This window comes from Gammaproteobacteria bacterium (assembly GCA_036381015.1).
GTDB lineage: Bacteria > Pseudomonadota > Gammaproteobacteria > Steroidobacterales > Rariloculaceae > ZC4RG20.
On sequence record DASVDR010000045.1, the window covers coordinates 1 to 115343 of the forward strand.

Annotated in this window: 83 protein-coding genes; 38 read left to right on the forward strand and 45 right to left on the reverse strand. The window is 67.3% G+C overall.

Annotation, left to right across the window (positions count from 1 at the left end):
* Nucleotides 1-675 (forward strand): NADP-dependent oxidoreductase (locus VF329_14670; protein HEX7082248.1); only part of this gene is annotated, 675 nt, incomplete at its 5' end.
* A gap of 37 nt (nucleotides 676-712) precedes the next feature.
* A complete protein-coding gene (msrB, locus tag VF329_14675) occupies nucleotides 713-1189 on the forward strand; it encodes a peptide-methionine (R)-S-oxide reductase MsrB (protein ID HEX7082249.1) in 477 nt (158 codons plus the stop codon).
* A gap of 128 nt (nucleotides 1190-1317) precedes the next feature.
* Here msrB and VF329_14680 read toward each other — a convergent pair whose 3' ends face one another.
* The 8 genes from VF329_14680 to VF329_14715 all read right to left on the reverse strand — a co-directional run bounded on the left by VF329_14680 (nucleotide 1318) and on the right by VF329_14715 (nucleotide 9042).
* Nucleotides 1318-2277 carry a peptidyl-alpha-hydroxyglycine alpha-amidating lyase family protein gene (locus VF329_14680; protein HEX7082250.1) on the reverse strand — a complete coding sequence of 320 codons (960 nt, stop codon included), beginning with the start codon at nucleotides 2275-2277 and terminating at the stop codon, nucleotides 1318-1320.
* Nucleotides 2274-3146, reverse strand: coding sequence for an aldolase/citrate lyase family protein (locus tag VF329_14685; GenBank protein HEX7082251.1), 873 nt, complete (start codon nucleotides 3144-3146; stop codon nucleotides 2274-2276). Before VF329_14685 ends, VF329_14680 begins: the two co-directional genes overlap by 4 nt.
* Before the next feature lie 155 nt (nucleotides 3147-3301).
* Nucleotides 3302-4306 carry a fumarylacetoacetate hydrolase family protein gene (locus VF329_14690; GenBank protein HEX7082252.1) on the reverse strand — a complete coding sequence of 335 codons (1005 nt, stop codon included), beginning with the start codon at nucleotides 4304-4306 and terminating at the stop codon, nucleotides 3302-3304.
* Nucleotides 4307-4334: 28 nt separating this feature from the next.
* The gene (locus tag VF329_14695; protein ID HEX7082253.1) at nucleotides 4335-4901 is read right to left on the reverse strand and encodes a cupin domain-containing protein; all 567 of its coding nucleotides are present in this window, start codon (nucleotides 4899-4901) and stop codon (nucleotides 4335-4337) included.
* Nucleotides 4898-6085, reverse strand: coding sequence for a prolyl oligopeptidase family serine peptidase (locus VF329_14700; protein HEX7082254.1), 1188 nt, complete (start codon nucleotides 6083-6085; stop codon nucleotides 4898-4900). The genes VF329_14695 and VF329_14700 overlap by 4 nt, the downstream gene beginning before the upstream one ends.
* A gap of 4 nt (nucleotides 6086-6089) precedes the next feature.
* Nucleotides 6090-6992: a VOC family protein gene (locus VF329_14705; protein HEX7082255.1), complete on the reverse strand. Its 903-nt coding sequence runs from the start codon at nucleotides 6990-6992 to the stop codon at nucleotides 6090-6092.
* 27 nt (nucleotides 6993-7019) lie between these two features.
* Nucleotides 7020-8135: an FAD-dependent oxidoreductase gene (locus VF329_14710; GenBank protein HEX7082256.1), complete on the reverse strand. Its 1116-nt coding sequence runs from the start codon at nucleotides 8133-8135 to the stop codon at nucleotides 7020-7022.
* Nucleotides 8136-8196: 61 nt separating this feature from the next.
* A complete protein-coding gene (locus VF329_14715) occupies nucleotides 8197-9042 on the reverse strand; it encodes a prolyl oligopeptidase family serine peptidase (GenBank protein HEX7082257.1) in 846 nt (281 codons plus the stop codon).
* Nucleotides 9043-9193: 151 nt separating this feature from the next.
* On the opposite strand from VF329_14715, the gene VF329_14720 reads away from it, so the two are divergent.
* From VF329_14720 to VF329_14735, 4 genes are all read left to right on the forward strand, one after another.
* A complete protein-coding gene (locus VF329_14720; protein HEX7082258.1) occupies nucleotides 9194-10546 on the forward strand; it encodes a hypothetical protein in 1353 nt (450 codons plus the stop codon).
* A 184-nt stretch (nucleotides 10547-10730) separates the two neighbouring features.
* Nucleotides 10731-12149, forward strand: a complete 1419-nt coding sequence (locus tag VF329_14725) for an MBL fold metallo-hydrolase (protein HEX7082259.1) — start codon at nucleotides 10731-10733, stop codon at nucleotides 12147-12149.
* A 443-nt stretch (nucleotides 12150-12592) separates the two neighbouring features.
* Nucleotides 12593-13483: a hypothetical protein gene (locus VF329_14730; protein HEX7082260.1), complete on the forward strand. Its 891-nt coding sequence runs from the start codon at nucleotides 12593-12595 to the stop codon at nucleotides 13481-13483.
* Nucleotides 13484-13549: 66 nt separating this feature from the next.
* On the forward strand, nucleotides 13550-14011 hold the full coding sequence (locus VF329_14735) for a DUF6152 family protein (GenBank protein HEX7082261.1): 462 nt from the start codon (nucleotides 13550-13552) through the stop codon (nucleotides 14009-14011).
* Nucleotides 14012-14078: 67 nt separating this feature from the next.
* Here VF329_14735 and VF329_14740 read toward each other — a convergent pair whose 3' ends face one another.
* Nucleotides 14079-14963 (reverse strand): VOC family protein, encoded by an 885-nt coding sequence (locus tag VF329_14740; protein HEX7082262.1) that lies wholly within the window; start codon nucleotides 14961-14963, stop codon nucleotides 14079-14081.
* Between the two features lie 657 nt (nucleotides 14964-15620).
* Here VF329_14740 and VF329_14745 point away from each other — a divergent pair.
* The 3 genes from VF329_14745 (at nucleotide 15621) to VF329_14755 (ending at nucleotide 23890) form a co-directional block, all read left to right on the forward strand.
* A complete protein-coding gene (locus VF329_14745) occupies nucleotides 15621-18689 on the forward strand; it encodes a TonB-dependent receptor plug domain-containing protein (GenBank protein HEX7082263.1) in 3069 nt (1022 codons plus the stop codon).
* A 323-nt stretch (nucleotides 18690-19012) separates the two neighbouring features.
* Nucleotides 19013-22000 carry a TonB-dependent receptor gene (locus VF329_14750; GenBank protein ID HEX7082264.1) on the forward strand — a complete coding sequence of 996 codons (2988 nt, stop codon included), beginning with the start codon at nucleotides 19013-19015 and terminating at the stop codon, nucleotides 21998-22000.
* A 93-nt stretch (nucleotides 22001-22093) separates the two neighbouring features.
* Nucleotides 22094-23890, forward strand: a complete 1797-nt coding sequence (locus VF329_14755) for a hypothetical protein (protein ID HEX7082265.1) — start codon at nucleotides 22094-22096, stop codon at nucleotides 23888-23890.
* On the opposite strand, the gene VF329_14760 is transcribed toward VF329_14755, so the two are convergent.
* The 4 genes from VF329_14760 to VF329_14775 all read right to left on the reverse strand — a co-directional run bounded on the left by VF329_14760 (nucleotide 23854) and on the right by VF329_14775 (nucleotide 27208).
* Nucleotides 23854-24564: an SDR family oxidoreductase gene (locus VF329_14760; GenBank protein ID HEX7082266.1), complete on the reverse strand. Its 711-nt coding sequence runs from the start codon at nucleotides 24562-24564 to the stop codon at nucleotides 23854-23856. The two genes, VF329_14755 and VF329_14760, sit on opposite strands and share 37 nt — an antisense overlap.
* The gene (locus VF329_14765) at nucleotides 24561-25292 is read right to left on the reverse strand and encodes an SDR family oxidoreductase (GenBank protein ID HEX7082267.1); all 732 of its coding nucleotides are present in this window, start codon (nucleotides 25290-25292) and stop codon (nucleotides 24561-24563) included. The genes VF329_14760 and VF329_14765 overlap by 4 nt, the downstream gene beginning before the upstream one ends.
* 174 nt (nucleotides 25293-25466) lie before the next feature.
* On the reverse strand, nucleotides 25467-25655 hold the full coding sequence (locus VF329_14770) for a DUF2007 domain-containing protein (protein HEX7082268.1): 189 nt from the start codon (nucleotides 25653-25655) through the stop codon (nucleotides 25467-25469).
* A 317-nt stretch (nucleotides 25656-25972) separates the two neighbouring features.
* Complete coding sequence (locus tag VF329_14775; GenBank protein HEX7082269.1) at nucleotides 25973-27208, reverse strand: cupin domain-containing protein; 1236 nt, start codon at nucleotides 27206-27208, stop codon at nucleotides 25973-25975.
* A gap of 479 nt (nucleotides 27209-27687) precedes the next feature.
* Between VF329_14775 and VF329_14780 the strand changes: the two genes are divergently transcribed.
* The 10 genes from VF329_14780 to VF329_14825 all read left to right on the forward strand — a co-directional run bounded on the left by VF329_14780 (nucleotide 27688) and on the right by VF329_14825 (nucleotide 45504).
* The gene (locus VF329_14780) at nucleotides 27688-31041 is read left to right on the forward strand and encodes a TonB-dependent receptor (protein ID HEX7082270.1); all 3354 of its coding nucleotides are present in this window, start codon (nucleotides 27688-27690) and stop codon (nucleotides 31039-31041) included.
* 58 nt (nucleotides 31042-31099) lie between these two features.
* Nucleotides 31100-32758: a tryptophan halogenase family protein gene (locus VF329_14785; GenBank protein ID HEX7082271.1), complete on the forward strand. Its 1659-nt coding sequence runs from the start codon at nucleotides 31100-31102 to the stop codon at nucleotides 32756-32758.
* Nucleotides 32759-33078: 320 nt separating this feature from the next.
* The gene (locus tag VF329_14790) at nucleotides 33079-35451 is read left to right on the forward strand and encodes a DUF1592 domain-containing protein (GenBank protein HEX7082272.1); all 2373 of its coding nucleotides are present in this window, start codon (nucleotides 33079-33081) and stop codon (nucleotides 35449-35451) included.
* A gap of 4 nt (nucleotides 35452-35455) precedes the next feature.
* Entirely contained in the window at nucleotides 35456-36805 is a 1350-nt protein-coding gene (locus tag VF329_14795; protein HEX7082273.1) for a DUF1552 domain-containing protein, read from the forward strand.
* Nucleotides 36806-38620, forward strand: a complete 1815-nt coding sequence (locus VF329_14800; GenBank protein ID HEX7082274.1) for an ankyrin repeat domain-containing protein — start codon at nucleotides 36806-36808, stop codon at nucleotides 38618-38620. It abuts the gene before it with no gap.
* Nucleotides 38621-38817: 197 nt separating this feature from the next.
* Nucleotides 38818-40164 (forward strand): NAD(P)/FAD-dependent oxidoreductase, encoded by a 1347-nt coding sequence (locus tag VF329_14805; protein ID HEX7082275.1) that lies wholly within the window; start codon nucleotides 38818-38820, stop codon nucleotides 40162-40164.
* A gap of 197 nt (nucleotides 40165-40361) precedes the next feature.
* Nucleotides 40362-41741 carry a hypothetical protein gene (locus tag VF329_14810; GenBank protein HEX7082276.1) on the forward strand — a complete coding sequence of 460 codons (1380 nt, stop codon included), beginning with the start codon at nucleotides 40362-40364 and terminating at the stop codon, nucleotides 41739-41741.
* A 134-nt stretch (nucleotides 41742-41875) separates the two neighbouring features.
* Complete coding sequence (locus VF329_14815) at nucleotides 41876-42478, forward strand: hypothetical protein (GenBank protein ID HEX7082277.1); 603 nt, start codon at nucleotides 41876-41878, stop codon at nucleotides 42476-42478.
* A 186-nt stretch (nucleotides 42479-42664) separates the two neighbouring features.
* Nucleotides 42665-44587: a copper resistance system multicopper oxidase gene (locus VF329_14820; protein ID HEX7082278.1), complete on the forward strand. Its 1923-nt coding sequence runs from the start codon at nucleotides 42665-42667 to the stop codon at nucleotides 44585-44587.
* Nucleotides 44588-44598: 11 nt separating this feature from the next.
* Complete coding sequence (locus VF329_14825; GenBank protein ID HEX7082279.1) at nucleotides 44599-45504, forward strand: copper resistance protein B; 906 nt, start codon at nucleotides 44599-44601, stop codon at nucleotides 45502-45504.
* 167 nt (nucleotides 45505-45671) lie between these two features.
* Here the strand turns inward: VF329_14825 and VF329_14830 are convergent, their stop codons facing one another.
* Complete coding sequence (locus tag VF329_14830) at nucleotides 45672-46160, reverse strand: DUF4440 domain-containing protein (GenBank protein HEX7082280.1); 489 nt, start codon at nucleotides 46158-46160, stop codon at nucleotides 45672-45674.
* Nucleotides 46161-46167: 7 nt separating this feature from the next.
* On the reverse strand, nucleotides 46168-46992 hold the full coding sequence (locus tag VF329_14835; protein HEX7082281.1) for an SDR family oxidoreductase: 825 nt from the start codon (nucleotides 46990-46992) through the stop codon (nucleotides 46168-46170).
* Between the two features lie 163 nt (nucleotides 46993-47155).
* Between VF329_14835 and VF329_14840 the strand changes: the two genes are divergently transcribed.
* The gene (locus VF329_14840) at nucleotides 47156-48445 is read left to right on the forward strand and encodes a phospholipase D-like domain-containing protein (GenBank protein ID HEX7082282.1); all 1290 of its coding nucleotides are present in this window, start codon (nucleotides 47156-47158) and stop codon (nucleotides 48443-48445) included.
* 121 nt (nucleotides 48446-48566) lie between these two features.
* Here VF329_14840 and VF329_14845 read toward each other — a convergent pair whose 3' ends face one another.
* The gene (locus VF329_14845; GenBank protein HEX7082283.1) at nucleotides 48567-49067 is read right to left on the reverse strand and encodes a DUF4168 domain-containing protein; all 501 of its coding nucleotides are present in this window, start codon (nucleotides 49065-49067) and stop codon (nucleotides 48567-48569) included.
* Nucleotides 49049-50446 (reverse strand): PhoPQ-activated protein PqaA family protein, encoded by a 1398-nt coding sequence (locus tag VF329_14850; GenBank protein HEX7082284.1) that lies wholly within the window; start codon nucleotides 50444-50446, stop codon nucleotides 49049-49051. The genes VF329_14845 and VF329_14850 overlap by 19 nt, the downstream gene beginning before the upstream one ends.
* A 230-nt stretch (nucleotides 50447-50676) precedes the next feature.
* Between VF329_14850 and VF329_14855 the strand changes: the two genes are divergently transcribed.
* On the forward strand, nucleotides 50677-52548 hold the full coding sequence (locus VF329_14855; GenBank protein HEX7082285.1) for a metallophosphoesterase: 1872 nt from the start codon (nucleotides 50677-50679) through the stop codon (nucleotides 52546-52548).
* A 106-nt stretch (nucleotides 52549-52654) separates the two neighbouring features.
* Here the strand turns inward: VF329_14855 and VF329_14860 are convergent, their stop codons facing one another.
* Nucleotides 52655-55168, reverse strand: coding sequence for a hypothetical protein (locus VF329_14860; GenBank protein ID HEX7082286.1), 2514 nt, complete (start codon nucleotides 55166-55168; stop codon nucleotides 52655-52657).
* Between the two features lie 266 nt (nucleotides 55169-55434).
* Between VF329_14860 and VF329_14865 the strand changes: the two genes are divergently transcribed.
* The gene (locus VF329_14865) at nucleotides 55435-57054 is read left to right on the forward strand and encodes a winged helix-turn-helix domain-containing protein (protein HEX7082287.1); all 1620 of its coding nucleotides are present in this window, start codon (nucleotides 55435-55437) and stop codon (nucleotides 57052-57054) included.
* 108 nt (nucleotides 57055-57162) lie between these two features.
* Here VF329_14865 and VF329_14870 read toward each other — a convergent pair whose 3' ends face one another.
* Nucleotides 57163-57384, reverse strand: coding sequence for a hypothetical protein (locus VF329_14870; protein HEX7082288.1), 222 nt, complete (start codon nucleotides 57382-57384; stop codon nucleotides 57163-57165).
* Between the two features lie 455 nt (nucleotides 57385-57839).
* Between VF329_14870 and VF329_14875 the strand changes: the two genes are divergently transcribed.
* The gene (locus tag VF329_14875) at nucleotides 57840-58940 is read left to right on the forward strand and encodes a CapA family protein (GenBank protein HEX7082289.1); all 1101 of its coding nucleotides are present in this window, start codon (nucleotides 57840-57842) and stop codon (nucleotides 58938-58940) included.
* Nucleotides 58941-58995: 55 nt separating this feature from the next.
* Here VF329_14875 and bla read toward each other — a convergent pair whose 3' ends face one another.
* The 3 genes from bla to VF329_14890 all read right to left on the reverse strand — a co-directional run bounded on the left by bla (nucleotide 58996) and on the right by VF329_14890 (nucleotide 62795).
* Complete coding sequence (bla, locus tag VF329_14880; GenBank protein HEX7082290.1) at nucleotides 58996-59835, reverse strand: subclass B3 metallo-beta-lactamase; 840 nt, start codon at nucleotides 59833-59835, stop codon at nucleotides 58996-58998.
* 279 nt (nucleotides 59836-60114) lie between these two features.
* On the reverse strand, nucleotides 60115-60864 hold the full coding sequence (locus tag VF329_14885; GenBank protein HEX7082291.1) for a hypothetical protein: 750 nt from the start codon (nucleotides 60862-60864) through the stop codon (nucleotides 60115-60117).
* Nucleotides 60864-62795 carry an adenylate/guanylate cyclase domain-containing protein gene (locus tag VF329_14890; protein ID HEX7082292.1) on the reverse strand — a complete coding sequence of 644 codons (1932 nt, stop codon included), beginning with the start codon at nucleotides 62793-62795 and terminating at the stop codon, nucleotides 60864-60866. The genes VF329_14885 and VF329_14890 overlap by 1 nt, the downstream gene beginning before the upstream one ends.
* Nucleotides 62796-62952: 157 nt before the next feature.
* Here VF329_14890 and VF329_14895 point away from each other — a divergent pair, with 157 nt between their 5' ends.
* The 3 genes from VF329_14895 (at nucleotide 62953) to VF329_14905 (ending at nucleotide 69876) form a co-directional block, all read left to right on the forward strand.
* Nucleotides 62953-65103, forward strand: coding sequence for a CHAT domain-containing protein (locus tag VF329_14895; GenBank protein HEX7082293.1), 2151 nt, complete (start codon nucleotides 62953-62955; stop codon nucleotides 65101-65103).
* A gap of 1 nt (nucleotide 65104) precedes the next feature.
* Nucleotides 65105-66844, forward strand: coding sequence for a POTRA domain-containing protein (locus VF329_14900; protein ID HEX7082294.1), 1740 nt, complete (start codon nucleotides 65105-65107; stop codon nucleotides 66842-66844).
* Between the two features lie 74 nt (nucleotides 66845-66918).
* Nucleotides 66919-69876, forward strand: coding sequence for a filamentous hemagglutinin N-terminal domain-containing protein (locus VF329_14905; GenBank protein HEX7082295.1), 2958 nt, complete (start codon nucleotides 66919-66921; stop codon nucleotides 69874-69876).
* On the opposite strand, the gene VF329_14910 is transcribed toward VF329_14905, so the two are convergent.
* Nucleotides 69869-70015: a hypothetical protein gene (locus VF329_14910; protein HEX7082296.1), complete on the reverse strand. Its 147-nt coding sequence runs from the start codon at nucleotides 70013-70015 to the stop codon at nucleotides 69869-69871. The genes VF329_14905 and VF329_14910 overlap by 8 nt on opposite strands.
* 92 nt (nucleotides 70016-70107) lie before the next feature.
* Nucleotides 70108-70329: a hypothetical protein gene (locus tag VF329_14915; protein ID HEX7082297.1), complete on the reverse strand. Its 222-nt coding sequence runs from the start codon at nucleotides 70327-70329 to the stop codon at nucleotides 70108-70110.
* A gap of 397 nt (nucleotides 70330-70726) precedes the next feature.
* On the opposite strand from VF329_14915, the gene VF329_14920 reads away from it, so the two are divergent.
* Complete coding sequence (locus tag VF329_14920) at nucleotides 70727-71215, forward strand: TPM domain-containing protein (GenBank protein HEX7082298.1); 489 nt, start codon at nucleotides 70727-70729, stop codon at nucleotides 71213-71215.
* On the opposite strand, the gene VF329_14925 is transcribed toward VF329_14920, so the two are convergent.
* A complete protein-coding gene (locus VF329_14925; protein ID HEX7082299.1) occupies nucleotides 71216-71740 on the reverse strand; it encodes a PARP-type zinc finger-containing protein in 525 nt (174 codons plus the stop codon).
* The gene (ligD, locus tag VF329_14930; GenBank protein ID HEX7082300.1) at nucleotides 71737-74307 is read right to left on the reverse strand and encodes a DNA ligase D; all 2571 of its coding nucleotides are present in this window, start codon (nucleotides 74305-74307) and stop codon (nucleotides 71737-71739) included. Before ligD ends, VF329_14925 begins: the two co-directional genes overlap by 4 nt.
* On the opposite strand from ligD, the gene VF329_14935 reads away from it, so the two are divergent.
* Nucleotides 74294-75151, forward strand: a complete 858-nt coding sequence (locus VF329_14935; protein ID HEX7082301.1) for a Ku protein — start codon at nucleotides 74294-74296, stop codon at nucleotides 75149-75151. The genes ligD and VF329_14935 overlap by 14 nt on opposite strands.
* Before the next feature lie 89 nt (nucleotides 75152-75240).
* Here the strand turns inward: VF329_14935 and VF329_14940 are convergent, their stop codons facing one another.
* A complete protein-coding gene (locus VF329_14940) occupies nucleotides 75241-75948 on the reverse strand; it encodes a DUF72 domain-containing protein (protein HEX7082302.1) in 708 nt (235 codons plus the stop codon).
* A gap of 90 nt (nucleotides 75949-76038) precedes the next feature.
* Entirely contained in the window at nucleotides 76039-77286 is a 1248-nt protein-coding gene (locus tag VF329_14945) for a PQQ-dependent sugar dehydrogenase (GenBank protein HEX7082303.1), read from the reverse strand.
* A gap of 357 nt (nucleotides 77287-77643) precedes the next feature.
* On the opposite strand from VF329_14945, the gene VF329_14950 reads away from it, so the two are divergent.
* Nucleotides 77644-78711: a glycosyltransferase family 4 protein gene (locus tag VF329_14950; GenBank protein HEX7082304.1), complete on the forward strand. Its 1068-nt coding sequence runs from the start codon at nucleotides 77644-77646 to the stop codon at nucleotides 78709-78711.
* Nucleotides 78695-80875 (forward strand): amylo-alpha-1,6-glucosidase, encoded by a 2181-nt coding sequence (locus tag VF329_14955; protein HEX7082305.1) that lies wholly within the window; start codon nucleotides 78695-78697, stop codon nucleotides 80873-80875. The genes VF329_14950 and VF329_14955 overlap by 17 nt, the downstream gene beginning before the upstream one ends.
* Nucleotides 80876-80923: 48 nt before the next feature.
* On the opposite strand, the gene VF329_14960 is transcribed toward VF329_14955, so the two are convergent.
* From VF329_14960 to VF329_14980, 5 genes are all read right to left on the reverse strand, one after another.
* Entirely contained in the window at nucleotides 80924-83728 is a 2805-nt protein-coding gene (locus VF329_14960; protein ID HEX7082306.1) for a pitrilysin family protein, read from the reverse strand.
* Between the two features lie 121 nt (nucleotides 83729-83849).
* A complete protein-coding gene (locus VF329_14965; protein ID HEX7082307.1) occupies nucleotides 83850-86969 on the reverse strand; it encodes an efflux RND transporter permease subunit in 3120 nt (1039 codons plus the stop codon).
* A 24-nt stretch (nucleotides 86970-86993) separates the two neighbouring features.
* Nucleotides 86994-88331, reverse strand: coding sequence for an efflux RND transporter periplasmic adaptor subunit (locus tag VF329_14970; protein ID HEX7082308.1), 1338 nt, complete (start codon nucleotides 88329-88331; stop codon nucleotides 86994-86996).
* Nucleotides 88332-88848: 517 nt separating this feature from the next.
* On the reverse strand, nucleotides 88849-89940 hold the full coding sequence (locus VF329_14975) for a DUF892 family protein (GenBank protein HEX7082309.1): 1092 nt from the start codon (nucleotides 89938-89940) through the stop codon (nucleotides 88849-88851).
* A gap of 91 nt (nucleotides 89941-90031) precedes the next feature.
* Nucleotides 90032-91351, reverse strand: coding sequence for a hypothetical protein (locus VF329_14980; protein ID HEX7082310.1), 1320 nt, complete (start codon nucleotides 91349-91351; stop codon nucleotides 90032-90034).
* Nucleotides 91352-91614: 263 nt separating this feature from the next.
* On the opposite strand from VF329_14980, the gene VF329_14985 reads away from it, so the two are divergent.
* Nucleotides 91615-92880: an MFS transporter gene (locus VF329_14985; GenBank protein ID HEX7082311.1), complete on the forward strand. Its 1266-nt coding sequence runs from the start codon at nucleotides 91615-91617 to the stop codon at nucleotides 92878-92880.
* A gap of 68 nt (nucleotides 92881-92948) precedes the next feature.
* On the opposite strand, the gene VF329_14990 is transcribed toward VF329_14985, so the two are convergent.
* The 7 genes from VF329_14990 to VF329_15020 all read right to left on the reverse strand — a co-directional run bounded on the left by VF329_14990 (nucleotide 92949) and on the right by VF329_15020 (nucleotide 100497).
* Nucleotides 92949-94061: a metal-dependent hydrolase gene (locus VF329_14990; protein ID HEX7082312.1), complete on the reverse strand. Its 1113-nt coding sequence runs from the start codon at nucleotides 94059-94061 to the stop codon at nucleotides 92949-92951.
* 56 nt (nucleotides 94062-94117) lie between these two features.
* On the reverse strand, nucleotides 94118-95590 hold the full coding sequence (locus VF329_14995) for a dynamin family protein (protein HEX7082313.1): 1473 nt from the start codon (nucleotides 95588-95590) through the stop codon (nucleotides 94118-94120).
* 86 nt (nucleotides 95591-95676) lie between these two features.
* Complete coding sequence (locus VF329_15000) at nucleotides 95677-97062, reverse strand: DUF3482 domain-containing protein (GenBank protein HEX7082314.1); 1386 nt, start codon at nucleotides 97060-97062, stop codon at nucleotides 95677-95679.
* Nucleotides 97059-98552, reverse strand: a complete 1494-nt coding sequence (locus VF329_15005; GenBank protein HEX7082315.1) for a DUF2868 domain-containing protein — start codon at nucleotides 98550-98552, stop codon at nucleotides 97059-97061. The genes VF329_15000 and VF329_15005 overlap by 4 nt, the downstream gene beginning before the upstream one ends.
* 117 nt (nucleotides 98553-98669) lie before the next feature.
* Entirely contained in the window at nucleotides 98670-99494 is an 825-nt protein-coding gene (locus VF329_15010) for a hypothetical protein (GenBank protein ID HEX7082316.1), read from the reverse strand.
* Nucleotides 99495-99542: 48 nt separating this feature from the next.
* Nucleotides 99543-99935, reverse strand: coding sequence for a DUF6152 family protein (locus VF329_15015; GenBank protein HEX7082317.1), 393 nt, complete (start codon nucleotides 99933-99935; stop codon nucleotides 99543-99545).
* A gap of 157 nt (nucleotides 99936-100092) precedes the next feature.
* Nucleotides 100093-100497 carry a hypothetical protein gene (locus VF329_15020; protein ID HEX7082318.1) on the reverse strand — a complete coding sequence of 135 codons (405 nt, stop codon included), beginning with the start codon at nucleotides 100495-100497 and terminating at the stop codon, nucleotides 100093-100095.
* Between the two features lie 236 nt (nucleotides 100498-100733).
* On the opposite strand from VF329_15020, the gene VF329_15025 reads away from it, so the two are divergent.
* Entirely contained in the window at nucleotides 100734-101264 is a 531-nt protein-coding gene (locus VF329_15025) for a CBS domain-containing protein (GenBank protein HEX7082319.1), read from the forward strand.
* Between the two features lie 214 nt (nucleotides 101265-101478).
* On the forward strand, nucleotides 101479-102795 hold the full coding sequence (locus VF329_15030) for a hemolysin family protein (protein ID HEX7082320.1): 1317 nt from the start codon (nucleotides 101479-101481) through the stop codon (nucleotides 102793-102795).
* 21 nt (nucleotides 102796-102816) lie between these two features.
* Here the strand turns inward: VF329_15030 and VF329_15035 are convergent, their stop codons facing one another.
* Nucleotides 102817-103230, reverse strand: a complete 414-nt coding sequence (locus tag VF329_15035) for a DUF4168 domain-containing protein (protein ID HEX7082321.1) — start codon at nucleotides 103228-103230, stop codon at nucleotides 102817-102819.
* A gap of 231 nt (nucleotides 103231-103461) precedes the next feature.
* Here VF329_15035 and VF329_15040 point away from each other — a divergent pair, with 231 nt between their 5' ends.
* On the forward strand, nucleotides 103462-105507 hold the full coding sequence (locus VF329_15040) for an ATP-binding protein (protein ID HEX7082322.1): 2046 nt from the start codon (nucleotides 103462-103464) through the stop codon (nucleotides 105505-105507).
* Nucleotides 105508-105537: 30 nt separating this feature from the next.
* Here VF329_15040 and VF329_15045 read toward each other — a convergent pair whose 3' ends face one another.
* Nucleotides 105538-106170, reverse strand: coding sequence for a UdgX family uracil-DNA binding protein (locus tag VF329_15045; protein HEX7082323.1), 633 nt, complete (start codon nucleotides 106168-106170; stop codon nucleotides 105538-105540).
* Between the two features lie 413 nt (nucleotides 106171-106583).
* Here VF329_15045 and VF329_15050 point away from each other — a divergent pair, with 413 nt between their 5' ends.
* Nucleotides 106584-107555 (forward strand): magnesium transporter CorA family protein, encoded by a 972-nt coding sequence (locus tag VF329_15050; protein ID HEX7082324.1) that lies wholly within the window; start codon nucleotides 106584-106586, stop codon nucleotides 107553-107555.
* A gap of 25 nt (nucleotides 107556-107580) precedes the next feature.
* Here VF329_15050 and VF329_15055 read toward each other — a convergent pair whose 3' ends face one another.
* The gene (locus VF329_15055; GenBank protein HEX7082325.1) at nucleotides 107581-107931 is read right to left on the reverse strand and encodes a zf-TFIIB domain-containing protein; all 351 of its coding nucleotides are present in this window, start codon (nucleotides 107929-107931) and stop codon (nucleotides 107581-107583) included.
* Between the two features lie 54 nt (nucleotides 107932-107985).
* Between VF329_15055 and VF329_15060 the strand changes: the two genes are divergently transcribed.
* Together VF329_15060 and VF329_15065 are read left to right on the forward strand one after the other, a co-directional pair.
* The gene (locus tag VF329_15060; GenBank protein HEX7082326.1) at nucleotides 107986-108981 is read left to right on the forward strand and encodes a metallophosphoesterase; all 996 of its coding nucleotides are present in this window, start codon (nucleotides 107986-107988) and stop codon (nucleotides 108979-108981) included.
* A gap of 363 nt (nucleotides 108982-109344) precedes the next feature.
* Nucleotides 109345-110505: an SGNH/GDSL hydrolase family protein gene (locus VF329_15065; protein ID HEX7082327.1), complete on the forward strand. Its 1161-nt coding sequence runs from the start codon at nucleotides 109345-109347 to the stop codon at nucleotides 110503-110505.
* A 22-nt stretch (nucleotides 110506-110527) separates the two neighbouring features.
* Here the strand turns inward: VF329_15065 and VF329_15070 are convergent, their stop codons facing one another.
* Nucleotides 110528-111898: a M23 family metallopeptidase gene (locus VF329_15070; GenBank protein ID HEX7082328.1), complete on the reverse strand. Its 1371-nt coding sequence runs from the start codon at nucleotides 111896-111898 to the stop codon at nucleotides 110528-110530.
* A 212-nt stretch (nucleotides 111899-112110) separates the two neighbouring features.
* Here VF329_15070 and VF329_15075 point away from each other — a divergent pair, with 212 nt between their 5' ends.
* The gene (locus VF329_15075; protein HEX7082329.1) at nucleotides 112111-113160 is read left to right on the forward strand and encodes a HAMP domain-containing sensor histidine kinase; all 1050 of its coding nucleotides are present in this window, start codon (nucleotides 112111-112113) and stop codon (nucleotides 113158-113160) included.
* Between the two features lie 58 nt (nucleotides 113161-113218).
* Here VF329_15075 and VF329_15080 read toward each other — a convergent pair whose 3' ends face one another.
* Nucleotides 113219-115294 carry a response regulator gene (locus tag VF329_15080; protein HEX7082330.1) on the reverse strand — a complete coding sequence of 692 codons (2076 nt, stop codon included), beginning with the start codon at nucleotides 115292-115294 and terminating at the stop codon, nucleotides 113219-113221.
* Nucleotides 115295-115343 lie beyond the last annotated feature (49 nt).

Sequence of the window (115343 nt, forward strand, 5' to 3'; positions counted from 1 at the left end):
CTGTCGGTGGGGCAGCGGGTGTTCGGTCTCACCGACTGGCATCGCGACGGCACCCTCGCAGAGTATGTGGCCGTCGAGGCACGCAACCTCGCGCCGTTCCCAGGCGACGTCGACTTCACGGTAGGGGCGAGCCTCCCGATCTCGGGCCTCACTGCGTGGCAGGGACTGTTCCAGCACGGCCGCCTTCAGGTGGGGCAGAGCGTCCTCGCGCACGGCGCGGCCGGCGCAGTCGGGTCGATGGTGACGCAACTCGCACGTGAGCTCGGCGCGTACGTCATCGGCACCGGACGCACCGCCGACCGCCAGACGGCCCTCGACTTCGGCGCGAGCGAGTTCGTCGACCTCGACAACGAAGCTTTGGAAGACGTCGGTGAAGTCGATCTCGTGTTCGACGTTATCGGCGGCGACATCGGGAAGCGGTCCGCCCAAATGATTCGCGCCGGAGGAACACTCGTGACCATCGTCGGCCCGCCCGAGGCGCGGCCCGCCGACGGTCTGGCGGTCGACTTCGTCGTCGAGTCCGATCGTGCCCAACTGAGTGAGATCGTCCAGCGGGTGCGGGACGAACGACTGCGGACGAATATCGGCACGGTCTCGGCCCTGGACGAAGCCGTCGCCGCCTTCAACTCGACCGAGCGACGCCTGGGGAAGACGATCATTCGCGTTCGTCCGTGAGGACTCGAAGGGCGAAAATATTCATTGGAGGCTCATCATGAAGTACGAAAAGTCGCAAGAGGCGATCGATCGACTGACGGCGGAGCAGCGTCGTGTCACTCAGGAGGCGGGCACCGAGCGCCCGTTCACCGGGGAATACAACGATCACAAGGAGCCTGGCATCTACGTGGACGTCGTCTCGGGCGAGCCTCTCTTCGCGTCGTCCGATAAGTTCGAGTCGGGCTGCGGGTGGCCGAGTTTCACCAAGCCCATCGTTCCCGCAAACATCAAGGAGTCGCGGGACACCTCGCATGGAATGATCAGAACCGAGGTTAGATCAACCCATGGTGACAGCCACCTCGGCCATGTCTTCGCGGACGGCCCGGCTGATCGCGGGGGGCTGCGCTACTGCATCAATTCCGCGTCGCTGCGGTTCATCCATCGCGACGACATGGAGAGCGAGGGCTACGGCGAATATCTCGATCAGGTCGAGGAGCGTCCTCCGGCGAGTCCAGCCACCGGCGCCGAGGAGTAACGGTTCAGCAGCGCTCGTCGAGGAGAGCATTCGCCTGCTCGTGCTAGGCGGGCGGGGGCGACAATCGGAACGAGCGCGTGCGAAGCGGCCCGGGGCGTCGCGCCACCGAGAACGGGCCGAGCTCGCGCTTACTGCGGCACGAACTTGTGGACGCCCCGCGTGACGTCCGCCACGTAGACCTCGCCGCTCGGGCTCGCTGCGACGAAGTGCGCCTCGCCGAATTGATCCGGCCGATCCCCCGGGGATCCCATCGCGGCCACGACCTTCCCGCTCCGGTCGAGCTGCAAGAGCTGACCGGTGAAGCCGTTCACCATCCAGATGTGATCGCCGGCGAAGTCGATAGAGCAGGGCAGGCCGGCGTACTTCAGCTCGCGCAGGTAGTTGCCGTCCTGGTCGAAGATCTGAATGCGCGAGTTCTCGCGATCCATCACCCAGAGATCGCCGGCGTCGTCGATGACGACCGAGTGCGCGACCTGAAACTTCCCGGGCGCATCGCCCTTGCCGCCCCAGGACTTCACGAACGTCCCGTCGGCGCGGAACTTGAGCACGCGCGGATCGCCGCGCTCCCCGGGCTGGTGACCTTGTGCGATGAAGAAGTCGCCGTTCGCTGCAAACGCGACGTCGTTCGGCTGATTGAGCAAGCGCGTGCCCGCCGCTTCGTCCCAATCGCCCGCTTGCCCGCGGACGCCGAGGGTCATCAAGACTTCGCCTTGCCGATCGAGCTTGACGACGATATGCGCCGAGCCGTCGGCCACCCAGATGTTGCCGTCCGGATCGAGCCGAAGCGCATGCGGACGGCGCCCGAAGAGCCCGCTGCCGAAAGCGCGCAACAGCTTGCCGTGCTCGTCGAACTCGGCGATGGGATTCGGCCCGCGATTCAAGACCCAGAGGTGACCGTCATCGTCGAACGTGACACTGGCCGGCAGGCCGAACTCCACGTCGTCCGGGATGTCGAGCGGCTCCGGAACCCAGCGATAGTCGAGCGCCGGCGCCTGCTCGGGAATCAGCAACCGCGGATCGGAGGGCGGCTGGGCCCACAGCGTGGCGCTGACAGCCAAAGCGGCGAGTATCGCAGCCGTCTTCTTCATCTCGCGGGCTCCTCCGCTCCCTCGATCGGCGCGACTCCGCGGGGGAGGCTCGGTGCCGGCGCGCCGCCGAGCGCTTGCCGGGCGCCGGCTCGGATCAGCGCCGTTTCGGGAGGGCCCTGGAAGAACGTGTAGCCGTCGCGCGTATCCTTCCATGCCAACGGGCCGGCGAGGTACTTGCCGGCGGCCAAGGTCGCGTCCTTGATGCGCGTGACGAGCGCCTCGTAGTCGGGGTCGCCCTGGCGCAGGCCGGTGAAGCTGCTCAAATCCGAGCTCGCCGCGAACACCACGTCGACGTGCTCGAGCGCGGCGATCTCGTCGACGATCTCGACCCCCTTGGGGTTCTCGATCATCGCGACGATCATGATGTTGTCGTTGGCCTGCTGCCGGTAGCCGCGTCCCCACAGCGTGCCGTATTGTCCGCCGCCCTGGCTGCGTCTGCCGAGCGGCGGATACATCGCGAAAGTGATGGCGTTCTCGACCTTCTCGATGGTGTCGACCATCGGCACGATCACGCCGAGCGCACCGATATCGACTGCCTTTTGAATGTCACCCTCGGTCGCGTCGGGCACCCGGATGAACGGAATCGCCGGGCCCGGGCACGCGCGGATCATCGTGGCGACTTCCGAATAGGTCAGCGGGCTGTGCTGCATCTCGATCCAGAGGAAGTCGAAGCCGGCGTTCGCCATCGCACAATAAACGTTCACGTCGGGCGAGGTGACGGTTCCTCCGACCACCTGACCTCCGGCCTCGAGCTTCGCCTTTACCGTGTTGAAGTACTCCTGCGCCGGGACGGCTGTCGAGAAAGTCACCGCGCCCATCACCGTGAGAGCTTCGAACAACCTCGATCGAGCGGACCTGTTCGTTCTCATTGTCGCCGACCTTCGAGCCGCGGAAGGATCGTTCGCCATCGTAGCACGCGAGCCAAGCGTCATCCGGGGGGAATGCGAGATGCAATTGCGTCGTGGGACTGCTGCGAGGGTCCTGTTCGCCGCCGAGCGCGGGTGGTTGATCGAACGGAGTGTGGTCATTGTCTGCTCGCCGTTCCGGGGTCGACGGCCCGGACGACGCGCTGGTCGATCACGCCGAACAGCGGGATCTCGCTCGTCGGGGCGCGCGCCTGCATGCGCACGCGCTCGCCGAAAGAAAGAAACGGCGTCGCCGGCGCACCGTGATCGATGATCTCGATGGCCCGCCGCTCGGCGATGCAGCACGAGCCGTATTGCCGATAACCGCTGTGCGAGACGGTCCCGGAGCCGATGATCGTGCCGGCACAGAGCATGCGTGTGCGGGCGGCATGCGCGATCAGGTCGTCGAAGCCGTAGGCCGCCTCCGTGGCCGGGACGGTCCCGAACGGCTCCCCGTTCCGCCATACCTCGAAGATCGCGGTGATGCGACCGTCGGTCCATGCGCTCTCGAGCTCGTCGAGCGTCACGGCGATCGGCGCGAGACTGCAGGCCGGCTTCGCATGGATGAAGCCGAAGCCGGTCCTCATCTCGAGCGGCGCCATTCTGCGCAGCGACCAATCGTTGATCTGCACCGCGAGCCGAATGCAGCGACCTGCGTCCACGGACTGCGTGCCGAGCGGCACCTCGCCCGTTATGATGCCGAGCTCACCCTCGAAATCGATGCCGTCCTGCTCGGACGGAAAAGGCACGTCCTCGGTCGGCGACAGGAAGCGATGCGACATGCCCTGATACATCAGCGGACCTTCGGTTTCGATCGGCGCCAGGTCGAAGGCCTTCTGCATGAGCTCCGCATGGGCAGGGAATACCGAGCCGTCGAGCCACTGCCAGGCGCGGGGCAGGGGCGCCGCAAGGGCGACGTCGGCGAGCGGGCGCGCATCGGGAATCCGACGTTCGTTCAGCCGCTCGTACAGCGCCTCGAGCGCGGCTTCGACCGTATCCCAGTGCTCGAGGGCCTCCTGCAAGGTACGGGCGATGCCGTCCGCGGGTGCGCAGAGCTCGAGATCCCGCGACACGACGAGCAAGCGGCCGTCGGCGGTGCCGGTGCGCTCGGTCGCGAGCTTCATGTCCGCCCCGTCCGGCGAATCGCTTTGCTCATGCGAGCTCCTCGTCGAATCGGCCGTCGATCAGAATGAACGCGATGCGGCACGGCTTGCCGGACCGGTTCGCCCAGCCGTGGTTCGTGCCGCGTTGGATCACGATGTCGCCGGCACGGACGACGGTCTCGCTCTCGTCCAGAATCAGCGTGATTTCCCCTTCGAGCACGATGCCGTAGTCGATCGTCTCGGTGCGATGCATGAACGGGTGCCGGGACCCGCTTCCGGTGTGTGAGGCCGCATCGGCCGCACCGACTTCCGCGAAGTGCGCCCGCGCCTGCTCCGGCGTGATTGCGCTGAAGCGCGGATCCTCCGGGGGGATGTCGAGCACCCGAATGCGGGTGCCGCTCTTTGGCGGCGCGAGCGTGATGCCGTCCTCGTGCGGCTCGCCGCCCGCACGGTCGATACGCGCCGGCGTTTCGCGCGTGTTCCAGACCTCGTAGAACAGAGGCCCGAGCTCGCCGCCGATACGCGCCGTACGGGGCGGCGGCCCGTCCTCGATGATCACCGAGCGTCCGCGGTCATCGTGCCCCGTGACGATACGGCGAAAGGGTGCTCCGCTCATTGTCCGTGCGCTCCCGGATAGCCTCCGACAGAACCGCCGAGCGTCTCGGCGAACCAGTCGGCGATGTAGTCGCGCGCGAAGGTCATGTTGTCGGCGCCGACGTGCTCGACGCCGCCTTCGCGCGCGGTGAGAATCTTGAGCTCGCGGCGCGAGCTGTTCACGAGCTCCGCGTACGTGCGGCGCGCGTAGTCGAGCGGAATTTGCCGATCGCGCTCGCCGTGCACGACGAGGAACGGCACCTTGATTCGTTCGAGGATCCCGTCGAGATGCACGCCCGCCGATTTCGCGAGAAAGTCGTCGATGTCGCTCGCGCCGAACACCCACATCACGTGGTTCCAGTAGTGCGGCACGGGATGCTCGCCTTCGCGCTGCAGGCGCTTGCGCTGCACCTCGGCCCAATCGTGGTTCGCGCCCCACGCCGCGCCGCTAGCGAAGCGCGGCTCGAACGCCATCGCACGCGGCGCGAAGTAGCCCCCGAGCGAGATGCCGACGATGCCGATGCGCGCGGCGTCGATGTCGTCGCGCGCCGCGAGCCATTCGTAGCACACGCTCGCCCAGCGCTCGCTCTCGTGCGTGGCGTGCAAGCCATGTAGCCGCAGCGATTCCCCGGTCCCCGGCTGGTCGACCGACAGCGTTGCAACGCCGCGGCGCGCGAGCGCGTGCGGCAGCGAGGACCAGTAGAGCAGCTCCTTGCAGCTGTCGAGGCCGTTGACGTAGAGCACGCATGGCGCTCGGCCTTCGCGGCCTTCGGCGCGGGTGAGCAAGGCCGGCATGACGGTGCCGGCATACGGAATCTCGATCCGCTCGGCGTTCTCGCGGCCGATCTCGATCGCATGGCGGAACGCGCGCTGCGCTTTCGCGTACGTCGGCTCGCGGCCCGGATGCCCATGACCCTGCATCCGCTCCGCAACGAGATAGTAGAGTGCCGCGCGCTGCAGCTTCGCCGCCGCCGAAAGGAGCCTCCCTTTCGCTTCGTCCTCCGCCGCGAGCCCGACGAGGTTGTCGGCGACGGCGACCCACTGCGCGAGGAACTCCCCCGTGCCGGCATCCTCCCCGCGCGCCGCGGCTTCGAGCAACGGCCGGCACATGTCCTCGATCTCGCCGATCTGCCCGCCGCTCGCGAGCGCCATGTTGACCGAGAGATTCCAGACGTAGTTGTTCGGGAAGTACTGAAAGAGCGCCATCGCACTAGACGCCCGCGGGCTGGAAGAGCCCCTTGTCGGGCTCCGCCGGCGGCATCGCTTTCGGCCCGCCGACGCCGATGCCCCACTGATCCATGATGCCGGGGCCGGGCTCGTAGACCGTCGGCTGCCACGTCGCGTCGTCCACGCGCTCGAGCTCGGCCGTGTATTCGACGGCGAAGCCGTTCGGCGTGACGAAGTAGCTGAACGCATTGTTGCCGGCCGTGTGCCGGCCGGGCCCCCAGCGTATCTCGACGCCTTCGCCGCGGAGCCGCGCGATGCCGCGCATCATCTCGTCGATGCTCGCGACATCGTAGGCGACGTGGTTGAGGCACGGCGGGCCGGGCAGCAATGCGATGCGATGGTGCCATTCGTTGCAGCGCAGAAACACCATGAAGTCGCCGAGCCAGTCGCTCACGCGAAAGCCGAGCACATCGACGAAGAAGTCCGCCGCGGCCTTGTGATTCGGCGAGTGCAGCACGATGTGGCTGATCCGCACTGGAATCGCAGCACGCGGGGAGAGCTTCCGAGCCGCCCCTCGCTCGACGCCGCTCGAGACCTCGAACGGCAGGCCGTCAAGCGAAAAAAATCGGAAGCCGTAGCCGCCGCCGAGCGTCACGAGCGGGCCGGGAGGATGGACGACGCGGCAACCGGCCGCCTCGACCTTCTCGAAGAGCGCATCGACGTCCCGGTCGCTCGGCGCGGCGAGCGCAATCACATCGACGCGTTTGTCCTCTGCCTGCCGTAAGCGCAGCACGAAGAGCTCGTCGTGGCCCTCGGCCGCGAAGTAGATCAGCCCGTCACGCTCGGCGACCTGGCGCAGACCCCACTTGTCGGCATAGAACCGCCGCTCCGCCTCGAGGTCGGGCAGCGCAAGGCCGACGTAGCGAATCTCGGACACTCTGGACATGTCGCCTCCTCGAGCTTGCACGCCGCATCAGATCGGCGCCGCGATGACCTCGAACATCTCGGCCGTAGCCTTGGCCTGGTCCACCGGCGGCAGCAGCCCCAGTTGGCTGTCGCCGATCGCTTTCGAATGCTCGACGATATAGCGGCAGCGCTCGAAGCGCCTGGCCCGATAGGCCATGAACGCTTCCTCCGGCTCGGCCGCGCGCGCGAGCTCCTCGGCGAGCACGATCGCGTCCTCGATCGCCATGCCGGCGCCCTGACCGAGATGCGGCGTCGTCGCATGCACGGCGTCTCCGAGCAGCACGACGCGGCCTTTGTGCCAATCGCCGCGCAGCAGGATCCATTCCAGCGGCTTGTAGACGACGGCCGCATCGTCGGTGATTCGACGCGCATACTCGGCGATGGAGGGCGGCGCGTCGCGCAGCTTGTCGCGCATGGCGCGAGCGAGGCCGGCGCGCGGATAGTGAGGATTGCCGGGCTCCGGCGTGGTCAAGAAGAGATACATGAGCCCGCCGCCGAGCGGCACCAGCCCCATGCCCATGGGACCCGCGTGAGCGTGCAGGCTCACGACCTCGGGCGGGCGCGGAAAATTGTGACGCCACACGCCTTGACCCGTGAACTGCGGGCGCGGTGCGTCCGGGAACAGCTGCTCGCGGGTCGTCGAGCTCAAGCCGTCGGCGCCGATTACGACGTCGTAGCGCGCCGCGACGCCGTCCGAGAACGCGACCTCCACCTCGTCGCCCCGGTCGTCGATCGAGGTCGCCGTCACGCCGAGCCGGATTCGCGCGCCCGCCGCGCGTGCGCAACGACTCAGGACCTCGTGCAGCGCCCGGCGCCCGATGCCCAAATTCGCCGGGTAGTCCGCCACGAGCTTCGGCGAGGGCACCTTTGCGAGATGGACGCCCTCGGGCGAGAACACGTCGACGTGATCGAAACCGAACCCGGCATCGAGATACTCCTTGACGATACCGAGCTCGGCCATCGCGCGTATGACATTCGCCTGCTGGATGATCCCGACGCCGTAGACGGACCACTCTGGATCGCGCTCGATCATCTCGACGGCAAAGCCGCGCTTGCCGAGCGCGATCGCCGCCGTGAGCCCGCCGATGCCGGCCCCTATGATCAGAATGCGCGCTTCGTGCATCGCTCCCTCTGTTCACATGGAGCCGACCGCGCGCGGGCACAGGTGAGCGCGAAGGTAAGACTCACTTCGAGTGCTTGTCGAAGAACTCGTAGATGTGCTCCTGGCTCGCGGTGATGATGGGGCCATGGGTGATGCCGGGTAGCTCGACGTATTCATGCTCCATACCGAGCTCTTCCATCGTTGCGACCCACGTGCGTGCAAGGTCGACTGGCACGAGCTCGTCGTCGCTGCCATGGACGATCATGACCGGAACGCCGGCCTCGTCGAGTCGTCCGAGAATCTCTGCACGGTTCTCGGTCATCGAAAAGGCCGCCGGCGCGACCGCCGCGATCGCCGCCCAGATGTCGGCGTGCTTCGAGCCGAGGAACAGGGTTCCGGCGCCGCCCATGGAGTGGCCGGTCAGGTAGATCCGGTTCTCGTCGACGTTGAACTCGTCGCGGACCATCTCGAGCACGTTCATCACGTCCTTCTCGCTGAGCTCGGCGAGATTCTCGGGCGCGTTCTCCCCGCCAAAGCTACGGCCGCCCGGACCCCGTATCACCGGCGAGCCGTACCAGCCGCCGACGCTGTAACCCATCGGCGCGGCGAGGATGTAGCCGCCTTCCTCGGCGAGATCGACGGCCGTCGAGTTGCACATGATCTGCGGCGGGGCACCGAGGCCGTGCAAGGAAATGATCAACGGCGCCGGCTCGTCGGCGGAAATCTTCGACGAAGCGAAGACGCAATAGGGAAGATCCTCGCCGGTATCGGCGAAGTGGTAGGTGCGGTCTTCGGCGCGCGGATCGCTGGCCCAGGTTCGTCCCTGGCCAGGCTGCGCGATCGCGGCCGACGACAGCAGCGTTAGGGTCAGACAGGATGCGATCGTCGCGACGGCAGTCGTCGCGCGTGTTGAGAGCTCGAGTCGCATGACGAGGTTCTCCCCTTCGATGGTGTCATTTCTCGGAATGACAGCACGAGATTCAGCGATTCCGCCCGGCGGTGTCAATGGAACAACGGCTATGCTCCCTCGAGCGCCGGTTCCGTGCCATACTTGCCCGAGCTTCGCGAGGAGGGCAGGCGTGAACCAAAGCTTTCGGGTCGCGATAGCCGCACTGTCTCTCGCCGGCACCGCAGCGGCCGCGCAGCAGGCCGCAGACATCGGTTTCGTCAGCGTCGGCCGAGCGGCACCACTCGAGCACGATATCAATGAATACGAGCCGGTCGGCGCGAGCCTGTCGGCCGACGGGCAGTTCATCGGGTCGGCCCGTGCCGGTGAAACGCCCCCGGGCATCGAGCCCCTGCCACGGGATCTCTTCACGTCGAAAGACTATTACGCGGACCGGGAATTGTGGACGGACCCGCGCTACTTCCGCTGCAACAGCCCGCTCGCGATCGAGAGTCTTTGGGGCGGCAACGGCCCGAGCCTCATCGGTGACGACCCGCCCGGCTCCGCGCCGTGGGGCCGCTGCGATCGCGACTATCCTCGCGAGTCGATCGTGAGCCCGTATCCGTTCGATACCGCACAAGCGCACTACGAGGCCTTGCTCGAGGAGACGCGCGAACGCGGCGGACCGACCAAGCACACGTACGCCACGGTTCCCGGGGACGAATGGAACGGCGTTTACCGCCAACCGCGCTTCGTGCCGGATAACGAGCACTGGTTCAACATGCGTCACGTGCAGGTGCCGACGATCCTGTCGCTGCTGACCGAGGAGTACCAGACGCGTCTCGTGCAGGAGGTCTATCACCACGGCTACACGAACAAGCCGATGTGGCCAGCGCAGTTTTGCTGGCCGGAAGGCTTCGTGCGCCGCTGGCACGAGTGGGCGGCTTACGATCATTACATCCTGGTGACGCCCCAAGTCGTGCAGATTCTGGCGAGCGGTGCGCTCAACTTCATCACGAACATACACGTCGGGCGCGAGTTCAACATGGAGGGCCGCGTGCCGCGTCTCGGTGCCGACGTGCCGCGCTGGTACGGGGAGACGATCGGCTTCTGGGACGAGGACACGCTCATCACCTGGACCTCCAACATTCAGGGATGGAAGACGCATTCGGCGTTCGAGCATTCGAGCGAGATGCAGGCGATCGAGATCTACACGCCAATGCGCGACGAGGAAGGCGCTTTCCTCGGCCTCAATCACGAAGCGATCCTGTACGACCCGGAAGCGTTGGTCGAGCCGGTTCGCATCATCAGGAAGCTGGTCAAGATCGCCGAGTTCGACGATCCCGATGCAGTGCCGTACGTCTACACCGAATGCATCCAGACCATCTTCCCGATCGAGGGGACGGCGACGCCGGTCACGCCCGGCCGCGTGATCGAGTACGAGGTGCCCGACATTTATGGGCGGCCGTGGGCGCAGATCTGGCGAAAGTACTGGGAGCAAGGCATGCAGCCGCCCGCGGAGGACGACATATTCGACTTCGAGTAGCGGCAACGGTGTGTCGTCGATGACAGGCTGACGGCTCGTGGTGTACTTGGGAGGGGGGGCGATGCGTCTTCGAGGCCTTTTTCGTGTTGCCGCGAGCGCGGCGGCGTCTTTGATCGTTCTCGCTGGGCCGGCTGCGGCGCAGGAAGACGCTGCCCGGCGCCTCCTTGAGTCGGCCGCGGAAGCGATGGGAGGCCTTGCGCGCCTCGAGAGCGCCCGCAACATCGTGCTCACCGGGTTCGGTCAGCGGCTCTATCAGGACGGCGGCGGCAATGTCACGGGCGACGTGAACGCGCCGCCGAAGTGGCGGGCGGTGGCCGACGCGCAGCGCACCTTCGACCTCAAGAACGGACGAGCGCTGAACCAGGAGCGGCTGAGCTACATGTTCCCGTTCGCCGCGCCTTTCGGTCACAGCTGGAATCGGACCGCGACGCTGCAGACGGGCGCGGACGTGCTGGATCATCCGGTGCCTGCTCTGCTCGAGGCGCTCGATCCGAGCACCTCGCTCGGCGCGGTCACGGTCGAGGACGGGCAGTCCGTCGTGCAGTTCACGATCGAGGACGGCACGCCGATCTGGATGGCGATCGACTCCGCCACGGGGCTGCCGGCGTGGACGCGCCGCATCGTACCTCATGCGAACCTCGGCGACGTCGCCGTGACGTCGTACTTCACCGGCTACGTGCCCTATGACGGCATACGGCTGCCGCACGGTCTGATGACACGCCTCGACTGGCGAGATCAGATCACGCTGATGTTTCAAGTCGACTCCTACCGGGTCGATGTTCCGGAGGATCAGTTGCCGGTCTTTCCCGATGCGCCGCGCGGCGGCGCTGCGCCTCCTGCGGCGGAACGCGAAGTCGTCGTGACCGAGCTTGCCGACGGCGTCTGGGATGTGCGAGTCGGCACGAACGGCGGCCCCGTCATAGAGTTCGCCGACCACTTGGTGATGTTCGAGGCGGGCGGGAGCCCGGCAGACACGCTGGCACGGATCGACGCAGCGAACGAGCTCGCGGCGGGCAAAGAGGTGACCGCGGTCATCGTCAGCCATCACCACTTCGATCATACGGCGGGGCTCCGCGCAGCCGTTTCTCGAGGACTGGCCGTGATCTCGCACGCGGGCAACGAGGGCATCATCCGCGAGATGATCGAAAGGCCGGCCGTCGTCTTTCCGGACGCGCTCGCGATGAGCCCGCACGATCTCGAGTTCGTGCCCGTCGACGATCACCTGGTTCTGGAGGACGACACGCGTCGGCTCGACATCTACCACGTGCTCGGACACTCGCACATGGCGAATGCCGTATTCGCCTATCTGCCCGAGGAGCGGATCACGATGGAGGGCGATCTCGGCGACGAGGCGTGGACGTGGCATTGGTGGGCAGGCTCGTTGTCCGCGAACATCGATGCCTACGGTCTCGACCCGGTGCTGAACGTCGCGGTGCACGGGCCGCCCGGCGGGCTGCCGATCGACGAGACGCTCGCCAACATTCAGGCCCAGTCGGAAGCGGCGCAGGCCTTCTGCTCGGAGCAGGTCCAAGCCGGCATTTACTTCTTCGGCTGCCCCGTGCAGTACGACGCGTCCGGAGCGCTGCCGTTGTCAGCCAGATAGGTGTCGGGTCCCGGACTGGATCCATAGCGGCGGTTCCATAAAAATTCACGGGACGACGAAAAGAAGGCCGTCGCGGCCGATGTTTGTGGCCACATCAGTCAGCAGGCGGTCAGGGGGCTTGGCGAGGGCCGCAGCAAGCTCGGCGAACCGGGACCGTTGAGCCCCGCCGCGCGCGCTGCCGCGCTACTCGCTTCACGTGCTTCCACTCGTGGCAAGAACGGCGCCGAAGACGCCAGTGGAACACAGCAGAATCGTCAGGTTGGGGGTCGGACGAACGACTAACGCGGCTAGGCTTGCCGCAGGTCTACGGGTTATCTTTGGGGCAAGTGAGAATCCAACCGGCCTGCATCGCGGCCGCCTTCCGAGGGGGGAACAGAGACGTGCATGAATGGAGACCATTCCGGGATGTAGCCGGGCGCTCGGGCCGAAGGCGAGGCACCTGGATGACGGCGTTCTTCGCGCTGTCGGGCACCCTCGCAGCAATGGGCTGGTCCGCCGGCGCTTCAGCGCAATGGCCGGAGTTCCGGGATCCGGCGGCGCCGCGCGACGCGGAAGGCAACGTGATCATGGACGCGCCGCCGCCGCGCACCCCCGACGGGCACCCCGATTTCTCCGGGCTCTGGATGCGCACCCAAAGCGGGCCGCGGGATGAAGACCGGCGTTCGCAGGACGGGGGCGCCCCGATCGACGTCGTGACCGCCCCTGTCCCGTTCGATCCAAAAGGTCCGCCGATCGCGGCATTCTTCGAAGCGGGCGAGAACATGGAGGGCGGTCTGCCGTACACTCCGTGGGCTCGCAACTTGCGAGACCAGCGTTTCGCGGCGAAGGCGAAGGACAACCCCGATGCCAACTGCATGCCGATGGGTTTTCTCCAGTTCCACCAGCAACCTCAGCCTCGCAAGATCATTCAGACCGACGAGCTGATCCTGATCGAGTACGAAGCCAATTACGGTTTGCGCCACATCTATATCGACGGCCGAGAGCTGCCGCCGCAGGGCGAGCCTCAACCATGGTGGTACGGCTACTCCGTCGGTTATTGGGACGGCGATGACCTTGTCGTCCAGACCAACAACCTACGGGGCGCGGAAGACGGCCCGTTCGATGGCTGGCTCGACGTGAACGGCAGCCCTTACTCGCGGCAAGCGAAGATCACCGAGCGCTTCCGGCGTCCGACGTACGGTCATCTGCAGATCGACTTTACGGTCGACGATCCCAAGGCCTACACGAGGCCGTGGACGGTGCGAATCGATCAGCGGCTCTTGCCCGACCAGGAGCTGATCGAGTTCATCTGCAACGAGAACCAGCAATTCGGTCGCAGGATTGAGTTGGATTAGGAGGTACGGGGCATGCCGGATTACTCAGCCGCAAAGAGGAGTCGCCGCCGGTTCGGTGTAGTGACAATGGTCGGAACGATCGCGTGCGCCGCCGCCGGCATACTCGCGGCGCCGCCTCTGTCGGCCCATCATTCGTTCTCCGCCGAGTTCGATGCCACTCGGCAGCTCAAGGTCACAGGCGAAGTCACCGAGGTCGAATGGACGAATCCGCACGCGTGGGTCTATCTAACTGCGCACGAGGTGTGTGAGCGGCGCGGGAGCGCGAATCTGCGCGACTCCAGCAGCGACGAGGAGTGGGCATGCAGGACGATTGGTGCGGACGAGCCCGGCGATTGGGGGTTCGAGCTGGCGAGCCCGAACGGCCTGATGCGCCAGGGTTGGAGCCGCAATTCGCTGGGTCTCGGTGAAACCGTAACGATCGAGGGATCGCGTGCACGCGACGACAGTCGGCACGGTAATGCGCGAGTCGTGACCACGGCCGAAGGCGTGCGTCTGTTTGCCGGGTCGAGCCAGGGCAAGACACCGTAAAGGCAGCGGAGGGTAACGGCGCGGCCCGGGCCGGCCCCTTCGGGGCAATGGCGCGACCGCCCCGAGCTCAGTCGGTCTTGCGCAGACCTTCCGTGAGCTCGATCGAAACGCCGTAAGGGTCGGTGAGCGTCGCGACGGCAATGCCGCCATGCGCGTCGTCGACATGATACGGCTCGGTGAGCTCGATGCCCTTCGCCTCGAGCTCTTCGCAGAATCGCTCGAGGTCTCTGACCTCGAAGCCGACGTGATCGACGACGCGGCCGCGCGTCGGCACGAGCGCTTCTTCCGGGAGCCAGGAAAAAAAGTTCAGCATGTAGCCGACGCCCGGCAGGTCGGCGCCGATGAAATAGTCGGTCTGCCCCGGCCGCAGCGTCGCGTCGAACGCCTTCATGTACCACTGCTGCATCCCGACGAACTCCTTGTTCACGAAATGCACGTGATGGTGCTTGATCGGCGGGGCGTCCGAATCCATGTTCGTGACGAGCTCGACCTTCACGCCGTCCGGGCCGAGCAGGTAAGCAAAGCGCCCGTAGTTGCCGGCCGTGGGTAGACTCGCCGTCTCACCTGGACCGGGCTCGCGGCCGACGGTGAGCTCGTAGCCGTTGGCGACGGCCCTCGCGGCCACCGCCGGCACGTCGGGAACAGCGAAGCCGATGTGGTCGAACGACGTGCCGCGCGTCGGGCCCGTGGGCGCCTGCTCGTTCAGAAAGAGGTAGACATCGGGAAATTCGATGACGTCGAGCCCGGGCCCGAGCTCGACGGCTTTGCCGCCGAGGGTGTCCACCCAGAACCTCTTGTGCGCTTCGATGCTGGTGACGTTGAGGTGGTAATGGCCGACTATCACGCGCGCGTCACGGTTCGACAGCTCGGCATGGCCCGAAGGCGAAACGAGGAATAGCACCGAGATCGGCAACATCGCCCAGCGCTTGATGACGACCACGGCGTGCCCCACGACTATTCCTCCCAACACCTTTCCGCGACCTCCGGATCGCACGCTCCCGCGGCGGGCGAGGGCCCAAGAATAATGACATATCGACCCTCGCGAATGTTCTGTGTCGGATCCTCGGTCCACGACATCACCAGCTGTTCCGGAGACCGGTACGGAAGGGGTTGGAGCAGAACGGAATCGAGGACGCTGAACATCGCGGTATTCGCGCCAATCGCCAACGCCAACGTGGCCGACGCCGCGATCGATTGCGCGCAGGCGCTCCAGCGTCCAGGCTGGTTCGCTTCTGCCGCGGAGCAGACCGACGATGCCGGGCGGCCGAACGTTCACGCGCGGTTCCCGAGCAGCCGCCATTGTGGCCTTCGTGCGACAACCCCGTGTCTCGACCAGTTGTTGCGGCTACGAGAACGTTGTGGTAATACTACGTCCCGCATGGATTTCCGGCGTGCTAGGGAGAGCGCAGTAGTCGCCGAGGGTCAGCCGACCGACGGTCGAATCGTGGTCGGCGGCACAGATTCGCTTTTGTCCAAAGCATCCGGTTGGTCGCCGGGGCGTCAATGACCGCGCGGGAATGCGAGCGCGGTCAGGGGAGGCCCCGGGCGGGAAACGCCGTTGCCGACGCAGCGGAGGCAATCCGCTCGGGCGAATAGACAAGGGGGAGACATGAACGCTCAGTTTTCGCAGCGCAGCCAGGCTCACGCACGTGATAACCGTTACGACGGCCGGTCGCTCGAGACCGCCCGTGTGCCGCTCGGCACGCCTCGCGTTCGCGCGTGCGCGCTCGCCGTCGCGGCCGCATTGGTCGGAGGCACGGTCTTCGCTCAAGAGTCCGGCCCCGTCGAGGAGGTGCTGGTCACCGGTTCGCGCATCGCCACTTCCGGCGTGAACACGCCGACGCCGGTGACGGCCGTGACGGCGGACGATCTGGCAACCATGGCGCCGGGCACGATGGTCGACGCGCTGAAGCAGTTGCCGCAGTTCTATAACACGATCACGACTCAGCAGGCGGTCGGCGGCGCCGTCGCTGCCGGCGGCAGCAACGTCAACCTGCGGGGCGCCGGCGCGGAACGCACACTGGTGCTGCTCGACGGGCGCCGTCTCGGTCCCGCCAACAAATTCGGCACGGTCGACATCGGCATCATCCCCGAAGCGCTCATTCGAAGCGTCGAGGCGGTCACCGGCGGCGCGTCGGCGGCGTACGGCGCCGACGCGGTGTCCGGCGTCGTGAACTTTCGTCTCGACTCGGGCTTCGACGGCATCAAGTATTCAGCGCAGTACGGCACGACGACGTATGGCGACGGCGACAACTACGAGTTGAGCGTTGCGTACGGCACCGACATCGGAGAGCGCGGGCACATCATCGCGTCGGCGGAGTACTTCGAGACGGACGGCATCGAGTCTCTCGATTCGTTGCTGGACCGCAGCGACTTCTACCAGCAGAACGCGCTGGTCACGAATCCGCACCCGGATGGTCCGACCTTCCTGACGAGGCGGTTCGTGGCCCCGACGAACTTCACTGCCGGCGGCATTCTCCTCGGCCCGGCGGTGCTCGATGACGACGGCAACGTCGTGTTGCCCACCTCGTCGCTCGATCACGTGGAATTCTTGCCCGATGGCTCGGGCGCCCACCGGAAGCTCCCCTTCAGCGGCATCGGCCAGTTGAGCGGCGGTTGCAACTGCCAAGCCCTGCCGACTTTGGAGTACGGCGTAGATTCGGATACGCAGATCGATACGCCGGCCGACCGCACGAGCCTGTTCGCGCATTTCGACTACGATGTGAGCGACCGCAGCACCTTCTTCGTCGAAACGCTTCTCGCGGAGAACTTCACGGACCCCGTCTGGCAAACCGCCGCGCTTCTCGGGCCGTGGCAGAGCAGGGTTTTCGCCGACAACCCGTTCCTGCCCGACGACATCCGGGCCACGCTGGAGGCCGAAGGCCGGGAGTCCATCGGCTTCGCGATCTTTACGCCGAACACGCCCGGCAACCCGTTCTCGGGCGGACGATTGCAGGGCAAGAACCGCTACGGGCAGTTCGCGACCGGCTTCAGTCACGACCTGTCGGACGATTTCCTCGCGGGCGGCTGGGTGCTGGACAGCTATGTGCAGTACGCGCAAAACAAGCAGGACACGATCGTTCCGGCCGGCATGCGCACGGACCGCTTGTTCCTCGCGCTGGACGCGGTGGAAGGCCCCGACGGCGATCCGGTATGCCGCGTCACGCTGTTCAACCCGGGCATTTTCGACAAGTGCGTGCCGATCAATCTGTTCGGGGGCGTCGACGCCGTAACCCCCGAGGCGGCCGCCTACGTCACCGACCAGAACGGCAAGATCGCGCGCGGGAGAACCTCGGAATACGACGCGGAGGTCACGTTGACGGGCGATCTCACGCGCGGTTCCGACGACGGCGTGCTCGGCCCGATCTCGGCCGCTTTCGGCCTCTCTTGGCGACAGCAGGATTTGCGCGTTCGAACCATCGATCCTTGCGACGAGTTTCCGTGCACGGTCGATAACGTGCGGTTGAGCGACCTGGGGCTGATGTCGCCTGAGCTCCGCGGAATCCTTCCGGAGACCGATCCCAATAACGGCATTCCCGGATTGAGGCACGTGCCCCCCGGGTTCGCCGGCGACGCGAACTCGAGCACGGTGCTCTTCTCGAGCCAGCGGTCGGTCGAGGGCGGATACAGCGTGCGGGAGGCGTTCTTCGAGTTCCGCATTCCGCTGTTCGACGGCAGGCTGAATCTCGACGAGGCCTACCGCATGGCCAGCTACACGGGCAGCGGCAACGAGCCGGCGTGGAAGAGCGGTGTGTCGTTTCAGGCTACGCCCGAGCTCAGGATCCGGGCCACGCGGTCGCAGGACGTGCGCGCCCCGACGCTTCGAGAACGGTTCGAGCAGCAGCGCGGCGGCGTGAACGTCCGTGATCCGCTGCACAACAACGACACGATCAGCACTGCATCGTTCTCGGGCGGCAACCCCAACGTCGGTCTCGAGACGGCGTCGACGAACACGATCGGCATCGTCTACGAGCCGCTGGAACGGTTCTCGATGACGCTCGACTGGTACGACATCGACCTCGACGGCGCGATCGGCCAGCTGGGCGCGCAGGACATCGTGGATACCTGCTTCCAGTCCGGCGGCACGGCGTCGGTGTGCGAGTTCGTGGTCCGCGACAACGAGAATCAGATCGTTCGCGTCGACAACCTCTTCATCAATCTGTCCAATCAGAAGCTCAGCGGCGTCGACGCGGAGCTCAACTTCACGGGGGTCGATCTCGCAGGCGGGACGCTGGGTTGGCGCTTGCTCGCCACACGACTCAACGAGAACTCCATTCTGACTCCGGGGAGCCCGCGGGACGATCGCGCCGGGGATATCGGAGCCGGCTTGCCGCAGAACAAGGTCACGACGAGCCTGACGTATTCGCGCGGGCCGTGGTCGGTGTTCCTCCAGGAGCGCTATATCGACGGCGGCACGATGAACAGGAACTTCGTCGAAGGCGTCGACGTCGACGACAATACGGTGAGCTCCGTTGCGTACACCGACCTCACCTTCAAGTTCAGCGGTCGCGACGGCTCGGCTCCGTGGCAGTTCTTCTTCACCGCCAACAATCTCTTCGACGAGGCGCCCCCGGATACCTACTCGTCGATCGGTCGAGCGGGCGTCGGTGGGCCCAACTCCATCCTGTACGACACGATCGGCCGTCGATTCGTGGCCGGTGTTCGGGTGAACTACTGACGATTCACCACGTGCGGTGACAGGTCATCGGCGAGAGGCGCGGTTGCGCCCTCGCCGATTTTTTTCTGCGCATCTCTTCCTCCCCGCTGAACCGGCCTTCGCGCATCGCCGGCTCCTTTCTGATTCGGCCGCAATCGCGGCCGTATTAGGCTTTACCCGCCCGAGTCGACTTAGCGGTGCCCGCAAATACCGGTCAGCAGAAATGACGCTGCCCGAGAGTTTTTCCGCTGCTGCATGAGCCCGCCGCTCCCAGGGAATTCACTATTTCGTCGCCCTTTGCAACAATGATGGAGGGATAAGAACGATCAGGGAGGGGGACGATCGTGAGGACTCTCGAAAAGCAGCGGTTGCGCAGGGCGCCCATTGCCTATTCCGTAGCTGCCGCCCTGGGCTCCGTGGTGCTCTTCGACCAGCAAGCACTGGCGCAGGGGAATGCGGTGGAAGAAATCACCGTAACGGGTTCTCGTATCCGCCAGACGGATAATATGGTCAGCCCGGTTCCGGTCACCGCGATCGACCCAGCCGAACTCACCAGTTTCGATCCGGGAGGCACCGTGGCGGAGCAGCTCGAGCTTCTGCCGCAGTTTTTCAACAATCTGAGTACTCAGGAATCCACCGGTGCCCTGAATTTCGGCTCCGGCTCTTCGCGCCTCAATCTGCGGAATCTGGGATCCGACCGCACGCTGGTGCTGTTCGACGGCTCCCGTGTCGTTCCGACCAGCTCCTCGAACGCCGTGAATGTCGATGCGTTTCCGACCGCCCTGCTTAGATCAGTCGAAGTCGTGACAGGCGGTGCGTCCGCGGCCTACGGGGCCGACGCGCTCGGCGGTGTGGTCAACTTCGTGCTCGATCGGGAATTCGAGGGCTTCAGAGCCTCCGCCGCGACCGGTATCACCGAATGGGGTGACGGCGAACGCTGGGAGTTCTCCGTAGCGGGCGGCACCGGCCTGTTGAACGACCGCCTGCACCTGATCGGTTCCGTGGAAGCACGTCGCATCGCGCAGATTCAGCGTGCGCCCGAGGATCTCGATTCCAGTTGGTGGAAGAACTGGGGCTATGTGACGAATCCCGAGTGGTCGCCCGGCGCTCCGCCGGGCGTACCGGAGCGATTGACGCTGCCCTGGGTGAACTCGCTGGAGATGAACCCGATGGGTGTCATCGATCAGCCGGGCTTTGCGCTGGACGGCTACACCTTCACCGAGGACGGGAAGAGCGTCCGCCCCCTCGCCAGGGGCGATGTCGTGGGGACCAACAATCAGTCCGGCGGGCCGGAAGCGGAGATCGCTACCCGAGCCTTCGATAACGGCCCCTACGGTGCGGAAACAGTTGGTCGATCGGCATTCGCAGCGGTCCAGTACGACTTCACCGACTCGCTATCCGGTTTCGCCCAGATCCTCGTGGGGCGTTCCGAATCGAACTCTCCTAATCGCCGGAGCGACTACGTGCTCCGCGGCGGCTGGAAGGCTACCGTCTACCGTGACAATGCCTTTCTGCCCGACGTGGTTGCCGAGGCCATGGATGCTGCCGGCATCGATTCCTTCGGGCTGCAGAAGTCCGGCACGTTTCTGGGCGACAATTCCATCGGGTTGGGAGACGGCAAGGCGATATACGACACCGTCTCCTGGAGCGTCGGCGTGGACTGGCAGATGCCGAACGGCTGGGATATGCGGTTCTCCTGGCAGACCGGGCAGTCCGACGGTCTTGCCGGCCTCTACGGGCAGACTCGTATCGATCGAATGTTCCTCGGCATGGACGCCGTCAGGGACGAGAACGGCGACATTGTCTGTCGGGTGCAGCTCTTCAATCCCACCGAGGAACAACTGGCCGCTACGCCTCTTATCCAAGGCGAGCTGAATGCCGAGGGCGAGCAGCTGCGATCTCCGGTAGCGCTCGATGGCAGCATCGAAAACTGCGTTCCCTATAACATCATGGGGGCGGGCACGATCAGCGATGCTGCCGAAGCCTATACGCAGTCGCCCAGAGAAGACACTCAGCACATCGAGCAGGACTTTGCCGAGCTGCTGGTGACCGGCGAGCTCTGGCAGGGCTGGGCCGGACCGCTGTCCTTCGCCTCCGGTCTAACCTGGCGTGAACAGTCGTTCGTGCAACGCATCAATTCGGATGTCTACGAGTTCGGCCCTCCCTTCAATGCGCCCGAGCTGGGTATCCAGGGCATAGCACCCCTGTACAGCGGCGGCAGTGAGACGGTGCACCGCTTTACGTCGGCCCGTAACACGCAGGGAGACATGGATGTCTGGGAAGTTTTCGCCGAGCTGAACATGCCGCTGTGGGATTCGCCGTCGAGCTCCCGGCGTCTGGACGGCAGCGCCGCCTACCGGTCCTCCGATTACTCCCGTTCGGGGCAGATCGAAGCGTGGAAGATCGGTCTCGACTACCAGGTGCTCGAACAGCTCAGGCTGCGTGCCACCAAGTCCCGCGACGTGCGTGAGCCTACCTTCCAGGAGCTGTTCGACAACCGCGGAGGCGGCGGCGCCACGGTCGACGACCCGATTACCCACACCACATACCCGACCTCGGCGAGATCGGGGGGAAACCCGAGGCTGCGACCGGAAGTCGCCGATACGCACGTTTTCGGTCTCGTGTACCAGCCTCGCCGGATCCCGGGCCTGCAGTTGTCGACCGACTGGTATGAAGTCGATGTGCGTGATGCGGTGGATACGCTCGGCGCCCAGCGCATCGTGGATGGCTGCTACATCGACAAAGTGAACAGCTTCTGCAGCCTGATCGACCGGGATCCCGCGTCCAACTTGATTGTGCTGATCGAGAACGGGTACGTGAACGTGGCGAAGGCGCGCGTCGAAGGCGTGGATTTCGAGGCAGCCTACGGCACCGAGCCCGACTTCTTCAGCAGCCAAGAGGAAACGCTTTCTTTGCGCCTGCTGGCGGGCTACACCATAGAGCGATCCGACACGCCTCTCGACGGAACGCCCCGGGATATCGCGGGTGAGCTGGGCTCGCCGGACCTGACCATGATCGGCACGCTGGGATATAGCGTCGGGCCTTACAGCATTCAGCTGCAGCAGCGCTACATTGCGGAAACCAAGAGGGATATCGACTGGGTGGAAGGCGTCGATGTGGACGACAACACCGTGTCGTCCGGCAATTACACCAACCTGCGTTTCAGCTACGACTGGTCGCGGTGGAGCCTGTCGCTCAACATCAACAATCTGTTCGATCGTCCGCCCCCGATCGTCCCGAGCTACGGCGGGGACGGCTCGGCCCAGACCGTCCCGACGGGTTACGACACGTATGGAAGGCGTTACCAGTTGAGCATGAACTTCTACTACTAAGGAGGTCGGGGCGAAGCGGGCCAGTGTATCTACTCGCGATGTGAGACACTCACGTACGCGGATCGAAGTCGCGTACGAGGGCGCGAAAGCGTTGTGAAAGACGAAGATTTCGGCGAGGTGCCGTTTTCGGCGCATGTCGAGCTTCTGCAATCGTTCTTGGCGCATCGCGAGGAAATCGTCGCGAGAATAGAAGGCGTGTTGAACGCCCAACGAAAGCCGGTCCAGTACCTGCAAGATCACTCCCTTTTGTCCCGCCACTTCGAGGATTGCTTCTTCGCGCTCGCTGGGGTCACCGCCGAGCAATTGGGCCTTAGAGGTCGATTGGAAGAAGCGCATTGGGCGAGCGGATTCAGGCCGCGTCACGTTCCCGAGCTGCACAACGACCTGGTCCATCCGGCGGAGATGATGAGACGCGCGTTCCATTGTTGGCAGCAGACGCGGTGGCCCGGCCGCAATGGTCGCGTTCGCTACGCGCACACTCTGTTCAACCTGTACGTGCTACGGTGCCTCGAGCTCTTGAGCATGCGGCTGTGGGACGCCGGAGCGAGCAGCGCGGCCGAGCGGCTTTCCAAGGCTCAAAACGTGCTCGACGCGCTTTGGAGGGGCGCGCCGGCCGATCAGCCGGTGCTGCTGAGAGATGCGCGCTGGCTGATCCCGCTGGCGCAGAGTCCCACGACCGAGGACTTGGCGGGCTATTTCGAAGTTGCGACGCATGTCGCGGAGAGCCTCACGGACGAGGACCGGATCGAAATCCAGAAAGCCCACGTGCAAATGATCGGCGGGCACCTGTGCTCACAGATTCGCCACTACTGCCTCCAGGATGGGGTGTCTCTCGATGAGAAGAGCGTGGTTCTGCGTACCCGTACCTCCAATGCCCTCGATTTCGCGCTGCTGATACGGAATCTGGTGCCGCTGCTCGAGGCGTATGAGCGCGTGCTGCACGCCGAAGACGGTCGCAACAGGCTCGAGCTCGCTCGTGCCGTTTGCCACGCCGTTTCTCCGGATCCGGAGTTATTTCTGAATCGCATCGACCTGCTCGGTGCTTACGGCATGATCGAGCATCTCTTCGTGGCGACGGATGACGATGGGCGGGCCGACTATACGGCCATGGGACGGCGACACGTGCAGCTGCTCCACGAATACGAGGCACTGATCGGCCGCTTGGCGGAGCCGCTGTATGACGATTGTCATCATTTCGAGCCGGTCGACGGCGCCTATTCGCCATATGGAGCGATCTACGGAACTCCGTCCAATCTCACGGAGCACATGGCGCTCAAGACCCTGCAGCGCGACGCCGTGACACACTTCAGCCTGGAGGATGTCTTTGTCGACGGAGGCGCCGACAAGGTGACTTGGGTGAACGGCTGGCGGCGGTTGCCGCATATCGACCGGGAAGTGCAACGGCTTCACGAATACCCCCACCGATTTGCAAGGGAAATTCACGAGCGGATCGAGCGGGCGTTTCGCAAGCGGGTTTCGGATGCCGCAGCGAGCGAGGTCGTTCGAAACGGACGCCTGTTCGTCGTGCCGGAAGACGATTTGGAGGCTGCTTCCAACGCATCGATTCCCGAACTTCCAGTCGAGTACGTCGGATCGTCCGATAGGCGGATCGTGGCTGCCGGCAACGCTCGATTTCGCGACCAGGCGGAGCTCTTGCGCGATCGGCAAGAGGGGCATTTCGTTGTCAGCTACGAGACGTCAGGCGGATGGGTCGCGATAAAGAAAGACATTTTGACTGAAGTCTTGGGGGCAGGCCACGATGCGAAGGTCGTCGGGCTGCCGCCGGCGGCCGCGGGCGTTCTGGGGTTGACGTGTCCGGGCTTGGTGGCTTGGGAGAACGTTCCTCCCGGCCGTCACGCAAGCGCGCCTCCATCGATGTTGAAAGCTTGACCCGTGATCGAGCCGGCTTCGTCCGACGCGAGAAAGTAAACGAGCGAAGCTACTTCCGCCGGTTCGGCGACGCGCCCGAGCGGAATGCGAGAAGCCGCCTCGCTTTCGTCGATGCCGATCTCGTCCCAGCGGCCGCACGCCATATCCGTGCGCACCCAGCCGGGGCAGACGATGTTGACGGTCACGCCCCGGGAGGCGGCATGGTGGGCGAAGGCGCGCGTGAAGCCGAGCACGGCATGCTTCGCGGCGGAATACGCCGTCTGGTCGGCGACCCCCTTGTGCGAGAGCACGGAGCCGATGTTGACGATGCGGCCGCCGTCGGGAATGTGCGGGTAGGCGTATTTCGTGAAGTAGTACGTGCCGTGCAAATTGACGTCGATCACGCGGTGCCAGAGGGCGTCGTCGCTATCGACGCCGAGCGGGTTCGACCCCGCGAGCCCGGCGCTGTTCACGAGGGCGTCGATCGAGCCGAATTCGCCTGCTACCGCGGCGACCCCGCGACGCGCCGCTTCGGCATCGGCGACGTCACACGCGAACTTGAAGTCCGCGCGGCTTTCGGCAAGGTGGTCCAGCGCACGTGCGCAGGTCGCCACGCGCCAACCCGCCGCCTTGAAGCGCTCGACGATGGCGCGGCCGATGCCGCGCGATCCCCCGGTGACCAGCACCGTTTTCATTGTGCCGTGAACCCTCCGTCGATCGGGATCACCGTTCCCGTCATGAACGAAGAGGCGTCGGACGCGAGGAACGCGACGAGCCATGCGATTTCCTTCGGTTCGGCAAATCGTCCAAGGGCGATCGACTCCTTGTAGACGCTCTCGCTGTCTTTCGGGTAGACGTCCGGATATCGTTCGTGGAGCTCGCGCAGCACGCGTCGCAACATCGGCGTGTCGGTGCTGCCCGGGGCGACGCAGTTGAACCGGATGCCGTGCAGGCCCCAATCGAGCGCGGCGCTTTTCGTCAGCTGCGCGAGTGCAGCCTTGCTCGCGCCGTAAACGGCGCTGTGGCGTTTTCCGATCAAGGCCTGATCGCTCGCGTTGTTCACGATCGAGCCCGATTTCTGCTTCAACATGTGCGGCAGCACGGCCTTGATCATCATGAACGGCGCTTTGAAGTTCACGGTCAGAATCTCTTCGACCTCCGCAAGCGGCGTTTCGAGGATGTCGCCGACGTTCGTGATGCCCGCGTTGTTGACGAGGATGTCGATCCGCCCGGTCTCCGCGGCGACCGCGTCGACCCAGCCCGGGATCCGATCGAGCTTTCGGAGGTCGTGCTCCGGAAGGTCGATTCCGCGCACGACACAACCGCATTCGACGAGCAGGTCGTGCACGGCGCGGCCGATGCCCCGGGCATGACCCGTGACGATCGCGGTTTTCCCTACGAGTCCAGGTAGAGGCGGGGTCATGGACAGGCTTATATCACGGAAGAAGAGAGCACGTGCCCCGCTCCTGCGAAGCGAGCTGAATCCTACGCGCTGGGGAAGCCGGCGATCTATTCGAGTTTCTGAAGGAGGATAAGCCGAAGCAAGTCATGGCACGAGGACCGAGCGCCAGGTCGGCGGTTCGCGAAGCGGTAAGCCCTACGAATCACGCAGCACTTCCAGTGCTTCGGCAGCGTGCTCGTCGGGTACCAGCAGCCGCACGCCGTCGGTGCCGCCCTCCATGCCGACTGCAACCCCGACGATCGTGGCGGGTATTCCGGCTGCGCCGAGCCTGATGCGCGCGAGCTCGGCTTCGACCTGCGTGGCGTAAGTCTTTACGAGAATCATGACGAACGAGCCTCCCAGTCAGCCCTCGACAGACAATGATCCTTCGGTAGCGCGAAAGCCGCTCGCCGCCAAGCTGGAGCTCGGGGTCACACTGCCGCGACAGACCTCGGGCGATACCAGCGTCATCGCCGGTGAGCGAGCCGAAGCCGACCAAGAACTCTCGCGATACGGTGATGCGACAACCCCGGACGTCATCACATTAGAAGCTCGGACCAGGAACGACTGGACGATGGTATGCGGGGCGGGACGCCTCGGGGATGGGACTAAGGTATAAGTGGACAAAGCCGAGCCAGCTCGCGCATGCCAGGGAGCGATAATCAAGCCCGAATCGTGACGACGTCGTGACGGGCGAGGTCGAGGACGGCGCGATGCACGGCCTCCGGCGGAATGTGCTCGAGCCGTGCGCACAGCGCATCGAATCGCAGCGAAGCGTGGTCGCGCAGCGCGGCAACGACGGCCTGGCTTACGGGTTCGAGATGAAGCTGCGCGCCGTTGACCAGCAAAACGCCGCCTTCGAGCGCCGGCGCGCTGAATGTAGTAAGGCTCAGCAGTGCGCCGCCGGACAGCGGCGGCGACGCGGAGTCGAGAGAGGCGAGGTTGAACTCGGCATCCATGCGCTCGCGGGCGATCCAGTCGCGCTCGAATGCAGCCGCGTTCGTCGGATCGAGCAGCACCTCCGAGAGCAGCCGCGTCACTTCAGTCACGGTCTCTCGATAAGCGGCCGGAGAGAACGCCCTGCGCACGCCCGCGTGTTGCTCCAGGTACCTTGCGGACGTCTGGACGATATAGTCGAACAGCGTGGGCGAGTACGATCCGACGGACACGTGGAAGCTGCCCACTCGAAGCGGTATCACGTGATGCCACCAACCGCGCGGAATGTACAGCACGTCGCCTTCTTCCAGTGTCAACTCGAGCGTCGGCTCCGCCGGGCACGCATGCCCGCTGCGGTCGTGCGTTTGATGGCTCAGCGGCAGCGGCAAAGTCGGCGAGAAGATTCGCCAGCGCTTGCGGCCGATCAGCTGGATCGCGAATACGTCGTGAGTATCCCAGTGCTTGCCGAACGTGCCGTCGCCCGCGAAGCTCAGATACGCGTTACTGGATGTCTGGGTGCCGACGAAGCGCCCGACCGCGAGGCAAAGCCGCTTGGCCGCCACGGAATGCCGCTCGAGCCAATTGATTTGCAGCGTCGCGCCGTTGCGCATGTAATCGTAGAACTTGGGCTTGTCGAGCCGGCGCCGGGTTCTGCCGAGCTCGGCGAACTCTTCCGTGTATGCGTGCTCCGGCACGGTGCCGTGATGGAATATCCGCATCACCGGCGCTCTCGGCTCGAGGAAGTGCAGTAGCTGATCGACGTCCGCCCATGTGAAAGGGCGTTCCGCCAGTGCGCCTCGGAAGTGGCGCGGCTTCTGTTCGAAATAGGCGGCGCGAAACTCGCCGGATGCCAGACCGAAATCTATCATTACCGGGCCGACCCCGGCGTGCCTGACGCGCGCCGACGGCCCGATGGCCATCGCAGAATCGAGCGCGCTGCGGCCTGTCTCCCGGGGATCCATTCGATCTTCCAGCCGGCCAGACTAGCACACAAATCGGCCGTTCGGCGCCTGCTCGCAAACGGCCCGACGAGCCGCTCGTCGCCGACGCAAGCGCCGGGTTCGGCGAACGCGCTTACATGGAGATCCATGTCTTCCCGAGCCGTAGCGTGAACGCGACGGTGTCGGCAAAACGAAAATATTGCTTTCGGTATAGAGGGCTGTATGCTACTTTCCTAGCCACGATCGGGCCGATTTGCGAGGGGATACGCAGCTCGGCAGCCGGTGTGCTCGACGCCACACCTCCGTTTTCATGCTTTCCTTCAGGGGGGAACGCAATGAACATCGCGAAGCAGCCTCTGTGCACTCGGGAATTGTCCAGATCGATCGCCGAAGCGCTCAGGGGCGCAAGGGCAGGGGGCGCCAAGTCGCCTTCGCGGGCCTTCAGGCCCGCCGTCCTGTCCGCCTCGGGAGGGGCGATCGTCGGTGCGGCGCTTGCGATCATGCCGGCGACTCATGCTCAGGCTCAGGATGAGGCCAGGCAGATCGAGGAGGTCACGGTCACCGGCTCTCGTATTCGTCGGCAAGACTTCACGGCCAACGCGCCGATCACGACGATCGACGAGTCGACGTTCGAGGAGACGACCTCGATCGGCGTCGAAACCGTTCTGAACCAGCTGCCTCAGTTCGTTCCGGCCGTCACGCAATTCAGGACGTTCGACACCGAGAATACGGCCACGAACACCGTCGGCGCATCCACGGTCAGCCTGCGCGGCTTGGGCCCGAACCGAAACCTCGTCCTCATCGACGGACGGCGCCCGATGCCGGTCAATCCGTCGATGATCGTCGACACGAACTCGATTCCCGCCTCCGCGATCGAGCGCGTCGAGATCATCTCGGGCGGCGCCTCGGCCGTGTACGGCGCCGATGCCGTCGGCGGCGTCGTCAATTTCATTCTCAAGGACGACTACGAAGGGGCTTCGGTCGAGCTTCGCTATGGCGATACGCAGCACGGTGGCAACCAGGAGATCTCGCTCTCGGGGCTCATCGGCGCGAACGTGATGGACGACCGCGGGAACGTGATGATCGGCGTCGAGCGAGCCTCGCGCTCCGAGCAATTTCTCTGGGAACGCGACTGGCGCGTCGCCGATTACGCGAATCCGCGTACCGGCGGCACGGAGTTCTTCCCGAGCGAGACATGGTTCAGCAACCCGCAGGGCGTATTCGGCAACTTGCCGGATCAGGACCTCGTCAATTCGATATTTTCCGAGGCCGAGCCTTGCACGCCGAACCCGGTTCCGGGCCTTGCCGGCACTTGTCCGGAGGATGCCAACGGGGTGACGCTCGGCGTCGCGAATTCTCAGCGTTTCTACGTCAACCGGACGCCGGACGGCACGGGCACGGTGTTCACGGGCTTGCAGCTCCCGACGGGCGCGGCCGGCGGGTATCGCTACGAAGGCCCGTTGAACGTGGACCCGTACGGCGCGTTCCCCGGCCTGCCGTTCCGCGTGATCCAGCCGGACGGCGCGATCAAGGAGAACACCTGGTACAACTTGGCCTCGATTCCGCTCGAGCGCCTGTCGGGGTTCGCGAAGGGCGAGTTCGAGATTGCCGAGAATATCAGGGTGACCAGCCAGGCGATGATCACCCGCACCGAGAACCAGACGAGCATGGGGCAGACGTCCGATACGATCGGTGTCTGGGGTGCGCAAGTCCCGTTCGGATCGGAGATCTATGCGCCGTCGGTCGCCAATTTGGGCGCTGACGGCCTGCCGAACACCGGTGACGCGGGCGAGGATATGACGACGCTGCCGGCTTACCGGCCCGGGGGCATCTATCAGCTCAACTGCCCGGCCGTCGGCGGTTGCACGGAGACTCAAGCCTGGCCCGTGCCGCCCGAGGTCCAGCTGCTCATGGAGTCGCGGCCCGATCCGAACATGGACATCTGGGTGAACCGCGGTCAGGACGCGCTGAGGTTCCTTCTCGCGGACGGGCGCGGCACGCGGAACAAGACGACGACGATGCAGCTCTCGCTCGGCCTCGAAGGCGAATTGCCGAGCGGCGACGACTTCTGGGACGTGACGCTGTCGACCGGGCGCACCGACGTGGTCAACGTCTTGATCGGCTCCATCAGGCTGACCTCGTACCGGCAGTTGCTCGCGTCACCGAATTACGGCGTCGCATTCGTCGGCGACCCGAATCCGGCCAGCGTCGGCTTTGCGGAAGGTATCCCGACGTGCACCACGGGCATGCCGATCACACGGGATTTCCTGCCGTCGGAAGACTGCGTGAAGATGCTGCACGCCCCGCTGCAAAACCAGACGGACGTGAAACAAACCGTGTTCGAGGCCAATCTCGTCGGCGACCTCGTCGAGATGCGGGCCGGTCCGTTGGGTTACGCGCTCGGTGTCAGCTATCGCGAGGACAGCTATCGGTATATACCGGACAACCTCCTGCAGAACAACTCGCTGGCGGACACGATCGCGGGCACGTTCCCGAACACGGATAGCGGCGGCGAATTCGACGTTTCGGAGCTCTATGGAGAGCTCTTGATTCCGATCGTCTCGGACGGGCCGACGGGCGTCGAGCACTTCAGCGTCGAGCTCGGCGGCCGCGTATCGGACTGGAGCATGCCGCAGGTCGACAAGCTCGAGTCGTACAAGGCATTGATCGACTGGGGAATCACGCCGCGGTATCGGCTGCGGGGCGGGTTCAACCGCGCACACCGCGCGCCGAACCTGGGCGAGCTTTTCATCGGGCGCTCGCAGCGTTTCGAGTCGCTGCCGTACGTTTTCGGCGACCAGTGCTCGCAGAACCATCAGGCCGGGCCGTTCAGCGCGAATCCGGCCGTCGCGGGCGCCGAACAGGCTGCGCAAACGGAGGCGATCTGCCGGGCGTTGATGGGCCCGACCGGGGCGTTCGAGTACTACGACAATCGGGACATCACCGATCAACCGGACGGCGTCCCTGCCGGCGATTTCTTCACGGCTCCCGGTACGCAGAACACCTTCGGCAATCCGAACGTGCACGAGGAGCAAGCCGACACGTTCACGCTCGGCGTCGTGATGGACGTTTTGGAGGACTGGACGCTCGCCCTCGACTACTACTCGATCGAGATCGAAGACATGATCGCGCTGGCGGGCCCGGACAGCATCTACGAGAGCTGCCTCAGCATCGAAAAGAACCCCAACGGGGATCCGACGGTCCCCGCCTGTCGACAAATCATCAGGGACCCCTTCGACGGAGGCGCGGCGAACATCGACCTGACCTTCACGAACCAGGGCAGGGCAAAGGTGTCGGGTGTGGACCTGCAGCTCAACTGGTCGAAGGCGCTGTCCAACGGCGCGTTCAACATGAACATGGTCGCAAATTACAACATCGAGTCCGAGACGCAGGACCGATCGGATCTCAACGCGATCGACTGGGCCGGGACGCGAGGCTGCGGGCTTCAGATCCAGTGCCAAGGGTACGACTATCGGTTATTCACGACCCTGAGCTACCTTCGCGGGCCGTGGTCCCTGACGCTCAGACATCAGTTCTGGCCGTCGATCCTGGACGCGAGCTATGCCGAGGGCACGGGCGCCACGCCGAATCCGCTGGGCAACATCGGGAGTTATCAACTGTTCTACTTGGGCGGCAGTTACACGTTCGGCGAGCGGTACACGCTGCGCTTCGGCATCGAGAACCTTCTCGATGAGGAGCCGCCGCTCACGGGCGGCGACCCGAACGCCGATCGGTTCCCGACTCCGCCGACCCATATCACTTCGAGCGGACGCCTGGGATTCGGCGAGGGCGGCAGTGCGGTCTACGAGCCGCTCGGGCGCCGCGGCTTCATCAGCATGACGATGGACTTCTGACGAGGCTCGCTTCGTCACGTCGGCGCGGGCGGGCGCGAGCCCGCCCCCTCAACGGCGTATGAAGAGCAGAAGCGTCCTGATCGTCGGCGGCGGCTCTTCCGGCTGGATAGCGGCCGCTTACCTCGAGGCCGCGCTTCGGGACGACCCCCGCGGCCGCGTCGAGATCACGCTCGTCGAGTCCGCCGATATCCCGCGGATCGGCGTCGGCGAAGCCACCGTTCCGAGCATCAACCACGTCCTCGCGGTCATCGACGTCAACCTCGCCGAGTTCATGCGCGCCGTCGAAGGCACGTTCAAGCAGTCCATCAGATTCGTCGACTGGCTGCACAAGGACAACCACGCCTACCACCACCCGTTCTCGCGGGAAGCCCAAGCCTCCATCGATCGCAAGGGCCTCGAGTGGCTCATGAGCGATCGCTCGATCCCGTACATGGAGACCGTGTCTTCGCAGCCGGAGCTCTGTCACCTCGGGCTGGCGCCGATGATGCTGAGCAAGTGGGACTTCGGCCCGCCGCTCGGCTATGCGTTCCATTTGAACGCGCAGAAGTTTGCCGATTATCTGCGGGACGTCGCGACGAAGCGCGGCGTTACGCACGTGCTCGACGACGTGACCGACGTGGAGTTGAAGGAGGACGGCAGCATCGCGGCGGTCAGGACAAAGCAGGGCAAGCGGCTCTCGGCCGATCTGTTCATCGACTGTACGGGTTTCGCGTCCCTGCTGATCGGGAAAGCCCTGAACGTTCGTTGGGTCGACTTCTCGCAATGGCTGTTGTGCAACCGCGCCCTCGTGATGCGCGTTCCGCACGAGCTCTACTATCCCGGGCAGGTGCGCCCTTACACGACCGCGACGGCGCTTTCGAGCGGCTGGGTCTGGGATATCGTGCAAACGACGGCCCGCTCGATCGGCTATGTGCATTCGAGCGAGCACATCAGCCTCGAGGCTGCAGAAGAGGAATTGCGGGCGTACGAGGGCCCGCACAGCAAAGACCTTCCCGTGCGAACCGTTCATTTCAGGGTGGGCATGCGCGAAAGGGCGTGGGTCAAAAACTGCTTCGCGATCGGGCTCTCCGGCGGCTTCATCGAGCCGCTCGAGTCGACGGGGCTTTACCTGAGCTACATGGCCGCCATCCTGCTCCAGGAGCACTTCCCGTATCGCGACGAGGACATGGAGGCGATGGCCTTTCGTGCGAATCGGGTGATGGCCACGCGTTACCACGAGATTCTCGATTTCATCAACATGCACTACTGCCTCACGAAGCGCACCGACACGGAATTCTGGAGAGAGGTGCAAAGACCGGAGCGCATCGTTCCGCGCCTGAAGGCGAAGCTGGATTATTGGAGGCTGAAGCCGCCGTCGGCGGTCGACTTCGTGGATCAGTTCATGCCCGGGATGTCGAGCGAGAGCATGGCGCCTGCTGTGCTCCCGAGCGATGAGCGGCCGTTGATCGACACTGGCGGGCTCTGGAACTACCAGAGCTACGAATGCATTCTCTACGGCATGGACTTCCTGGCGGACGAGTATCGCGCGCGGTACGGGCCGAATCGGCCCCCGCCGCGGGTTGCCGACGCCGTGGTCGAGCGGTTGCGCGCCGCGCCGTTCAAGCTGCCGCCTCATGACGTCTGGCTTCAGCGCGTGGTCGGCATGCCCGACTACGGGCCGCGAAACGACGACTGGTGCGCGGGCCGCCGCCCGCAGAGACGACACGTTCAAGTGTAATGCAGCGTTCGTCGTGCTGCCGGCCGTGCCGTCAGAGCGAAGAATTCGGCCATTCCTGATCTGGAAAGATCCGCCCCCACCGAGCGCGATATCCCCCTTCTCCTGCCGCGCTTAAAACTTCTTATGATGTGAGGCAGGTTGGAAGGCCGGATGGCTCGCTTCGTCGACCGCTACACGGTGGCGACGGGCCCTTCGAAAGTACTATCCTTTAGTCCGAAAGATTCTTTGCGCTCGTGAGGGATTGAGGACATGGGCCGTATGGAAGACGTCGCCGCTGTTTCCGAAGCGAGGAAGCGATCTCGGAATCAATGGAGAAGCTCGTGAATACCAGGAGGCTACTCGGAGCCGTCGCGCTCGGCGCACTGGCGGCCGGCTGCGGCGTGGTCGGCAATGAAGGAGAGCGGCAGGCGGCCGTCATCGCCTCGAAGTGTCTCGACTGCCACAACGAGGTCGAGCGGGTCGCGGATCTGAATCTGGAGGCGCTCCGCCTCGAGCCCGTCTGGTCCCATGCCGAGACTTGGGAGCTGGTCATCCGCAAGCTTCGCGCGGGTTTGATGCCGCCGTCGGACGGTCCGAAGCTCGACCGGGAGGCGCGCGCCGAGCTCGTGTCGTGGATAGAGGATGAAATCGACAGCCACGCGGAAATGCATCTCCCGGCCCCGGGTCTCCACCGGCTGAACCGCACCGAATACACGAACGCGATCCGCGATCTGCTGGGCCTGCACATCGACGCCACCACCTTCCTGCCTCCGGACGACTCCAGTCACGGGTTCGACAACATGGCCGGCACGTTGACCACGTCGCCGGCGCTGATGGAGGCGTACTTGTCGGCCGCCGGCGATATCGCTCGGCTCGCGATCGGCACTGAGACAGCCCCGACGCTGGCTGTGTTCGATGCGCCGCATGACACTTCTCAGAACACTCACGTCGAAGGGCTGCCGTTCGGTACACGCGGCGGGATGTTGATCGAGCACGAGTTCCCGGCGGACGGCGAATACATCTTCACCGTGAAGGGAATGACGGGTTACTTCACCCGCGTCCTGGGGAACGTCAAGGGTGAGAAGCTCGAGGTCACGATCGACGGCGAGCGCGTGTATCTGTACGACTGGGACAAGGAGATCGGAAACCAGGAAGGCAACGGGGGCCGGACACCGGCTATCCCGATCAAGGCCGGTTTCCACAAGGTCGGCGTAACGTTCATCGCCACGAGCGACCTGCCCGACACCGGGCTGAACAAGTCGTTCGTTCGCACGATGAACTCGCCGGGTGCGATCTCGGGGTATACCTTCTACCCGCACGTCGGCCAGGTCTTCATCGAAGGGCCGTACAACGCTCGTCCGGCAGCGAGCACTCAGAGCCGCGAGAAGATCTTCGAGTGTTACCCCGATAGCGCCAGCGAGGAGAGCGAGTGCGCGCGGCAGATCATTTCAACGCTGGTCACCAAAGCCTTTCGTCGTCCCGCCACCGAGGCCGACATCGAGGTCATAATGGACTTCTTCCAGGCCGGGCGCGACGAAGGCGGGAGCTTCGATTACGGCATCGAGGCGGCGGTGCAGCGCATCCTGGCGGATCCGGAGTTCATTTACCGTGCCGAAATCGAGCCGGCCGGCGTCGCTCCCGGTGAGCCTTATCGGATCAGCGATCTCGAGCTGGCCTCGCGCCTCTCGTTCTTCCTCTGGAGCAGCATTCCGGACGAGGAGTTGATCCAGCTGGGCGCCGAGGGCCGTCTCCACGAAAGCGACGTGCTCGAGGAGCAAATCCACCGGATGATTGCCGATCCGCGCTCCGATGCGTTCATCAAGAACTTCACGGGGCAATGGCTGAACGTTCGTGGCCTGCAGGCCAGGGAGCCGGTCGTCGAGCTCTTTCCGAATTTCGACAGCACGCTTCGCGATGCAATGCGGCGCGAGATCGAGCTGTTTTTCGGCAGCATCATTCAGGAAGATCGCAGCATCCTGGACTTGCTGACGGCCGACTACACCTTCCTCAACGAACGGCTCGCCAAGCATTACGGGATTCCGGACGTTTACGGCTCGCAGTTCCGACGCGTGGAACTGGGGCCGGAATTCGACATGCGGCGCGGGCTGCTCGGCAAGGGCGCCTTGCTGACGATCACGTCCGAGGCGGCCCGTACGTCGCCGGTCAAACGGGGCAAGTGGTTCCTGGAAACGTTCTTGGGCATCAGTCCTCCCAATCCGCCTCCGGGCGTCGAGACGGATCTGACGCCTGTTGAAGGCGAAGCGCCGAAAACTCTCCGGGCACGGCTGGAAGCGCATCACACCAACCCGAACTGCGCTGCCTGCCATACGACCTTCGAGCCGATGGGGTTCGCCATGGAGAATTTCGACGCCGTCGGCAAGTGGCGGACCGAAGATGCCGGCATGCCGATCGATGCCACAGGCGTCACTAACGACGGGACGCAGCTCGAGGGCATCAACGACCTGCGCGAGTTCACCGTGCGTAACGGTGATCTGTTCGCTCAGGACGTGGTCGAAAAGCTGCTGACCTATGCCCTAGGCCGCGGTCTCACGTACGAGGACATGCCGCTGGTCCGGTCGATCACGCGAAACGCGGCCGAGGACGACTATCGATTTTCGTCGTTGCTCATGGGGGTCATCGAGAGTCCGGCGTTCACGATGAACCTGAAGACTGCGATCTCCATGGACACGAAAGTTGCGAAGAGTGGGGAGTAAGCCGATGTTCATTACCAAGAAGCACCTTTCACGACGTACGCTGCTCCGGGGCGCCGGCGTGGCACTGGGGCTCCCGCTGCTCGACGCGATGATACCCGCCGCGACCGCACTGGCGCAGACGGCCGCGGCTACGCCGCGTCGATTCTTCGCAGGCTTCGTCCCTCACGGCGCGGCGCCGGGCTATTGGGTTCCGGAGAAAGAAGGCCCGCTGCCCGCAAAGCTGCCGTTCATCTGGCAGCCTCTCGAGCCGTTCCGTGACCGCCTGACGATCCTGACCGGCCTGCATTCCCGCTCCTCCGAGCCGCCTCCGGGCGAAACGGGTGCCGATCACTGGGTCGCCGCGGCCTTCCTCTGCGCCGAGAAGCCGAAGAAGACCGCGGGCGCGGATGTCCGCGCGGGCCACACGATCGACCAGATCATTGCCGAAAAGATCGGCCGGGAAACGCTTCTGCCTTCCGTGGAGATGTCGGTCGAGGATCCCGGCTCGGGCTCGAGCAACTGCGGTGAGGGTTACAGTTGCGTCTACACGAACACGATCTCCTGGTCGTCACCGACGACGCCTCTGCCGATGGAGTTGAACCCGCAGGTCGTGTTCGAGCGCATGTTCGGAAGTGGAAGCTCGACCGAGCAGCGCATTGCGCGCCGCGAGCGCAACCAAAGCATCCTGGACTCGATCAACGGCAAGATCTCGAGTCTGCGTAAGAAGATCAGCGTTCCGGACCGTTCCCGCCTCGATGCTTACACCGAGAACGTCCGGGAGATCGAGCGTCGGCTTGCGATCGCCGCGACCGCCACCACGGCCGCGCCCGAAGATTTCGCCGTGCCGCCGGGCATTCCGCAGTCCTTCGACGAGCACATCAAGCTGATGTTCGACCTGCTGGCCTTGGCCTTCCAGGCCGATATAACCCGTGTGGGCACGCTGCTCTTCGCGCGCGACCTCACGGGCCGTGTCTATCCCGAAAGCGAAGCACCCACTTTGGGCTTCCACGGCGGATCGCATCACGGCGAGGATCCGCAACGGATCAACGAGTTCTCCAAGATCAACCAGTACCACGTCAAGATGTTGGCGTACTTCGCCGACAAGCTGGCGAAGACGGAGGACGGCGACGGCACGCTGCTCGACCATTCGCTGCTGCTCTACGGCAGCAACATGGGCAACCCGAACCAGCACCTGCATTACGACGTGCCGCACGTGATTCTCGGCGGGAACCACGGGAGGATGAAAGGCGGGCGCCACCTCGCGTACCCCACGAAGACCGTGCCGACGGGCAACCTGCTGCTGAGCCTCCTGGACCAGTTCGACATTCACCGCGACAGCTTCGGCGACAGCACGGGACGGCTGGAGAACTTGTAAATGGCAGGGATCAGAGCAGTCGCCGCGTTGGCGTTGGCGCTCGCGTGCGCAAACGTTGCGTTCGCGCAGTCCCAGTCCCGCGTGGCCGATGCCGCGATGCAGCGCGACGCGGACGAAGTGCGCCGCCTGGTGGAGGAGGGCGTCGACGTGAACGCCCCGCAAGCCGACGGCGCCACGGCGCTGCACTGGGCGGCCTACTATGGCGACGCGGACCTGGCCCGGCTGCTGCTCGAGGCCGGTGCCGATCCGTCGGCGGCCAATCGTAACGGCTCGACCCCGCTGTGGCTCGCCGCGGAACGGGGCGACGCGGCGATGATCGCGATTCTGCTCGACGGCGGGGCGGATGCGAACGAAGAGCTCCCGCTCGGGCGCCGGCCCCTGATGTTGGCCGCGCGCTCCGGCAGCGTGGATGCGGTTCGGGTGCTGCTGGAGCACGGCGCCGATCCGAACGCGAGTGAGACCGCCCGCGGAACCACCGCCTTGATGCAGGCGGCCGACCAGGGCCATGCGGACGTCATTGCCGTGCTGGTCGAGCACGGCGCCGATGTCGCGGCCAAGTCCGCTCCGGTCTTTCGAGACGGCCGCACGGCGGCGCTCGGCCATTCCGAGGACCCGAGGAACGCCGTAAGGCGGCAGGTCATCGCCATCCTCTGCGAGGATCCGAACCCGAACCTGACCAGGATGATGGAGCTGGTCAGAGAGAGCACCGACAGAGTGTGGGTCGACCTCCTCCAGTCGGATGCCGATGTCACCGTCGAGGACATCTGCAGCAAAGTGGAACGCGGCGCCCTGGGCTTCGTGAATGCAGGCGGCAGAGGCAACCGCGAGGAAAGGGAGCCCGACGGCGGCGAGTTGACGGCCCTCGTGTACGCGGCCCGAACGGGCAGCATCGACGCCGCACGCGTCCTGCTGGAAGCCGGGGCCGACGTGAATCAGGTCACCCGGTACGGCTGGAGCCCGCTTCTGGCCGCAACGCAGAACCGGAACTATCAGATGGGGAAATTCCTCATCGAGCACGGGGCCGATGTCAATATCGCCAACAAGGGCGGTTGGACGCCGCTGTACCTCGCGACGGACAATCGCAACCTCGAGGGCGGTGACTATCCCACCCGCACGCCCGATATGGACGACCTGGAGTACATCAAGCTCCTCCTCGAATCGGGCGCGGATCCGAATGCCCGGATCATCGAGAGCACGGAGACCCGGACGGTCTTCACGAACCAATGGCTGGATGAAGAAGGAGCCACGGCCTTCCTGAGGGCGTCGCAGTCCGGCGACGTCGAGCTGATGCGGCTTCTGCTCTCGTACGGTGCCGATCCCCATATCAACACCAAGCTGGGCGTCACGCCGCTGGCCGTGGCCGCCGGTATCGGATGGGTCGAGGGGATCACGAGCGAATGGTCGCCCGAGCAGACGGTCGAAGCGGTGAAGCTGTTGCTGGAGCTCGGCATCGATCCGAATCACCAGGCCGACACCGGTCGGGTGGCCCTGCACGGCGCTGCGCACAAGGGGGCCACCGAGGTGGTGCGTGTGCTGGTGGCGGCGGGCGCGAGAATGGACATCCGCGATTTCGGCAATACCGACAACCGCGGCAGCCCGGAGCTCGCTGCGCACACGTGGCTGCCGATCGATTACGCCGATGGCCTCGTTCGCGTCGGAGTCCAGTCCGCCATTCCGCATCCGGAAACCGCGAAGGTCCTCCGCGAGCTGATGAAGGAAGCAGGTCTCGAGCCGCCGCCCGAAGGCCGCACGCTGGAATCGATTTGCATCGTGGAGGTGTGCTCGCCGGACTACGACCCGGTCGAGTACAACTGATTCGACTCAGCTCGCCTCGAGGCTGCGATCCTCGCCGCGGAGACACCGCGCGGCGTTGATCGCAGTTCTCGAGGCTCGGCGCCCCGTTCGAAGAACGCCCGCCATATCGGTCTTCGAGTAGCCCCCCGCGGTTCCTGCCCTGGCCACGGCATGGAACTTGCTCCGAAAGGTCCTTTTCCGCATCGCAGCTCTCGACAATGGCGAGACGCTATCGGCTGGTCGTCATCGGCACCGGAAGCGCGGCGACGACCGTTGCCGCGCGCGTTCGCGAGATCGGTTGGAGCGTCGCGATCGTCGACTTCCGGCCGTTCGCCGGGACGTGCGCGCTCCGCGGCTGCGACCCGAAGAAGCTGCTCGTCGGCGCTGCGGAGGCGGTGGACGTCGCGCGGAGGATGAGTGCGCGCGGAGTGCGGGGCGAGCTTCGGATCGACTGGCCGGCGTTGATCGCGTTCGAGCGCCGGGAGATCGAGACCGTACCCGCGCAGCGTGAGCGCCGCTATCGGGAAGCCGGCATCGACGCATTTCGCGGCCGGGCGCGCTTCACCGCACGCAACGTCGTCGACGTCGACGGCACGGTGCTCGAAGCCGAGCACGTCGTGATCGCGAGCGGAGCGGAGCCTGCGAGGCTCGGCATCCCCGGCGAAGAGCATCTGATCACGAACGAGGAGTTTTTCGCGCTCCGTCGGTTGCCGCCGAGGATCGTGCTCGTCGGCGGAGGCTACATCGCGGCCGAGTTCTCGCACGTCGCGGCGATCGCCGGCGCGAAGGTCACGATCGTGCACCGAGGCGAGCGGATGCTGAAGACGTTCGACCCCGATCTCGTCGACTGGCTGATGGAGAAGTTCGATCGGCTCGGAATCGAGGTGCGAACGAAGGCCGAGGTCACGGCCATCGAGAGCCTGCCGGGCGGCGGGTTCCGCGTGCATGTCGAAGAAGGTGGGGGCGGACACGTGGACGCGGATCTCGTGGTTCACGCGGCAGGGCGCGTGCCGGCGCTCGGGGAGCTGCATCCCGAGCGGGCCGGGGTGTCGGTGAGGAACGGCCGCCTCGAGCTCAACGAATATCTTCAAAGCACGTCGAACCCGACGGTGTATGCCGCCGGCGACGCCGCGCAGAAGGGGCCGCCGCTGACGCCCGTGTCGAGCCGCGACGGCGAGGTCGTGGCCGAGAACCTGGTTCACGGCAATCGCACGCGCGTCGACTATTCCGGCATTCCGAGCGTGGCGTTCACGGTCCCCCCGATTGCGGCCGTCGGCCTCGGTGAAGAGGAGGCGCGCAAGCAAGGCCGCACCTGCCGAGCTCGAAGCGCCCGTGCGTCGGAGTGGTACACGGCGCGCCAGGCCGGCGAGCCGGTCTACGGCTTCAAGGTGCTGATCGATAGCGATACCGACTGCATTCTCGGCGCGCACCTCGTCGGACCGCACGCCGACGAGCTGATCAACGTGTTCGCCCTCGCCATTCGCAACGGGCTCACCGCCGCCCAGCTGCGTGCGACGATGTTCGGCTATCCCACCGCGGCATCCGATATCGCGCACATGCTCTGAGCTTTCGCCGCTCGCGAAAGCGAAATCTCTCTCCAAATTGTGCGATCGAGGACGGGGCGCGCCGGCTCCGTCGCTCCCATTTGCGTTCCGTCTCGGGACGGTACCTTTTTTGCAGGGGACGTGATTGCTCGCCGGTGCAACTCGGCTCGGAGCGAGGAGGCGACGGGGAGGGCCGCCGGCGCACGCGAGATAGATCAGTGACGGTCTGGGAGGTTTCGATGCGCGGCCTGCAGCTTCTGCTCGTGCCGGTCATCGGCGCCCTGTCGGCATGCTCCACGTCGGAGGTACTCGTCGCGCATGCCGTCGACCTGGTGCCGGCGCGCCACACGATTCCCGAAGAGGAGCTCCTCGACGTGGGCGTCGCGGTCTTCGATCCTGGTGTCCCCGAAGGCCGAATCTCGAAGGACGTGCTCGAGGAGCTGCTCGAAGAGGGCACGTTCGTGAACATTCGCCGCACCGAAGCCGTGCACATGGCGGTGCAATTACGCGACACTCTGCAACGGAGCGGCCACTGGGGCTCGGTGTGGGTCACGCCGAAGCCCTCCACGGCGGCCGACTTGAACGTCACCGCGCGCATACTTCAATCCGACGGCGACGTGGTTCAGGTCGAGGTCAAAGCGGTGGATGCCGCGGGGCGCGTGTGGATCGACCGACCGTACGAGCTCGAGACGGCGAGCGGCGTGTACAACCGCCAGCGATTCCCGAACCTTGATCCCTATCAGGACTTGTTCAATTCCATCGCGAACGATCTCGCCGCTGCGCGCGCGCGGCTCGGCGACGGAACGGCGCGCGAGATCCGGACGATTTCGGCGCTGCGGTACGCCGCGGATCTGGTCCCCGGACAGTTCGGCCGCTACGTCGCTTCGAGCGACGACGGAACCTACGAGCTGCGACGACTCCCGGCGGTCGGCGACCCGATGTTCGTGCGCACGCAACAAGCGCGGCAGCGAGAGCGCTTTTTCCTCGAAACGTTGAACGGTCACTATGACGGATTCGCGCAACAGGTGACGCCCTCGTACGACGGTTGGCGCGAGTACGCGCGGGAAGAGGCGATCGCAGTACGCGAATCGCTGCGCGGCGCCCGATGGCGCAAGGCGCTCGGCCTCACGATGATGGCCATGTCCATCGCTTCGATCATGAACGGCGGCGGGGATATGAACAGCTTCTCGCATCGCGCCGTGCGCGACGGGCTGATGATGATGAGCACGGGCATGCTGGACATGAGCGCCATGCGCCTGCAGGAGAGCCGCATCCATGCGGAGGCGCTCGAGGAGCTCTCGTCGAGCTTCGACGACGACGTCGCGCCGATGGTCGTGGCGATCGGCGGCGTCGTGCATCGTCTGACGGGCACCGCCGAAGCGCAGTACGCCGAGTGGCGGACGCTGCTGCGGCGGCTTTTCCGGAGCGAGGCCGGCTTCGGGCCCGAGGACGTCGAGATCTATACGGAGGCCGAAACGCCGGTCGAGCCCGAAGACCCGGCGCCGGCCCTTCCCGGAGCCGACGGGGCGGCCGTTCCCTGGGCCGAGCCGACGGCGGAGGCCGAGGCCCAGCCCGTCGCGACGCCTGCTCGGCATTGACCTTCCAATCATAGGAAGGCTCATCCTTAGCCGGCGCGGCCTGGCGGGCCCTCGCCTGGAGGCTGCACATGTCGGCGTCGCACCGGCGGCGCCGGCTTGCTAGAGTGCGGTCTGGATCCCGCGGACACGAACCGATGACGGCGCTGGAGCACCTCCGAAAGCGCAAACGCATCGCGTCAGGCTTGCTGACGCCGCTGCTCGCGCTCGCGTGGCTCGGCGCTTCGGCCACGCCCTGCGTGGGCATGGGCATCGGCAAGGCGCGCGCGGCCGCGGAATCGCCGGCGGCGAGGGCCCGCGACGACGACCACGCCGACGGAGGCTTCGGCGGCAGCCGACACGCGCACTCGCAATTCGCCAGTGCGCTTTCGCAGCCCGCGCCGACGGCCGAGGAGCGCCATCGGACGTCGGCAAGCCATGCCGGCCATGCCGGGCACATGCCCCCCGCAAGACCCGCTCACGACGAGACGGGGCACGATCACGGCCACTGCCCGCACTGCCCGCCGTCGCCGGCCCCGGCTGACGACACGCACGTCGCATGTGCCACCTCTCTGCAAACGGCCGACCTCATGGGCGGCGAGCCCGGCCAGATCGATCTACAGCACCTGATTCCGATCGCGATCGCCGCGGCCCCGTCGCCCGCACCGCCGGGCGTCGTTCGTTGCCGGGAAGCCTTCCGCGACGGAGGACCGGCGCCGCCGGTCCCGCTCAACGTCCGCTACTGCGTCTTCCTGAATTGAATCGACTTCCCTGAGCTCGCGGCCCGGGCGGCCGCGCCGGCATGCCGCCGGCGAGGAATCCGGGCCGAGCCGCTCGCGCGTCACGCCGCCCGCCTCGAACCGGCTCGCGGCGATCGATCCCGCGCTCTCAGCGATTTCTGCTCGACCGCATAAAACCGCGGCCGAGCCCCATGGGGACGCAAGACGATGCCCGCCAAAACCGACTCATTCTCGAGTCTCGTCGAGCGCGCCGTAGACATGCGGCGGCGGCGATTTCTCGAAGGCCTTGCCGCGGGCGGCGTGCTCGCCGGCACCGGCCTGGTCCTTCCGTTGTCGGCCCTGACACGTTCCGCGCTCGCGGCGCCGCTCGCCGGAAGCTCGATCGAGCTGACGGTGGATCGGCATCCCGTGAACTTCACCGGGCAGCCGGGCACCGCCGTGCTCGTGAACGGCTCGCTGCCGGCCCCGCTGCTGCGATGGCGCGAAGGCGACACGGTATCGATTCGGGTGCACAACCGGCTTCCGGAGCCGACCTCGATCCATTGGCACGGCATCGTGCTGCCGGCGAACATGGACGGCGTCCCGGGATTGAGCTTTCGCGGCATCGCCCCGGGCGAGTCGTACGTCTATCGGTTCCAGGTCCGGCAGAGCGGGACATACTGGTACCACAGCCACTCGGGCTTTCAGGAGCAGGTGGGGCTTTACGGCCCGATCGTCATCGATCCTTTGGAGCCGGAGCCCTTCCGCTACGATCGCGAGCACGTCGTGATGCTTTCCGACTGGACCGACCGCGATCCGCTCGACCTCTACAAGCTCCTGAAGAAGCAGTCCCATTACTTCAACTTCAACCGCCCTACGCTCGGCGACTTCGTGGCGGACGCCAGGGAAGGAGGCTTCGGCGCGGCGCTTCGCGAGCGGCTCGCCTGGGGGCGGATGCGGATGTCGCCGGCGGATCTCGCCGATGTGGGCGGCTACGGCTATACGTTTCTCGTGAACGGCCGACCTCCGGCGGGCAACTGGACCGGGACGTTCCGGCCGGGCGAACGCGTGCGGCTGCGCTTCATCAACGGCTCGGCCATGACGTACTTCGACGTGCGAATCCCGGGGCTGCCGATGACGGTCGTCGCCGCGGACGGGCAGAACGTGCATCCCGTGACGGTCGACGAGTTCCGGATCGGCGTCGCCGAGACGCTCGACGTGATCGTCGAGCCGCGGGGCGCGGACGCGTTCACGATCTTTGCGCAGTCGATGGACCGCGCGGGCTATGCGCGCGGCACGCTGGCCGTGCGCGAAGGCCTCGACGCGCCGGTGCCCGCGCTCGACGAGGTCGTGTACCTGACGATGGCGGACATGGGCCACGCCGGCCACGCCGCGCATTCGACCGACGCAGGCGCCGACGGCGGCCACGCCGGCCATGCCGGGACCTCGGGCGCGCCGACCGCGACCCCGAGTGCGCACACCGGTCACTCGGGAACCGCGGGCGCGCACGGCGACCACGAAGAGACCGCCGCCGCGCAGAGCGGTGCGCCCGGTGCGCACGAGGGGCACGCCGCGTCGGCAAATGCAGTGCCGCCGCTCGATGCGAGCACGGCCGCGGCTGCGTCCGTTCAGCGCCATCCGGCCAGCGAGAGCGGCAACCCCGGTGTCGACATGCAAACGACGTCGCCCGCGCCGCGCCTCGACGATCCGGGCGTCGGCTTGCGCGGCAACGGCCGGCGCGTGCTGACGTACGCCGACTTGCGGACGCTGCAAGCGGATCCGGACGGACGCGATCCCGGCCGAACGATCGAGCTGCACCTGACCGGGCACATGGGGCGCTACATGTGGTCGTTCGACGGCGTACCGTTCTCGCGCGCGGAGGAGGTGCCGCTTCGTTACGGCGAGCGCCTGCGCATCGTGCTCGTCAACGACACGATGATGGAGCACCCGATTCATCTTCACGGCATGTGGAGCGACCTCGAGGACGAGGAGGGCGCCTTTCACTTGCGCAAGCACACGGTCAGCATGCCGCCGGGCACGAGGCGCTCGTATCGGGTCACGGCCGACGCGCTCGGACGCTGGGCGTACCACTGCCATCTGCTGTATCACATGGAGGCCGGCATGTTCCGCGTCGTGCGCGTGGACGTGTAGGAGGAGTCACGATGAAATCCGCCGACACGATCTTGCGCCGCGCGAAGCAAGGCCGCGGCAGGCAAGAAGAGACCGGCGAGCGCCGCGGAGCTTTCGTCGCCGCGGTCGCGGTCGGGGTCGCCGCGGTGGCGGCGCCGCTCGCGGCCACCGCTCAACACGTTCACGGCGCCGGCGATCAGCCGCACGGCACGCCGCCGTCGAGCACGCGCTACCCTCCCGCGACGTCCGCGGACCTCGAGGCCGCGTTCCCCGATCTCGGGCCGATCGAGCCGGACATGATGCTCGAGGAGCCCTTCAATACCTTCGTTCTGCTCGATCAGCTCGAGGTGCGGGACGCGGACGACGGCGAGATCGGAAGCTTCGAGCTTTCGGCGTGGGCCGGGCGCAGCCTGCGCCGCCTTTGGATTCGAAGCGAAGGGCAGCGGCGGTCCGGCGACACCGAGCATGCGGAGCTCGAGCTGCTCTGGGGACGAGCGTTCGCGCCCTGGTGGGACGTCGTGGCCGGCGTTCGCCGCGATTTCGAGCCCGGACCCGGCGAGAATTGGATGGCATTCGGTGTGCAGGGCCTCGCGCCGTATCGATTCGAGCTCGAGGCCACGGCGTATCTCGGCGAAGGCGGGCGCACGGCGGCACGAGTCGAGGCGCAGCACGAGCTGCTGATCACGAATCGGCTCGTGCTCCAGCCGCTTCTCGAGCTGAACTGGTACGGCGACGACGATTCGTCCCGGGGAATCGGCTCGGGGCTCGCGAGCGCCGAGGCCGGCCTGCGGCTGCGCTACGAGTTTCGGCGCGAGATCGCGCCGTACGTCGGGCTCATGAGAGAGAAGAAGCTCGGAGACACCGCCGACCTCGCGCGCGCGGCCGGCGAAGACCCGAGCGAGACTCGATTCGTGGCCGGCATTCGCCTGTGGTTTTGATCGGAGACCGACTTCACGCTCGCTCTCCCTGCGCTCGCGCACGGGCATTACTCGATCGAATGGAGAGTGGTGGATCATCCTCGCGGGCGTGCTCGTGGCCACGGCCGCGATGACGGCGCTGTTTTCACCGGAGTGACCGCAGCACGAGGCGGGCTCGGGCAGAGGCTTCAGTTCGTGCTCGACGCTCCGTCGGTGTTGAACATGTCCCGGATCATCCGCCAGCTGCCGTCGGACTGCCGGCGGTAGATGCGCAGGAAGTTGCCCGTGGTCGTACGGGACGGCCCGCCGGCCTTCGGCGTGGCCACGACCGTGAACGTGCCGCGTTGGTACGCCCAATCGCCCGCGACTTCCGTTTCGGCCGGCCTCCAGGTCTCGTCGATGTCGAATTGCTCGAAGAGGCGCGCGTTCGCCGCGTCGTTCGCCGCCTTGCCGACGATCGGCGGTCGGTTCGGCGGCAGCATGATGTGGTCCTCGGTGGTGAGCGCGCTCAGAGCGGCGCTGTCGCCGGCGTTGATCGCCGCGAGATAGCGGGCATTGAAGTCGGCGATCGCCGCGAGATCGGCATCGGACGGCGGCGAGGAGCCGCCGTTCCCGCCGCAGGCCGCCGCGAGGACAGCGACGGCGGACGCCGCCGCGAGCTTCCCGGCCCTTTTCACGCCGGCGCTACCACGGTGCGATAGTGCCGTCGTGGTTGAAGAAACGGCCGCTGTCCTCGAGGGTTGCCTTCTCGATCGTCTCGATCATGCCGCGCACGCTCACATCCGTCTCGATCATGCCGGGATAGCCCTCGAGGTACGATTGGCGCTCGGTCAGCACGGGACCGGGGTTCAGCATGACGACGGTGACGCCGTCGTCCTTTTCCTCGCGTGCGACGAGCTGCATCGCGCGGTTCAGCGCGGCCTTGCTCGCCCGGTAGAAGATTGCGCCCGAGCCCGCGAGAGGCTCGGTCAGCGAGCCGTTCGTGGAGCTGATCGCGACGATCTTGCGCTGCTCGCTCGCCTTCACGTGCTCGATGAACGCCTCCGAGACCATCAGCGGCCCTTTGACGTTCACGGCCAGGATCGTGTCCAACAGCGGGAAGTAGAGGTTGCCGAACGTCTGATTGCTCCAGTCGCCGGGGCAGTCCTCGGAATCGCAGGCGCTGCGGTCGTTGTATACGCCGGCATTGTTTAGCAGCACGTCGATCGGCACATCGGCGAGCTTCTCGGCGAGCGCGGCGATCTGGTCCGGCTTCGTGACGTCCAAGCGCTCGACCCGAACGTTGTCGTACTTCGATTGAAGCTCGGCGAGCGTGTCCGGTATCGACGACCGGCGATGCGTGGCGATGACGGTCCACCCTTTTGCCGCATACTGCTTCGCGAACTCGAGGCCGATGCCGGAATTCGAGCCGGTGATCAGCACCGTCTCAGCGAACGAGCCCGGCGCGCACAGGATCGCGCCGGCGGCCAGGACCGACACGGCAAAAGCTTTCGGCATCCTCACGGTCATTCGATTTTCTCCCCGGCCTGGTGTGTTTCCGCGAAAGCGAATTCTAAAGTCTAACCCGAGCGGATTCAGCCCGACGGGTCGCCGTTCGACGCCGGCTCCCGGAGAAGCACGCGCTGGCACGTATCTTGCCGCGAAGCGGCAGGTCCGAGTCGAAGCTCCGCCCATGCTCGAAACCCTGAGCGGCGCCGTGCCGGTGCCCTATTGGCTACTCGCGCTTCACCTGCTGATCACGCTCGTTCTGATCGCCGTCGTGTGGTCGCTGAAGCATCGCCGCGACCCGCATTACCGCATCGAGAGCGATGCGCCGATCGCGGAAATGATGCCGTCGATCGTCGGGCTCACGCACGGCCAGATCGTTCCCGGCAACGCGGTCGACTTCGTCGAGAACGGCGCTTTCTTCGACGCGCTGCTGCGCGACATCGCGGCCGCAGAGCGGTCGATTCACTTCGAGACGTTTTTGTGGAAGGCGGGGGAGATCGAGCGGCGCCTGGTCGAAGCGCTCGCCGCCCGGAGCCGAGCCGGCGTGCGCGTGCGTGTGCTCGTCGACGCGAACGGCGGCAAGGGCATGAGCGAGGAGGCGGAGCGCGTCCTGCGCACTTCGGGGTGCACTGTGGCGCGATATCACCCCGGCGGGCTGCGCTCGCTAGGCCGCCTGAACAGCCGCGACCACCGCAAGCTCGCGGTGCTGGATGGGCGGCTCGCGTACGTCGGCGGACACTGCGTCGTCGACAGCTGGCTCGGCGATGCCGAGGACGCCGAGCATTTCCGCGACATCTCGGCGCGCCTTCGCGGGCCCGTCGTGCACGCGCTCCAGTCCGCGTTCAGCGAGACCTGGGTGGTGACGACCGGCGAGCTTTTCGCCGGCGAGGATGTTTTTCCGACGCTCGAGCCGGAAGGCGACACGCCCGTGCATGTGGCGAGGCTCAGACTGTCGGGTACGGCGTCGAGCGTGAAGATTCTGCATCATCTCGCGATCTGCTGTGCCCAGGAGCGGATCACGATCCAGAACCCGTACTTCCTTCCGGATTCCGACGGCATCGACCTGCTCGCCCACGCCGTCCAGCGCGGTGTGCAGGTGCGCGTGATGACGCCGTCGAGCGGCGCGTCCGACTTGGCGATCGTGCAGCACGCCGCCCACTCGAACTACGCGAAGCTGCTCTCGGCAGGCGTGCGGCTTTACGAGTACCGGAAGACGCTGCTGCACCAGAAGGTCATGGTCGTCGACGGCCGGTGGTGCGCTTTCGGCTCGAGCAACTTCGACGACCGCTCCTTCGAGATCAACGAGGAGATCGTGCTCGGCTTCGACGATCCGAGGATCGCCGAGCGGCTCGAGCAGATCTTCGAGCGCGATGCGAAGGATTGCGTCGAGCTCACGACCGACTCGTGGTCGAGGCGCAGCATCGGCCATCGGCTGCTGGACGGGACGTCGTACCTGCTGAAGGAGCAGCTATGACGGCAGCGCGGCGGCCGGCCGCTCGCCGGCCGCCCTAGCTTTGAATCCGTTTCGCTTCGGCCGCCGCCTTGTTCCGTGAACGGAATCGGTGCGCGGCTTCGGCCGCAAGCTCAGTCGGCTCTCAGGAGCGCTCCTCGATCAGCTCGAGGGCCCTTTGCAACAGCTGCGGGTCCGCGTTGACGGCTTGCACGACCATGTTGTACTTCTCGGGCGTCCAGCCGCGTTCCGCGATCTTATCGAAGCTTTCTTGCTGCATGCGGACTTGAACGTCCTGCGCTTCCTGTTCCGTCTCGACGGCGGCAAGCTCCTCTTCGAACTTATTGAGCGTCGCCTCGAGGTCGACGTAGATGTCGGCGAAGGTCTCGAGATCCTCGTCGGACACGGCTGCTCCCTCCGGGGGTGTGTCCGGCGCCGGCTGCTCGGCCGGCGGTGCCGGCTGCTGCGGCGGCGGCGCCGGTTCCTGGCCGACCGCGATCGAGGTCAGTGCGAGGGCCGCCCCGGCCGCCAACGGCATCACTAGTCGTCTCATCGGAACCTCCTGATTTGGAACGAGCAACGGGCTCTGCAAGTCGCGTGCCACGCGCTCGCGGCGCCCGAGCGCGATCAGGAGCCTTCGGGGCAAATGCCTTCCTCGCCGACCGCGGCCGTCTCCGGAAACGGGGCCCCGCCGCCGGGTCCGGTCAGGCTCACGCTCGTCGACAACGTGAATCGCGCGTCTCCTTCGCCGAACGCCGCCTCGGCGAACATCGCCTTGTAGCCGCCGATCGGAGCGGCGTCCTCGAAGACGAAGACGCCGTCCTCGGCCGGCTCCGCGGGCCGCGACGAAAACCGCTCCTCGCGGAAGTCGGTGTCCTCGGAAGCCGCCGTCCAAACGCTGACGGCGGCGGGAACGGGGTCGCCCGTGACGCAGACGCGAAGGCCGTCCGACCCGTTCTCGAACTCCCACTCGAGCCGCGGCAGCGGCTCGTCCGCTTCGCCGTTGCGATGCATCGCGTCGAGCGCCGGGATCAGCCGCGCGAGATCCTCGATGTCGTGGCCGTCGTTCGGGAGGTAGAGCACCCGTTTAGGCTCCGGCAGGCCGTTCCAGTAGAGATTCAGCGAGTCGATCGGGAAATAGGCGTCGTTCGTCGCGATGACGACGAGCTTCGGCTGCGTGAGCTGGCGGCGATAGCTGTAGGGGTCGACGATGCGTCGCAGCGCGCCTCCCTGGTCCGTGCCGAGCACGTCATCGAGCCCTCGGCTCGTATAAGGAGCGATCTCTTGCGACAACGCGCCCCAGATCGCCTCCTGGTGAGGCAGGTGGGCCTCGAAGTTCAAGACGTCGATGACGATCGGCACGAGCGTCGCCGCGCGCGGCTCGACCGCGCCCGTGAGCCAGGTCGTCCAGCCGCGCTTCGAGCCGCCCAGCACCGTGAAGCGCTCGATGCCGAGGTTCCACTCGGTCGACGTGAAAGCCTGCACGGCGTCCATCGCGCGAACGGCCGACTTCACCATCGGCAGCAACAAGGGCCACTCCGCGTCGCCGGTTTCGAGAAATTCCTGAAACGTGTGCGCGATCAGATCGTCCTCGCGCAATCCGAACATCGGCTGGAACGGCACCTGGGCGAGAACGGCGACCACCGTGCCGAGCTCCTGGGCAATCCCGATGAAGAGCGGCGCCTCCTCGGGGAGCTCCGCAGCCGTGTTCGTGTCGTAGCTTTCGCGCCAGCGGCCGCCGCCGATGACGAGCATGCCCTGGCGAATTCCGGGATCGATGTCGTCGGGCCTGATGAGATAGAGCTGGTGCTTCCACAACACGTCGCGCCAGGTTTGCGAGTGCAAACGAAGCTCGACGACCTCGGCGCCCGGCGCCTGGTAGCGCGCTTGCACATGCCAGCTGAAGGTCGGGTCGGGCGCCTCGACGTAATCCCGGAGCGCGGTCTCGGGCGGGCTGTCCGGCTCCGCATGCACGCCGCCGGCGAGTAGACCGAGCAGTGCCAGAGCCGCGGTATTTCTGTTCATGAGCGAATCAGTGCAAGCGGCATGCCATCCACGTGCATTCGGTGCCGGACATGCGTACGGTGCCCGACATGCGTTCGGTGCATTCGGTACCGGACACGCATTGCAAGGGCATTCGAGCGCGGTCGCGGCATGACCGGCGCGTCCGCGAGCGAGGCACCGGTCGTCCGCGAGCTCGAGCGTCGCGCCGAATTCATCGAGGATGCTCTATGATGAGGCTCGAGGCGAATCGCATGACTCTCCCCGGGAAGAAAATCGTTCTCGCGGCCGCAGCGCTCGCTTTCCTGTGCAGCGGCGCCGCGTCGGCGCAGCCCGAGTGGCGCTGGTCCCGATCTTCCAAGATCGTCGTGGTTCCGGACATTCACGGCGCGTACTCCGAGCTCGTGGCGCTCCTCGAAGCGACCGATCTCGTCGACGCGAACCTCGACTGGATCGGCGGCGATGCGACCTTGGTGACGCTCGGCGACCTGGTCGATCGAGGCGCGGGCTCGCGGAAGGTCCTGGACTTGCTGATGCGCTTGCAACGCCGCGCGGCGGAGCAAGGCGGCGCGGTGCACGTCCTGCTCGGGAACCACGAGCTCATGAATCTGACCGGAGATTTGCGCTACGTCTCGCAAGCCGATTATGCCGCGTTTACGGATGAAGAGTCGCCGGCTTTGCGTGCGTCGGCCTACGAGCGCTTCCTCGCCGACCGCCGCGCGGCGGGCGGCTCCGAAGCCGACGCGAGAGCCGCTTTCGAGCGTCTTTACCCGCCGGGCTTTTTTGCACGCGAGCGCGCCTTTCGGGCCGACGGCAGGTACGGGACGTGGCTGCTGACGCTGCCCGCGCTGATCGTCGTCAACGACACGGCGTTCGTTCACGGCGGGCTGCCCGAGATCGTGGCGAGCACCGGAGCGGCGGCGCTGAATCAGCAGATCGGCGACGACCTTCGCCGCTACCTGCGTCTGCGGGCCCGCCTCGTGGAAGCGGGAGTCTTACCCGCATTCGATCCCAGGCAGGACCTGGAGCTCGCGCGTGCGGCACGCGGGAACCTGCCGCCGGCGCCCGAAGCCCCGGCGCCCGATGTCCCCGCGTTCGACGCCGCGCCGCCCGACGCGGAGCTTGCGAATCTGCTCGACGCGTTCCTCGCCCTCGCGGAGGCGCCGGAGCTCGGCGTCGACGGTCCGCTTTGGTACCGAGGCTCCGTGTACTGCAATCCGTTTCTGGAAGAGCCCGTGCTCGCGGCGGCGCTCGATCGGCTGGAAGCGGCGCGCGTCGTGGTCGGCCATACGCCGACGGAGGATCGCCGGCCGCGGGAGCTGTACGACGGCCGGCTCATCATGCTCGATACGGGGATGTTGACCGCTTACTACGCGGGCCGCCCCGCCGCGCTCGTCATTGACGGCGAGCGGACGCTCGTGCAGGAGCTTGGAGCCGAGGAGCCGGTGCCGCTCGAGCGCGGGAGGCTCGAGGCGGACGGCCTCACGGAAGCGCAGGTGCTCGAAACGCTCTCGCAGGGAGCGGTGAAGGCCCTCGAGGACGGGGCGAGGTTTCGTGCGACCACCCGGGTGCAGGTGCTCCACAACGGCAAGAGCATCGAGGCCCTCTTTTATCCGCGGGGACGTGCGGCGGACCGCGAGCTTGCGGCCTATCGTCTCGACCGCCTGCTCAGTGTGAATCTCGTGCCGCCCACGGTCGAGCGTGAGGTCGAGGGGGAGCGCGGCGCCTTGCAGCTCGTGTATCGAGACGCGATCACCGAGTCCGAACGGATCGAGCAACGAACGCCGCTCGGCGGATGGTGCCCCATCGAGCCCCAAGCCGAGCTCATGCGGGTGTTCGACCTGTTGACCGCCAATACGGGGCGGACGGGAGACAACATCCTCTACCGTCGCGAATCTTCGGTGCTGAAGCTCGTCGACCACGCGGAGGCCTTCGGGGCCGCCGGCCGGCTGCGCCTGCGGCGAGGCTCGGTCGAGCTGACGCCGGCGCTTCGCGCTGCTCTCGCATCGCTCGATCGAAATACGCTCGAATCGGCAATCGGGCAGTGGATCGACGCCGACGAGATCGAAGCCTTGCTCGAGCGGCGCGATGCGCTGCTCGAGCAAGCGGCGTCGTCCACCCGTTGACCTTCAGCCGTGTCTGCCGGGCGCCGGGACCGCCTCGACGACGCAAGGGCGTCGTCCTTCGCGACACCCGTGCAGAGGGAGCGGATCCAAGCGCCGCAGCACCGTTTCAACGCGATGCATCCGGTGCCGATAGGCGCCGGCACGCGCGCACGATCTCCTCTCCCTCGGATGACCCGATCGCGCTGAAGAACTCGTCGAGATACGCCTGCGCCTTTTCGCGGGCGCGATCTTCGAGCCCGGGAATCTCGTCGACGAGCTCGGAGACCGCGGTTTGTCGGGTTAGAAAGCGCTCGAAGAGCGGCTGCCACTGGAGGTCCGAATGGCAGAAACCTCGATACAAGCGCTCCGTGACCGAACGGATCGGCAGCTTCGGCGACGGCCCGGCGTAGGAAGCGTCGACGAGGCCCGAGAAGTCGAAGTCGTACGGTACGGCCGTCACGAGCCCGTCGGCGTCGACGAAGCCGGCGACGTTGTGACCCGCGATCGCGGACCAGTCCGTGTTCCCGATCAGGTATTGAAACAGCTCGAAGGTGGCCAGCTCACGAGCATCGGTCTCGCCTGGATCGAGCTCGCCCTCCGGCTGCAACGTCGCGTGCAGCCGCTTCGCAAGAGAATCGAAGTGCTCGGTAAAGAAGGCGTAACGCTGAACCTCGCGGCTGCGTCGCCGCCCCTCGTCCCGATAGGTGATTCGAGCGAGCCGAACCCGCAGGCTCTTGTCGGTCAGCAGGTTGTAGATTCGATACGCGAGGTACTCTTTCAGCACGTACTGCTCATAGGCAGCGCTCTCGCGGCAGTGAGTCGTCAGCGGCAGCATCGTTTGGCCTTCGAACGGCGTGCCTTCAGCCCCGGCGGCAAAGAACACGAACAGCGGCGGCACGGCGCAATTGCCGGACTCGTTCCGCCAAACGCCGCGCACGCGCAGACGAACGTCGACGCGCCGCTCCGCACCGTGCCCGTCGCTGACGACGAGCGTAGCCGGCGCGTCCGCGCAGTCCGACCGCGTCGTGCGGCGGCACAGCGCCTTCGAGGTCATCACGAGCTCCAGCGCGAGAGGTTCGCTTTCGGCGAACAGCGCGTCGCGCTCGAGGGGCTGCGAGTCGGCGATCAGCGGCTCGGTAGCCGCCGCCTCCGTGATCGTCGACTGGGCGGACGCGTCCTCGGGCGTCGAGAGCGTAACGACGGCCAGCGCGACAGCGGTCGCGCCGACTGCCGCCCATCGCCGAACGATAGCGGCCGCCCGCGGCGCGGCCCGGCGGCCGGGGTAGCGTTTGCCGATTTGCACGGTCACGACGATCCAGACCAATGCGAGGAGCATGTTCACTGCGGCAAATTCGCGAAAACCGAAGCCGAGCCAATTGAGCCCCGCGTAAATCCAGCCGGCCTGCACGAGGTCGCCCAGGCGCCAGAAGAAGGTGTCGACCGCGGTCTTGCCCTCGTATTGATGCCTGGCCGGCAACGGCAAAAAGAGAGCGTGCCGAGCCGTGTTCATGATCGAGTATTCGGTGCTGTTTTCGACAATCTTAACCGCGCGAATGATGCCGAAGATAGGCAGGAAAGCGGCCAGGCCGTAACCGATGAAGGCGACGATCGGCAGGATCAGAATTGCTCCCTGAACTCCGATCCAGCGAAAGATCCGCGCTACCAAGCACATTTGCAGCAGCAGGCCGAGCGCGTTGACGGCCATGTAATAGTTGCCGTAGAAGGACGCGATCAGATCGCCCTTGTCGAGTCCCGGATCGGCGGCGATCCGTTGATCGGCGTCGCGAATCACGAGCTCGGTCAATATGTATTCGCCGGTCGTGTTCACGCAGTTGAGCAGCACGGCGAGCAGCGCGAGCAGCAGCAAGTAGCGATTGCCGAGCACGAGCGTGAATCCGTCGAGCAGGTGAGCAGAGCCACGACCGGCGGCCGACGGCGCTTGCTCCCGCCTGCCGGACTGCGGAGGCACCGCGTTCGCGCTGCGCTCGACGAGCGGCAGCGTGATCGCGAGCAGAACGACCGCGACCAGCATCAGGTTCCACGGGCCGAGCCACGGAAAGAGCACGCCGCTCAGCCGCGGTCCGACGAGCGCGCCGACCGCGGCGCCGGCCATGATCAGGGGAAAAAGGCGTTGGCCGGCCTCGAGGTTGAACGCATGAGCGGCGTGCGCCCAGAGTTGGGCGAGAATGGTGACGCCGAATACCCCGACCCACACGTAGTAGGCGAAGCTCACGTCGACGCCGCTGCGACCGAGCAGATAGAAGAGGCCGAGATTGGCCATGAAGAACAGGGTGATCCAGCGGACGAGCAAGCGCGGTGCGGTGCGCTTGGCCAATCCGCTGTACAACGGCACGCCCACGAGCAAGACGGCCGCGATCGCACCGCAAGCGTAGCTCTTGAGCGCCGCCGAGCCGCCCGCGAGAAGCAGCGGCTCCCTGATCGTCTTCAAGACGTAGTAGCAGACGAGCAGCAGCAACGCGTAGGCCGCGAAGAGCGCCGCGCTTTTCCCCTCTCCCGGCCGGACGGTCGTGAACAGACCGAAAACCCGTTCGGAAAGCGAGCGCTTCGAAGCACGCCGAGCGGCGGCCGCGTCGGTTTCCGCCGCCAAGGATTCGAAGCCGGTCGTCGTCGCTGCGTTCATCGTCTCATCCCCAAAGCGCCTTCGTGCTTCGCCGCTGCTCGCCCCGTATCTCGCTCGGACCGGCGCGCCATGGGTAAGAGAGTGCGCGCAAACGCTCTTAAGAGACTGATGCAAGAAGAATTGTTTTCATCGCGAAATCCGCGCAAACGTTCGGAGTTCTGCGGATTCCGGAAGGCGAGGGTGTGTTGCCGGCGCGTCGGCGCGCCGCTAACATCGTTCTCGGCTTCCCACCACGCGCCCGCGCGTAGGGGTCAACGGCAACTCCCATGGACCAGCGACTGCGACGCGGCTTCCGCATCGGCGCATTCGACGTCGAGCCGCTCTCCGGACGCATCAGCGGCCCCGGCGGCGGCCAGCACGTCCAACCGAAGGTCATGGACGTGCTCGTCTATCTCGCCGAGCACGCGGGCGAGCTCGTCGAGCGGGACACGCTGCTCGAGCAAGTGTGGCGCCGGATCACCTCGGAGGAGGTCTTGACGCGCTGCATCAGCGAGCTGCGGCGGGCCTTGGGCGACGACCGGGGCAGCCCCCGCTACATTCAGACGGTGCCGAAACGCGGATACCGGCTCGTCGAGCCGATCGTGCTCGACCACGAGGAGAGCGAACGTACGCCGCAGGCCGCCGCGGATGGCGGTGCCGCCGCGACGGCCCCGCTGAACCCGCCTTCGCCCTCCAGCGCCATGGCCGCGATCGCCGTGCTGCCGTTCGAGAATCACTCTGCGGATCCGGCCGTCTCGTTCATCGGGGACGCGTTCGCGGCCGAGCTCCACAGCACGCTCGCACGCGTCGACCGCCTGCGGGTCGCGTCCCGCCGCTCGTCGTTCGTCTTCAAGGATGCGAGCGTCGACATTCGCGAGATCGGCAGGAGATTGAATGTCGACTACGTCATCTCGGGCAGCGTGCAATCCAGCAGCGGGTCCGTGCACGTCGTCGCCGAGCTCAACGACGCATCGGGCGGCACCCAGATCTGGGCGCAAAGCTACGACCGCAAGAGCGAGGATCTGCTCGCGATCGAAAGGGACGTCGCGGGGGCAATCGTCGGCTCGTTCACGACACATCGACTGCGGGCCGAGACCAATAGCGCGAGACACCGACCCACGAGCAGTCTCGATGCTTGGGGCCTCGTGCAAAAGGCGCGCGCTTTCGCGTTCGAGTACACGCCGAGCGGCCTGGCGGACGCGATCGAGCCGGTGCGCCGCGCGATCGAGCTCGACAAGGACTATCCGGCCGCGCACGCCATGTTGGCCTCGCTGCTCGTGGAGCGGCTCGTGAACGGCTGGAGCACGGAGCCGAAGCGCGACGAGTCGGCTGCGCTCGAAGCGGCGGAGAAGGCGGCGACGCTGGCGCCGCAGGACCCGTTCATCCAGAAGATGGCGAGCCTGGTATGGACCTATTTCGGCGACTACCGCAGGGCCATCGGCTGCCTGCGAAAGGCGGTCGAGTACGCCCCGTTCGATTTTGGCGCGTGGGGCTACATGGGCTGGCCGCTGACGGCCTCGGGGGAGGAAAAGGACTTGAGCGATCTGCACGGCATACTCGATCGCTTGTTGAGCATGGAGCCGCACCACCCGGGGGTTGCGTTCTGGCGTTATCACGAGTCGGTCGCCGCCGTTTGCGAAGGCAAACTCGAAGACGCGCGGGCGTCGGCGGAAGCGGCGCTCGAGCTGCGGCCGAACCTATCGCTCGCCTGCATGCACCATGCGAACGTGCTCGGCCGGTTGAATCTCAAGAAGGCGGCTCAGGACGCGTTGGAGCGCTGTCGCAAGATCAATCCCGCGATGACGCCGAAGCACTTCGAGTCACTGATCGAGCGCATGACCGACAACGAGAGCGTGATCGAGCACAGGCTGGGAGGCCTTCGCAAGATCGGTGCCTTGCGCGGCTGATCGCTAATCGCCGGGTGAGCACGGAGCGCACGACGGCGCCCGGAGGAGGAAGCACCTCTCTCCGGGCGGGCCGCGTGCCGACCGTCGCGGGACCGCTCGACGGGCGACTCACACGATCCCCATGTTGTTGACCGAGGAGACTCCGTCGGCGAGGGCGACCAGCACCGCGACGAGCAGAAGCGCCTGAAAAATCGCCTCGTCGAACAGCCATCCGAAGCGCGAAGGCTTGCGTCCCTGCCGCTCGCCGTCGGGGGCGGCGTTTCCGGGCGTCGTGTCGCGGCCGCCCATCGTGCTCTGCATATTGCCCTGATTGTGTTTCGTGTTGCTCATGACCGTGTCTCCGTTGCTCCGTTCCTCGATTCCGCTGCTTTCCGGGAGGTCGGTGAAAGGGAGCGGCTTCGCTTCGCGCTTCAGGGGACGTTCTGCTTGCCGCTCGTTCCCTCCGCCTTGGGACACAGTGTCGCGGAGCAGGGGGGCTTCTTTCCTGAGCGAAAGGAAATGCTTTTCTGCGCATTTCTGCGGATTCGCGCGTTCCTCCGCGTCCATCGGACGAGCGCGTCGATTCGCCGGCGAGAGGGGCTTCCGAGAGGCTCGGGCCTGATAAGATGGACGCAAGCGTCATCGAACAGAGGGACGGAGCGAGAACTATGAACAGATCAGCTGCGAGGAGCCCGTCGGTCAACGCTCTTATTTGCTGCTGCTCGATATTCGGATTGGTCGGGTACACCGCCGCCGCAATTGCCGAAGATCCGTGGCCCTGGAGCGGTGACGTCAGCGATGACGCCGTGACACTTCTGCTGCTCGGAGACTTCAACGTGCAGCAAAGAGAGCACCCGGCCGACGCGCTCCAACTCGTGCGGCAAACCCTCAACGAAGCCGATCTCGTGTATGCCAACCTCGAAGGCCTGCTCGTGGAATCGAAGGGTCCCGCCTGGGATCTCCCGAACAAGAACGGATGGACGCATCTCGGGCCGGAAGCCGTGGAGGCGCTCGTCGCCGGCAATATCTCCGTGGTCGGCGTCGCCAACAACGTCGCCTACGGGCGCGACAACATCATGGCCAGCCTGTCCGTGCTGGATGCGCACGGAATCGCGCACACCGGAGCGGGGAAGGACATCGATGCAGCTCACGAACCGGCCATCGTCGAGAAGAACGGCGTGACGTTCGGCTTCCTGCAATACACGTCGAAGTGGTACGACGAGGCAGAGCAGATCGCGACGGAAGACGCGGCGGGCGTTGCGCGGCTGAAGTCTCCGGACGGCACCACGATCGACCCGGGTGATCTGGATCGGCTGCTGGACGACATACGGCGTACGAGACCGAAGGTGGACGTCCTCGTCGTGTCTGCCCACACGCGTGACGGCCAGGGAAGAGACGGTGCATCGCGCGATAACCGCACGCGAAACGCGGCGACCGCGGCCGGCGCGGCGAGCGCCACAACGGCGACAAGCGCGGCCACCGACGATCTGTATTCGCGCCTCCCCGTCAACGAGAACCTGCAGTACTTCGAGCCCTACCAAAGACGCCTCGCCCAGGCCGCGATCGATGCCGGGGCCGATATCGTCTTCGGTCACGGTTGCCACTCGCTGCAGGCCGTCGAGACCTACGCCGGTAAGCCCGTCATGTATTGCCTCGGCAATTTCGCTTCCGACTGGATACGCGTCAGAGATTATCGTGACGGGCTGGTCGCAAGGGTCGTCATCGAGGACAAGCGAGTGAAGCGTGTCTCGCTGGTGCCCGTCACGCGGGACGCCGAGACCAACAATGTATGGCTCGTGCCGCCCGACTCGCCCGAGGGCGAAAGGCTTTATGGCAAGCTCCGGGAGCTATCGGGCTCCACCGATCTGAAGCTGGACGGGCAGGAGCTGGTTCTGCTCGAGCAGTGAACGGGAGCGGAGCGCCGCGCCGAGGTCGATCCTCGAGCGAGCGCTCGCGGCGCAGCTACTCCCCGGCAGCCGCCTTCTGCGCCGCGAGCATCGCTTCGAAGCGCCTTTGCTGCGCGTCGATGTGGGCGAGATAGCCCGCGCGATCGATGAACGGATTCGGATCGCCGGGCTTTCGACTCTTCAGGGCGGCATATTTCTCGTCGAGCCCGTAGAAGGTGCCGTGCGAGCCGAGAAACACGTCGACGGGCAAAGCGCGCGCCTTGGCGAACGTGGCGACGTAATCGGAAGCGATCTCGGGATAGTCCTCGTTGCCGACCAGCACGTAGTTGTCGTTGACCCCGAAGCTGCAGACGATCAGCGCATGGTAAGTCCTGCCGTCTTCCTCCAAGTCGAGGCCCCAGCTCGTGCAGCCCTTCGTATGGCCCGGCGTCCGATAGGCCGTCAGCGTCGTTCCGCCGAGCGTGACCTCGTCGCCGTCGTGAAGCACGCGGTCAATCGGATGCTCCTTCCCTCCGGGCCGCATCGCGCGGAGCGCGGGGACGTCTTCGGCCATGGCCATGACCGTCGCGCCGGTCAGGGACTTCACCAGCGCGTCACCCTGCATATGGTCGCCGTGAGCATGGCTGCCGAGCAGGATCTCGATATCGCCGAACTCGAAGCCGAGCTGCTCGACATTCTCGCGCAGCACCGGAACGCTGCTCTCGAAATCGCTGTTGATGAGAATGTGACCATCGGGCGTCGTGATCAGAAACGAGGCGAGCTGCGCCGTGCCGACGTAGTAGAGATTGTCCATGACACGATGAGGAGGGAACGGCGCGTTCCAATTTACTCGGGGTTGAGCGCTCGCGACGACGGCCGTCAACGACGACGCTACGAGAAATGCGGCTCTTTTCATGATCGTTCGTTCTTTTTTAAGTTCGCGGGTGTCCCGCAAATACCTCTACATGACACTTGCCGGGAACGCCGTGGATACGTCCCTGTAGGCTCGCTCGCGCGCGTCCATGCCCGGGGTCCCCGGCGCGAACACAGTGAGCGCTGGGGTGGCGTGGGCGAGCGTCCCGTCAAGCGTCATGTAGAGGTATTTGTGCGACACCGTACTAGAGCATGGGCGGGGCAGCCGGTCAAATTGGAGTCGCCGCACCACGCCCGTCCGCCGGGCCACGGCGCAGCGGCGTCACGGAGCGGACCCGGAGTCCGGCAGGCTGCGTAGCAGAATCCGTGCTTGCGCCATGCAGCCTCGCGTCGCAAGCCAGGCGACCGTGGTGAGTCCCTTGTCGGCGAGCCCCGGAGGCAGCGTGTGCACCCGGATCGCCGTCGAGCGAAGCTCGTCGCCGAACCTGACGAGATAGATGCGATTGTCGCCGGGCAAGGTTCCGAGCGGCCAGTCCGCCTGTTGCCGATCGCTCCAGTCGAGCTCGGCCGATTCTCCGCTCGCGACGTCGAGCAATGTCGAGCGGCCACCCCGATCGAGGTGTTCGCGCCAAAGGCCCACGGGACGGCCGGCGAGGACGCACTGCTCGGATGCGAGCTCGGCGTGAATCAGCCACGGGTCGGGGCGCGTATCGGCAGGCTGCGAAGTCTCGTCTTCGCCGCCGCGAACGCCTCCGAGCCCTTCGACCTCCGGGCGCTCCATCCCGAACAGCTGCCCGAGCAGCCTGCGCAACCGGCTTTCGGGCGCAGGTCTTCCCGTCGCGGGTCCGTCGTGCGGACCTTCGACGACCAGCGTGCGGCCGTCCTCCGCAGCGAGCACGACGGTCTCGTCCCGGCCGAGCGTCAACGGTGCCTCGGTGTCCAAAGTTTGCCCGACGGTGAATCGGCTCGTGTTCGACTCCAAGACGACGCTCTCGGCGGCCTGCGACGATGGGAACGCGAGCGACGCCAGAGCTCCGAATGCAGCTGCGGCTGCGACATCTTCGATGCGCATCACTTTTCCTCCAGCACGATCCTGGCGCCCGTCGCTCCGCACGCGAGACGCCGATAGTGATATGCGACGAGCGGGTCGTCCGGCACGCACCTATGCAGCGCGGCGAACAGCTCGAGGCTCGCGGAATCGCCTCTCTGCAACGCGGCGTAGGCCGCGAGGTAGTCGTCTCGATGCTCGGCGGGAAGGCCGTCCCAGGGTGCCACGCACTCGAGGCCCTCGGTCTTGCCTTTGACGACGAGATCGCCCACCGGTCTGAATGAAACGTCCGAGCACTGTTGCGCGGTCTCGGCGCTGATGCATAAACGCGTGCCGAGCTGCTTGTTCGCCGATTCGAGCCGCGCAGCCACGTTGACGCAGTCGCCGTGCGCCGTGTAGTGCAGGCGGTCAGTGCTGCCGACGTTGCCGACGATTGCCGTGCCGCTGTGCACACCGATGCGCGTGATGCCCATCTCGACGCCGCATGCGGCCTGCGTAAGACGAAAGGCCTCGCAATAGCGATCGATATCGACGGCGCAGCGGACGGCGCGCGCCGCATGGTCCGGCTGCTCGGCAGGTGCGCCGAAGAGGATCGCGACGCTGTCGCCGACGAGCCGGTCCACGGTGCCGCCGTGCGCGAACGCGATGCGCAACATCCCGTCGAAATAGCCCTGCAATAGCGCAACGACGACCTCCGGATCGTGACGCTCGGCCAGCGTGGTGAAGCCCGCGAGATCGGAAAACACGAAGCTCATGCGCCGCTTCTCTCCGCCCAATCCGAGCTTTCGGGGGTCGGACAGGATGTGCTCGATGACGGCGGGGGATACGTACCTTTGAAACGCCTGTCGGATGAAGCGCTTCTCGGCGCGGTCCTCGTAGCGTGCGTAAGCGCTGCCGAAGCCCACGCTGAGCAGCAGGCCGAGCGGCGGCCCGAGCGGCGGCAGCAACACTCCGCCGTGCATGAAATGGACCAAGCCCGCGGCCCAATAGCCCAGCACGGCGCCGATCGACAGGATCGTCTTCGCCAACAGACCGAGGCCGGTGAAGGGCAGGGCGAAGCCGAGCGATACGGCCGTGAGCAGCAACGCGCCTTCGAGCCAGCCGGGCGCCGCCGGATAGCGCGTGCCGTCGAGCAGTTGCGCGAGCGCTTGGGCATGAATCTCGACGCCGGCCATCGTCGCGTGCTCGCCGCCGAGCACCGAAAGCGGCGTGCGAAAGCGGTCTTCGTTCGGCAGGTCGGCGCCGACGAGAACGATCGAATCGGCGAGCCAACCCTCGGGCAGGCTGCTCAAGTGATGAGCCGGGAAGCTGCGTATGAAGGGCGGCGGTGGCGAGCCTGCCGCATCCAGCCTGAAGTGGAGGCGCACGGCCGCCCGCGGCGGGTCCACACCGACCGCCTCGGCGAGCGCGGCCGCGAAGCTCGGCATCGAGACCGAGCCGCCCGGAAACGTCGGATAGATGTTCCGGACGACGCCGGCCGTCGAGAACATCGTTGCGAAGCCGACCTTCCGCCCCTCGAGATAGCTGTGCTGAAACTCGAGCTGGCGCGGTGTGAGCCCGTCCGCCGCGTTGCCCGCGGCAACGACAACGGGTCCGGGGAAACGGGCGATGGCGGCGAGCAGCGCTTCGTCGTCCTCGGGTTTCGTCGGCTGGTCGAAGATGATGTCGAGGCCCACGGCGCGCACTTGACGCCGCGACAGCTCGTCGATCAGGCCGGCAAGAAAGCCTCTGTCGAGCGGCGAGCGGAACGGAAGCCGAGACAGCGTGTCCTCGGTGATCGCAACGACGACGACGTCGCGGTTCTGGGGAGGGCGTACGGAGAAGTTGGCGAATGCGACGTCCTCGAGCCAGGCCGATCCCGGCGCAAGCCACGATCCGTGACGCGTGCCGAACCAGGCGAGCGCTGCAGCGAGCACGCAAAGAGCGAACCGTGCACGGACCGATCGTTTCGTCAACACGGTTGCTCCCGATTGTCCCAGGGGTGAGATAATTATCGGGGCAATCGCAGTGTATGGTAGAGTCGGAAAAAAGGGCAAGACGGTGTGCAACGCGGTTGGAGCCGGGATCGTGCCTGTCGTCATGTCCGTGCGGCGTTCCCGAGGCCGGTGCTTCTTGATACCGCTTTTGGCCTGGGCGTCGTTTTGCCCCGTTCCTTCGGCCGGTACGGAGCGTTGCGAAGACGCGGTCTCGCCGTCCGCATCGGTATCCGACCACCTCGCCGCCGCCGACTGCTATCAGCGGTCCGGCCAGAGCGTACGCGCCCTGGATCGGTTGCGCGCGGCGCTCGGGCTCGTCGCCGCGGGCCGAGGGGGGATCAAGGACACCGTCGCGATCCAGGGGCGCCTCGGCCAGGTCCATGGCGCTCTCGGCGATTACCAGAGTGCGCTGGAGAGCCTCACGCGCGGCATCGAAGCGGCCGCCGACGCCGGCCTGCGGGAAGCGGCAGCCCCGTTGCTCAACGATCTCGGCGGCGTCTATATGGCCCTCGAGGCGCCGCGCGAGGGCCTCGCCGCGTTCGCGGACGCCGCGCGGCTTGCAGACCCCACGACCGCGCTGGCGCTCACCGCCCGCGTCAATCTGGCACGCGCCCTCATCGAGACCGGCGCCGCCGCCGATCTGCCGGCCCGGCTCGACGAGCTCGGAAGCGAAGCGCTGGGCCTCGAGGACGGTGCGCCCAAGGTATCGATCCTGCTGAGCCTTGCGGAGCTCCATCGAAGCCTCGGCTCGGCCGCGCGGGAGCCCGCGCAGCGCGGCGCGGCGCGAGCCTTGGCCGAGCAGGCGCTCGCAATCGCGAGCGAGCTCGACGACCCGCGGCTCGTTTCCCATGCCTACGGCGAGCTCGGTCTGGCCGCGGCCGACCTCGGCGCACCGGACGATGCGCTGAAGGCGTTGCGCACGGCCGTGCTCGTCGCGCAACGGGGCGGCGCGGACGACGGCCTCTACCGATGGGAGTGGCAGAGCGCACGGTTGCTGCGAGCACGCGGCCGCAACGACGAGGCGCTCGTCGCATATCGGTCCGCGATCGATACGCTTTCGGCCACGCAGGTCGCCCTCGTGACCTCGCGCCGCGGTTTCGCGAAGGACGTTCTGCCGCTCTACGAGGAGTATGCGGACCTCTTGCTCGCGAGCACCCGGGGCCGCAGCGCCGCGGAGGCCAGCGCGGCGCTTCGTGACGTGCAGCAGGCGCTCGAGAAGCTCAGGGTCGCCGAGGTGCGAAACTACTTCGAGGACCAATGCGCCGTGCCGGAGGTCTTCGATGCGGCGCAAGGTCAGCCGCAAGGTGTGCTCGTGATTTATCCCGTGCTCTTCGCCGACCGCGTGGAGCTGCTCGTGAGCACGGGTAACGAGCTAGTGCAGTTCACGTCGAAGGTGAGTCTCGACGAGCTCACGCAGGAAACGCGTGCGTTGCGCGAGTCGATCGAAGACAGCCGTTCGGGCGATGCGTATCTGGGACCCGCCAGGCGCCTCTACGATTGGCTCATCCGCCCGCTCGAGAGCGTCCTCCGAAGCGCGGCGCCCGACACGCTGGTTTTCGTTCCCGACGGCGTCCTCAGGACCGTTCCGCTGACCGTGCTGCACGACGGGCAACGCTTTCTCATCGAACGATACGCGATCGCGACGACGCCGGCGCTGTCGCTGATAGGCGTCGTGAACAGGGCGCCGGTCACCCGGGTCCTGGTCAACGGAATTACGGAGCCGGTGCAGGGGTTTCCGGGCCTGCCGTTCGTTGCGGCCGAGCTCGACAGCGTCGAGCAGACGTTCCCTGCGCGCGTGTACAAGGACGAAGCCTTCCGCACGGAAACGCTCAAGCGGGAAATCGTCGAGGGCGGCTATTCCATCGTGCACATGGCGACGCACGCCGAGTTCGAGTCGGATTATCGACGATCGTTCCTGCTGACTTACGACGACGTGATCACGATGAACGAGCTCGAAGACATCGTCGGCAGCCAACGCTACACGGACCGTCCGGTGGACCTGCTCGTGTTGAGCGCCTGCCGGACGGCGGCCGGAGACGACCGCGCCGCGCTCGGTCTCGCCGGAATCGCGGTCAAGGCCGGCGCGAGGAGCGCTCTCGCGTCGCTTTGGCTGATCAGCGACGAATCGACGGCTGCTCTGATCTCGGAGTTCTACCGGCAGCTCGCGGATCCGAGAAACAGCAAGGCGGGGGCGCTGCGCGGCGCGCAGCTGCTGCTGATGAACGACGAAGGTCACGAGCATCCGGCGTACTGGGCGCCGTTCCTCTTGATCGGAGACTGGCGCTGACGTGAGCACGCGGTCGGCATCGACGAGAGCTGCGGCCGTCGTCGGCGGGTATCGGCTCGCACCTGCAGCGGCAGCCGCCGGCGTGCCCGTCGACGCACGCTCGGGCATGCAGAGCCGCGGCAACGCCGCGGTCCGCGTTCTCGCCGTTCTGACCGTGATCGGTGCGCTCATGGCCGCCGAAGCCGTCGCGCAGAGCGATGCACGGCGCGGCACCGAAGTGGATTTGGCGACGCTCGACACCGTCGAGGTCCGCTCGATCCGGGTCGACGGCAGCTCGGTGTTTACGGCTGCGGAGCTCGCGGCCGCTGTCGCGCCCTACGAGCAGCGGGCGATCACGTTCGAGGAGCTTGACGAACTGCGTCATGCGCTGTCACAGCGCTACGCGGCGCGCGGCTACGTGAGCTCCGGCGTCGTGATTCCCGACCAGCGCATCTTGGACGGCGTGGTGACGCTTCAAGCGGTCGAGGGCGGGCTTACCGACATCACGGTCTCCGGCAACCGGCGGCTGCGAGAGCGGACGATCGAGCGGCGCATCGAGCACAGGCTCGGCGTGCCGTTGAACGTCAACGACCTGCAGGCGGCTCTGCACGCGCTGCAGGAAGACCCGCTGATCCAGCGCATCGACGCGCAGTTGCTGCCGGGAGAGGCGCTCGGCGAGAGTCACCTCCGCCTCGGCGTGACGGAACGCCCGCCGCTCGACCTCGCGGTGATTGCGAGCAACGATCGTTCGGCCAGCGTCGGGGAGGATCGCGGGCTGCTGGGCCTGACGTACCGCGGTCTGATCGGCAACGGCGACGTCTTGAGCGGCCAGCTCGGGCTGACCTCGGGCGTGCGGGACAGCGTGCTGTCCTACAGCGTGCCCATCGGCGCCGGGGGCACGGCGCTCGAGCTGCTGCTCACCGACCAGGACGCGGACATCGTCGAAGACCCGTTCGACACGCTCGACATCGAGAGTCGCCTCGAATCCTGGAGCGTGACCGCGACTCGGCCGTTCGTGGAGCAGTCGGGGCAGTCGGTAACGGGCATCGCCTACTTCGAGCACAAACGCAGTGAAAGCACGCTGCTAGGTATGCCGTTCTCGTTCTCGCCGGGCGACATCGACGGCAAAGCCGAGGGCAGCTCGGTCGGCATAGGGGCGGAGTGGATCCGACGCGGCGCCGCGCAGGCCTGGTCCGCACGCGCGACGCTGCGGGTGGGCGTCGATGCGCTCGATGCAATGGTGAGAGCCGCTGGCCCCGACGGCCGCTTCACGGCGTTTCTCGGGCAGTTCCAATACCTTCGTCAACTCGCCTGGCGCGGCAGCGAGGTGCTCGTGCGCCAGACGGTGCAGATCGCGTTCGATCCACTGCTCGCGATGTACAAGCTGCCGATCGGCGGTCGCTATACCGTGCGCGGCTATCGCGAGAACTCGTTCGTGCGCGACAACGGGGCGGCCGTCTCGGCCGAGTATCGGTTCGCGCCGTGGGTCGACGCGACCGGACAGCCTCGAGGTCGCTTCGAGCTGGCCGTGTTCGCCGATTACGGCGTGTCCTGGGACGAGGACAACGCGCTCGCCACCTCGCGCGAGGAGCGCATCGCCAGCGTCGGCTTGGGGACGTTGTGGAATCCGATTCCATGGCTGAACGTCGAGGTGTACTGGGGCGACGCGCTCGACGAGCCGAGCGACCCCGGGGAGTCGCTGCAAGACAGAGGCATCCACTACCGGGTGGCTTTTCAGAAATCGTTCCGGAAGCCGCTTTGAACCTTCACCGGCCGGAGTGACCTGCGGTCATGTACCTTCAGGACAGAATGCGGAGAAGGCGCGCGATCCTTCTCGTGCCTTTCGTTTTCCCGATTGGTGCTCCGCTTCGCGCGCAGGTCGTTCTGGACGGCACGGTCGGAATTCAGGGCGCTCTTTCCGGCCCGGACTACGTGATCACGGAGGGCGCCGGCACACGCGTCGGCGGAAACCTTTTCCACAGCTTCGCCGACTTCAACATCGCGACCGGCGAATCGGCGGCGTTCACGAGCGACTTCGCCGGCGCGACCGCCAACGTCATCGCTCGGGTCACGGGCGCGCACGCGTCGAGCATCGACGGGGTTCTGCGCAACACGATCCCGGGGGCCGACCTGTGGTTGCTGAATCCGAGCGGCATCGTCTTCGGTCCGCATGCGGAGCTCGACGTGCAGGGTTCGTTTCACGCGAGCACGGCGGATACATTGCTGTTCGAGGGCGGCGGGCGGTTCGCGGCAACGAACCCCGCCGACACCGTGCTCACCGTCGCCGATCCGGCGGCCTTCGGGTTTCTCGATGCCGCCGTCGCTCCGATCACGGTCGACGGCTCGACGCTGAGCGTGCCGGCCGGCCGCGGGCTTTCGCTGGCCGGCGGCGAGATCAGCTTACGTGGAGCGACGCTCGAGGCTCCGCGCGGCGTCATTTCACTGGCGAGCGCCGAGGGCGCGGGCGAGGTGGGGCTGCCGGCTCGGTCGCCTGCGACGACGCCGGTGACCGACTTCGGACCGACACGGCTCGATGCAAGCCGCCTCGATGCGAGCGGCAGCACCGCCGGAGCCGTTTACGTCCGTGCCGGCGAGTTCGTGATGCAAGGGGCGTCCGAAATCGAGGCCGTCACGACCGAGGGCACGACCGACGATGCGCCGGGAGGCGTCTTCGTCGATGTCGCGAGCGCCGCGCTGCGCGGCGGTAGCCGGATTCGAACGCAGACGCTCGGCGACGGTCCCGGAGGCACGGTTCGAGTCGCGGCCACGGGCACCGTAACGATCGAAGGGGCGGCGGACGGCGGCGGAAGCGGCGGCGACGGAGGCGGCGGCGACGGAAGCGGCGGTGGAGGCGGCGGCACGGGCGGTGAAGGCGGCGGCGGCACGGGCGGCGGTGGCGGTGACGCTGGCGGCGGTGGCAGCGGGACCGGCGGTGGCGGTACGGGAGGCGGCGGGACCGGGGGCGGTGGCACGGACGGCGGTGGAAGCGGCGGCGGAGGCGGCGGCGGTACGGGAGGCGGCGGGACCGGCGGTGGAGGCATCGGCACCGGCGGCGGAGCGAGCAGCACCGCATCAGGGCTCTTCTCCGAGGTGGCGCAGGGGGCCGCCGGCTCGGGCGGTGACGTCGAAATCTCGGCCGGAACGATCCGCGTCGTGGACGGCGCGCAGCTCACGGCTTTGACGGCCGGGCGGGGAGCCGCCGGGAATATTCACCTGACGGCCACGGAGCGTCTAACCGCGGCCGGCGAGGCGCAGATCAATGCGAGCACGGCATCGCAGGGCCGCGCGGGCGACATCGTGCTCGAAGCACCGCTGATCGAGGCGCTCGACGGCGTGCGGATCGGCAGTGTCGCGGAAGGCGCCGGACGCGGGGGCAATATCTCGTTGCGCGCCTCCGACGCGTTCGTCATGACGGGCACGAACGGCGATCCGGATCCGGCACGCAACCGAAGCTCGCGAATCACGGCGAGCAGCTTTTTCACGTCGACCGGGGACGCGGGCTCGATCGACATTCGAGCGGGCCGGATCGAGCTCGGCGACGGTGCGAGGATCTCGACGAGCACGTCGGGCATCGGCGAAGGCGGGTCCCTGCGGATTGTCGCGACGGGGCCGATCTCGCTGACGGGAAGGCGGGGCGACGGCAGCGGCTCGGCCATCAAGGCGTCGACGGAAGTGGAAGCCGACCAGGCCGGCGAAGTCGCCGGGCCGCGCAGGGGCAACGCGGGTCCGATCGTCATCGAGGCGCCGAGCCTCACGCTCGCCGACGGCGGCGAGATCGTGACCAACACGAGCCTCCTCGGCGACGGCGGCGAGATCCGGCTTCACGTCGGAGACGTGCAAATCTCCGACGCGCGAATCGCGAGCGAATCGACCGCGCTCGGCCTCGATGCGGGGGACGCCGGTGCGATCACGCTGGACGGCGACTCGCTGCTCGTCGGGGCGGGCGGTTCGATCTCGGCGGCGACCGTCGACGGCGCGGGAGGCGCAGTGACGCTGAGGGTCGGAGAGATTCGGATTCTCGGCGGGCGCGCTTCCGCCGCGTCGACGGGGGCGGGAACGGGCGGAGACATCGTCATCGAGACCGGCAGCGCCGAGCTGCTCGGCGGCGGCGAGGTGTCGGCGCACGGCACGGGGACCGGAAACGCCGGCGCGCTGCGCATCTTCGCCGACGACACGCTCACGATGCGCGATGCCTCCGTCCTCACGAGCGCGGCGGCTTCGGCCGGCGGCGATATCGAGATCGGCGTGGGCGGCCACCTGCTGCTCGTCGACGCGATGGTCAGCGCGGAGGCCGGCGGCGTGACCGTCGAGGACGGCGGCGGCAACGTCCTCGTCGACCCGGAGTTCGTCGTGCTCAACGACAGCGACATCGTGGCGCGTGCCAACGCCGGCAACGGCGGAAACATCACCATTCAAGCGCTGTACTTCCTCGCGTCGGCCGACAGCAGCATGGATGCTTCTTCGAGAAGCGGCATCGACGGGCGCGTGCTGATCGATTCTCCGAACCAAATCAACGACACGGTGCTGCCGCTCGACGCGCCGGTCGTCGAAGTCGAGGGGCTTTTGTCGCAGCGTTGTCTGCCGGCGCTTGCCGCGCAGCGCAGCAGCCTGACGGTCGAGCCGCGCGCGGTGGCCGGCTCGATCCCGGGCGACTACCTGTCGAGCCCGCCGGCGGTAGTGGAGCCGGGAGAGGACGTCGCGGCGTGGGATCCGCAAGCGCTCCGGCCGGCGACCGCGTCGCTGCTCGAAGGCCGGCCCTGCGCCCTGGAATCCTCCGAGCCGCTGCTCAAATAGAGAGGCTCGTCAGCGCGGGAACGCCGTATTGCAGCGCCGGGATCACCGCGCCGATGAGCACGACCTGCAGAACGAATGAGAGCGGGACGTGGAGGTCGCGGCGCTTTCGGGTCCGGATTTCGTGTCTCGCTGAGCTCATGGCGGCTCCTCCGTCGCGATCTCCATCGCGGTCCGGCGTCCGAGCGGCCAATTGCGCCGATGAACCGTCCCGGACCGCGACGACCGCGAGACTCATGCGAAAGGAATGTGGTTGATCGACGAGTAGCCCCCGACGAGGGCGACCAGCACCGCGACGAGGAGAAAGCCTTGAAGAATCGACTCGTCGAAAAGCCATCCGAAGCGCGGGCGCTTGGGGGCTTGCCGCTTGCCGGCGGCGGGGCTCTTGCCGGACGCCGCATCGCGGCCGTCGGTGGTGCTCTGGATCGTGCCGTGGTTGTGATTTGCGTTGCTCATGATCGTGTCTCCGTTCGCTCCGTTCCTCGACTCCCGCTGGTTCTCCAGGGGGGGCTCGGTGGCGGAAGGGAGCGGCGTTTCGCTTCGCGCTTCGGAGGCGTTTTCCGCTCGTCCCTTCGCCTTCGGAAGCAGTGTCGCGGAGCACGCCGTCTTCATTCCTGAGCGAAACCGAATACTTTTCTGCGCATTTCTGCGGATTCGCTCTTCCGCGCTCCGGCGCGAGACGCCCGAAGGCCTTCTGAGCGCGGGTCGTTGGAAGCGCGGTCGACCGCCGGGCGTCGAAGTCGATCTCCGCGAGGGAGTCAGACGAAGGAGTGCAAGCGGCAACACGGCCCTCTATCATCCCGTGCATTCGATGCCGGACACGAGTGAGGACGTGGCCGATGGACCCTAGAGCTTGAACGCGCTCAAGCATTTGTGGTTTCCGCGCTCGAATCTGAGACGGCGCTTCCCGTCGAGCGCGATGAGCGCGATCGAGCAAGCCGTGAAAGCGTCCGAGGCTCGGCACCGCGCAGAGATCCGGGTCATCATCGAGTCGGCGCTCGATCTGCGTACGCTGCGCCGGGTGAAATCCGTGCGGGACCGCGCAATGGAGGTCTTTCGCGAGCTCGGCCTCGAGCGGAGGGCCGAACGCAACGCGGTGCTGATTTACGTTCTGCTGGCCGAGCGTGCCGTCGCGATCATCGCGGATACGGGCCTCGACGCGCGGGTGACGCCGCGCGAGTGGCAGCGCGTCGAGGAAAAGATCGTCGAAGGCTTTCGCGCCAATCACTGGCTCGGCGGCGTGATCGACGGCATCGAGCTCGCGACGAAGCTGCTCGCGCGCGAGTTTCCGGCCGCCGGTGCCGACGGCGAGGAGCTGCCCGACCGTCCGTCGCTGCTCTGATTACCGTCCCCGGATCTCGGCAGCCAGCTCTTCGAGCTGATCGGGCTCGAGCTCCGGAACGAAGTGGCGCACCCGATCGAGCAATTCGGTCGTGCCGAAGTATTCGCCGGCGCAGGCCGCATGGATGAACCCGGACGGCTCGAAGCGATATTCCTCGAAGAACACCAGTGACAGCCGCCATGCGCCGCGTTCGATCGGCTTGCGGCAGCTTCTGCAGCGGGCTCGGCTCGTCGGGGCCCGCTCGGCCCCGCTCAAGCGCGGCAGACGACGATGCGCAATGCCGAGCTCCGCAGCTGCCTTCAACGCGTCGGCGTCTTCGACCGCGGCGCCGGGCAGGGTTTCGAGGAGGGGCTCCGGCCTCTTGTACGCGGCGCAGCGCAGGTGGAACCACAACGTCGTCTCGCCGTCGCCGAAGGCGTTCGGCACACGCTCGCCGAAACGAGCCTCTCCCTTCTCGATCTTGAGATCGCAGCCGCGGCATTTCGAGCGGCCGGTCTTCGCGGTCTCGATGACGTGGCGGGTCATGAGCGTGCTCCGAGCAACGCGGCGAGCTTCTCGAGCGCCGCCGGAAGATCGGCGGGCTCGCTCAGCACCGCACGCAGCGGATCGGACTTCCACTGCTCGAGCAACGCCGGAGCCGACTTGATCGTGAAGCGATGCATGTCGAGACGCGCCGTTACCTGGCTCCAGCGTAGCGGCATGGAGACCGTGGCGCCAGGCACGGGCCGGGCGCTGAACGGCGCGACGAGCAGCCGTCCGTGACCGTTCTGCAGGTAATCGACGTACACCTTGCCCTGGCGGGCGGTCACCTGCCGCCGGACCGTGGCCACGTCGGGCAGCTCACGGACGACCCACCGCGCGAGCAGCTCAGCCATCGCCCGGCTTTGTTCGTGCGTGTACCGTGCGCCGAGCGGAATCAGCACGTGCAGCCCGGTGGATCCGCTCGTCTTGGCGAACGCGGGTAGCTCGATCGCATCGCACAGCGTCTTGATCGCACGTGCGACTCGGACCACGTTCGTGAACGGCGCGCCCTTCGGGTCGAGGTCGAGGATGCACCAGTCCGGACGCTGGAGGCTCTGCACGCGGCTCGACCAGATGTGCAGCGGAATCGACGCCATGTTCGCGACGTATGTGAGCCCGGCTTCGTTTTCCACGACGAAATAGCGAATCTCGCGCTCCGCGCCCTCGCTCCAAAGCGTCTCGAGCCGCAGCCAGTCCGGGGCGAAATCGGGAGCATCCTTTTGAAAAAAGGACTTGCCGTCGATCCCGTCCGGATAGCGGGTCAAGACCAGGGGGCGATCCGCGAGGTACGGAAGAAGATAAGGCGCGACCGCGGCGTAGTAATCGACGAGGTCGCCTTTCGTGTAGCCCTCCGCCGGCCAGAACACCTTGTCGCGGTTCGTGATCCGGACGGCGGGCTTGCGCGCGGCGGGCGTTTCACGAGCCTCGGGTGCGGCCGGCAGCGGCTTGTCGTCGCCGGGGAGCCAGCAATCCTCCGGCGACTTGTCCTTCCTGAGGCGCACGAAGATCGGCTGGCGCAGGCGACCCTTCTCGCTGCGCGCCTTGAAGCTCACCTCCACGACCAGCTGCGGCGCGATCCAGCGAGCCATTGAAATTTCTTCGGCGCCGGCCGGAGGCGGCGCTTCCGACGAGGCCTCGAGGAGTTCTCCGATCTCCGCGAGGTCCTTGCCGGTGAAGCCGCCGCCGACGCGGCCCGCGTAGCGCCACCCGTCCGCGCCGCGCTGCGCGAGGAGCAGCGCGCCGAAGGGTGCCTGGCCGCTTCTCGGCGGCGTCCGGCCGACGACCGCGAAGTCGTCGCTTGCGCGTCCGCTCGCCTTGATCCAGTCCGGCGAGCGCCGGCCGACGTACGCCGAATCGGCGCGCTTCGCGACAATCCCCTCGAGGCCGAGCCTGCGGATCTCGTCGAACATCCGCTCGCCGGCGGCCTCGATGTGCTCGGACAGCCGGATTGCGCCGACCGCGGGCAGAAGCTCCGCGAGGAGCCGCTTGCGGCTCGTGAGCGGCAGGGGTCTCAAATCGTGCGCTCCGAACAGGAGCAGGTCGAATGCGTAGAGCGTGGCCGGCAGCTCGAGCGCCGCCCGCTCGATGTCGGCGCGGCGCGTCAGCTTCCCGCGCTGCTGCAGAGCGTGAAAGCTCGGCAGGCCCTGGGCATCGTGCACGACCACCTCACCGTCGAGCAGGAAGTCGTCGTAAGGCAGCGCGCCTACCGCCTCGGCGACTTCCGGAAAGAGCGCCGTCAGATCGTTCGCGTTGCGGGAGACGAGCCGGACTTCGCCCCGTTCTTTGCCGGCGAGCAAACGGTAGCCGTCGTACTTGATCTCGAAAACCCAGTCGGGATGGCTGAACGGCTCGCCCGGCGTCGCGAGCATCGGGCGCACGTCGGCAATACGCACGCGCCCGCGCGGAGCCGCGCCGGCCTTGCGGCAGGCTTCGTCGAGCGCAGCCGACGGGTCCTCGCCGGCCCCGAGCGCTTCGACGGAGCGGCCCGACAGCACGGACTGCTCCGGCGGGCGGGCCGCGTCGCCGGTCCGAACGTGGCCGTCGCGCTCCTTGATCAGGAGCCAGTCTTTCGGGCCCCGTTTCGTCTTCACCAGTGTCCATCGGCCGCGGAGCTTGTAGCCGTAGAGCTCGAAGAGCAGCTTGCCGCGCTCGAGCCCCTCGTCGATGTCGGCGAGCGGCGCAAAGCGGCCCCGATCCCAGACGATGACGGCGCCCGCGCCGTAGTTACCGTCGGGGATCGTTCCTTCGAAGCTCGCGTAATCGACGGGATGGTCCTCCACTCGGACCGCGAGGCGCTTGTCGGCGGGATCGAGCGACGGCCCGCGCGGCACGGCCCAGGAAAGCAATACGCCGTCGTGCTCGAGCCTGAAGTCGTAATGTCTCGCGCGCGCCGCGTGGAGCTGGACGACGAACCGCCGGCCGTCCGCCGTTCGAGCACCGAACGGCTCGGGAGTTGAGCCCGCCTTGCGCTTTGCCCGGTAAGTCGCTAAACCGCGGTTGTTTTTTGTTGCGACCATCTCGAGGAGCATATATGATCCGCCGATGGCCGCGCGAGCCTTGGGGTCTGCCACGATCGCTTTCGGGCTGGTTTCCATCCCGGTCAAGCTGTATTCGGCCGCCGAATCGGCCGCCGCGATCCATTTCAATCAGGTCGACCGCCGTGACGGCACGCGGGTCAAGCAGCAGCTCGTCTCGTCGCGCACCGGGGAGCCGGTGCCGAAGGACGAGATCGTCAAGGGCTACGAGTTCGCGAAGGGCCAGTACGTGCTCTTCACGAAGGAAGAGCTGAAGGCGCTCGAGGCGGCGGCCACGCACACGATCGACATCGACGAGTTCCTGCCCGCCGACAGCGTCGACCGCATCTACTTCGACAAGGCCTACTACCTGGGGCCAGACAAAGGCGGCGCGCGGGCCTACCGGCTTCTCTCCGAGGCATTGACCGTCGCGAAGCGCATCGCGATCGGCCGTTATGCCGCGCGCGGGCGCATGCACCTCGTCGTCGTTCGCCCGATCGGCGCCGGGCTGATGCTCGAGCAGCTGCACTACGCCGACGAGATCCGCCCGTTCAGCGAGGTGCCGCTCGACGACGTCGAGGTGCGCCCGGCCGAGCTCGAGCTCGCGAAGCAGCTGATCGAGCAGGGGGCGGGCGAGGGCTTCGACCCGACGCGCTATCGCGACGAGGTGCGCGATCGTATGCTCGAGCTGATCCAGCGGAAGGTCGAAGGGGAGGACATTTCCACGGCGGCCGTCGAGCAGCCGGAGCATAAGATCATCGACCTCATGGAGGCGTTGAAAGCGAGCCTGAGCGCACCGGCCGAGCGCCGCGCCGCAAAGCCCGCCGCCGCGAAGTCGGCTTCCTCCGCCGCACGCGGCACCGCGAAGAAGCCCGCAAGAAAGAAACGCGCCAGCGCCTGACGCGCGAGCGCGGACGCCGTGCATTCGGCGCCTGCTCGGTTGGACACGCGCTCAGCCGGACGTCCGCTCGGCCAAACCTCGCTGACCCGTCATGTCGCGCCCGGACGGTCCTGGAGCTTCGCCATCCGCTCCGCCAGGGCGGGACCGATGCCCTCGTCCTCGTGCTTGAAGTACACGAACGCGTGCTCGAACGGCGCGCAGGCGTCACGCCAAGCCCGCAGCGCGTCCGGGGAATAACCCGGAGCGCGGAGCCTCAGATAGGTCCACGCCGCAGTCGCCGGCAGCGCGGGAGGCGGCTCGCCTTGCTCGTCGACGGTGACCCAGGCGGCCCGGTGCGCTTCGAGCGCCGCCAGCACCGCCGGATCGCGCCACGACTCGTGACGAAACTCGAACGCGGCGGGAATCTCGGGCGGCACGAGGTCGAGAAAGCGGCGCAGCCGATCGATGTCGACGCGGAAATGCGGCGGCAACTGAACGAGCACGGCCCCGAGCCGCTCGCCGAGAGTCGACACGGCGCGAAAGAAGAAGGCCGCCTCTTCCTCGCAGTCCTTCAGCCGCTTGACGTGAGTGATGCGGCGGCTCGTCTTCACCGCGAAACGGAAATCCTCCGGTACGCGGTCCCGCCACCCCTCGAGCAGCCCCGACGGCGGGAGCCTGTAAAACGTGTTATTGATCTCGACCGTGCGAAGGCGCGAGGCGTAGTAGCCGAGCATCTCGGCCGCGGGCAGCTTCTCGGGATAAAACGGCCCCTTCCATCCCTTGAAGGAGAAGCCGCTGGTTCCGCAATAAAGCCGCATGGTCGAAGAGCCGCCGCTGCAGTGCTCGACGCCGCCGCGCGCCGAGGCGCGGAGACGTCACGGACGAGACGCAGGCCCGGCCGGCCGTTCTCAGGTCGCGGGCTCGATGCGCAGCACCGCGCCTTCGTCCTCGTCCGTGACGACGTAGAGCAGACCGTCCGGCCCCTGCACGACGTCCCGGATCCGCTGGCGGAGCGGGAGCAGGAGCGATTCTCGGCGAAGCTCCTGCATGTTCTCGTTGAACAATACGCGATCGAGGCGGCCCGTGCCCGGAATCTCACCGTACCGTAGACCGCCGACGAAGAGGTCGCCGGTCCATTTCGGCAGCGCATCCCCGGTGTAGAAGGTCAGGCCCGACACGGCGATCGCCGGCGTCCAGTAGACCTGCGGCGGCTCGAAGTTCGCGTGCGTCGGCCGGCCGTGATCGGACTGCCACGGCCCTTGATAGGTGCGGCCCAGGCTCACGATCGGCCATCCGTAGTTGCGGCCGGGGAGAATCACGTTCACCTCGTCGCCGCCGTTCGGGCCGTTCTCGCTTTGCCAAATGGCGCCGGTGCCCGGGTGGACTGTAAGCCCCAGCGAGTTGCGGTGGCCGAGCGTGTAGATCTCCGGCCGGTAGCCCTTGCGGCCGACGAACGGGTTGTCGCTCGGCACGTCGCCGTCGTCGGTGAGCCTCAGGACCTTGCCGCGGACATCCATCGGATCTTGCGCGTCGCCGCCGCTCGTCGCGATGTAGAGCATGCCGTCCGGGCCGAACACGATCGGCGTCGGCCCGCTCGGCCCTTCATCCGCGACGAACACGTCCTCGAAGCCGGTCAAGGCGTGCCCATCCCATCGCCCGCGGCCGACGGCGAACGTCGTGCGCTGCTCCCCGAGCGGCTTGGTATAGCTCAGGTAGACGAGGCCGTTCTCGTCGAAGGCCGGGTGCAGCGCAAGATTCATGTACCCGTGCACGGCGCCCGGCAGGCCGGACACGCCGGTCCAGAACGATGCCGGGCCGCCTGCGACCGGCTCGGGTTCGAGGACTCCGTCGCGGATGATGCGAAGCCGGCCCGCGCGCTCCGTGACGAGCATGCTGCCGTCGGGCAGGAACTCGAGCGCATACGGATACTCGAGCTCCTTCGTGACGACCACGACACGAATGTCCATCCCCTCGCCGGTCGGGAATTCGATCGGACCCGCGGGTAATGGTTGGTTCGCGAGCCCCTCCGGCGCGACGGGAATCCCGTTGCGAAACGGAACGCTCTGTTGGGAGAACGTCGGGGCGGCAGCGAGCGGGAGCACGATCAGGCAGGCGAGCCGCAGGTACGGCCCGCTCCGGAGCAGCGGAGTCTTCATCGGCAACAACCCTCCTCGGATGCGGGGAGTATAGAGCGGCGCCGGCACGCGTAGAACCGCTTCGCGCCCACGGCATAAAACTTGCTTTCTTCATCGCGCCGGGGCGGCAGAAGGAGCGAACTCGGCCGATGGGAAACGAGGCACTACGGGCGCGCCTTGACGCGTGTCCAGTAAGGGTATCTCCCGCTACAGGAAATCGATTCTCGAATTCGGCTCTCCGCTCGCCTCGAATCGAGCTCGTCATGCGACGTGCGCCGGCGTTCGGGCCGGCGGCAGGCCTCTGCGCGCCGCGAACCATGCGGCCGCCGGGGGCGCCGCGCGCTCGCTCTCGGGCTCGCTGACAGGCGAGGGCCGATCGTGCGAATTGCTCAAGTCGCTCCGTTGTACGAGTGTGTGCCGCCGAAGCTCTACGGCGGCACCGAGCGCGTGGTCGCGTATTTGACGGACGAGCTCGTTCGCCAGGGTCACGACGTGACGCTGTTCTCGAGCGGGGATTCGCGCACGCTCGCGCGTCACGTGCCGATCGGGCGCGCCGCCACCCGTCTCGATCCGACGTGTGTCGATCCGCTCGCCCGGCACATCGTGCTGCTCGAGAAGGTGTTCGCGCGGATCGCGCAATTCGAGGTCGTGCATTTTCACGTCGACTATCTGCATTTTCCGCTGTCCCGCCGTTACCGGGCGCCGAATCTGACGACGCTTCACGGGCGGCTCGACATCCCGGATCTCGCGCTCGTCTACGAGGAATTTCCCGAGATGGCCGTGGTCTCCATCTCTGATGCGCAGCGACGGCCGCTGCGCGGATTGAACTGGCTCGGTACGGTGCACCACGGATTGCCGCTCGATCTGTACACCTGCAACGCGCGGCCCGACGGCTATCTCGCGTTCTGCGGCCGCATCTCGCGGGAGAAGCGCCCGGATCGGGCAATCCGGATCGCGGAGCGAGCCGGGGTGAAGCTCCTGATTGCCGCCAAGGTCGACCCTGCCGATCGCGAATACTTCGAATCGGTGATCCGGCCGCTGCTCGACAATCCATGGGTGGAGTTCATCGGCGAGATCGGCGATGCCGAGAAGAACGCGTTCCTGGGCAACGCCCGGGCTTTGCTGTTCCCGATCGACTGGCCGGAGCCGTTCGGGCTCGTGATGATCGAAGCCATGGCTTGCGGTACGCCGACGATCGCATACCCGTGCGGAGCAGTGCCGGAGATCATTACTCCCGGCGTCACGGGCTTCATCGTGAGCAGCGAGGCCGAGGCCGTGCGGGCCGTCGAGGAGGCCGTGTTCCTCGATCGCTCAGCCTGCAGGCGAACCTTCGAGCGCAGGTTTTCCGCAGCACGGATGACCCGCGAATATTTGGCACTGTATGCAGCAGCGATCGAGGCCGCGGAACCGGCCGGGAGAAGGACGAAAGATGAGCGCGTCGCGTGAGCTGGTTTCCGTCGACGACGAGTATTACATCCACGCCACCTCATCGAGGGTCGACGACCGCAAACGCGTCCTGAAGCAGGGGGATACGTTCGCGGTCTTCGATCGGCACGGCGACATCCATCCTTACGGCCACGGCGGCAACGGCCTCTATTACCGCGACACGCGTTTCCTTTCGCAGCTGGAGCTTTTCATCGCCGGCCATCGCCCGCTGTTGCTGAACTCGAGCGTCACCCACGACACCGCGATCTTCGCCGTCGATCTCACGAACGTGGATTGCAACGACGGCAATCTCGAGGCGCAGCGCGGCGATATCCACGTCTTCCGCGGCAAGATGCTGTGGGGGCGAGAATGCTTCGAGCAGATTCGCATCACGAACTTCGGTCACGATGAGGTGGAGCTGCCGGTGAGCATCGTGTTCGCGGCGGATTACGCGGACATCTTCGAAGTGAGGGGACTCGCGCGTGAACGAAGGGGGCGAGTCAAGGCGCCGGTCAAGTCGCCGGACGAGGTCGTCCTCGCATACGAGGGCCTCGACGGCGTGACGCGACGCACTCACGTGCGCAGCTCCGTGCGGCCTGCCGCGGTCACCGACGACGAGCTGTCGTTCAGGTTCCGCCTGCCGCCGCGCGGCGAAACGTCGTTCTGCATCCACATTGCGTGCGAGATCGACGGCGAGCCGGACACCGAGCTGCTGTCGTTCGAGCAGGTGGAGCGCCGGACCCGGGAGACTCTGCGGGAGCTTGCCGCGGGGGAGTGCCGAATTCATACGGGCAACGAGCAGTTCAACGACTGGGTGAACCGGTCCCTCGCCGACTTGCGTCTGCTCGTCACTCGGACGGAGGAGGGCTGGTACCCGTTCGCCGGCGTGCCGTGGTACAGCACGATCTTCGGACGGGACGGATTGATCACGGGGTTGCAGACGCTGTGGATCAACCCGGACCTCGCCCGCGGCGTGCTCGACGTGCTGGCCGCTCGGCAAGCCGACAGAGTCGATCCGGAGCTCGATGCGGAGCCGGGCAAGATCGTGCACGAGGTGCGGCGGGGCGAGATGGCGGCGCTCAAGGAGGTGCCTTTCGGGCTGTACTATGGGACCGTGGACGCGACGCCGCTGTTCGTGATGCTCGCGTCGCGCTACTTCGATCAGACCGGCGACCTCGAGTACCTCCGCCGGCTATGGCCGCACATCGAGCGCGCCCTCGATTGGATCGACCGCTACGGCGACAAGGACGAGGACGGCTTCGTCGAGTACCTTCAGCAATCTCGGCGGGGTCTTGTGAATCAGGGCTGGAAGGATTCCTACGACAGCATCTCGCACGCCGACGGATCGCTGGCTACCGGCGCGATCGCACTGTGCGAGGTCCAGGCATACATCTACGACGCGAAACGGCGCGCCGCGAAGCTCGCCCGTGCGCTCCGCAAACCGGAGCTCGCGGAACAGCTCGAGAAGGCGGCCGCAACCTTGCGGCAGCGCTTCAACGATCGGTTTTGGTGCGACGATCTCGGCACGTATGCGATTGCGCTCGACGGCAGGAAGCGGCCTTGCCGCATCTCGTCGTCGAACGCCGGTCATGTGCTCTACGCCGGGCTCGCCACGCCCGAGCGTGCGCGCAGGACTGCCGCTCGGCTCATGGGGAAGGACTCGTTCTCCGGCTGGGGCATCCGTACGCTGTCGCGGGGCGAAGTCCGCTTCAACCCGATGTCGTATCACAACGGCTCGGTATGGCCTCATGATACGGCGATAGCCGCGGCCGGCCTCGCGCGGTACGGGTTGCGCATGCACGCCGCGCGCTTGCTGCACGGGCTCTTCGACGCCACTCTAGCTCTCGACGAGCGCCGGCTCCCGGAGCTCTTTTGCGGGTTCCGCAGGCGGGAAGGGCAGGGGCCGACGCGCTACCCGGTCGCATGCGTCCCGCAAGCATGGGCCAGCGGCGCCGTGTTCATGCTGCTTCAGGCATGCCTCGGCATTTCGTTCCGCCAGGACAAGCCGCAGATACGTTTCACGCAGCCGATGCTGCCGAAGTTTCTGCCGTGGATTCGCTTGGAGAACCTGCGGGTCGGCGACGGCAGCGTGGACCTGATGCTGCGCCGGCACCCGAAGGACGTGAGCATCAACGTCCTGCGCAGCGAAGGCGACGTCGGCGTAGCCGTCCACCTCGAGCCCTGAAATCGTGTCAGACACCTTTTCGGCCGAAAAGGTGTCTGACACTTTTTTCTAGTTCACCGGCTCGCCGTCGTCGTTCCAGATCTCGACGGGTGCGATGTCGAGGGCCGCGACGGCGTCGCGGATCCGGTCGAGGTCGCCGACGACGATCCAGACCAGGCTCTCGGGATGGATCACGTCGCGCGCGGCCGCGCGCAGGTCCTCGAGCGTGAGCGCCTGGTAGCGCTGCGGCAGCGACGCCGCGAAATCGAGCGGCCGGCCGTAGCGCGCCGAGGAGACGAGGCTGCCGAGCACGGCGCTCGCCGTCTCGAACTGGCCCGGTAGCTCGCGGGTAAGGCCTGCGATCACGCGATCCATCTCGTCCTGCATGATCGGCTCGGCGGTCTTGACGGCCTGAAGCTCGCGGATCAGCTCCGCGATCGAGTCGGCCGTGCGGTCGATCTGCACCGGCGCATAGACGAGGAACGGACGGTCGCCGCTCGCGTTTTCCAGCATGGTGCGCGCGCCGTACGCCCAGCCCTTCTCCTCGCGCAGGTTCATGTTGATGCGGGCCGTGAAGGTGCCCCCGATCACGCCGTTCATCGCCTCGATCGCAAGGTCGCGGTCGGAGCCGAGACCGGGCGCGACGTGACCGGCGATGATGAGCGCCTGCGGTGAGTCGGGCTTGTCGATCAGGATCATGCGCGGCGAGTCCGGAAGGTCGACGTCCGCGACGTTCTTCGTGGGCCGCGGCGTGCTCGGGGCGGTCCAGCCCCGGAACGCGCGCTCGAGCATCGGCGTGATCTCCTCGAGGGTGGTGTCGCCGACGACGAAGATCATCGCGTTGTCGGGCCGCAGCCATGTCTCCTTGAAAGCGAACAGGTCATCGCGAGTGATCGACGAGATCGACTCCACGGTGCCCGACCCCGTGAACGGCACGCCGTATGCGTGATCCTCGCCGTAGATCGCGGGCGGGAGGAGCCGCAGCGCCAAGGAAGCGGGGTCCGCCTTCTCCTGCGCGATGCTGGCGATCCATCGTCCGCGCAGGCGGTCGATCTCCTCCTCGGCGAAGACGGGATTCAGGATCACGTCGGCCCAGAGCCGGATCGACGGCTCGAGCTGGGTTTTCAAGGCCGAGAGGTTGACGGAGGAGGCGTCGAGATTCGAGCCGGCCGAGATGATCGCGCCGAGCCGCGCCTCCTCGTCCGAGATCTCGAGCGCGGTGCGCGTCCGCGTGCCCGTGTCGAGCATCGACATCGCGAACGACGCGACGCCGAGCTTGCCGCCCGCGTCCGCGGCGAAACCGGCGTCGAACTGAATCGACATTTCGACGATCGGCAGCTCGTGCCGCTCCGCGACGACGAGCTCGATGCCGTTGCTGAGCATTCCGGTGTGGATTTCGGGGAACTTGAGCGGCGGCATCTCCGTCGGGATCGGCGGCAGCCCCTTCGAGCGGTCGACGCCTTCGGACGTGGTGGCGTATTCGCCCACGGGCACGACGTCCACCTGATGCCACCCGGTGCCGAGCCAGCGGCGCGCCGCATCCTGCACGTCGGCGGGCGTCGCGGTGTTGATCCAGTCGAGATACTGCTCGATGAACAGCGGGTCGCCCGCGTAGAGCTCGCCCTCGGCGAGCGTCACGGCCTTGCCGTTGAAGCCGCCGACCTGCTCGAGGCCCCGCACGATGCTCGCGTTGATTTGCGCGACGACGCGCTCGAGCTCCTCCTCGGTCGGTCCGTTCTCGATGAGCTCTCCGACGATCCGGTCGATCGCCTCGGAGCCGACGGCGGCCGGCTGCCCGGGGTTCAGCACGACCGAGAGATCGAACACGCTCGCGAGCTCGAACGGCGTGACGCCGACGTTCACGTCCGTCGCGACCTGGCGGTTGTAGATCAAATCGACGTAGAGGCGGGAGTTGCGGCCATCGCCGAGCACCGCCGCGGCGAGGTCGAGCAGCGCGCGATCACGCGTCGTCCGCGGGGGCACGGCCCACGCGCGGTTCACCAGGACCGCCGGCACCTCGTCGTACTGGATCTGGTGCGTGTTCGTCTGCCGCTTCGGGATCCAGGTCTCGTAGGTATCGACCTCCGGCCCGGCCGGAATGTCGCCGAAGTAACGCTCGACCTTCTCGCGTGCGGTCTCGACGTCGATGTCGCCGGCGAGCGCAAGGACAGCGTTGTTAGGACCGTAGTAGCTCTGGAACCACTGCCGCACGTCCTCGAGCGAGGCGGCGTTCAGGTCCTCCATCGAGCCGATCGTGGGATGCCGATACGGGTGCCCGGGCGGAAACAAGCCTTCGTACAGCGCGTAGTTGACGCGACCGTAAGGCTGGTTGTCGCCCTGACGCTTCTCGTTCTGCACGACGCCGCGCTGGTTGTCGAGCTTCTCTTGCGTGACTGCGCCGAGCAGATGGCCCATGCGGTCCGACTCCATCCACAGGGCGAGGTCGAGCGCCGGCGTCGGCACGGTCTGGAAGTAGTTCGTGCGGTCGAGCCACGTGGTGCCGTTCATGTCCGTGGCGCCGACCTGCTGCATCGGCAGGAACCACTCGCCGTCGTAGTTCTCCGAACCGTTGAACATCAGGTGCTCGAACAGGTGCGCAAAGCCGGTCTTGCCTTCCGGCTCGTTCTTCGAGCCGACGTGGTACCACACGCTGACGGCGACGACCGGTGCCTTGTGATCCTCGTGCACGATGACGGTCAAGCCGTTGTCGAGCGTGAAGCGCTCGTAGTCGAGGTTCAGCTCCGGCGCGCCGGACGGGCGCGCACCGCCGTCCGCCGTCGATTGCGACTCGGCCACGGGCGCGAGCGCCACCGAGCCCGCGAGCAGTGCCGCCGTGGCGGCTGCAACGAAGAAGGGTCGAACGGCATGGCTCATCTCGAGCTCTCCCGATTGGAATGGCGACGACCGAATCATAACCCGGCCGCGCCGCCGCTCGGCCATTCGGGGGCCGGCGGCGTGCGAGCCGCCGGCCTCCCTTACCGAGCGCCCAGGCCGCTCAGGTGGCCTGGGGCGACAGGTGTGCCGCGGGCTCCTGCTCTTGGCGCTGCGACTGGCGGACGCGCTCGAGCAGGTTCGAGACGGTGAGGTAGACGACCGGGATCAGCACGAGCGTGACGACGGTGGACGCGGTCAGGCCGCCGATCACGACCCGCGCGAGCGAGGCCTGAAGCTCGGCGCCGGCACCGAGCCCGATCGCGAGCGGCAGCAGGCCGAGGATGGTCGCCGACGTCGTCATCAGAATCGGCCGCAGGCGCAGCCGGCCGGCCTCGACCACGGCCGCGCGCACGCCCATCCCTTGCTCGCGCCTCAGCATGTTGATGTAGTCGACGAGCACGATCGCGTTGTTCACGACGATACCGACCAGCATCACCATGCCCATCAGGCTTTGGAGGTTGAGCGTCGTGCCCGTCAGCAGCATCGTCGGAACCACGCCGATGATGGCGGCCGGCACGGCGCACATCACGATCAGCGGATCGACGAAGCGTTCGAATTGCGCCGCCATGACCATGTAGGTGAGGGCGAGCGCCATGATCAGCGCGAGGATGAAGTCGCGCTGCGCGCGTTGCTGCTCCTCGTACTCGCCGCCGAAGTAGACGCTGAAGCCCTCGGGCATCGACATGTCGGAGAGCGCATCCTGAATGCGCTCGACGGCATCGCCGAGCGGCACGCCGCTCTCGAGGTTGGCCCAGATGTACGTTACCCGCTGTCCGTCGATGCGGTTGATACCCGTGGGGCCGCGGGCGGACTCCTGCGTGATCAGCGCCGACACCGGCAAGATGCCTTCCGCCGTGCGCACCGAGATGTTGTCGATGTCAACGACGCTCAGGCGATCCTCGGGACGCATCCGGACGTTGATGTCGATTTCCTCGCTGCCGACGCGATACACGCCGGCGCGGCGGCCGCCGATGCTCGTCTGAAGCGCGGCGGCCACGTCCCGCACGCTGAGGCCGAGCTCCGCCATCCGGGCGCGGTCGAACCGCACGTTCTGCTGCGGCCGCCGGTCGCGATTGCTCGCATCCACATCGACGATGCCGGGCAGCGTTTGAATCCTATTCGTGATCTCGCGAACGAGCTCCTCCGCCATCTCGAGATCGTAGCCGCGAAGCTGCATCTCGAGCGACGAGCCGCCGTCGCCTCCGCCGCTGCGGAACAGCTGCTGCAATATCCTGAGCCCGGTCTCGGCCGAGACTTCGATGTCGGCGCCGGGAATCGTATTCGCCACCGCCTCGCGAATACGATCGGCCATCTCGCTCGCATCCGTCTCGCGCTCGCTGTGCGGCACGAGCGAAAGCTGGACCGCGGCAGAGTTGTTGCGCACGTCGTTGGTGATGAACATCACGTCGTCGAGCGGGACCGCCTCGCGTACGGCGTCGTCGAGCAGCTGCACGTACTCGTACATCACCGCGATGTTCGTGCCGTCGTCCATCCGCATCCGGACGTTGACCTGATCGCCGTCGATCTGCGGGGTGAGCTCGAACGGAATGGTGGGAATCAGCGCGACGGCGACGATGAGCAGCGTGAGGCTGGCGCCGACCACGAGCCCGCGCCGGTCGAGCGCGCGGTCGACGAGGCGGGAGTACGCCCGCTCTACCGCCGCGAAGCGGCCGCCGCCGTGCCCGCCTTCGTGCTCGCGCTGCGCGTCGGGCCGCACCTTCAGGAAGCGGCTCGCGAGCATCGGCACGAGCGTCATCGCGATCAGCAGCGAGCAGCAGAGCGCGAACACGACGACGAGGGCGAGCTCCTGGAACAGGCTGCCGGTCACGGTCCGCATGAACGCGACGGGCAGGAAGATCACGCACATCGTCATGGTCGCCGCGATGATCGCGCCGGTGACCTGCTTCGCCCCGATCACGGCGCTCGGTTCCGGCGGCGTGCCGCGCTGGCGCTGACGGAAGATGTTCTCGAGCACCACGATCGAGTTGTCGACGATCATGCCGACGCCGAGCGCGATGCCGCCGAAGCTCATCTGGTTGAGCGTGAGCCCGCCGAAGTACACGAGACCGAACGTGGCGACGATCGAGATCGGGATCGCGCACGCAATGATGAGCGTGGCGGAGCCGTTACGCAGGAATGCGAACAGCACGATGACCGTCAGAATGCCTCCCCAGATCGCCGAGTCGCGGACGTGCGCGATCGACTCCTGGATGAACGTGCTCTGATCGGTGATGACCTGGAGATCGAGATCCTGCCGGGAGGCGTTGATCCGCTCGATCTCCTCGCGAACGCTCTGCGCGACCTCCACGGTGTTCGCGCCGGTCTGCTTGCGGATGCTGAGGCGGATCGTCGGCACGCCGTCGATTTCCACGTAGCGGCCGATGTCGCGGTAGCCGAGCTCGACGTTCGCCACGTCGCGCACGCGGATCGGGTTGCCGTCCACGACCGCGACCACGGTATTCGCCACCTGTTCGACGTCCGTGAACTCGCCGAGCGTGCGGACGTAGAGGTCCTTGAGCCCCTCGCGCACGTTGCCGCCGGGGAGCGTGACGTTCTCGCGCCCGATAGCCGCGACGACGTCGGCGGGCGTGAGCTCCATTGCGGTCAGGCGATCGCGGACGAGGTCGACGGTCACGGCCCGATACACGCCGCCCCAAACCTCCACGGAGCCGACGCCAGGGATCTGCTGGAACTGGCGCATCAAGTCGCGCTCGAGCACACGCGTGAGCTCCGCGAGCGGCAGGTTCGAGCGCGCGCCGACGATGACGATCGGCTGCTGATTCGGATCGAATTTGCGGATCTCGGGCGGGTCGGCATCTTCCGGCAGCGCGTCGCGGACCCTGTCGAGCGCCGCGCGCACGTCGTTCGCTGCCTCGTCGAGATTCGTGCCGCGCGCGAAACGGAGCTGCACGTTCGACGAGCCCTCGCCCGAGGAGGAGCTCACTTGCTCGAGGTTCGGCACTCCGGCGATCGCGTTCTCGATCCGCTCGGTGACGATCAGCTCCATCTCCTCCGGGCCGACGTTGCCGTAGTTGACGCGGATGTTGAGCTGCGGAAATTCGATGGGCGGCAGCAGATCGACGGGCAGGAAGCGGAAGCTGATCAGCCCGAGCGTGATGATGATGAGGAACACCATCGTCGTCGCGACCGGGCGTTTGATCGAGATGGACGCGATCGTCATGCGTCTAGCCTTTCAGGGCGATGCTCAGTTCAGCGATTCGAGGCTGTTCGTATCGAGAAGAGCGCTTTGCCGGTCGCGGATGACATCGAGGAGATCGCGCGTCTGCATCTGCTGCAAGCGCATGATGTGATCCCAAGGCGTCGGCTGAATCAACGCTTGACCGGAATCGCTGTTCGACAGGAGCCGGTGGCCGAGGGTGACGACCCACTCTCCGGGCTCTACGCCCCGAACGGCCGACGTCAGCCGCCCGCGGGCGATGATGTCGATCGGCACGAAACGCACGGCCACCGGGCCGACGGGCTCGAGACCGGGTCCGTCGGCAGGTAGCGACGCGGCGTCGGGGAGCTCCGGATTGCGCAGCGCACCCTCGAGCGAGGCGGCGAAAACGCCTTCGCGGCCGTCTTCCGGGTTCCGATAGATCGCGCTGTTCGGGATCAGCGGCGCAACCTCCGTCTCGCCGTAGAGGACGGCGACCGTGACGAACATCCCGGGGCGAAGCAACCCGTCGTGCTCTTCGACCTCGATCTCGGCTTGCGTTGTGCGCGTGACCGGATGCAGGAACGGCGAGATTCGGGTGATCGTCGCTTCGAGCACGCGCTCCGGAGCCGCCTCCGTGGAGATGTTCACGGTCGTTCCGGTGTCGATGTACGCGAGCATGCGCTGCGTGAGCGTGACGTCGACCAGCATGTCCGACGTATCGCCGATCACGAACAGCGGCGTGCTCGTGTTCGCGAGCTGGCCGACCTCGGCGTTGCGGCTGCCGACGACGCCCGAGATCGGGGCGCGGACGATGGTCTCCGCGAGCTCCGCGCGTCGCTCCTTGACGAGCGATTCGGCCTGTGCCAGCTGCGCCTGCATCAGCGCGAGATCGGCTTCGGCGGACGCGGCGTCGGCCTGCGCGGTCTCGAGCTCCGCGGCGCTCGTCAGGTTGCGCTCCGCCATCGCCTCGATCCGCCGGAGCGTCGCTTCGAGGCGCGTGAGATTCGCTTCCGCCTGGCGGACGCGCGCCTCGGCCACGCGCAGCCCCGCTTCCGCTTGATTCAGGCGTTCCTCGTAATCGGTGTTGCGAAGCCGAACCAGCGGCGTGCCGGCCTCGACCCAGTCCCCGTCGTTCGCGAGGACCTCGACGATCTGGCCCGTGACTTGCGCGTAGATTTCCGTCTGATTCCGGGCGCGCACCGAGCCGGCGAGACGCTCCTCCAGAGGCAGAGTGCCGCGCACGACCTCCACGGCCTCGACGGCCGGAATCTGCTGCTCGCCGTTACCGGCGTTCGGATTTCCACCCTCCGTCCCCGGACCGCACGCCGCGACCAACGCTGCCGCGGCGAGCGCGGCGAAAGCCCTCCCTGATTGCGGCTTCATCTACCGGGCTGCCTTCTGATCCCATCGGCGAACGCACGATGTGCCGTGGTGAACGGGTGGGACCGGCCGGCCCATAGGCGCCTCCTTGCTGAAAGTGGGGTTTTGCATGGTTGGGAGCTCGCAATCTCCAGCGCGCAAACAGGTGCATTCTAAGCGCGGACCCGGCCCGACGGCCCGGAGCCGACGGTAATCTACTGAAAAATTGAGACAGTTGCGATCGACGAGTGCGCGGAAGTCGCGCCGGCCCGCGATTCCGCCCACGCACCGTGCGGCTCGGCGGTGCATGGCACAAGCCCGGGACGGCGGAGTTCCCGGACGGGCAAGCGGCTCGCGGAAAACCTGCTGCTGTCGGAGCTCGCGGACGCGCGCGGGCGTTCGAGAGCCGGTCTCGCGGGATCAGCCGGCCGCGCTCGCCCACGGCGCGCGCCGAATCGAGGCGCACGCCGCCTCGCCGGCCCGCCGACCGCAGTTGGGGCCGGAGGCGCCCGCGGAGTGAGCGGCCGGCGCGAGCCGAGCCTCAACGGCTCGCCGGTGCGCCTTCGCTTTCGAGCTGCAGGAAGCCCATCCCGACGCCCCGAAGATTCTCCTCGATGAACGCGCCCATCCCGCGCTCCTCGCTGAGGCATTGCTGCAACGGGCGCAGGGCCTCCTGGATGCCGGCCGCCTCGCCGCACAGGATCAGCGTCTCGTATGCGGCCGCCCCGGCTTTCGCGAGCCCGAGCATCGCGAAGCTGCTTTTCAGGACCTCGTCGCCGGCGGCGGCATTCGCCATCGAGCCCATGTTCGCGATCAGCGCCATCGCCGTGTCTTTCACGGCCGACGGCTTCTCGCCCACGGCGTCGAGAATCGTCTCGAGCCGTTGAAGCTGCGCGTCCTTTTCCTTGGCGTGAGACTCGAGCTTCTCCTTGAGCCGCGGATAGTGCTGAAGCCGCTTGATCTGCAGGTCGACCATCTTGCGCCCTTCCTTCGCGGTCGCATGAGCGTTCTTCGCGCCGACGATGAAGTAGCGGCGGGCGACGTCCTTCGATATTGCCATGACGGGATGTTCCTTTACGGGTTGACCGTTGCGTTGCGGTGCGGTGCGTGCGCCGTCGGCGAGCTCGAAGAGGCGCTCTACGCGGCGGGCCGCCGCCGCGCGGCCGACGTCGTAGCGGTCCATGTCGGTGGCACGGACTTTCGGAAAGAGCTGCGCCTCCTCCTCGTGGACATGCGCCTCGATCTCGGCGCGGAGCTCGCGCATCAGATCGGCGTGCGTCGCATCGGCGGCGGCGGCCGCTTCGAGGCGGTCGAGCAGCGCCTTCGCGCCCTGATGCTCCCGCAGCGAGCGCTCGATCAGCTCCTCGTCCCCGATGTGGCGCTGCGCCTCAGGGTAGAAGAATTCTTCTTCCGCTGCCATGTGCGCGCGCAGCGCCTTGCAGATGCTGCGCGTGACACGGAGCTTCACCTCGGGATCGGCAGCGCTCTCGTACCAGGCGAACCAGCCGAGCACCGTGCGATGGTCCTCGGCAAGCAGCCCGGTCACGTCCGGGGCAACCTTCTTCCCGGCGGCTAGAGCGGCGCCGAGGGAGATCGGCTCGCCCATGCCGCGGTCCGCAATCATCGTTCTCATGTCGTGGTTCCGTCCGTTCGTGGTGTGTGGCGCAGCCTCGCCGCGTGCCGAAGCGCGGCCCGCGGCGAGGCGGCGCATCCGGGGCCCGTCTTCAGGCCGCGCGCGGGTGCCAGCGGCGCGAGTAGTCGGTCTCCTCGCCGTTGCGCTGACCGGGTTCGCGCAATCCCGGCACCGGGTGCGGACCTTCGGTCTCGAGGCGGTACTCGCGCCCGTTCTTCTCGACGTTCTGCCGCACGACTTCCTCCGTCGGCACCCAGTCGTCGTTCACGCGCCGCTGGTAATCGAAATAGCGGTCGTCCTCGGGAAGCGTCGAGACCGGCACGAACTCCGAGTCCTTCGAGGTCAGGTTGACCTGATTGGCGAGCACGTCTCGCACGTAAGCCTTGTTCGATCGGAGCTCCACGCGGCTCGTGAAGCCCGCCGGCAGAATCGCCTCCGGATCGCGCTTCTCGACCGTGCGCATGAGCTCGCAGGCCGCGCGCAGATGCTCGATCTCCATGCTGCAGTGGAGCTCGTAGATCGAGCGCACTTTGGGGTCGCGCTCGTCCTGCATCATCGACCAGTACAGCCAGCACTCGTGCCACTGATGGAGCACGAGGTTCTCGAGCCAGCTCGCGCCCGGGTCGAGAATCGACTCGTAGTGCGTGACGTGCTGCTCCTCGATCTGCGCGATTTCCGCATAAGTCGCGCGCGCAATCGGCTCCTGGTAGCGATTGCCGATGGTCATGTAGAAATTCATCGTCTGCTGCTCGGCCGAGACCACCGTCAGCGCATTCAGGATCGACTGCGGGTCGGCGGCGAGCGCGGTCATCGGGCGGCGGATCTCGTCGTGAGGGTGCCGGTGCTCGAAGATCGTCGGACGGCCGGGCATGATCTCGGTGAGATCCGCGCAGATGCGGTCCGCCTTGCCGCCCGCGATCAGCTCGTAGAGGTTCGCGTAGCGGTACAGGTGATCGAAGTCCTCGAGCAGCCCGAAGTCGTAGACCTGCTTCAGGTACGGGTCGGGCTCGTGCTGCGCGATCCACGCGGTGAGATCCACGGCGAGCTGCTCGTAGCCGAGCGTGACCTCGATCGTGCTCTCGTCGCCGGGGATCAGCCAGTTGATCGCCTTCTGCTGCTGCTGCTCGATCCGGCGCATCATTGCGAGCTGCTTGCGCACGTCGGGGTCGAGCGTGTTGCGCGCCATCTGGTGCGAGAAAATCGCCGCCTCGACCTCCACGCCGTTCATCAAGATGCCGCGCGTGCGGCTGTACGGGTGAACCTCGTCCTTCTTGTAGGGCTCCACGTTCAGATCCCGCCAGTGGCGGATTTGGTCCTCGAGCGGAACGCCCTTCTCCTCGAGCGGATTGAAAGTCATCGCGATCTCCTCCTGAAAGGGCGCCGGCGCGCCCGTCCTTGTCGATGTTTTCATCCGGTTCTCGTCGCGTTGCGACGAGCTCCGAATCGCCGTGTGCTTGCGTAGGGGAGTGCGGGCTCTGCAATAGGTGTGCCACGGAATTCGCGGCGCGGCGCCGGGGCAGGCGGCGGGCCGCGAGTCGAGCCGTGGGCGGCGTGCATCGTGCGAGAAGCCCGAGCGGCGGCGGTCTTGGAGGAATTGGGCGGCTCTTGCAAAGACGCGAAATAGCGGGCGGCCGCCGGCTCTGATACGCTGTGCCGCCCCCGAGAGAGCACCCGATGAGCACCATCACCGCAGACCGCGGCGCGACCGCCGTGGAGACGAGCTATGTCGTTCTGGCGGCCATCAGCGTCTGTCACCTGCTGAACGACATGATGCAGTCGCTGTTGCCGGCGATCTATCCGATCCTGAAGACGAACTACGGGCTCACGTTCGCGCAGGTCGGGCTGCTGACGTTCACGTTCCAGCTCACCGCGTCGCTGCTCCAGCCCGCGATCGGGTACTACACCGATCGCCGGCCGCAACCGTACTCGCTGGCCGTCGGGATGGGATTCACGCTCACGGGTCTCGTGCTGCTCTCCGGCGCGCAGAGCTTCGGCGTGCTGCTCGCCGCGGCGGCCCTGGTCGGGAGCGGCTCCGCCGTGCTCCATCCCGAGTCGTCGCGGGTCGCGCGCATGGCGTCGGGAAGCCGGCCCGGCCTCGCCCAGGCGCTGTTTCAGGTCGGCGGCAACGTCGGCTCGGCCGTCGGTCCGCTGCTCGCGGCCTTCATCGTGCTGCGGCACGGGCAGGGCAGCGTCGCATGGTTCTCGGCCGCCGCGCTCGTCGCGATCGTTCTGCTGACCGGAGTCGGCCGCTGGTATCGCCGGCACGGGCTCGCGCGCCTCGCGCCGCGGCGACGCCGAAACGCGCCGGGGGCCGCCGCGTTGTCGCGAAAGCGAATCGCCGGCGCCGTCGCCGTGCTCGTCGCGCTGATCTTCTCGAAGTTCTTCTACACGGCGAGCATGTCGAGCTACTACATCTTTTATTTGATCGAGCGTTTCGGCGTCTCGGTGCGGACCGCGCAAGTCCTGCTGTTCGTGTTTCTCGGCTCGGTCGCCGTCGGGACGGTCGCCGGGGGATCCGTCGGCGACCGCTTCGGCCGCAAGTTCGTGATCTGGGCCTCGATCCTCGGCGTGCTGCCGTTCACGCTGCTGCTCCCGTACGCGAACCTCTTTTGGACGGCCGTCCTGACCGTGCCGATCGGGATGATTCTCGCGTCCGCGTTCCCGGCGATCGTCGTTTACGGCCAGGAGCTGATGCCTTTCCGCGTCGGCACCGTCGCCGGCCTCTTCTTCGGCCTCGCGTTCGGGCTCGGCGGCATCGGCGCGGCGGCGATCGGCGTGCTCGCCGACGCGACCAGCGTTCAGTTCGTGTTCCGGCTCTGTGCGTTCCTGCCGGCGCTGGGGTTACTCGCCGCGCTGCTGCCGGACGTCGCGAAGCACGGCGGGCGGGCGGCCGAAGCGAAGATGGACGTTGCCGCCGGCGCGCCGCTGCGGCAAGGGTAGGGCGGCTCGCCGCATCGCGCTGCGCAGAGCCCGGTCGTCCGGCCGCCGTCGAGCCGAGCGCGGCTCGACTAACGGTGTTCTTCGACCGGCCGGAGATCGCGATCGAGCCGCACGACGACGCCGCCGAGCCGGGCGATGCCTCTGTAGCGTGCGTCGCTGATGGTCACCGTGTAGCCCGAGTCGTCCGCTTCGATCTCGAAGAACGGAAAGCGCGACCACGTGAGGTAGCGGCGCGCGGGAAGCGCTGCGGCCGCGGCCTCCGCTACCGGGCCGCGGCGGTTTTTCGGTATCGGCTGCGCGTCCGGCCGAAACCGCGGCGACTCGAGCCAGTGCCAGCGGCCCGTGTAGTAGGCGTCCGGCGTTTCGGCGACCACGCTGCCGGCGAAAGGATCGGCCGGATTCGGCCCGATCATCACGCTTTCCACCGCATCGATGCCGCGGGCGGCGAGGGCCGCACGAACCTCGGCGCGGGCCGGGACGTTCGCGGCGACTTGCACGGCCATGTAGGCGGCGACGAGGGCGAGCGCGGCCCGGGCGCCGCGCTCGATGCGTCGCGGGTGCGTGTCGCCCGCGATCCCCGCGGCCCGGGCCGCGACGAAGGCAGTGAGCCCCGCCGTCCAGACGATCGGCGAAGCGAGCGGGATCTCCGCCGTGAACACCAGCACGGAGGCGAGGGCCCAGAGCACCGCCCACGCGCCGAGCGCCGCCGGCCGGCGCGAGTGCGCGAGAAACAGCACGCCGCCGAGCGCGAGCCAGACCCACGGGTCGATGATGAAGAGCGCGTCGCCGTAGAACCAGCGGCCGTCGAACGGCATCAGCCAACGCAAGCCGTAGTTGTTCAGCCAATCGAGCGTCGGATGCGTCAGCACGGCAAGCGCCGCGAGCCCGAGCAGCGGCCCCGCGCGCGCCGGCGCGGCCTCCGGGCGTCTTCGGCGGACGATACGCTCCCAAAGCAACAGGAGGCCGGTCACGACGAGCGGCAGGACGGCCACCGCGAGGAGACCGTGCGTCCACCCGCGCCGGAAGGCGAGCGATGCGTAGTCGCCGGCGAACATCGTGACCACGTCGATATCCGGCGCGTTCGCGCCGATCACGAGGGCCGCGGAAGCGAGCGGTGTCGTGCGTCTCAAGCCCGCCGCGGCGAGCGCCGCGCCGGTAAAGGTATGCGCGATCGGGTCCACGGCGGCGCGGCGAAGCTACGCGGCGCGGCGGAGGCGGCGACGCCCGTCCGGATGCGTTACGCGGCCCGGTCCTTGGTCAGCTCGGTGCCGCCCGACGGGTTCGTGTAGCGGTCGTTGAGCCGCTGGACCGCCGCGTGCGCCTCGGCCAGGATTCGGTCGAGCCGCTTGCGTGTGCCGGCCGTCCAGCCGACCGGGCGCTCCACGAAGAACGGCCGCCATGCGCGCACGTTCCGGAGGAACGCATTCGCGACCCGCGGCCCGTCCTCGCCGAGCGAGGCATCCCGTTCGATCCGCTTGACGACCGCTCGCGACGCCCAGCGGCGCGCCGAGCGGTGCACGAGGACGACGACGGCGACGGCCGCGATCACGACGATCGCCCAGAACAGGAGCGGCGATTGACGGGCGAAGTCGAGCCACGGCGGTGCGAAGGTCAGGCCGTTCCACCAGCCGAGCGCGATGCTCCCGCCCACCAGGACGAGCGCCACGACGCCGAGCAGGACGAGGTCGGTGCGCACCACGCGCCGTTTCCACAACCGGTTGGCTTCGCGAATCCGCGGTACGAGCTCGTCGCGGATCCTGACGGCCGTCTTCTCGAGCATGCCGGTGACGCGGTAGGCGCGATCGACGTCGAGCCGGTAGATGCGCTCGAGGATCTCGCGCATGTCCTCGTTGCGCTTTTTCTCAAAGCGCTCGCGCAGGCGCTCGTCCAGGATCGGCGCGGCGCTGGACGGGTCGTAGATGCGGAAGAAGCGCCCCGCCGTAAGCCCCTTCTGCGCGAGCGCGCGCTGCCACGCGGCGAAGACTTCCTCCGGGTTGTCCTCGCGCGCGGCATTGTCGATCTGGTTCAGGATGTACAGGAACTTGTTGAAGTCCGGACGCCGCAGCGTGCCGGTGACGAGATACTCGAGCGTGTCGCGCATCGCGCCGGGCTCGGGGTGGCGCGCATCGAAGAACACGAGCACGAGATCCGAGAGGTCGATGATGTAGTTCGTGATGCGCAGCGTCTCGGTGCGCTGCGCATCGGCGTCGAAGCCCGGCGAATCGATCAGGATGCGGCCGCGCACCTGCTCGCTGTCGCACGTCTTCAGCTGCAGATAGGAATCGAGCCGGTTGCCTTCACCGCGCGTGACCTCGTCGATCTCGCGGCTGATGTTGTAGAACGGGAAGCGCGGGTCGCTGTCGAGCGCGAGGGCGGGCAGCACTTGCGGCGCGCCCTCGCGGCCGTAGCAGATCACGGTGAACTTGTCGTCGACGGCCTGGTTGCCGGTCGGCTGCAAGGGCTGGCCGAGGAAGTGATTGATGAACGTGGACTTCCCCGACGAGAACGTGCCGAGCACGGAGATCAGCGGCCACCAAGTGACCTGCGTCGCATACGACTCGTTCGGTTCCAGCAGGCCGAGCCGGTGACCGACGACGTCGAGGCTGCGGAAGCTGCGGACGACGTCGAGCAGGTCCGGGTTCTCTCGTTCGAGGTGAGCCACCAACTTGTCGAGGTGCTCCTTGAGGTTGGCTCGCGTCGTGTCCGGCATTTGACCTCCATTCGAGACGGCGCGAACGGGCAGTCCCGTCGCATCCGATCAGTATACAGAAGCGGCGGCTTCCGGCCGGCCGCGGGTCAGGGCGTTTCGATCAGCGCCGCGATCTCGTCCTCCAGCCGTGCTCGGTCGGCGGCGTTCAGCCCGCGCTCGGCCCGGGCGCGGCGGAACAGCGTCTCGAGCCGGCGCCGCCGGCCGGCGTCGATGGAATCCGCCAGGTGAGCGCCGGTTGCGGCGTCCACGACCAGCTCTTCCCGGCGGGCGTGATTGCGCTCGGCGACGAGGCGGACGTGCAGCAACGCGCGGCCGAGGATCACCCACGGCAGATTCGGATCGGCGATCGGGCCGACGCGCAGCTCGAAGCCGCCGAGCGGCTGACCGAGGATCTCGACCTTCGCGAGACGGTCGGCGCCGGCGAGGGCGCCGAACGCGCCGATCGCCGCGCCGATGCCGGCGCCGAGCAGGAGCGACGCGCCGCCGAGCGCGACGTCGACGAGCCCGCCGGCGACTGCGCCGGACGCCGCGCCCGTCACCGCGAGCTGCGTCCCCGACAGGCCGAACACGCTGAAGCTTCGCGCGGAGAACACGTCCTCGGCGAGAAAGGACTCGGCCGACTCGCGCGCCTTCAGCCCGTCGTGGAGGTAGATCTCCTGCACGGTCTTGCGGGCGGCGGCCTCCCGCTCGCGGATGCGCTCGCGCAGCTTGGCGCGCGCGCGCTTCTCGGCTTCCGGATCGTTCTGCCGGTCGCGCACGGGAACCGTCACGGTCGCCGTCGACACGTCGACGATCAGAGTCGCGATCTCGCTTGCCGCGCGCCGCTTGCGGCGTTCGCGCTCGGCGACGAGCGCGTCGGCGGCACGATTGAGCTGCTGCGCCGCCGTCTCGTCGATCGCACCGAAAGCCCGCAGCAGCTCGATGCGCTTCGAGAAGTCGGCGCGCATCGCATCGAAGACGCGCACGAGCGAGAAGTACTGCGACAGCGCCGCACGCCATTCCTCGACGTGGTCGCCTGTCGCGATCAAATTGATCAGGGCCATGCGCGGCCGGCCGGTCCAGCGCAGAATCTCCATCTCCGCCTCGTATTGCCGGCCGTAAGGCCGGCTGCCGTCGACGACGTAGAGAATGCCGGCGCCGTCGAGGATCGGCTTGAGCAGCTCCCGCTCGTCGCGAAAGCGGGGATCGTCCGCATGCGCGGCGACGAACTCGCGCACCACTTCGGCGCGCGCCTCGGCCCCCCGGTCGTGGCTCTGCAGCCAGCCGAGAACCTCGCGGGCGCGTTGAAAGCCCGGCGTGTCGACGAGCTCGTACAACGTCTCGCCGTCGAGTCGCATCGGATAGGCGCGGGCCCGCGTCGTCGTGCCGGGGACGGGCGAGATCGCGACGTCGTCGTCCTCCGCGAGCGTCGCGACGATGCTGCTCTTGCCCTTGTTCGGGTGGCCGACGATCGCGAAGCGCGGATGGCTCATGCGGCGCCCGTCTCGAGGTAGACGTAAGGATCGCGGAGGCGGCCGATCGCCTGCGACCAGGTTTCCCGCTCCACGTCGCTGACGGCCTGCTCGGCCTCGGCGACCGGCGTGACGACGATCGACGCCGAGTCGCCGGCATGCCCGCGCAGGGCGGCGAGAAAATCCAGGAACTCGAGCAACGGCGGCTCCCATGCGGGCGTGAAGACGACGAGCGTCCCGGCGCCCGCCGCCGCGATCTTCGTGACGGCTTCGCGGTCCGCGCCGAGCTCCGGGCCGACGCCGGCCTCGACGACGGTCGTCAGCTCGAGACCGAGTCGCCGGCGGGCGTAGGCGCGGGCCGCGTCGGGCGCGAGGGCGCCGCTCCAGATCACGGCGCGCGCGCGGCCTCCGAGGCCGCCGGGCGGGGCCGCGTGGGCCGAACCCCCGCCAGCGCGCGCCTCGTCGTGCGCTTCGGCGACAGTCTCGATCTCCGGGGCGCCCATCCGATCGAGCAACGCCGTGACGCGCGGATCCTCGAGCAGCAGCGCACGCGTCGCGGCCCGCAGGCGCCACGCGGCGATCCCGAGCAGCACGAGCCGCGGCGCGAGACCGTACACTGCGATCGCAAGAATCGTGAACGACCACCAGCCGGCGAGCGCGCGCGAAGCGCCGACGCCGAAGTCCTCGGCGCCTTCGAGCCGGAAGAACTGCGAGCGCTCGATCAGCGCGAGATCCGGGACGGCTCGAGGAACGACGGTGTGCCAAGGCCAGGCGATCGTGTCGACGATGCGGGCGACGGTGGCCGGATCCGCGGCGAGCGTCGTGCTCCACCCGAAAGCGAGATCGGTGAACGTGATCAGCATCGCGCCGGCCGCGAGCGCCGCGAGATTGAACGTGACCGACGCGACTTGCGACCAGCAGATGACCTGCCATTTCGCGAAGCGTCCGGCCGCCGTGGCCCGCCCGGCCTCGACGCCGAACAGCTTCGAGAACTCGCCCGGGTCGCGCGCGAGCCGCCGGAACAGCGAGGCGGCGACGGCGCCTGGATTGACGGTGCGGAGGAGATCCTGCAGCGGGCGCAGGCCCGGCAGCCGCGGCGGCATCATCAGCAGCGTCAGCGCGACGAGCACGAGCTGCGGTGCGACGAGGAGGGCGAGCAGCCGCACGACGTTCACCGGGTACGTGCCGTCGTAGCGAAAGGCGGCGAGCGCCACCGCCACACCCCCGACGGCGCCCGCCGCGATCATCACGACCGTTACGAGCGCGCGGATGCCCGAGAGGCGCGTGGCCGCGGCCGACCGTCTTCCGTCGACCCGGCGCCACCACGCCCGCACCTGAGCGACGCAGTCCCCGGGCGGCAGCTCGCGAGCGATGGCCCGATCACGCCGCGCGCGCTCGACGAACGGTTTCGCTCCGTCGGCCTCGAGCCATAGCGGCACGTCGACCGCGTCGTCGAACAGCGTGGTGAGGGCCTCGTGCGGCCCCTCTCGGAAATCCTGCGTCGACGTCATCGGCGTTCAGGGACGGCCTTGATCGTCACGCAGCACGGGGGCGGCAGGCTCCAAACGAAAACGGGGCGGCGCGACGCGCCGCCCCGAGGATTGTGAAGAAGCGAGCCGAGGCGCTATCTATTCCGTCTCCCAGACGCTCCGCCAAACTTCGTTCGTGTCGGGCCGCTGGAAAAACGGCATTCCGAGATCGTCCTTGAGCTCGACCAGGAACTGATTGTTCTCCTGGCAGATGTACTCGGCGAGCTCCGCGCCTTCCGACCATTCGATGTCCCACGCGATCGTCCACGGCTCGCTGTACGCGCCGGGGTCGATCAGCGTCGTCTCGTAGTGGAGCGTGTCGCGATTCGGCCGGCTGATCCGCTCGATCGTGCGCAGCTCGTCGGTGTGCACGTAGCCGCCGAAGTTCAACCAGGTCTTCTCGTTGTACCCCACGGTCTCGACGACGAGCGTGTCGCCTTCCCAGTGGCCGACCGAGTAACCGAAGTACGTCGGCGTGATCTCGTCCGGGTTCGGGAGCGGGCGGCCGTCCATATGGATCTCACGCCAGACGTGCGCGCCGCCTTCGAAGATCACGACGATGCGGTCGTCCTGCTGCAGGAATTCCGCCGGATACGGCGTGCCGAGCGCCCGCGGGCCGCCCGGCGGAAGGCAGAAGCCTTCCGGATCGTAGGCGACGTTGTTCGCTTTGTGATACTCGAATATCGCCTTCGTCCACGGCAAGAACGGGATGTCGTCGCGGCCGACCAGCTGCTTGCCGAAGTCCGTGATCCAGGGGAGGTCCCAGATGCCGTCGCCGCCGAGGTCGACGGTGCCGTCGGGGAGCCGCGGCGTCGGAGCCGCCTTCTCGGCCGGCTTCGCAGCGTCGGTCTGCGCCATTACCGCGCTCGACGCGAGCGTCGCAGCCGCGATCGCGGCTGCGGCGAGAGTCTGTCGTCTATCCACTGTCGTGAATCCTCCGTACCTTCAGCCGCAGAGCCGGACCGGCGCCGCTCAACTGTTATCGGCCTGACCGTTGAAGAGCCGCTTGCCGTTGGCGAGGACCACCGACCTGGCATTGCCCTTCAGGCTTCCGTCGCGCGCTTGCGACCCCGTGACGGTGACGACGTCCCCGACCTTCAGCGAGTTGCGGGTCCAGCCGCGCCGCGCGAGACCGTTCGGGCTGCCGAGCTCGAGCGCCCAGTTCTCGAACTTGCCGTCCTCGGTTTCGACGTCGATGTAGAAGTACGTATGCGGATTCATCCACTCGACCTTCGTGACGACGCCGGTCAGCTCGATCGGCTTGTTGGCGTCGAACTCCGCCGCGAACGAGTGATGCGCCGCCGCGGGAACCGCCACGGCAGTGGCGCCGAGCGCCGCCAACAACAGTGCAAGCTTGGTTCTCATCGATCGCACTCTCCATGCTGAGGGCGGCCACCCGGTGGACATCGCCCTTCATTACCCCCAGAAATCATACCGTTAAAGTCTAACAGCGCCGCGGCCTTCGTGACATACCGCCGTACGTCGGCGGGGGCCGGCGCCCCCCGGGGCCGCCGACACGCGCTCAATTCATGATCAGGGCGAAACGACCGGTCTCGTCGCCGAGCCGATACGTGCCGACATAGCGGCGGTTCGTCCACGAGCCGAGGTTCTCGAGCTTGCCGGTGGCGACCCACGTTTCCGTGCCGCCGTCCTCGGTCGGCATCTGCGCCTCGAGGGTCATCGTCCACGTCGAGTAGTCGATCTCGGCGCTGTCGATCGGCACGCCGTTGCGCCCGGGATTGATCGTCCCGACGATCTCTCGGTTCTCCCAGTCGAGCACGAGCAGCATGCGCTTGCCCTCGGCTTCGCTCGGCCCCCAGTATCCGATCCACGAGCCCTTCGCCGGATGGCCCGTCTGCGCGAGCGCGGGCAACGTCGCCGCAAGGGCCCCGGCGACCACAAAGGCGCGAAAACTTCCGACTTTCATTCGACTCCTCCGTTGGAAGATGGCAAAGCGTAACCGCGAGAATCGGAGAAGGCTAGACACGGGGCCGTTCACGATCGTCAAATCGAAATGGGGTAGACGCCTCGAAACCCGTCCGCGCGCCCGTCGGGCCGGGCAGCGGGAGCATTCTCCGGTGCCGACCGTGGCACGCATCTTGCCGCCCTTCGCCCCGTCCCCGGAGCGCGAGCACGGGCTCTCGCGGGGAGAGGAGGAGCGCGATGCGAGTGGAGCAACTGATGTCGAAGCAGGTGTACTGGTGCCGCCCCGAGGATTCGCTCGACCGCGCGGCGCAGCTGATGTGGGATCACGATATCGGCGCTCTGCCGGTCGGAACGGGCGACGGCGTCGTGCGCGCGATCGGCATGATCACCGATCGAGACATTTGCATGTCGGCCTTGTTCCGCGGCCGGCCGCTGCACGAGATCCGCGTGTCGGAAGCGATGACGCGCGATCTGCGCGTGTGCCGGCCCGAGGATGCGGCGACCGAAGCCGAGCGCACGATGCGGAGCGCGCAGGTGCGCCGGCTCCCGGTCGTGTCCGACGGCGGCGAGCTGATCGGCATGATCTCGCTCGCGGACATCGCCCGCGAAGCCTCCCGGGAGACGAGCGCGCAGCCGCGCTCGCGCGCGGCACCTGACGTGACCGAAAGCGAGGTCGGGGACACGTTGGCGGCCATCGTCGACCCGAGCCGCCGTACCCTCGGGGAGTCGAGCAGCGTCTCGGGCCCCTCCGCCTCGCCGAGCCTCTGACTACGCAGCCTGCGGCGCCGACCGGGCGCCGCAGGCCGTCGCCGCGCGCTCCGGTGGCGTCGCGCGCACTCCCGACGCCGTTGCGACGCCTTCCGGAGACTGTCGCCGCGCGTTCCGGAGGCCGCGTCGCCGTGCGAACGGCGGCGCGTGCCGCATCCGGCCGTCCCCGATCCCCGCATAATGGGCCGACGTTCACGCCGAGGCCGACTCGCCCATGCTCATCGACATCGTCATCGTCCTGCTGCTCGTCCTGCTGAACGGCCTGTTCGCGATGTCCGAGCTTGCCGTCGTGTCGTCCCGCAAGAGCAGGCTCCAAAGCCTCGCCGGCCGAGGTAACCGCGGCGCGCGCGCCGCAATCGCGCTGATCGACGACCCGACCGCCTTCCTGTCGACCGTGCAGGTCGGCATCACGCTCGTCGGCATTCTCGCCGGCGCATTCAGCGGCGTCGCGCTCGGCGAGGAGCTCGGCGAGTGGCTCGCGCGCTGGCCGGTCCTCGCCCCTTACGCCGATACCGTTGCGATCGCCGCGATCGTCATCGCGATCACGTACGCGACGCTGATTCTCGGGGAGCTCGTGCCGAAGCGTCTGGCGTTGCGGCGTCCGGAGCGGATCGCCGTCGCCGTGGCGCCGGCGATGCGCTCGCTCGCGCGCATCGCCGGCCCTGTCGTCTGGGCGCTGAAGCTGTCTACGGAGAGCGTCGTCAAGCTGCTCGGTCTCGGCGGGGCTCCGGAGACGACGGTGACGGAGGAGGAGGTGCGGATGCTGATCGCCGAGGGCACGCGCGCCGGCGTGTTCCTGAAGCCGGAGCGCGAGATGATCGACGGCGTGCTCCGGCTGGCGGATCGCCGCGTGCGCGCGATCATGACGCCGCGCCAGGAGGTCGTCTGGCTCGACGAGAACGCGACGCCCGAGGAGATCGCCGAGCAGCTCGCGACGCGACGGACGTCGCGCTTACCGGTTTGCCGCGGGACGATCGACAACCCGGTCGGGGTCGTGCAGATGAAGGATCTCGCGCCGGCGCTGCTGAAGGGCGAGACGATCCGGCTCTCGGACTACATGGTCGCGCCGCTCGTCGTCCCGGAGGGGGTGCACGTGCTGCGGCTGCTCGACCTGTTCCGAACCGAGGGCGTGCACATGGCCATCGTCGTCGACGAGTACGGTGCGACCGAGGGCGTGGTCACGCTCGCCGACATTCTCGAGGCCATTACCGGCGAGCTGCCGGAGCTCGGTGAGGAGCCGGAGGTCGGGCTCGTCCGCCGCAGCGACGGGTCGTGGCTCGTGGACGGCGCGTTTCCGATCGACGAGTTCGAGGACCGGGTGCGCGTTCGCGGGCTTCGAGAGGGCGGCGACTTCGACACCGTCGCGGGCTTCGCGCTGCACCGGCTCGAGCGCCTCCCGTCCGTCGGCGACACCTTCACGGCGGCCGGCGGCCGATTCGAGATCCTCGACATGGACGGGCACCGCATCGACAAGCTCCTGTACACGCCTGGAGCGGATGCGGCCGCGGAGTCGCAGTCGGCGCGTACCTGAGCGCCTCGGAAAACCGCCCGGTCAGGAGGCCTCCTCGATCAGCTGCAGCGCCTTGCGAGCCAGGTCCGGGCGCCGATTCAACGCGCGGGCGACACGTTCGAACTGCTCGGTCGTCCAGCCATGGCGCTCGAGCGTCTCCAGGCTCTCCTGTTGCATGCGCTGCTGAACCGCCTGCGCTTCCTCCGCCGATTCGACGGCCGCGATCTCGCGTTCGAACTTGTCGGCGCTGCGCCGCAGGGCGACGTAGATTTCGGCGAAAGTCTCGATGTCCTCGTCCGAGATCTCGACGTCGACATCGGCGCTCGGGTCGGTGGGCTCGACGGTTTGCGTCAACGGGCTGTCGGCCGGCGCGGGCGGATCGGTCGACGCTTCGGTCCCCACGGCCACCGCGATCAGCACGGCGGCGCGGGCGAACATTCGAGCGGGTCGGTGCATCGGCTCGTCCCCCCAAGGACCCGTAATGGAGCTCGCGGATCGGACTGCGCTCACCGAGCGACCACGGCGTTGACGCGGTGGAGTCAATCGGCCGATCCGCGGCCCCGCTGCAGTGCAAGAACCGTGCCTCTACGCGCTACAAGCGGCGGATGCAGGCCGGGACGAGGGGCGCCACGGCCCGCGAGCGCGCGGGGCGGGGGCCGGCGTAGCCGTGGCATGGCGCTTGCATCGATGCCTGGCGCACGCAGCTCGTCAGAAGGAGGGGCGCTGGCCAAGCAGAAGCTCTCCGGTCCCCCTGCAAACGGCGCCCGCAAGTCGCACGGTGCGCCGCGGTCCTCGCCGGGAGCGCTTGACCGGCTTCCGGACCTTCTCGAAAACATACCCGTTCCGCTCGCCGTCGTGGCCGACGACGGCCGTTTCGTCGCCGTCAACGCGGAGCTCGCGCACCTGACCGGCCGGCCTCGCGACGCGTTGCGCGAGGGCTCGCTGTCCGACGTCGTCGCCGCGGACGACGTGCCGGCGCTGAGCCGCGCGTGTGCGTCGGCCGCCGGCGGCGAGCGCGCGGCCGTCGAGGTGCGCTTTCCGCGGCCCGACGACGAAACCGTCCGCGCTCGCCTCGACCTCGCACCCGTCGAGCGTCCGCGGCAGCGGCGCTCGGTGCTCGTTGCCGCGACCGACGTCTCCGCGGTCGAGAAGCTCGAGGCGGCCCTCGCCGAGTCGGAGTCGCGCCGCGCGCGAGTCGACGCGGAGCGAAGGAAGGAGACCTCCGCGCTGCGCGACAGCGAGCGCCGTCTGAGGTTCGCGCTCGACGCCGCCCGGATGGGGACGTGGTCGTGGGATCCGGTGCGTGACGTTGCGACGCACGACACGAGCGCGCTCGAGATACTCGGCGGCAAGGCCGGCGACTTCACGCTCGCGTCCGCGATGCATCACCACTTGCCAGCCGACGGCGAGGAGCGCTATGCGAGCTGCTTGCGCCGCATCCTCGATCCCGCGAGCGCCGATCGCCGTTTTCTGACGGAGCTTCCGTGGCGGCGGCCCGACGGGGAGTGGATCTGGATCGAGATCACCGGCGAGGCGCACTTCGAGGGTGAGGGCGAGGCGCGGCGTGCGACGGAGGTCACGGGCACGATCCTCGACATCACCGACCGCAAGCGGAGCGAGGAGGGCGTCGCCGAGGCCGGGAGGCAGAAGGATCGGTTCCTCGCGACGCTCGCGCACGAGCTGCGCAACCCGCTCGCGCCGCTCTGCTATGCCGCCGAGCTGCTCGACGCCGAGACGAGCGAGGAGCGCGATTGGGCCCGTGCGGTGATCGAGCGGCAGGTATCGCACATGACTCGCTTGATCGACGATCTGCTCGACATCTCGCGCATCACCCGCGACCAGCTCGAGGTGCGCAAAGAGCTCGTATCGATCGGCGACATCGTCGCGGCGGCTGTCGAGGCGAGCCGCCCCACGTTGAAGGAGCACGGCCAGGAGCTGGTCGTGCAGCTTCCGGGGGACGCGGTCCACGTTCGGGGAGACCTCGTCCGCTTGACGCAGGTCGTGACGAATCTGTTGAAGAACGCCGCGAAGTTCACGAGCGAGCCGGGACGCGTGTGGCTGACCGTCGAGCGCGAGCCGCCCTGGGTATCGATCATGGTGCGCGACGCCGGCATCGGGATCTCGCCGGACGAGCTACCGCATCTGTTCGACATGTTCTACCAGAGCACGCGCACCGTCGGCCGCGCGCAAGGCGGCCTCGGCGTCGGCCTCTATCTCGTGCGCCGCCTCGTCGAATTGCACGGCGGGCGCGTCGAGGCGCGAAGTCAAGGCGCTGAACGCGGAGCGGACTTCGTCGTGCGGCTGCCTCTCGCGCCGGCGCCCGGGGATCGGCCGCCGCGATCCGCGTTGCGCCAAGCGGGCACTGCCGGCCGCCGGGTGCTCGTCGTCGACGACAACCACGACAGCGCCGATGCGCTCGCGAAGCTGCTGCGCGTCGGCGGCAACGAGGTCGAGACCGCGTACGACGGCTCCGCGGCCATCGACACCGCCGCGAGATTCAGACCCGAGGTCGTGATCCTCGATCTCGGGATGCCGACGGTCGACGGCTACGAGGTGTGCCGCCGGATCCGCGAGCAGCCCTGGGGCAAGGACGTGCACATGATCGCGTTGACCGGCTGGGGGCGTGTCGAGGACCGCGTGCGCACGCGCGAAGCGGGCTTCGACGACCATTTGGTCAAGCCGGTGAGCCTCGGCGACGTGAGCTCGCTTCTCGCCCGGCCGGCCGCCCGGTGACCTCGCGCGGGGCGACGATCGGCGGCGCGCTCAGCGGCCGCCGTCGAGCGCGAGCTTGACCTTCGCGAGATCGTCGATGAAGCGGCGCATCTCCGTCTCGCGGTCGGTGCGGTCGCGCATCCGGAGCAGCGACGACGGGTGCACCGTCGCCGTCACGCGCGGCGCGAGCGGCGACGGCACGAACCGGCCCCGCTCGCGCGAGACGCGGAAGCCGGCGCCGAGCAGCGCGCGGGCCGCGGTCGCGCCGAGGCACACCAGAACCTCCGGCTCGACGATGTCGATCTCCGTCTCGAGCCACGGCAGGCAGGCGCCGACCTCGGCCGCGGTCGGCGTGCGATGCAGGCGCCTCTTCCCCCGCGGCTCCCACTTGAAGTGCTTCACGACGTTCGTGACGTACGCGTCCTCGCGGCGGATGCCGGCGGCCTCGAGCGCCTCGTCGAAAATGCGCCCGGCCGGCCCGACGAAAGGCTTCCCCGCCAGGTCCTCGCGGTCGCCCGGCATCTCGCCGACGAGCATGAGCCGCGCGCGTTGAAGCCCTTCGCCGAACACCGTCTGCGTCGCGTCGCGCCACAGCGGGCACCCGCGGCATCCGGCCGCGGCCCGGCGCGCCGACGCGAGCGTCGGACGCTCCGGCAGAAAGTCGCGCGCGGACGTGCCGAGGATCTTTTCGGCGCCGCGCACCGCACGCGGGACCGCTCGGCCGGCCGTCGGGCCTTTCGCTTCCGCGTGGTGGTCCCGCTTCACGTCAGCAGCCTTGCTCGGTCGGGGAGGGCGACGTTTCCGCGGAGGCGCTCGTCGAGCGCGCCGCAGGCCGAGGAAAGGCGGCGCTCGCGCCCACGGACGTCGAGAGCCTCTCCGCGCAACGGCGCTTTCACGATTTGTGCCAGCGGAGCGGGATTCGGCCGATCGTCGGCGTCGAGCTTCGTCCGGCGTCCGGTAGCCGGCGCGGCCGGACCCTGCTTCTCGCCCGCGACGCGGTGGGTTGTCGAAGCCCATGCCGAATCGCGGCACGGGCTACGATGCAGGCGCCGGGATCGCGGGCGAATCGACGACTTTCGATCGGACGGAGGGCGCGAATGATCAGCACGTTCGAAGTGGTGCGGGGCCGGCTCGAGCCGGCGAAGGGCGGCATGAAGCAGCTCGACGGCGTCGTGTGGATCGACCTCGTTCGCCCGACGGAGGAGGAGGAGCGGGCGCTCGAGCGCGCGCTCGGCATCGAGATCCCGACGCGCGACGAGATGCAAGAGATCGAGCTTTCGAGCCGCCTGTACCGCGCGGATCGCGCGCTCTACATGACGGCGACGCTGCCCGCGCAAGCCGATAGCGACGATCCGGAATTGGCGCCGGTGACGTTCGTGCTGGCGCGGGAGCGGCTGATCACCGTGCGCTATCACGATCCGAGCGCTTTCCGCACCTTCGCTCAATCTGCGTCGAAGACGGCGATCGCGGGCGCGAGCGGAGAGATGGTGCTGGTTGCGCTGCTCGAGGTCATCGTCGACCGCATGGCCGACATCGTCGAGCGCGTGGCCGGGAACGTCGACTCGATTTCCCGGACGATTTTCGCGCCGCCCGGGTCACCGACGTCGCTCCGCGGCTCCGATTTTCAGCGCATCCTTCGGGAGATCGGCCGCAAGGGAGACCTCGGTGCGAAGCTCCGCGACAGCCTCGCGTCGCTCGACCGGCTCGGCGGATTCATGACGCAGGTCGCCGCGTCGGAGCTCGAAGCGGAGGTCCGCGCGCGGCTTGCGACGCTGAACCGCGACGTGCGCTCGTTGATCAACCACTCGGAGTTCCTGTCGCAGAACGTCGCGTTCCTGCTGAATGCGACGCTCGGGATGATCAACATCGAGCAAAACGCGATCATCAGGATCTTCTCCGTCGCGGCAGTGGTCTTTCTTCCGCCGACGTTGATCGCGTCGGTTTACGGCATGAACTTCGAGCACATGCCGGAGCTCGGCTGGACCGGCGCCTATCCGCTCGCGCTAGCGCTGATGGCGGCCTCGGCGATCCTGCCGCTCTGGTACTTCAAGCGCCGCGGTTGGCTCTAATGTGACGTCCCGCGGGCCGGCGGCGCTAATCGAAATCGAAAAGTTCGCTCAAGAAGGATTCCCGCTTGCGTTTTCTGTAGCCACGCCGATAGTCCCCGTGATAGCCGCCTTCGTCCGGTGCGCGGCCGCGATGCTCGTAACGGTGGGGCGGGGGAGCGGCGTCCGCCGCGGACCGCTCGATGATCTTGTCGAGCTCTCCGCGATCGAGCCACACGCCGCGGCACTTCGGACAATAGTCGACCTCTATGCCTTGCCGCTCGGTCATCATGAGCTCCGTCTCGTCCACGGGGCATCGCATCGCAGGCTCTCCTCGGTTCTCGATCGAGCCGTCGAGGATAGCGGATTGCACGCCGGACATGCGCATGCTTGCTGGCATGATCCTTGCTCCCGCACGGCGCCCCGACGGAGTCGAATACGGATCGCTGCGCGCATGCCGTCCGCCGCCTCGACCAGCGCCGCTTCCGCGCTCGCCCGCGTGCGGCGCACGGTTGCCGCCGCCGCGTGCGCCGCGCTCGCAGCCTGTGCCTACTCGCCGGCCCGCATCGCGAGCGCCGATCGGATTGCCGCGGCCGTGGGCGCGCTCGAGCTCGGCGGCCGCGCGGCCGTGCTCGTCGGTGCCGGCGACATCGCGCGTTGCGACGAGCCGCAGGGCGCGCGCGCGACGGCGGAGATCGTCGCCGCCGTCGTCGCCGCCGCACCGGACGCGATCGTCTTCACGGCCGGCGATCACGCCTACGAGCATGGCAGCGCGCTCCAGTTTCGCGAGTGCTACGACCCGCTCTGGGGCCGCTTCAACGCACGCACGTTCCCGACACCGGGGAATCACGATTACGAGACGGCGGGAGCGGTGCCGTATTTCGATTACTTCGACGTGTTCGACGTGCGGCCCGAGGCGCGGCCGACCGGGTACTACAGCTTCGACGCCGGCGGCTGGCTCGTCGTCGCGCTGAACAGCATGCTGCGGATCGAGCCGGGTGCCGTGCAGGTGCGATGGCTCGAGCGGACGCTCGCCGAGGCCGCGGGGCGCTGCATCCTCGCATTCTGGCATCACCCGCTCGCGAGCTCCGGCTTTCACGGCTTCATGCCTTGGGATCCGGGACGCGACACCGCGATCTTCTGGGAGCGGCTCGCCAGGCACGGCGGCGATGTCGTCGTGAACGGCCACGATCATCTCTACGAGCGTTTCGCGCCGCGCGATGCCGAGGGCCGGGCCGCGGCCGGCGGGATGCGTCAGTTCACCGTCGGCACGGGCGGCGGCGGCTTGCATCCGATCATTTGGCGGAGGCGCGACAGCGTCTTCGCGACGGACGAGACGTACGGCGTGCTCGTGCTGATGCTCGAGCCGACGAGCTACGAGTGGGCGTTCATCGGCGCCGACGGGATCGTGCACGATCGAAGCGACGGGCCGGTCGCCTGCGCCGGCTGACCGCGGCCGCGGAGCGGCGCTCGTCGTGCCCATCGCGCGGCACCTCGTCGGGCTCGCGATCGGGAATTTCCTCCGGCTCGCGCCCGGGTACCTCCTCCGGCCGCGCCGGCGGCTGCTCCGGCGGCGTGCCGTTCGGCGGCAGCTCCGGAGGGCTCGGCGGCGGCGGCACGTCCCCGGGCGGCTGCCATTCGCCCGCGGGCGCGCGGTTCGAGCGCGGGCTCGCCCGGTCTCGTTTCGTTCCGCAGCCGTTCGTGGTCTCGAGGTCGCGGCGCCTCACGCAAGCGGTCATGCGTTGCTCCGTCTCGTCCGCTGTCGCTCCGTCTCTTCGGTAACCGGCGGGCGTCGTCGCCCGTGGTACGGTTCTTGGATCAAGCAATAGTCGTGCCGGACGAAGCTCAACCAACGAAGAGCGCGTCGCGCGCCGCGGCGCTGCTCGCTGCGGGCGTCGTCGCGAGCGCCGCGTCCGCCGCGGATGACGACCCGAGCGCGCTGTTCGTGCTGGGAGACAGCCTGTCCGACGTCGGCAATGCAGCGGCGGTAGGCGACTTTCTGCTGGGGCAGCCGTTTTACCCCGAGCACACCGTCGGCCTGTGCAACCCTGCCGATCCGTACCTGCTCGGGCACGGGTGCGCGGACATCCTGTTCCGTCAGAGCCGCGTGAGCGACGGCCCCGTCGCCGTCGAGCATCTCGCGGACCACCTCGGCTTGCCGGATCTCGTGCCGTCGTTTCACATCGTCCCGCAGCGCCCCGTGACGGGCACCGTGTATGCGGTCGCGAGCGCGAAGGCTCGCGACGACGGTCTCGAGGGCCTCGCGCGTCAGCTCGACATGCTGCTGCTCGATCACGGGCCGCTGCTGCCGGCGGACGCCGCGTACGTCGTGATGATCGGCGGCAACGATGCGATCGACGCGCTTCAAGCCGAGCTCTTGCCGTCGCTCGACGAGCCGACCGAGACCGACGCGGCGGATCCGGACGCCGAGGCAAGCGCCTCGGCCGACGAGATCCTCGCCGCCGCGGTCGCGGCCGTAGCCGATGCGGCCGACCGGCTCGTCGAGGCCGGCGCCGGATGCGTGATCGTCGCGAACATCCCGAGCCTCGCCGCGCTGCCCGCGGTGCGCGCTGCCGCGACGGAAGCCGGCGTCGAAGAGGCCGAGGCGCTGGCGCGCGCCGAAGCCGTCTCCGCGGAGCTCAACGAGAGACTGGCGGCGGCGCTCGCGGCGGTCGCAGCCGAGCATCCGGGCGCGATCGTGCCGTTCGATCTGCATGCGCTGATCGAGGACGCGCGTGCCGCGGCCGCCGCGGACGGCAGGAACGCGACTCGGGCGTGCTTCGACAGCGAGACCTATCGCGCGTCACCGGTCGCCGAGCGGGTATTCGACCCGGCGTGCGCGCCCGAGGAAGGAAGCGTGCCTCGGTTCGACGAGTTCTTCTTCTGGGATGGGCTCCATCCGACGGGAGCGGCGCACGCGGCCCTCGGCGCCGGGCTCGTCGACGCGTTCGAGCAAGGCTGCCGGGCGCGCTGATGCGCGCGCCGGCGAGGGCCCACTATTCGGCCGGCGCGCCCGCCTCGCGCAGCTTGCGGAGGATCCGGTCCTCGACCCACTGCTCGCTCCACCAGTCGATCGGCGTGACGGCCTGACCGCCGAGAAGCATCGTGAAGTGCAGGTGATCGCCGCCTGCGAGGCCCGTCGCGCCGGTTCGTCCGAGCCGCTGCTCCTTCTCGACCATGTCGCCGACGGCGACGTCGATCGAGGAGAGATGCGCGTAAAGCGACTGCAGCCCCATGCCGTGGTCGAGCACGACGCAGTTGCCGTAAATCCCGAGCCAACCCGCGTGCACCACGCGCCCGCGGTTCGCGGCGAGCACCGGCGCCGCGGCCGTGGACGCGAGATCGAAGCCGAGGTGGACCTGGTGATCCACCTCCTCGCCGTCGTAGATGTAGGTGCGCTGATCCGCGAAGCCCGCCTCGACCGCCGTGTTCACGAGCTGCTTGAACGGCCCCTCCCACAGGATCTCGGGCGCGGTCTTCTCGGCCAGCGCCGCGATCGTTTCATTGTTCATCCGGCGCAGATCCCGGTTGATCCGGAGGTACGACGCGAGGAGGTCCGACGGATCGTCCACTTGTAGCTCCGGTGTATTCGCGAGGATTGCCGGAACGACGCGCGAGAGGAAGCGGTCGTCGAGAACGATCCGGCTGTTGCGAAATTCCTTCGGAAACACCCGGTAATCGAAGACGGTGCTCGTCTCGTTGCCGTACGCGTCGCGCGCGAACACGGTGATCGGCGTGTCGACCGGCTGATTCCACTGGAGCGCGAAGAAGGCTACGCGCAGGGCGGGATCGGCGGTGTCGATGCCGGCTCCCGTCGCAGGGAAGCCGCGGTACTCGACGTCGCCGACCCTGACGCCCGATTCGACGTCCGCGGGCGTCGCGCGGTAGACGACCATCTCGGAGCCGCCGTGATTGATGTAATGGAACGACGAAAGCACGGAGACTCGCGGCGGCGTGAGCCGCACCTCGATCTCGCGGCTGGCCGTGCTCTCGGCCTCACGGTAGCCGAAGAGCACCGGGCGCGCAGCGGTGACGACGATCGTCGCCTTGCCCTCCCGAAGCTCCGGAACTTGCTGCTTGCCGAGGGGGCCCGTGAGCACGACGCGATCCTCGGCCGGGCGCTCGAGCCGGTCGGCATCCTCCGCCAGCGTGAACAGGGGCACGCTGAGCTCGTCCTGCTCGAGCCTTGCTTCGAGCCGGGTCAGGGCGCCGCCGGGGGTCTGCACGGCGACGGCGAGCTGCCCGGTCTGCCCGACCACGGCCGGCTCCGTGATCTCGATGACGGGACCTTCGGCCGACCCGGCCCAGATCCAAGCACCCACGACGCCGAACACGGCGATGACGACGACGGCTATCAGTATTTTCATGCAGCGGATTGTAAGGATCGGGCAGGAGATTGCCACGGCTCGCCGAAATCGCCGCTTCCGCCGCCCGTAGTGTCGGCGCGCGCCGACGAGTTGCGCATTCGTCCCCGAAGAAGAAATTATTAGCCTTCCTATCTTTCTCGTACGCTATGATTTCCCTTCCGGTCCGCCTAGAATATGTAAAATCTCTAACAAAAACGGCACACGCAAAACCCATGGCTGCGCACGATCGGGTGTTTCCGGTCGACTGGTCCCCCGACGCGATCATCGTCACCGCCCATGACGGCGCGATCGTGCACGCCAATCCCCGTGCCGAAGACTTGTTCGGCTACGCGAGCCGCGAGCTGATCGATCGTCCTCTCGGGCTGCTGTTCCCGTCGCGGGACGGAGCGGGGGGGCTCGCGGCGGAGGCCAGACGCGCTCCGCTGCAGCAGTCGAGCCGCCTCGTCGCCTGCGCGCACCGCGACGGCACGCGCTTCGAGGCGCTGATCAAGTGGCGTCCGGCACCGGAGAAGGCCGGGGCCTATCTCGTGTTCTCGCTTCGGGAGGTGGAGGCGGCAGCGGCGCCGCCGCCGCGAACCGAGCGCGTCGAGCTCCTGCCGCTCTTCGTGCACGACGTCAGACAATCATTGCAAAGTATTCAATTTATTTGCGATTCGATTGGCGAGTCCGAGCCCGAGGCGGCGCGCACGATCGGCGAGATCGTGAGCTCCCTGGGGCGGCTGCTCGACCGGATGTCGCGGATGGAAGAGCCCGGCGGCGCGGAAACGGTGCACGAGCGCTGCCGTGTCGGGGACCTGCTGCAGACGCTCGGCCGCGAGCTCGAGCCGCTCGCGGTGCGCAAGGGCGTCGATCTGATCGTCGACGACGTCTCCGCGGAGATCACGACCGATCCCGTCCTGTTTCGCGAGATGCTTCACAACCTCGTCGTGAATGCGATTCGATACACCGACGAGGGCTCGGTCGAGGTGAGGTGCCGGGCCGGATCGCGGCAAGTGAGGATCGAGGTCCGCGACACCGGTGTCGGCATGGACCCGGAGGAGGTCGAAGCCGTCCTTGGGCGCCCCGACGCGTCCGCGCTGCCGCCGCTCGGCCCGGGGCTCGGCCTCCTCCTCGTGCGGCGCCTCGCCGGAATGCTCGGTTGCCGCCTGTCGGTGCGGTCCCGCCGGGGCAAGGGCTCCTGCTTCGCCGTGATCGCTCCGCAGCGCGCGATTCCGCGGCGCCGCCCGCCGAAGCCGCCGCCCGGACGCAACGAGGCGGGATGATGCGATCGCCGCCGCGTGCCCGCGGCGACGTCGAGCGCATCGTTACGCGGGCAGGCTGCTACGGCGCGCGGGCGGCGAGCAACTCCTGAATCGCCGCGAAGGACACCGGCTTCACGAGATGCGCGTTGAAGCCGGCTTCCCGGGTGCGCCGCCGGTCGGACGGCTGTCCCCAGCCGGTCACCGCGAAGATCGCGATATCGCGGGCCCACGGGCGCCGCCGAATCCGGCGGCACGCCTCGTAGCCGTCGACGCCCGGCATGCCGATGTCGAGAAGGATGCAATCCGGGCGGAACGACTCGGCGACCTCGGTCGCTTCGAGCCCGTCCGCGGCGGTGCGCACTTCGTGTCCGTTGATGGCGAGCACCTCGGCCATCGCGGCGGCGGCGTCGCGGTTGTCGTCGGCGACGAGAATGCGGCGTCGCGGCGCATGCGAGCCGCGCGCGGCCGTGTCGCGCGACGACGTGCTCGCATCGGCGTCGAGCCGGGGGAGCGTGAGCACGAACTCGCTCCCGCGCCCTTTTCCGGCGCTCTTCACCGTGAGCGTGCCGCGGTGCAGCTCGGCGACCCGGCGCGCGATCGTCAGGCCGATTCCGAGCCCGCGGCGCGGCTCGCCGCCGCGATGCTCGCCCTGGGCGAACAGCTCGAAAATGCGGGACAGCATGCTCTCTTCGATGCCGATCCCGTCATCGCTCACGCGCACGACGGCGACATCCCCGTCGAGATCGAGCGCGAGGCTCACGCGTCCGCCGTCGTCCGTGTATTCGGCCGCGTTCTCGAGGAGGTTCGAGATCGCCTGGCTCACGCGCGCGTAATCGCCGTGGATTTCGACGGGCTCCTCGGGCATGCGGATCGTCAGTTGATGGCCCGACCGGTCGAGCAGCGGGCGAGCGCTCTCGACCGCGCTCGCGATCGCCGTCCGTAGGTCGAAGCGCGTGCGCCGCAGCTCGAACTTGCCGCGGCTGATTCGGCTCGCATCGAGCAGATCGTCGATGAGCCGCACGAGCTGCGCGAGCTGCCGCTCGATGATCTCGCGCGCGGGTGCGAGCGTAACCGGATTCCCGTCCACATAGGTGAGGAGCTCGGCGGCGCTTCTGAGCGGAGCGAGCGGGTTGCGCAGCTCGTGCGCGAGCATCGCGAGGAACTCGTCCCTCTGCTCGCCCGTGTCGACGGCCGCATCCGCGTTCGACCGGCGCTCGCGCGCCTGCGCGGCGGCGACCGCGGCCGCGAGCACGTCGGCTGCGGCCGCGAGGAACTCTCGATGTGCTTCGTCATCCGCGAGCCGCGACTCGAAGCCGACGACCAGGCGGCCGAGCGCGGGCTCGCCCTCGACTGCGGCGAGCGGCAATGCGACCGCGGCGTCGCCGCCGAAAGGCCGCCACGCGTCCTCTGCGACCTCGTCGTTCGCGGGGGCGTCGCGGCCGTCGAGCGCGAGCGCCTGCGGCACGTTCGGCGGGAGAGTGCCCGCGGACGTCGCGAGCCGCGCGGGCCCACCGTCGCCGCCCTCGAGATAGACGAGCGCGAATCGCACACCCGGCGCGTCCGCGGCGAGCACCGCGGCCGCATGCTCGCATGCTGCGCCCGGCGTTTCTGCGCGCGCCGCGGCCGCCAATCGGCCGAGCGCTGCGGAGCGACGGCGCGCGAGGATCGAGGCCGTCTCGTCCGTGCAGGCGCCGAGCACGCCGACCGCGCCGCCCCAGTCGTCCCGAATCGGCGTCAACGAAAAGCTGCAAACGATGTCTTGCTCGCGGCCGCCGCGTTTCACACGCAGCCGCCGCTCGGGCACGGTCGCCGCGGCGTTCGCCGCGATGACGTCGACGACCTCAGTGCCGATCGCCTTCCACAGCTCTTGCCGCACCTCGCTCGCGGGACGGCCGATCGAGCGCGAGTCCGGGCGGCGGCGACCGAAGAGCCGCGCACAGGCATCGTTGTGGAGGTTGATCAGATCGCGGCCCCACCAGATGAACGTCGGAGTCGGGCTCGCGAGCATCAGCCGGAGCGCGGTCTTCAGGTTGTCGGGCCAGCGGTCGATCGGACCGAGCGCCGTCGACGACCAGTCGCGGGCGCGCATGAGCCTGCCGGTCCGGCTGTCCGCGTCGAATAGCTCGGCGGCCTCGCGCCGCTTCAAGCCTGTCACGCCGGCCGAGCTCCGCAGAGCCCCCCGGCTCGAGGTCCTATGCATGGGT

Bases quoted from the DNA above. Each gene is read 5' to 3' on its own strand.
- VF329_14940 (HEX7082302.1), bottom strand. From the start codon at position 75,948: ATGCGGCTTTATTGCGGAACCAGCGGCTTCTCCTTCAAGGGATGGAAG.
- VF329_14805 (HEX7082275.1), top strand. From the start codon at position 38,818: ATGGCGAGACGCTATCGGCTGGTCGTCATCGGCACCGGAAGCGCGGCG.
- VF329_14715 (HEX7082257.1), bottom strand. From the start codon at position 9,042: ATGCGACTCGAGCTCTCAACACGCGCGACGACTGCCGTCGCGACGATC.
- VF329_14760 (HEX7082266.1), bottom strand. From the start codon at position 24,564: ATGAAAACGGTGCTGGTCACCGGGGGATCGCGCGGCATCGGCCGCGCC.
- VF329_14770 (HEX7082268.1), bottom strand. From the start codon at position 25,655: ATGATTCTCGTAAAGACTTACGCCACGCAGGTCGAAGCCGAGCTCGCG.
- VF329_14730 (HEX7082260.1), top strand. From the start codon at position 12,593: ATGACGGCGTTCTTCGCGCTGTCGGGCACCCTCGCAGCAATGGGCTGG.
- VF329_14835 (HEX7082281.1), bottom strand. From the start codon at position 46,992: ATGACCGTGAGGATGCCGAAAGCTTTTGCCGTGTCGGTCCTGGCCGCC.
- VF329_14680 (HEX7082250.1), bottom strand. From the start codon at position 2,277: ATGAAGAAGACGGCTGCGATACTCGCCGCTTTGGCTGTCAGCGCCACG.
- VF329_14860 (HEX7082286.1), bottom strand. From the start codon at position 55,168: ATGAACGCAGCGACGACGACCGGCTTCGAATCCTTGGCGGCGGAAACC.
- VF329_14840 (HEX7082282.1), top strand. From the start codon at position 47,156: ATGCTCGAAACCCTGAGCGGCGCCGTGCCGGTGCCCTATTGGCTACTC.
- VF329_14775 (HEX7082269.1), bottom strand. From the start codon at position 27,208: ATGGATCCCCGGGAGACAGGCCGCAGCGCGCTCGATTCTGCGATGGCC.
- VF329_14965 (HEX7082307.1), bottom strand. From the start codon at position 86,969: ATGACGATCGCGTCCATCTCGATCAAACGCCCGGTCGCGACGACGATG.
- VF329_15005 (HEX7082315.1), bottom strand. From the start codon at position 98,552: ATGACGTCGACGCAGGATTTCCGAGAGGGGCCGCACGAGGCCCTCACC.
- VF329_14850 (HEX7082284.1), bottom strand. From the start codon at position 50,446: ATGAACAGAAATACCGCGGCTCTGGCACTGCTCGGTCTACTCGCCGGC.
- VF329_14855 (HEX7082285.1), top strand. From the start codon at position 50,677: ATGACTCTCCCCGGGAAGAAAATCGTTCTCGCGGCCGCAGCGCTCGCT.
- VF329_14700 (HEX7082254.1), bottom strand. From the start codon at position 6,085: ATGGCGCTCTTTCAGTACTTCCCGAACAACTACGTCTGGAATCTCTCG.
- VF329_14975 (HEX7082309.1), bottom strand. From the start codon at position 89,940: ATGAGAACGATGATTGCGGACCGCGGCATGGGCGAGCCGATCTCCCTC.
- VF329_14870 (HEX7082288.1), bottom strand. From the start codon at position 57,384: ATGAGCAACACGAAACACAATCAGGGCAATATGCAGAGCACGATGGGC.
- VF329_14695 (HEX7082253.1), bottom strand. From the start codon at position 4,901: ATGAGCGGAGCACCCTTTCGCCGTATCGTCACGGGGCACGATGACCGC.
- VF329_14970 (HEX7082308.1), bottom strand. From the start codon at position 88,331: ATGAAGCCGCAATCAGGGAGGGCTTTCGCCGCGCTCGCCGCGGCAGCG.
- VF329_14725 (HEX7082259.1), top strand. From the start codon at position 10,731: ATGGGAGGCCTTGCGCGCCTCGAGAGCGCCCGCAACATCGTGCTCACC.
- VF329_14785 (HEX7082271.1), top strand. From the start codon at position 31,100: ATGAAGAGCAGAAGCGTCCTGATCGTCGGCGGCGGCTCTTCCGGCTGG.
- VF329_14705 (HEX7082255.1), bottom strand. From the start codon at position 6,992: ATGTCCAGAGTGTCCGAGATTCGCTACGTCGGCCTTGCGCTGCCCGAC.
- VF329_14780 (HEX7082270.1), top strand. From the start codon at position 27,688: ATGCCGGCGACTCATGCTCAGGCTCAGGATGAGGCCAGGCAGATCGAG.
- VF329_14735 (HEX7082261.1), top strand. From the start codon at position 13,550: ATGGTCGGAACGATCGCGTGCGCCGCCGCCGGCATACTCGCGGCGCCG.
- VF329_14985 (HEX7082311.1), top strand. From the start codon at position 91,615: ATGAGCACCATCACCGCAGACCGCGGCGCGACCGCCGTGGAGACGAGC.
- VF329_14865 (HEX7082287.1), top strand. From the start codon at position 55,435: ATGGACCAGCGACTGCGACGCGGCTTCCGCATCGGCGCATTCGACGTC.
- VF329_14915 (HEX7082297.1), bottom strand. From the start codon at position 70,329: ATGAGCAACGCAAATCACAACCACGGCACGATCCAGAGCACCACCGAC.
- VF329_14685 (HEX7082251.1), bottom strand. From the start codon at position 3,146: ATGAGAACGAACAGGTCCGCTCGATCGAGGTTGTTCGAAGCTCTCACG.
- VF329_15070 (HEX7082328.1), bottom strand. From the start codon at position 111,898: ATGAAAATACTGATAGCCGTCGTCGTCATCGCCGTGTTCGGCGTCGTG.
- VF329_14885 (HEX7082291.1), bottom strand. From the start codon at position 60,864: ATGCGCATCGAAGATGTCGCAGCCGCAGCTGCATTCGGAGCTCTGGCG.
- VF329_14910 (HEX7082296.1), bottom strand. From the start codon at position 70,015: ATGAGCTCAGCGAGACACGAAATCCGGACCCGAAAGCGCCGCGACCTC.
- VF329_14820 (HEX7082278.1), top strand. From the start codon at position 42,665: ATGCCCGCCAAAACCGACTCATTCTCGAGTCTCGTCGAGCGCGCCGTA.
- VF329_14925 (HEX7082299.1), bottom strand. From the start codon at position 71,740: ATGACCCGCCACGTCATCGAGACCGCGAAGACCGGCCGCTCGAAATGC.
- VF329_14815 (HEX7082277.1), top strand. From the start codon at position 41,876: ATGACGGCGCTGGAGCACCTCCGAAAGCGCAAACGCATCGCGTCAGGC.
- VF329_14980 (HEX7082310.1), bottom strand. From the start codon at position 91,351: ATGAAAACATCGACAAGGACGGGCGCGCCGGCGCCCTTTCAGGAGGAG.
- VF329_15055 (HEX7082325.1), bottom strand. From the start codon at position 107,931: ATGCCAGCAAGCATGCGCATGTCCGGCGTGCAATCCGCTATCCTCGAC.
- msrB (HEX7082249.1), top strand. From the start codon at position 713: ATGAAGTACGAAAAGTCGCAAGAGGCGATCGATCGACTGACGGCGGAG.
- VF329_15020 (HEX7082318.1), bottom strand. From the start codon at position 100,497: ATGAAAGTCGGAAGTTTTCGCGCCTTTGTGGTCGCCGGGGCCCTTGCG.
- VF329_14825 (HEX7082279.1), top strand. From the start codon at position 44,599: ATGAAATCCGCCGACACGATCTTGCGCCGCGCGAAGCAAGGCCGCGGC.
- VF329_14955 (HEX7082305.1), top strand. From the start codon at position 78,695: ATGAGCGCGTCGCGTGAGCTGGTTTCCGTCGACGACGAGTATTACATC.
- VF329_15000 (HEX7082314.1), bottom strand. From the start codon at position 97,062: ATGAGCCATCCGCGCTTCGCGATCGTCGGCCACCCGAACAAGGGCAAG.
- VF329_14800 (HEX7082274.1), top strand. From the start codon at position 36,806: ATGGCAGGGATCAGAGCAGTCGCCGCGTTGGCGTTGGCGCTCGCGTGC.
- VF329_15060 (HEX7082326.1), top strand. From the start codon at position 107,986: ATGCCGTCCGCCGCCTCGACCAGCGCCGCTTCCGCGCTCGCCCGCGTG.
- VF329_14690 (HEX7082252.1), bottom strand. From the start codon at position 4,306: ATGAAGCTCGCGACCGAGCGCACCGGCACCGCCGACGGCCGCTTGCTC.
- VF329_15025 (HEX7082319.1), top strand. From the start codon at position 100,734: ATGCGAGTGGAGCAACTGATGTCGAAGCAGGTGTACTGGTGCCGCCCC.
- VF329_14795 (HEX7082273.1), top strand. From the start codon at position 35,456: ATGTTCATTACCAAGAAGCACCTTTCACGACGTACGCTGCTCCGGGGC.
- VF329_14710 (HEX7082256.1), bottom strand. From the start codon at position 8,135: ATGCACGAAGCGCGCATTCTGATCATAGGGGCCGGCATCGGCGGGCTC.
- bla (HEX7082290.1), bottom strand. From the start codon at position 59,835: ATGAAAAGAGCCGCATTTCTCGTAGCGTCGTCGTTGACGGCCGTCGTC.
- VF329_15040 (HEX7082322.1), top strand. From the start codon at position 103,462: ATGCCTGGCGCACGCAGCTCGTCAGAAGGAGGGGCGCTGGCCAAGCAG.
- VF329_15035 (HEX7082321.1), bottom strand. From the start codon at position 103,230: ATGCACCGACCCGCTCGAATGTTCGCCCGCGCCGCCGTGCTGATCGCG.
- VF329_14995 (HEX7082313.1), bottom strand. From the start codon at position 95,590: ATGCCGGACACGACGCGAGCCAACCTCAAGGAGCACCTCGACAAGTTG.
- VF329_15050 (HEX7082324.1), top strand. From the start codon at position 106,584: ATGATCAGCACGTTCGAAGTGGTGCGGGGCCGGCTCGAGCCGGCGAAG.
- VF329_15075 (HEX7082329.1), top strand. From the start codon at position 112,111: ATGGCTGCGCACGATCGGGTGTTTCCGGTCGACTGGTCCCCCGACGCG.
- VF329_14960 (HEX7082306.1), bottom strand. From the start codon at position 83,728: ATGAGCCATGCCGTTCGACCCTTCTTCGTTGCAGCCGCCACGGCGGCA.
- VF329_15030 (HEX7082320.1), top strand. From the start codon at position 101,479: ATGCTCATCGACATCGTCATCGTCCTGCTGCTCGTCCTGCTGAACGGC.
- VF329_14945 (HEX7082303.1), bottom strand. From the start codon at position 77,286: ATGAAGACTCCGCTGCTCCGGAGCGGGCCGTACCTGCGGCTCGCCTGC.
- VF329_14745 (HEX7082263.1), top strand. From the start codon at position 15,621: ATGAACGCTCAGTTTTCGCAGCGCAGCCAGGCTCACGCACGTGATAAC.
- VF329_14765 (HEX7082267.1), bottom strand. From the start codon at position 25,292: ATGACCCCGCCTCTACCTGGACTCGTAGGGAAAACCGCGATCGTCACG.
- VF329_15015 (HEX7082317.1), bottom strand. From the start codon at position 99,935: ATGAGAACCAAGCTTGCACTGTTGTTGGCGGCGCTCGGCGCCACTGCC.